The sequence below is a fragment of the Anaerostipes caccae L1-92 genome (assembly GCF_014467075.1).
Taxonomy (GTDB): Bacteria; Bacillota; Clostridia; order Lachnospirales; family Lachnospiraceae; genus Anaerostipes; species Anaerostipes caccae.
This window is the reverse complement of the sequence record NZ_AP023027.1, coordinates 1,828,874-1,944,216: the sequence shown is the minus strand read 5'-3', so window position 1 is coordinate 1,944,216 and position 115,343 is coordinate 1,828,874. Positions and strand designations below refer to the sequence as shown.

Here is a 115,343-nt window from a genome sequence, read left to right as displayed (position 1 = left end):
GATCCTGAAGTTGCCGATGCAATGCAGGACGAGCTGTCCAGACAGAGAAACAATCTGGAACTGATTGCTTCTGAGAACTTAGTTTCAAAGGCAGTCATGGCAGCCATGGGCAGCCACCTGACTAACAAATATGCGGAAGGATATCCCGGAAAGAGATATTACGGCGGCTGTGAGTTTGTGGATGTAGTGGAGAATCTGGCAAGAGAACGTGCCAAAGAACTGTTTGGCTGTGAGTATGTCAATGTTCAGCCGCACTCAGGTGCACAGGCGAATATGGCAGTATTTTTTGCGGTCTTAAATCCAGGGGATACCTATATGGGAATGAGCCTGGACCACGGCGGACATTTATCCCACGGAAGTCCGGTCAACATGTCAGGGAAATATTACAACTGCGTGCCTTACGGTGTCAATGACGAGGGATTCCTCGACTATGATGAGGTGCTCCGCATAGCAAAGGAGTGCAGCCCGAAACTGATCATTGCAGGGGCAAGCGCTTATGCAAGATCCATTGACTTTAAGAAGTTCCGTGAGATTGCAGACGAAGTCGGAGCCGTTCTTATGGTGGACATGGCGCATATCGCAGGCCTTGTTGCGGCAGGGGTACATCAGAGCCCGATTCCATATGCCCATGTGACGACTACGACTACCCATAAGACTCTGAGAGGTCCCCGCGGCGGTATGATCATGTGCAGTAATGAGATTAATGAAAAATACAACTTTAACAAAGCCATCTTCCCGGGTATCCAGGGCGGTCCGCTGATGCATGTGATTGCCGGAAAAGCCGTGTGCTTCAAAGAAGCGCTTTCCGATGATTTTAAAGAGTACGGTAAACAGGTGGTTAGAAATGCGGAAGCCCTGGCAAAAGCTCTCATAGAAGAGGGATTTGATATTGTATCCGGCGGTACAGATAATCATTTAATGCTGGTGGATCTTAAAAAATATGACCTGACCGGAAAAGAAGCGGAAAAAGTTTTGGATTCCGTCCATATCACCTGTAATAAAAATACAGTGCCGAACGATCCAAAATCTCCATTCGTCACATCAGGACTCCGTCTCGGAACACCTGCAGTGACGACCAGAGGATTGAAAGAAGAGGATATGGCGGTGATTGCCAGGGCAATCCGCCTCACTCTTTTAGATCAGAAGCTTGAAGAAGCAAAACAGCTTGTAAAAGAATTGACGGCAAAATATCCTTTATATGAGTAATCAGCAGAATAGATGAAGATAAAGTACAGCCGGTACTGCGGCTGTACTTTTTTGTCCTATGATTAAGTAAAAGTGAGACATTACGGAGCAAAATAGTGTATAATAATACAAATAAAAACGAAAGGCAAAGAGATGATACAAACAGAGTTATTCCTTCTGCTGATTGGTGTATCCGCGGCACAGGAAATTTTAAGAGTAAAAGCCATGGAATCTGTCGGATATCTGTGGAAAGAACACAAATCGGCTCTGATTTTCTGCGGGGCTGCCAGCCTTGTATGGTCCGGCGTGACTGTATTGTCTGAAGTACCCGTATACTTGAGCCTGCTTTTATATTTTCTGCTCTGGTACCTGCCTTATCTGCGTGTACACATCAATGGCAAGATGATTCAAACTTTTTCTATGATAGGATATCTTCATCTCTCGTCCTTTTATCTCATGTTTCTGGGAGCGGCTTCTATTGGCCGCGGAAGTGTCAGGAATATAAATCTTCAGAGTTCCGTGAAAGCATCGGGATACTTGACTGCAAAGATCGTGCTCTGTATATTTTATATTATATGGATCAGATACTTTAGCGGTAAAAATGTGAAGGAAGAACACACTGACTATAAGAAATCAAAAATATTTTTGTTGTTTCTCTGGAGCTGTCTCGTCTATGAAATGATCGACAGTATCCTGGCATCGTTCTTTTCAGATAATGTTTTTGTACCGGCTCTCATGATCAGCGGCAATGCTCTGATTCTGCTGCTTACATTTTTATTTATGCGCCATAATTATCTCATTGTGCGGGAGCAGTATTTGGAAGAGAGATACCGGAAGATGGAGGAGGCAAAAGCCAGAAAACTGCTCCGGGAGGAACAAATGACCAGGATGGCAAAGACCGACAGTCTGACAGGGGCCTATGTCCGCGGATACGGAATAGAGCTCCTTAAATCCTTTCTGAAGCAAAATAAGCTGCTGACTGCGGTGTATATGGATCTGGACGGACTGAAAGAGATCAATGACAGCAAAGGACATTCCGTTGGAGATGTCTATTTAAAAACGTTTGCAGAAGAAATGAAAAAGAATCTCAAAAAAGATGAACTGCTGATCAGAATCGGAGGGGATGAGTTTTTAGCTGTCTTTCCGGGAATCGGTTCTGAAGAAACGAAGGACAAGATGGAAAAAATAAGAAAAGAGATGGAACATCCGGAGAAGGACCGGCTCCCGATACACTTTAGTTTCGGTGCCGTGTCCGGTCAGAAAACACCGGAAGAATTGATTAAAGAGGCGGACCAGGCCATGTACTCAGACAAACATAACAGGAAAGAGGAGCGTGATACTGTATGCCCAAACAATTAGTCCTGATGGCTGCAGTCGCAGTATCTTACTTTTTTTATCATTATGAGTTTTTCTCCTTTGCTGACTGTGTACTGGAATGCAGGGAAAAAAGAAGGTCTGTTGTTATCCTTACCTTTGTGCTAAATTATGCATGGTTTGTTGCGGCCAGTTTTCTGGATCTGCACCTGATCGTCAACTGGACCATTTTTTTCTTTTTCTTTCTGCTGCAGATACGGATCTTTTACCATGTAGGATTCGATAAAAGTGCGATGCTTGCTTACTTCGGAATCATACCGGGTCTGGCGTGGAACATCTGTCTGCGATGTATCTTTGCACTGCTGTTAAACAGGCCCCTGACATCCTTTGACAACCAGACCAAGCTGCCGGGAAATATAAAGGAATATCCTATTTTTCTCGGCTTTGTAATCACAGGATTTCTGTTTTACTTCTTCAGACAGAGTCAGCTTTACGAAAGGCTCTGCATCATCCTTAGGGACCGCTCCAGTCTGAGGTTTCACGTTGGGATTCAGTTTGTCCTGTATGTATATCTCGTCCTGAATCTGCTTGGCTACTATGTCCCTTCAAATTCCGTATTTCTGAAGTTTTGGGGTATAAAGTCCGCTGTTTTTGCATTTATAGGCCTGAATATTTGTATTGTCTATACGATGAGAATGAGCAGGCTTAATCTTTACAGGAGAAAGATGAGGGAAGAATGGACAACCATGCTGACAGATAAGGAAGAAGAAGAGAGACTTTGGACACTGGCCTATGTGGATGCACTGACCGGATGTTATAACCGGCATTTGGCCGGACAGGTTTTGGAAAAATATTCTGCGGCCTCTAAGGATTATTGTCTTTGCTTTGTGGATCTGGACCATCTGAAAACAGCCAATGACAAATTCGGACATCAGGAAGGCGACCGTTATCTGAAGACCACTGCTTCAGTTCTGACTGCCGCGGCTCGGGATGAAGACTATGTGTTCCGGTACGGCGGCGATGAATTTCTCTTGTTATTTTCTGAGAAAAATCGCAGCCAGGTGACGGATTTATTGAAAGATACCGGGGAGAAACTGAAGCAGTACAGCAGTGATAAGAATTTTCCATTCATTATGTCCATAAGTTTTGGAGTGGCACAGTGCAGTGAAGCGGAGACGGCAGAAGAGCTGCTTTCGCTGGCAGACCGGAGAATGTACGAACAGAAAAGAGGAAAAGACAGGAGGAAAAGATGAACTTAAAAGGGATTGTATTCGATTTTAACGGAACGATGTATATTGATGGGGACAAACAGGAAGCCGCGTGGTTTGAATTTTTCCAGAGACATGCAGATGGGAAGTATACGGTCAGACAGCTTCACAAAATGATCCATGGGATCAACGGAGGAGAGTTTTTAAAAATGGCTTTAAATCCTGATCTCACAGAACAGGAGATTTATGACCTGACAGAGGAAAAAGAAGATATTTACAGGGAAATGTGTCTCAATGATCCGAAGGGGATCAATTTTACAGAAGGGCTTCCGGAATTTCTTACCAAGCTCAAAGAACATGCGGTGCCTTTTGCCATAGCCACGGCGTCAGCCATTGGAAATGTAAGATTTTATATGAAGCATATGCATCTTACCCACTGGATTCCGGCAGAACACATTGTCTATGACGACGGAACCTTTAAGGGCAAGCCCGAGCCGGATATTTACCTGATGGCCATGGAAAGGATCGGCCTTTGCCCCGGGGAATGTGTCGTCTTTGAGGATGCAGATGCGGGAATTGAAGCGGCCAGGAGGGCTGGAGCAGGAAAGATCATAGCCATAGGGCCGAAAAAGGACCATGAGAGGCTGCTTGGGCTCCCGGGAGTCACGGCTGTTATCGAGGATTTCAGAGAAGTCGGACTGGATCTGCTGGAAACTGTCTGACAGACTAAGAAACAAAAAACAGGTATTCCAGAAGTTTCTTCTTCCAGAATACCTGTTTTGTTTTAATAACCCAAATCTTCTCCGACCAGAATGATCTTGATCCGGTCTTTCTGTCCGCATCTTCTTGTGATCAGCAGATGGGAGCAGATAGAAGAATCACCGTAACACTCCCCGCAGTGTCCTGTAATGGAACACGGAGTTTTCAGTCCCAGGCGGATTGTGTTCGGACAGGAGGCCTTGCTTCTCGTCCGGTGCACGCCTTCTTCCACGGTGCTTACCACTTTGTTCATTCCAACGACCAGAATCACCTGTCTCGGTCCGTAGCTTAAACAGCCTACTCGGTTGCCGGAGCCGTCGATATTGATCAGTTCCCCTTCCAGTGTGATGGCATTGGTACTCATAATATAGGTGTCGGCGAGGACTGCCTTTGCATATATCTGTCGCTGTTCCTCATAATTTTTTGCCGCCGACCGGTCCACAGCTTCATACTGACCTGAATTTTTCACGGCATCTATAAGCCCGATCTCTGCTGCACTCATGGAACCGCCCCATGAAACAACAGAGCCTTTTTCTATGTAGGACAGAGCTTTTTGTAAGGCTTCCTCCTTCGTAGCACAGTATACTCCTGAAAAATTTCTCTTTTCCATGTTCTTAATGATCGCAGCTGCGGTCACCTGATTTGCTTTTTCCATACTCATATCAAACACACTCCTTTACTCACTTTATCTCTGGATATTATTGTATCACAGGAGACCTAAATATGATATAATAGCAAAAGAAAAAAATGAAAGCAGGATTACGTTTGAAGTCATTATTTATTACAGAAAAACCAAGCGTGGCAAGAGAATTTGCCAATGCACTGGACCTGAAACCGTCCAGCAGGGACGGATATCTGGAGAGTGAGAAAGCCGTGATTACATGGTGTGTGGGCCATCTCGTTACCATGTCATATCCGGATAAGTATGATCCCAGTCTGAAGCGGTGGGATTTAGAAACACTTCCGTTTCTGCCGGAAGATTATAAGTATGAGATTATTCCGGGGGTAAAGAAACAGTATGATATTGTATGTTCACTCCTGAACCGGGAAGACATCGATACGATCTATGTGTGCACCGACTCCGGACGGGAAGGAGAATATATTTACCGGCTGGTGGATCAGGAAGCCCATGTGACTGGAAAACAGAAGAAGAGAGTCTGGATCGATTCCCAGACGAAGGAAGAGGTGCTCAGAGGAGTCCGGGAGGCCAAAGACCTGAGTGAGTATGATAATCTGGCTTCTGCCGCTTACTTGCGGGCAAAGGAAGATTATCTGATGGGGATCAACTTTTCCAGGGTACTGACCTTAAAGTATGGCTGGACCCTTGGAAACTTCATGAAACAAAAGCGAAGTGTCGTTGTGGCTGTGGGCAGGGTCATGACCTGTGTCCTCGGCATGATCGTAAAAAGAGAACGGGAGATCAGGAGCTTTGTCCCTATACCTTTTTATAAAGTGCTCTCCCACATTACACCGCAGGGTGTAAAGATCGAGTCTGAATGGAAGGAGGTAAAGGGTTCCAGATATTTTGAGTCAAAGAAATTATACAAAGACAACGGGTTTTTAAAAAAAGAGGATGCAGAGGCCTTTATAAAAGAAATAGAAGAAGCCTCCGGTATGGAGACGATAGTGGAAGCTTCTTCAAAACGCCAGGAGAAAAAGAATCCGCCCCTTTTATACAATCTGGCAGAACTTCAGAATCAGTGCTCCAAGATGTTCAAGTTAAGTCCTGATGAGACACTGAAGATTGTTCAGGAATTGTATGAAAAAAAACTGGTCACTTATCCGAGAACCGATGCGAGAGTTTTGTCTAGCGCAGTTTCTAAAGAAATTTATAAAAATCTGTCAGGATTAAAAAATTACGGAATCCTCTCGGAAACAGCTGCGGAAATTTTAGATAAGAAGTCCTACACCGGACTTGCAAAAACCAGATATGTAGATGATAAAAAGATCACGGACCACTATGCCATCATCCCGACCGGACAGGCTTTGAATAACTTAAAAAGCGTTTCACAGACCGGGCAGAAGGTGTATGAAGTGATTGTCCGGCGGTTTTTATGTATCTTTCTGCCTCCGGCGGTATATTCTAAGATAAAGCTGGTGACAAAAACGGCGGGAGAAACCTTTACCGCAAATTTCAAATTGCTTGTAGATCCCGGATATCTTTTAGTAGCCGGAGGAAAAGAGGCCAAAAAGCAGGATTCTGTTTCCAAAGAGCAGACAGATGCTATACTCTCCCTGAAAAAGGGAATGAAGCTTCCGATTAAAAAACATTTGATCAAGGATGGTACTACAACCCCTCCGAAGCGTTATAATTCCGGTTCTTTGATTCTCGCCATGGAAAATGCGGGGCAGCTCATCGAAGACGAAGATTTGAGAGCGCAGATCAGAGGAAGCGGAATCGGAACAAGCGCAACACGGGCCGAGATCGTCAAAAAACTGATCAATAATCAATACATAGCGCTGAATAAAAAGACCCAGACGGTAACGCCGACACTGATGGGTGAGATGATCTTTGACGTGGTCAGAGGCTCTATCCATTCTCTTCTGAATCCGGAGCTTACCGCAAGCTGGGAAAAAGGGCTCACCTATGTGGCAGAAGGCACAGTAAGTGAAGAAGAGTATATGAAGAAACTGAATCATTTTGTGGCAAAGCATACCGATGCGGTCAAAAGGACGAATCATCAGTATATACTGCGCAGAATGTTTGACGAGACTGCAAAATATTATGTAAACAAGAAAGGGAAAGGTGAAAAAGAATGAAACAGCTGACAAACAAGGAATTATTCAAAGATATGGATCAGACGATAGCAAAAGAACTGTTTGAAGAGACTACATATCCATGGGAAGTGCTGGCGCTGATCGGCGATTTTATCTTAAAGACGGGCCCGGAACTTCCCGAGGAAGAATTTGACCGGATCGGCGATGATGTCTGGATCGCAAAATCTGCTGTTATCGCAAGAACTGCGGAGATTAATGGTCCGGCTATCATCGGGGCAGGCACTGAGGTAAGGCCGGGAGCCTTTATCCGCGGCAATGCGCTGATCGGTGATAACTGTGTGGTCGGGAACTCAACAGAAATAAAAAATGATATACTGTTTAATAATGTGCAGGTTCCCCATTATAACTACGTTGGAGATTCTATTTTAGGATATAAATCCCATATGGGTGCGGGGTCGATTACATCCAATGTAAAATCCGACAAGACCAATGTAGTGATTAAATGCGGGGAACAGAAAATTGAAACCGGAAGAAAGAAAATAGGGGCAATCCTGGGAGATCATGTGGAAGTAGGCTGCGGCACTGTTTTAAATCCCGGGTCTGTTGTCGGAGCGAATACGAATATATATCCTCTTTCCATGGTAAGAGGATATATCGAGGAAAACAGTATTTATAAAAAAGCAGGGGAGATCGCCCAAAAACAATAAACAAAGAAAGGATTTCACAGCATGAGAAAAAGAATGATGACTCTGACGCTTTTCATCTGCGTTTCTTTTGCGCTTTCCGGCTGCGGGAAAGCTTCCAAACAGGAAATCATCGAATCGGAATACTACCAGAAATTACAGGACCAGAACGAAAAGCTCAGCCAGGATCTGAAGAGGTCTAGAGCAAGGGAAGATTCGCTGGACAAAAAAATTAAAGAAATACACGAATATACCGGTGATCAGAAGCTGGCTGCCTACAAAAAGGAAGTGGCGGGGAGCACCATTTCAAAGACAGATTTTGTCCGTATCCAAAAGGGAAAGGCGTACCAAAGTTTTGCTGTCACGAATGAGCCCGTTTGTAATTTTGTGAAAGATATTGTGCAGAATTCATATCGCATCATAGGGCTGACGGTCACCGATCTGCGGGAAAAATATCACGGTAATATTTACTCTTATGCACTGATCGATGAGGATAATTCTACGTATGAATTTAAGGTTTATGGGAACAGCTATATTGTATTTGACCAGATTCCTGAAAATGTATACTGCTTCAACAATGCAAGCGTCATTGGGGATGGGCTGATCGACGCGGTTAACGTCAAACATTATCCTTCCTATCTGGAAAGGCTTGCAGATGCGTCCCTGATCATCACAGATCAAAAGCTGAAATTTAACGAAACAGCTGTTCAGGTATCTGAACTCCTGCGGAATGCCAAGGCAGATAAGAAAAAACATGACACTGCGAAGTGGACTGAGTACCGTTTTTATACGCAGGGAACACTGACCAGTCTTTCGGTATCGGAAGAGGGGACGTCTTTTTGCATCACGGATAAAAAGGGCAGCCAAAAGTTTTATACAGCCAGCGAAAAATCACTTTCCAAAATTAAAAAATTGTTAAAGTAAATAGTTCTTAAGAGGGTAACATGATGAACAAAGAAGGGGATATAAAGGTATTATAATATGCACGCCATAAGGAGCAAAAATATATGGGGGATTGTTAAGCGGACGCTGAACAAAGTAGATCCCCGTCTGGTTGAACACGGAGAGAGGGTAGCTTACATTGCTCTCAAAATTTTAGAAGAGGCAGAGGGAGAGATCTCACACGAGATGCTGAAAAATGTCCTTCTGGTATGTCTCATTCATGATATCGGGGCATATAAAACAGAAGAAATTGACTGTATCGTGGAATTTGAATCGAGAAATGTATGGGAACATTCCATTTACGGCAGCTTATTCCTCAAAATGTTTTCGCCTCTTTCCGAATATACGGAGGCAGTGCTTTACCATCATGCGGATTACTGCCTGATGAAGGAGCAGGGAGTGAAAGGACGTACTCTTTTCCTTGCAGATGTCATTCATCTGGCGGACAGAACTGATCTGCTGTGGCAGACAAAGGCACAAATAAGGGAAAAACTTGAGGAGAGAAAAGGAAGGGAGTTTTCTGAGTTTGCCGTTGAGACACTTCTGCGTGCGGAGGAGAAATATCAAATCGGCCGGGCACTGAAGGACGGCTCCTTCGAGGAGGAATTGGAAGACATCATAGAAAAGATGAGATTTACGGAAGATGAGCAGCGGACTTACCTGGAAATGCTGGCATATTCCATCGACTTCCGCAGTGAGTTCATGGTGCTTCACACGATAACAACGGTTAATGCCAGCATTGCCATAGCAAATATTATGGGAATTCCCGGTGACAGGTCAGACCGCCTGTATTACGGCGCTCTGCTCCATGATATCGGAAAGGTTGCCACACCGGTTGAAATATTAGAAAAGCCGGGGGCACTGACACCGGACGAATACAAGATCATGCAGGAGCATGTAGTTGACAGCGGAAGAATTCTGAAAGAATACGTCCATCCTGATATATATAAGATCGCAGTCAGACATCATGAAAAGCTGGACGGCTCCGGGTATCCTCTGGGTCTTACGGGAGATCAGCTTTCCAGGGAGGAAAGAATCTGTGCGGTGGCGGACATCATCAGTGCACTGATCCGAAAGCGCAGCTATAAGCAGGTCTTCTCAAAGGAACAGACCTTGAAGATACTCGGTGACATGGCCCGCAGAAATCAAATATGTCCGGAAGTTACAAAGGCCGTTTCCATGAATTATGATTTTCTTATGGAGGAGATCGATAAAAACGGAGAGCGGCTGATGCTGATATATCAGCAAATGAAGGATGAGTACAGAGAGATGCTCGGGATGCTGAAAGAACAGGGATTTCCAAAGATGCTGTCCTAATCTTTTTTCTGATATAGTCACTATTTTATGAAAAACGAAGAATAAAAATAATTTCCCACTCCAGATTCGGAGTGGGATTTTTTTGTGATGATATCATAACAAATACACAAATGAGCATATTCACATTAAAAAGTGAATATGCTTGACATGCTGCCGAAATATGCTATAATTTGAAACATAAGAACAGATGCACAATAAATAAAGCAAATGCACAGATGGAGGTAATGGTATGATCACAGATATGGGTACAATATTACGAAAGGCAAAAGCAGAAGGATATGGAGTTGCAGCACCAAATGTATGGAACGGTGTTACGGTAAAGAGTGTTTTTGAAGCCGCTGAAGAGCTGAAAGCACCGGTCATCTTTGACTGCGCAGGAATCCACAGCCTGGAGGAAACGATAGACACAGTGAACTACTATAAGCACAAGTTTCCGACTGTATCAGGGGCGATCAACTTAGACCACGGCGGGGATTTTGAAGAAATCATGACGGCTATCCGGTGCGGATGCACATCCGTCATGGTAGACCGCTCCACACTGCCATTTGAAGAGAATGTAAAAGAGGTTGCAGAGATCGTTAAAATTGCTCATGCTGTCGGTGTTTCTGTGGAAGCGGAATTAGGGCATGTCGGACAGGGATTTGAATATGAACAGACCAGGGATTCAGGGCTTACGAGAAAGGATGAGGCCGCAGAGTTTGTAAAACAGACCGGGGTCGACTGTCTGGCAGTTTCTGTAGGAACATCCCATGGCACATACAAGGGAACTCCAAAACTTGAGTTCGAATTACTGGCTGAGCTCCATCAGATGCTCGAAATTCCGCTGGTTCTTCACGGGGGATCGGGGACAGGAGATGACAATCTACGAAAAGCAGTGCAGACAGGAATCCAGAAAGTAAATTTATGTACAGACTTGAGCAATGCAGGGCTTGCACAATTAAAAGAATATCTCGGAATTGACTATGACAGCATGGTAAAGGACGGAAGTCTCGGAGAGTTTGGAAACCAGAGTGCCAACATGTATGACTTGTCAAATGCTATGGGAGAAGGCTATAAAAACCTGCTGAAACATTATATGAGATTATTCGGCGGAGAGAACAGAGCATAGAGACTTTTAGGACAGCAGAAAAGGAGCAGATTATGAGCGAAGGGAAAATGAGATTCGGATGTTTAGTAAAAAAAGGTGTGGCAGAAGTCAGGGAAAGAGATTTGCCGGAAATCGGTGAGTATGATGTCCTTTTGAAAATGAAAGCCTGCAACATCTGCACTACAGACTACGGACAATGGCTTGGCTTGAGAGAGCACCAGGGATATCCGATGGCAGGAGGACATGAGGCTGCCGGTATCGTACAGAAAGTCGGATCCAAGGTGGCTGATTTTAAAATCGGTGATCTGGTTGCAACGGGATATGAAGGCTGCGGAAACTGTTCTGCCTGCCGGAACGGACAGGTGGATCAGTGTGAAGACATCAGAAAAGACACGGAAGACGGATACCGCTGGGGCTTCTTCGGATTTTCAGACTATTGTGTGAAAAGTGTGCGGGGCATTTACAAAATAGCAGCTTCTGTGAACCCGGCTGAGGCAGGATTTTTAGAACCGCTGGCTACAGTACTCCACGGGGCAAAAAAATTAAGGCTGAAGCCATTTGATACTGTGGCCGTCATTGGGGCAGGAACGATGGGGCTGATCAATGCACAGGTGGCAAAGGCTTATGGATGCCGTGTGATTGTATCAGAAATGATTCCGAAGAAACTTGAGACTGCCAGGGCTATGGGATTTGAGGTCATTGACTGTAATCAGGCGGATCCTGTGGAGGAAGTAAAAAGGCTGACAGAAGGAAAGGGAACGGATGCTGTTATCGCTGCTGTAGGAGTCACAGCGGCTAATGATCAGGGTCTGAAAATGATCAAAGAAAAAGACGGTAAACTGCTGCTGTTTGCGGCCGGCTATCCGGCACCGGAATTACATATTGATTCCAATGAAATGCATTACCGCAGGATGGAACTGATCGGAACCTTTGGCGCAGACAATGAAGATTTCCAGGAAGCTGCGAGAGCACTTAGCACAGGAGTTGTAGATGTATCTAAGCTAATTGAAGAAAAAACGTTCAAATTAGATCAGATCCAGGAAGCATTTGAAGAGGCAAGCAAGCCGGGAATGTATAGGGTAAGTGTCTTATTGGATCAGCAGTAAAAAAGTGAAAGTTTATCAGCAAGAGCAAATGATTTTCCGCATTGATACAGAGGGATTCTTAAATGACGATGAAGATGATGACTAAATCATCTTCAGAATGTCACAGAAAAGGAGAATGAGGTATGGCGAAAAAATTAGCAGTCAGAGTTGATGACCGCCTGATCCACGGACAAGTGGTTACCCAGTGGGTGAAAGTCTTTCATGCACAGAAAATCGTTGTCATTGATGATCAGGTGGCGATAGATAAAATGCAGAAAAGTATACTGAAATTTGCAGCGCCGCCGGACTTGAAAGTCAGTATTTTATCCGTAGAGAAGGCAGCGGAAGCCTGGAAGAAAAATAAGTTTGGCTCCGGAAATGTGTTCGTATTATTCCGGGATGTAAAGCAAATAGCTAAACTCCAGGAAGCAGGCGTATCTTTTGATGAGATTACCATCGGCCAGATGGCAGTCATTCATGACAGAAAACAGATTTACAAGCAGGTAGGACTCTCAGAAAGTGAAGCACAGACCCTGATGGACATTGAAAAGAGCGGGGTGAAGCTGTGTTTCCAGATGCAGCCAACTGACAGGAAAGAGTCTTTGGAAATTATGAGGAAGACATTTCCGAATCTTCATTAAGAGGAAAAGGAGGATGAAAATATGACGATTTCATTAATGCAGGCTATATTGCTGGGTTTGTTCTGCGGCATAGCCAAATGCTGCATTCCCTATACGACAGGGGCCTTTATGTTCAACACTGTAATTTTTAATGCTGTCATTATCGGTGCTGTCATGGGAGACATGACACAGGCAATGATCATCGGTGCGTCTCTGCAGCTGATTTACCTGGGTGTCATTTCCGCCGGCGGAAATCAGCCCACAGATCCATGTCTGGCTTCCTATGTTGCAATTCCGGTTGCTATGGTTTCCGGACTTAATACAACAGCTGCGGTTGCCCTGGCAGTGCCGGTAGGACTTCTGGGAGCACAGCTGATGAATCTTGACTATCTGCTGAATGGATTTTTTGCCCAGAGAGGAGATACCTTTGCGGAAAAAGGTGATGCAGCAGGAATGACAAGGTGGTCTGTTATTTACTGCGGCATTATCAGAGCTTTAATGTTTGCAGTGCCCGTGGCGACTGCCCTTTATTTTGGAAGCGGTGCATTACAGGGAATCCTGGATGATATTCCGAAGTTCGTAACAAATGGACTTTCTGCCATGGGAGCATGTCTGCCTGCTGTAGGATTTGCAATCATAGCAAATCTAATCTCCAAACCGAGGTACATGCCGTTTTTCTTTGCAGGTTTCTTCCTGATCCAATATACAAAAATCGGAACAATTCCATTGCTTCTGGCCGGACTCTTTCTTACATTCCTCTATATTACATTTACTATAAAGGATTATAAAGGAGAGGCAGAAGATGAGGATGACGAGGATGAAGAGGAAGAAGAATACGATGAGACAATAAAACTGCTCGGAAAAAAAGACATATTCCATGCATGGATGCGCTGGTGGATCGGTGCAGAAGTCGGACACAGCTTTGAAAGAATGCAGGCGCCTAGTTTTTGTACAGCGCTGGTGCCGGCACTGAAAAAATTCTATCCGGGAGAAGAGAATAAAGAGCATTACTGTGAAGCACTGAAACGCCATATGACATTTTTTAACACAGAGGCTCACTGGGGCGGCGGCCCAATTCTTGGACTGACTCTGGCAATGGAAGAGAAGAAGTCACAAAATTATGATGTAATACCGGGTGAAGTGGTAATGAATCTTAAGACAGGCCTGATGGGGCCGCTGGCCGGAATCGGCGATACCATTTCCTGGTCCACCCTCATGTATCTGTTTATCGGATTGTTCCTGCCCCTTGCAAAACAGGGAAATCCCCTGGGAGGAATTGGACCGGTCGTATGCTTAACTGTTGTCTGTTTTTGTATCGGCTACTTTCTGACCTCCAAATGTTATACGTTTGGATACTCTTTTGCGGAAAATATGCTGAAATCCGGACTGGTCAATATGATCATTGCAGGAGCAAGCATCTTAGGTCTGTTTATGATGGGAGGCCTTGCCTCAACTTATGTTACGGTGTCCACACCGTTAAAATTCGCAACCAGTGCGTACACAACGACTCTGCAGTCTATCTTCGACTCTATTATACCCGGCCTTCTTCCTCTGGCTGTAGTGTTATGCGTATGGGGATACCTTGCAAAGGTCAAGAGAAATTATTTTGCGGCCACTCTGGGGCTGACCATTGTTTCACTCATTTTAGGATGTCTAGGGATAATTATATAAAAGGATGAATGGTTTCGATTGACGGATTACATATCATTTCTATATACTAGTAGTAAGACAAACAAATTTGCAGAAGACAGGGAGACGCAGGAAGTTGAAAGACGAACGGTTCATGATGAAAGTTGTAAAGATGTATTACAAAAACGGCATGTCGCAGGTGGATATCGGTAAGAAATTAAACGTGTCCAGGATGACGGTCGCAAGAGCATTGGAGCAGGCCAGAAAACAGGGATATGTACAGATTAAAATCAATTTTCCTGAAAACAGTGCTGCCAATGAAGAAGAATTCCTTGAAGAAAAATTTGACCTTAAAGAAGCAATCATAGCTTATCCCAGAGAAGGGGAGGTCATCGAAGAAATCGGGTTTCTCACGGCAGACTACATGATCAGGATCATGAAAAACCATATGACCCTGGCACTTACAAAGGGAATTACTCTTCAAAAGGCTATTCAGTATCTGGAAAAAGATATGAGACTGAGGCTGCAAAAGTATAAGGATGTAAAAGTAGTTCCATTGTCCGGTTCCAATAATCCGCCGGCTTCTGCGGATGAAGAATACCGTCTGGCATATTCCAATTATCTGATCGATGTGGTCGCTAAGATTTTAAAAGTAAGTGCATATCAGATCATGGCACCACTGGTCGTTGCAGACGAGCAGGCCAAACAGAAGTTTATGGAAGAAGAAAGTGTCCGCAACGTCATTGAGATAGCGGAAGGCGCAGATGTAGCAGTGTTTGGGATCGGTGCATTGGATTACAATTCAACCATCATGAATACAGATATTATTCCACCGGGAGAATATGACCGTCTAAAAGATAAAGGAGGGGTCGGCGAGATTCTCTGCCATGTTTTTGACATAGAAGGAAACCTGATTGAAGATTCTTTCAACAAGCGCCTGGTCAGTATTTCATTTGAGAATTTAAAGAAGATACCGATCAGAGTAGGGGTCGCCTACGGCAAAGAAAAGCGGCAGGCAATTCTGGGCGCGCTGAGGGCAGGCATTGTAAATGTCCTGATCACCGATATGCAGGCGGCGGAATATTTGATAGCTGTAGAACAATAAAACACATATTAACATAATTTAAGGAGGTCCAAATGAACAACTTCACATACTCAATTCCAACAAAGATTCACTTTGGAAAGGGACAGATCGCTCATTTATCTGAACTTAGGGAGAGCGGAGAAAAGGTTCTGCTTGTCTATGGAGGCGGCAGCATTAAAAAAGCAGGAATCTATGATACCGCGATGAAGATTTTGAAAGATGCGGGACTTTGTGTGTCCGAACTTTCCGGTGTGGAGCCTAATCCGCGGATAGAGTCTGTGGTAAAGGGAGTAGGAATCTGTAAGGAAGAAAACATTGACATGGTCCTTGCCATCGGAGGAGGAAGTGTTATCGACTGTGGGAAAGTTATAGCAGCCGGAGCCTGCAGTGAAGAAGATCCATGGGAACTTGTTTTACACCCGGAAAAGATCACTGCCGCACTGCCGATTTACTCTGTGCTTACATTGGCAGCCACCGGATCTGAAATGGATAAGTTTGCGGTAATCTCCGATCTCAAGAAAAATGAAAAATGGGGAACAGCCAGTGAGCATATGAAACCAAAGATGTCTATTATGGATCCGGAGTATACATATTCTGTTTCCAAAAAGCAGACGGCAGCAGGTACAGCAGATATGATCAGTCATATTTTTGAAAATTATTTTACCAATGTGTCCAATGCTGATGTACAGGCACGGTTTGCGGAGGGTCTCTTAAAGAACTGCTTTTACTATGGGCCTGTTGCGCTGGAACACCCGGATGATTATGATGCCAGGGCCAATCTCATGTGGACATCCAGCATGGCGATCAACGGCATTCTTTCAGACGGAGCCGAAGTTGCATGGTGTGTACATCCCATGGAGCACGAATTAAGTGCATTTTATGATATCACCCACGGGGAGGGACTTGCAATCCTCACACCTCACTGGATGGAGTTTGCACTGAATGAAGCTACGGCGAAGAAATTTGCAGACTACGGAAGAAATGTCTGGAATCTGCCGATGGCAGAAGATGACATGGAGACAGCGAGAAAGGCCATCAACTGTACGAAGGAGTTCTTTAAAGACATGGGGCTTCCTTCTACATTGAGAGAAGTAGGAATTGATGAAACCTATTTTGATGTCATGGCAGAAAAAGCGGCGGCGGGCTGTAAAGGCTCTTATGTGGAACTCACGAAGGAAGATATCGTTCACATTTATGAAAATGCATTATAGGGTCAGAGCAAAATAACAGAAAAAGGCCGGAGTCCTGCGAATGGAACCCGGCCTTTTCCAGTCCGCGAAAAAATACAAAACATTACAAAGTTATTGAGATAATTTCTTGTTTTAATTTTAACAATATGATAAAATAAACTAGAGCAAATGAGCTTAAAAACATTACTTACATATGAGTGTGGAATGTTTATTATTTATTCACTGAAAGGAGTTTCAACATGATTTATTCACATGAAGTAGAACAAATGTGTACTGTAGCTCAGGGTGTAAACCACGGAGCTGCTCCGATCCCTGAAGAAGCAAAATGGATCAGTGCAAAAAACGTAACTGATATTTCCGGGCTGACTCACGGTATTGGATGGTGTGCACCTCAGCAGGGGGGATGTAAGTTAACTCTGAACGTAAAAGAAGGAATTATCCAGGAAGCATTGGTAGAGACTATCGGATGTTCTGGTATGACTCACTCAGCTGCCATGGCATCTGAAATTTTACCAGGAAGAACAATTTTAGAAGCATTAAATACAGACTTAGTATGTGATGCTATCAATACAGCGATGAGAGAACTGTTCTTACAGATCGTATACGGAAGAACCCAGAGTGCTTTCTCTGAGGACGGGCTTCCAATCGGAGCAGGGCTTGAAGATTTAGGAAAAGGGTTAAGATCTCAGGTTGGTACTATGTACGGTACACTGAAAAAAGGACCTCGTTACCTTGAAATGGCTGAAGGATATGTTACAGGAATCGCTTTGGACGAAGAAGATCAGATTATCGGATACCAGTTTGTAAGCTTTGGTAAGATGATGGACTTCATCAAGGCAGGCGATGACGCTCAGACAGCTTTAGACAAAGCAAAAGGTCAGTACGGCAGAGTAGATGATGCTGCTAAAATCATTGACCCGAGAAATCAATAGGAGGTAACGAACATGGCTTTATTTGAATCATATGAGAGAAGAGAGAAACAAATTCTTGCTGTATTAAAAGAATATGGTATTAATTCTATTGAAGAAGCTGCTGAAGTTACAAAAGCTGCAGGATTAGATGTTTATTCTCAGGTAGAAGGCATCCAGCCGATCTGTTTTGAAAATGCAAAATGGGCTTACACCGTAGGTGCTGCCATTGCAATCAAAAAAGGCTGCACAAGAGCTGCTGACGCTGCTGCTGCAATCGGTGAAGGACTTCAGGCATTCTGTATTCCCGGATCTGTTGCAGAACAGAGAAAAGTAGGTCTTGGACATGGTAACTTAGGTAAGATGCTTCTGGAAGAAGAGACAGAATGTTTTGCATTCTTAGCAGGACATGAGTCTTTTGCAGCAGCAGAAGGTGCGATTGGTATCGCTGAAAAAGCGAACAAAGTACGCCAGAAACCACTTCGTGTTATCTTAAATGGTCTTGGAAAAGATGCTGCACAGATCATTTCCAGAATCAATGGATTTACATTTGTTGAAACTAAGATGGACTACTCCACAGGAAAAGTAGAAGAAGTATTCAGAAAATCTTACTCAGAAGGACTGAGAGCAAAGGTTAACTGCTACGGTGCAAATGATGTAACAGAAGGTGTTGCTATCATGCACAAAGAAGGTGTTGACGTTTCTATCACAGGAAACTCTACGAACCCAACACGTTTCCAGCACCCGGTTGCAGGTACATACAAAAAAGAATGTATCGAGCAGGGTAAAAAATACTTCTCTGTTGCATCCGGCGGTGGTACAGGCCGTACACTCCATCCGGACAACATGGCTGCAGGACCGGCTTCTTATGGTATGACAGATACTATGGGACGTATGCATTCTGATGCACAGTTCGCAGGATCTTCTTCCGTACCGGCTCACGTTGAAATGATGGGTCTGATCGGAATGGGCAACAACCCGATGGTAGGTGCAACTGTTGCAGTTGCAGTTGCGATCGAGGAAGCTGCAAAAGAAGGTAAGTTCTAAGAAATGGCTTAAAATAAGGATCTCTGATGGTGTGAATGGCTGTCAGAGGTCCTTTTTTGGTGTGCGTAGGTTACAAATTACTCGGAAAAGATAGGTATTTCTATTTTTTTGTTTACAAATATTGTATAATAAGACAAATTAGTATTTATGGTGATAGAAAATGACAATAAACGAAAAGTGCCCTTGTAAAAAACAAAAAGTGAGGTTTATGGCAAATGTGATGAATGCAGAAAACATCATGCTAATTCTAAAAGGCCAAGACCCTGTGAAAGAAAGACAACAGGGTTAAAGAACATAATCAGCAGATAAATTTAAAGTTTGCTGAATTAATAAATTTCAGTTTATCTGGTACAATTCTTTGTTTCTTGATTTTTATTTAGGAGTGTTCTTAAATGCCAAAATAATAGAAATAATTGATTAATTTATAGTGGTGATATATACAAGAACGATGGAGGTGTTTTCTTGCAAACGCAGGTTAAAACATGGGGAAATAGTCAAGGCACACGTATTTCGAAAGAGATTTTACAGGAAGCCAATATTGCAGTTGATGATGCATTAGATGTAAACGTAGTGAACGGCATGATTACATTAGTTAAACCATTTGGACATAAAACTCTTGAAGAAAGAGCTGCCGATTTTAATGGAAAACTAAATTTAGACGGTGAGTATGACTGGGGAGAACCTGTAGTAAAAGAGGTTTGGAATGAAAGAAACATTACATCAAGGTGATATTGTCAAAATAGAAAGAGTCAAGAGTCCTGTACTTGTTACGAGTAAGGACTTTTTTAATCAAACCGGTGAAATTATCGGTTGTCCCATTATTCAGAATAGTGTGGCCAGCCCTCTGCATATTCCAATGGCAGACATTATCAATATAACAGATGCAATTCAAAGTATTTTTGATTATGTATAAAGCTGTGTTTCATTTTTCATATAAGTTAGCTATATTATGTATTCTGCGTTTCATTTCTGCACGGATATGTTTTGGCTCTAAACACTCGCATTTATCCCCAAAACTTAAAAGAATATCATAGTGGTATTCATTCTCTATGAAGGGAAAGCTGACAATGTAATACTCATCACCGGCTGGTGAAAAATCTTCATAGGTGCAATAATCGAGCACTCTATCCATCACAGATTTATGAATTCGGATTTTGATTTTTGTTTGTAAGGCTTCTAAAATGTCTGTAACGTCTAAAGTCGGCTTTTGATAATCCCGCAGTGCAAAAGTTTCCTCCTGCATTTGCAGATTTGACATGCGAGACAGTCTGAATAAGCGAAAATCATTCCTTCTATGGCAATATCCCTGTAAATACCAATGACTGCTTTTCATTACAAGCTGATATGGATCGACTGTTCGTACGGTGCTGATTCCGCGGTGGGCGATATATTCAAACGCAAGTACTTTGTTTTCCTGTAAGGCTGCTTTGATAATTTCTACATATGTTTGTAAGTTACTGTTACCTTTCCACGGACTTACGTCTATACATATTTGATTTAATTTTAATTCAATCTCTTTCGCCCTGTCGTCAGGAATAAAACTCTTGACTTTTGTAAGAGTGTGTATCAGCTCATCACCTTTTATTATATTTGAAAGACTGGAAAGTCCCATCAAGAGAGTGGAAAGGTCAGCGCTGGAAAAGACCTTTTTATCAATTTTGTATTCCGGCATGATTTCAAAGCCGCCGCCTACTCCCGCAGCTCCGCGGACAGGAATGCCTGCCATGTTAATAGCGTCTATGTCGCGGTAGATTGTGCGGGGTGAGACTTCAAACATATCTGCTAACTCCTGCGCACCTATACGTTTTTTATCAAGGAGTATCATAATAATACTAACAAGCCTGTCTACTTTCATTTAATAATTGCCTTTCGATTTGGATTATGGCCATAATGTTGTCAACAATCACATGGTACAATGATAAAGCAAACAAATCAATAAGACAATGAAATTGGAGGAAATTATGTTTACAATTTATGTTTATGTTCTTGATACTTTAGCCGACTGGGAACTGGGGCATGTTATTTCGGAGCTCAATTCCGGTAGATTTTTCAAAAAGGGCGCGCAGCGTGTATCACTTAAGACGGTCAGCTATTCTAAGGACCCAATCCATACAATGGGCGGGATGACCATTGTGCCGGATTGTTTCATCGACGATATTGTTGTGAGTAAAACAAGCATGCTGCTTTTGCCGGGATCAGATACATGGAACGACCCAAAGCATGCCGCTGTCATCGAGAAAGCAAGTGAATTTCTCACCTTAGGTGCTGCGGTAGGTGCAATCTGCGGGGCTACTGCAGCGCTTGCCAACTTTGGGCTGTTAGATCAGCGTCCGCATACCAGTAACGGGCCGGGATTTCTTGAAATGGTTTCTCCTGGTTATAAAGGACAAAGTTTTTATATAGACAAGCCATCCGCAGCAGAAAATAATCTTATTACTGCAAGCTGCACCGGAGCTTTGTTGTGGACAAAACAAATCATTGAATATTTAGATGTTTTTGAAACAAACACACTGGAATCGTGGTATAAATACTTTAGTACCGGCGACCCGAAACATTTCTTTGCCCTGATGCAATCATTGCCGTCCAGAGATGAAAGTTAATGGAGATTCAGTATTGCAGCTGATGATGTATTAGATGTAAAAGTAGTTAACAAAATAATTATGAGTTTTTCTCCATTATCTCCAGTCGGCTCTGGAAAGGCCTCCTTCCGACAATGGAGAAAAACTATCACAGGTGGCACCTTTTTTACAGAGGCCCTTCTCCAACAGACATTACGTCCATTTTCCATATGATTGGAGTGAGGCATTCTAAGAGCCGAACGGAAATCATGTGGAAAATGTCATGATTTTTACGCAGCATCCTGACTGTGTAATGCATCCTTTGTTATTGTGTGAGGACTGTCAGGAAATGATGAGATACCATCTTCCTGATAAAATATGGATCTAAAGATAAATATACTTGTCCACTAACTTTGAGGTGCATAAAGCTGCCCTCTTACATGATAACTCCATAAAGTTTGGGCAGGCAGTGCCTGCACCGCAGTATCAAATGCATCAGAGGCACAGTCCAATTTATAATAGGTTTCATGAGCGCCTATCGCATGAATTTCTATAAGATTATTTTGGGCCTGGTCGAAAGTATAAAATAGGGAACAGTTATTGGCGCCATGGTTAGTGTCAGTTTCGTGATAAACGGGCAGACCATTGATCAGCAGTGACGTTGTTTTGCTCGGCAGAGGCTGCCTTGTAGAAATGAGGGAATCGAGATTTCTTTCAACTGCGCGAAGCGTTCTCATTAAGCATGGGTGATTTTGTCTGGGATTATCATCGTAATTTTCTGGCGGTTGATGTGCAAAGAGCGTGAGTATGCTTTGTGCAAAATCATTTGTAGAATACAGACGATCATAAGAGATCGTTGGAATAAAATCTTGGGTATAAGTTCTAAATGGCATATTGTGATCCTCCTTTGCTTGATGTAAATAAGTGATGAAACGATCTGTATGATTGTAATTATATGTATATTAGAAGAGATAATCAATCATTTGTGGCCAATGACGGATGTGAATGAGCCAATAACTGAAACAGACCAGTACATACTATCTGTAATAGATATGATTATGAAGATACGATATGAAATATCCAGCAGGGGACTCCTGCTGGATAAAAATTTTTATTCTTGAAACATGACGGGCCACGGTCATCTTACAGTTCATTAATCGTCTCCGTCACAGATACATCTCGAATCCTTTTTGCCGGGCCATATACTGCGGCAGCAGCTGAAAAGGAATATTCTGTCTTGCACAGGCAGCACAGGCTAAAAATATTCCTTCGGAGGAGGAAAGTCCGGGTTTTTCTGTTACATGGGATTTCTGTTTTGATATTTCTAATATAGCACCATTTGAAGTAGTGATGAACTCTGCCGGGTTAGTAAACATTGAGGCATATCAGGCACATACAGAAGCAATAGAGAGGACGAATAGCAGAATTAATAGCTTAAATTCGGCTTTAGAATATGAAATGGAAGAGTATACACAAGCTGGCTTTAACAGCGGTAGTATATATGCAGAAAAATTCGGGGAAATAATGAATTTGACTTTTAATTTTACTTATGCGCAAGATGTTCAACCTGATACAACTATAACAGTATATATTTTACCAAAAAAGTTTTGGCCAAAAAAAACTATGAAAGTAACTTTCGTTCATAATGGATATATTTCACCTTTGCTATTCGTAAATAACGAAAATGGAGCGGTTAGTTTTAAAGCTATTTCTGGAAAATACACAGCAGATACATGGATTTATGGAACACTAACATATATGCTATAAAGTAAGAATTTAACAAATTATTATCAGCGTAAAGCCATAACTAATGCAAAATTTTTTAATGAAAGAGCCATAAGGGTTCTACCTATCATATTGCAAAAATGCTCTCGGAAAAGCTGGAGGGGGAAGTTACAGAATTCTTTTTGCCAAGAGATTTTGACTCCTTTTGCATAGGGTGTACAAACTGTTTTGAAAGATCTGAAACATCATGCCCTCATTATGAAAAATTAAGACCTATTACTAAAGCCATGGATGATGCAGATGTCATCATCCTGGCAAGCCCGGTATATGTATATCATGCAACAGGCGCAATGAAGTCATTTTTAGACCATTATGGGTACCGATGGATGGTACACCGTCCTGAAGAAAAGATGTTCCATAAACAGGCTGTCTGTATCTCGACTGCTGCAGGGGGAGGAATGAAAAGCACAAATAAAGATATGGCAGACAGCCTGTTCTTTTGGGGGACTGCAAAGATTTATAAATATGGGGCTGCAGTTAGGGCGGTAGCGTGGAATGGTATTAATAACAAGATAAAAAATAATATAGAGAAGAAAACCGATTCTTTGGCATTAAAAATCAAGAACAATTATGGCAAAGTAGAACCGTCTGTAAAGACCAGATTATTTTTCAATATCATGCGCATCGTTCAAAAAAACGGATGGAATAAGGCGGATTCAGATTATTGGCAGGAAAAAGGATGGACGGATAAAAAGCGTCCATGGAAAAGCAAAGAATAAACTTTATCATTCCGTACACTATTTGAACAGCCCGGCAAATTCTGAATATAATACAGTAAAACAATTGTTGGAAGCTTTTATGGATAACATTACTCGTGGGAGATTGATTCAACAAGGGAATCTGATGCGGATCAACAATGCTTTCGTGGAAGAGGCTTCTTGTGTTAATAATTCAGTTGGAAATATCTTGATATCTTATTCTGTCCCGGAAAGAAACCGGCCTGATTCGATTCAATATATACGTTTAAATTTAAATAGGAATACGGTGATCTTAAATTCCTTTGGGCAGAGCATGTGTATATGCTGTATTCAGAGGGGAATGTGGGTCAATGTCATATTTTCATCACGCATGACAAGAAGCATACCGCCTCAGTCCAATGCCGTTTCTGTGATTGTACAAAGGATTTCTCTGCCGCCGCGGCCGCCATTGCCGCCTCAGCGACCATCCTCGGTGACAACAGGAAGGATTGTTTTAATTGATTTTGACAACCATTTTATCGTTACGGAAAATCCAAGGAATATGAATGATCAAAACAGATTTTTAATTACAAATTCCACTACTATTACAAACCAATTCGGTTTGCCGATCAGACTGCGTGATCTGCAGCCCGGCAATATGGTGAGAGTGACTCATGCAAATTTTCAGACGCCTTCTGTGATACCCCAGACAACGGCATTTCATATACAGCGGTTATAATTTGAGAAATTAATGATTTTGGGGAGAACGTTTTATGAGCAAAAGAAATTGTATGATAATACAAAAATTTGATTTAAAAGACAGATATATTCCAGATGTTTACCATATCATTCTGCATTTATATCAATGATAAGCTTTATTTTACAGCAAAAACATAAACATTAAACGCTGACTTCAGCTTGGTTGGGTATATCCCAATCAAGCTTTTTTTATTCCATAGGAGAGTTCGTCCTATGGAATAAAAAGCCCTGCGGGCAGGATGCGCTGCTTCGTGCGCGGAACAAAAGCTGTGCATAGAAAAAACTGGTTCGCGAGGTGTGTGAAGCACACTTTTGTTCAAGAACTGCTTGCTTGTGACGCGGCGTCATGAATTATAATAATTTTAGGAGGTACGACAAATGAGAGAACAAAGAGAGTCATCCAAAGAATATATGACAGTCGGAGAGCTTGCAAAGAAAATGGGGATTACGGTTCGTGCTTTACAGTATTATGATAAACAAGGCATTTTTTCTCCGTCCGCCGAAAGCAGAGGCGGCCGCAGACTGTATACATATAAAGACATGGTGAGGCTTCACCAGATCCTGTCCTTAAAGTCTCTGGGATTTTCACTGGATGATATAAAGAACAGACTGATCTCCCTTGACTCGCCCGATGATGTTGCGGATGCCCTTTCAAGGCAGGCTGCTGCTGTCAGAGAAAAAATAGATCGTCTGACGGAATCGTTAAATGCCATTGAAATGTTAAAGTCAGAGGTGTTGCAGATTCAGACCGTGGATTTTAAGAAATATGCCGATATTATTGTAAATTTCCATATGAACAACGAGTACTACTGGCTGATCAAGCATTTTGACGACAGTCTGCTGGATAATATCCGAAGCCGTTTTGACGAGGAAAGCGGTACGATTTTTATGGAGAAGTATAATTGCCTGAACGAAGAAGCCATAGAACTCAGTGAAAAGGGCGTCCCGCCTGAAGATGAAAAGGCTCAGGTGCTGGCAGAAAAATTTTGGACATTGATCACAGAATTTACCGGCGGAGATATCAGTATACTGCAGGAGCTCATAGAATTTGGGAAATTCGAGGGCATAGACAATGATTGGGTGCAGAAACAGGCAGAAGTGAATGCTTATCTGGACCCTGCCCTGGAAATTTATTTTTCGCGGATGGGCATCAATCCGTTTGTGGAGGGTGAATTATGAGTTATGCGGTCCGGGTAGAAAGTCTGACGAAAAGCTATGGGAGCCATACTGTACTGAAAGGGCTGAGTTTTCAAGTAAAGAAAGGAGAGATTTTTGGGGTACTCGGCGTCAACGGGGCGGGTAAGACTACGACTCTTGAGTGCATGGAAGGTCTCAGAAAATATGACAGCGGGAAAATTACGGCAGACGGAAGGGTAGGAATTCAGCTTCAGTCAGCTTCTCTCCCCGCCTTTATAAAACCGATGGAAGCGATACAGCTTTTCGCAAAATGGAATCATACAAAGGTAAACAATTCTGTATTATCTGCACTCGGAATAAATGAGCTGAAGAAGATGAAATATGCCGATTTATCCACTGGTCAGAAAAGGCGTCTGCATCTGGCTCTTGCCGTGATCGGCAATCCGGATATCATTTTTTTGGATGAGCCTACAGCCGGGCTTGATGTGGGAGGAAGAATATCTCTGCATGATCAAATTGGAAAATTGAACAATCAGGGAAAAACAATAATCTTAGCCAGCCATGATATGGCGGAGGTGGAGAAGTTATGTGACCGTATAGCGATTTTACATGAAGGAAGGATAGCCTTTATGGGCACGGTTTCAGAATTGACCGTAAAAGCAGGCGGACAATATGATATTAAAATTACAACGGAACTCGGAGAAGAACATTATACGTCAGATCAGATTGGAGAGACTATGTTTAAACTTCTTAAAAACTATCAAACGAGAAATCTTCAGATTTTAGATATAGAGATAAACAGAGGGAAATTAGAACAGTTCTTTATGAAACTGACAGAGGGGGAATGATATATGAATGCTTTTTTATATGGAACGATGCTGCAGTTTAAGATAGATATAAGGAGCAGAACTATGCTTGTTACGTGCTATCTCGTTCCTCTTTTATTTTTTGCCGTCATGGGAGGGATTTTTACCTCGCTGATGCCCGAGGCAAAGGATACATTAATTCAGTCCATGACGGTCATGGGGGTATCAATGGGAGCACTGATCGGTGTGCCTTCTTCGGTTTTGGAAATTTGCGGAAGTAACATCAAGAAAATGTATGAGGCCAATGGGGTGCCGCTGCACTGCGGTCTGCTTTCCTCCATACTGTCTGCATTCGTCCATCTGTTTATCATGAGCGTAATTATTTTTGCTGCCGCTCCGGCTGCTTTTGATGCAGTCATTCCATCTGATCTTTTATTATATTTTGCCGCCCTGGTCTTTTTTCTGATCGTTTCATTGAGTATTTCAGGTGTTCTGGGTCTTCTGGTGAAAAGTCAGGCAAAACTGACGATGATCAGCCAGATCTTATTTTTTCCCTCTATTATGCTGTCGGGAATCATGTTTCCTGTAAATCTGCTTCCTGAATTTTTAGAACAGCTGGGAAAATTATTTCCTGCGACATGGGGTTATGCTCTGCTTTTAGAACCGAAATCAGAGCTGAAGAGCTGTATTCCGCTGGCCGTTATTTTTTTCATAGCAGCTGTAACAAACCGTTTTTTGCTTAAGAGGATACGAACAGAGTAAAAAGGAGTATAAACGAGTGTATGCAACCGGATATAGAAAACTTTTTTGTTGAATATTGCCACACGTCATTGTATAATAATTACATGAGAGAGAACTTTGGTAACAGGAACTATATTCTGCATATATAAAAGAGATGCCTTTACCGTGCATCTCTATTTTGCGTTATAGAACCAGGTTTTTAATTTTAGTTCTCTCAAAGGTAAGAACCCAGAAACTTTTACGAAAGAGGAGGTACATATGGAAAGTATCATGGATTACATTTCAATTTTATTGCCGGCTGCAGCGATCATATTCGTTCTAATTATTTTTTCTCCGGCTATGTCAAGGCATCTCCGGATACCGCACTGATCATTTCCGGTCTGAGGAAGAAACCGAGATTTCTTATCGGAAAGGCGGGCGTTAAGATCCCGTTTTTTGAAAAGAAAGACGAATTGAGCCTGAGGCTGGTTTCCGTAGATGTAAAGACTTCCAGTCCGGTTCCGACAGCCGATTACATCAATACCAATGTAGATTCAGCCGTCAATGTTAAAATCGGAAGTTCTCAGGAGATGCTGGAAAAGGCATCCCAAAACTTTTTGGACTGCGGAACCGATATCATCGGTATGATATCCCGGGAAGTACTGGAAGGTAATATGAGGGAAATCATCGGCCAGAATTGAAAGAAATGGTTTCTGACCGCCAGAAATTTGCAGAGAAAGTAAAAGACAATGCCGTTCCGGATCTGGGAGCTATGGGCCTTGAAATCATCAGTTTTAATGTTCAAAATTTTGTCGATAACAATGAAGTCATTGAAAATCTTGGTATCGACAACATATCAAAGATTAAAAAATCAGCCGCTATTGCCAGGGCAGAATCTAAAAAAGAAGTTGAAGTTGCCAAGGCACAGGCCGATAAAGAGGCCAATGATGCAAGGGTTGCCTCAGAGACAGAAATTGCAATCAAAAATAACCAGTTGGAAATCCGCAAAGCAGAACTTAAAAAGGAAGCGGATCTGAAGAAGGCAGAAGCAGATGCCATTTATAAGATCGAGGAGCAGGAGCAGCGAAAACAGTTGGAAATTGCCAATGCCAATGCTAATATCGCAAAGCAGGAGCGGGAAGTCGAGTTAAAAACGAGAGAAGTAGATGTCAGGGAGAAGGCATTGGATGCCGAAGTCCGCAAAAAGGCTGAGGTCGACCGATTCACGAGAGAACAGGAAGCCGAAGCAGATCTTTATGAACGCAAGAAGGATGCGGAAGCTTATGAGGCCGAACAGGAGGCTGCCGGAGTTCGGGCAAAGGGTGAAGCGGAGGCATCTGCAATCCAGGCAAAAGCGCTCGCGGAAGCAGCGGGTATTGAAAAGAAAGCAGAGGCCATGGCGAAAATGGGTGAGGCTGCAATTCTTGAAATGTACTTTAAAGCTTATCCGGAAGTTGCAAGGATCGTTGCCGAACCGTTATCCAAGGTTGATTCCATCGTTATGTACGGAGACGGGAATTCGGCTAAATTGACGGAAGATATCGTGAAATCTGTTGCCCAGGTTGATCAGGGACTGCAGAAGTCCATGGGACTTGACATTAAGTCCCTGCTGGCAGGCGTTATCGGCGGAAAAGTAGCCGCTGTTGGAGTTCAAAAAGATAGTGAAAATGACTCTGACAGTATGGAAGAAGTAAGAAGCGAACCAGAAGATAACTGAGAAACTGACAGGAGAGAGTTTGTTCGAATATTTCCTTTTATGGAAAATCAGGCAGGCTCTCGTTTTCTTTGCTCTGGCAAGTATCAGATTAATAAAAACAGCAGAAATTTTTAACCAAAAATTTCTGCTGTTTCCGAACTTAAAGGAATAAAGAAAATGAGTTGGTGGATGGTATTACTTTAGCATCCTGATTTGTTTGCGAAAGATTCACAGTCAGTGCATTCTTTTGTTGTCGGATTAGGCTCATGAGTTCCGATTTTGATTGTCTCTAAAGTACAATAGTCAACATCACCTGCATGGTAGGCACAGTTATTAATTGTACACTCGATACAATCGTTTTTTCCATTTGATTTCATAACAAGGCTCCTTTCAATTTATGATACAACTTTAGTATCTCCGTAATCTGAAAAAGGATACATCACATGTTGACACTAAATAAAATGTTCGTTATCCTTATACATGGCAGGAAAAAACAGGCCATAAAAGGGAAAAGCAGCTTAGAAACAGGAGAAAAATATGGCAAAAATAAAACAAAAATATTTATATATCATGGGTGCAGCGGCGGTGGCCGTCATCGCAGCACTCACAGCAGTACATATTTATTATAAAGACCGGTGGTATCCGGGAAGCAGTATCGACGGCCTCAAAGTATCGGGAATGACCTATGAAGAGTCTCTGGATGAGCTCAAAGAGACTGCAGACCGATACAGCATTACCGTAAAAGGGAGAGAAAAGGGAACTTTAACGATCAAAGGCAGGGATATCGGCTTAAAAGTAAAGTCTTTGGATTCGGTGAAAGAACTGTATCAAAAGCAGCATAAACAGAGTGTCATTTTTTCTTTTATGAAGAAGGAACAGAAAAATTTAAAAGATACGATTGATTTTTCAGAGAAGAAGCTCTCAGGTCTTGTAAAAAAATCGGTTTTGGTGACCGGGGATGACGGCTATAAGCTGACGAAGCCCGAAGATGCGGCAATAGAATACTCTAAAGAGAAAAAGTATGGCGTGCTGAAAAAAGAAATAGAAGGAAATATTTTGGATCAGAAGGCCTTTGTGAGACGGTTATCGGAAGCCATAAAGGAACTGAAAACTTCTATGGATCTGACGGACCAGAAAACATATCCCGGTGTATATAAAGAACCGGGGTTAAGAATCGATGACTCTGAACTTACCAGGATGCAGGAGACATATAATCAGTATTTGCTGCACTGGATTCAATGGGATATGGGAAACGATACAAAGGAGACGATGACACCTGAGGTTTTGAAAGACTGTATCAGGGTCAATACAAAAAAACGTACGGTGAAGCTTGACAAATCTGCCGTGGAAGACTGGGTGGAAAAATTCTGTCTTAAATATAAAACCGTAGGGATTGCCAGAAAATTCACCACGCATTCAGGCAAGAAAATAAAAGTAGAAGGCGGAGACTACGGATGGAGGATTGATTACGACAAGGAGATCGCCAGAGTCCTGAAACTGCTGAAAAAAGCACCGTCAAAGAAACTGATGGAGACTTACCAAAAAGATCCGTCGGATAAAAATCAGAAAGCTATGACCGTAAATTTAAAACCTGTTTATTTTAATAAGGCCTATCGGAAAGATTATCAAAATCCTCAAAATGACTGGGATCATAAAAATTACAGTGAGGTGGATCTCTCCGCTCAGGAAGTATTTGTATATAAAAACGGCAAGAGAGTATTTTCTGCAAACTGTATTACGGGAAAACCGACTCCTGACCGCATCACAAGGACCGGAACATACTATGTGAAAGAAAAACGGCTGACCAAAACCCTGGTTGGTGCAGATTACAGTGTAGACACCAAGTATTGGGTCAGAATCATGTGGACCGGAACCGGATATCACTGGAGCAAGAGGAGCGACTGGGGTCTGTGGTCTCCAGGCAGATATAAAGTGACCGGTTCCCACGGGTGTGTAAACCTTCAGCTCTCGGATGCAGCGGCCATATATAAGCTTGTGGAGAGCGGAGATCCGGTGTTTATCCACTACTAAGAGGTCTTAATACTCCACATTCATTAGGAACAGGCCATGGGGCGGGGCGGTGATGCCCGCATCTTTCCGGTCTTTTGACTGAAATACATGAAAAATAGACTCAGGGTCTCTGGTTCCTGCACCGATCTCAGCCAGTGTTCCGGTCAGAATCCGGACCATATTATAAAGGAAGCCGTCGCCGGTGAAACTGAGGCGGATTTCGCTGTGTTCTTCTTCAATCACAATAGAATAGATTGTTCTCACCGTTGATTTCTTTGTCTTTTTGACGGAAGAGAATCCTAAAAAGTCGTGGGTGCCGAGACAGAAGGCGGCTGCCTTGTTCATTTTTTCTATGTTCAGTGTTTCCGGATATTTCCACAAATATTTTCTTTCAAAAACATTCACAGTGCCGGGAATGGCAATACGGTACTGATATGTCTTTTGTTTTGCATTCAGCCGGCTGTGGAAGCGCTCTGAGACTTCATCTGCCGTCACAATACCGATATCGGAAGGCAGATATTTCGTGAGGTATTCTTTGATCTCCCGGCAGGAGAAGCTGCAGTCTGTATGGAAGTTGGCGATTTGTCCGCAGGCGTGTACGCCGGCATCTGTGCGGCCGGAACCGATAATCTGGATGGATTCCCCGGTCATTTTTGAGAGAACTGACTCCAATTTTCCCTGGATCGTGCTGGCGTTTGCATTTTTGCCAAGTTTCTGCCAGCCTTGATAGCGGGTGCCGTCATATTCTATCTTCAGACGGATATTTCGTTTCATCATTTCCTGTACTCCTTTTTGTGCGGGATTTTTTTAAATCTGCTGGATTCCATTATAGGGGAAGATGCCAAAAAATACAAATCATAGTTTCTGCTGCAGGCTGTGTACAGATGCGCAGGGAATTTATGATATAATAGAGGACAGAAAATATCAGGAGGAGAGATGAAGTTTCGGATACCGGATTATTATGACAAATTTAAATGTATAGGTTCTGACTGCACAGACAGCTGCTGCGCGGGATGGGATATCACTGTGAACGATGAGACCTATGAAAAGTACACCCTCGTGAAAGGATCATTCGGAGACCGTCTCATGAGATCTGTCAGCTCTTCCCGTCCTCATCATTTTCTCATGGAGGAGGGAAGATGTCCTTTTTTAAATCAAAAGAATTTATGCGATATTTATATACATCTGGGAGAAGATTTCCTCTGCCAGATCTGTACAGACCATCCACGGTTCTATGAAGTTTATGGCAGCCGGCAGGAAGCGGGACTGGGACTCGTGTGCGAAGAGGCGGCAAGACTGATTTTGACCAACAAGAAAAAGGTCCGGTTTCTTGATGAAAATTTGGATGAAAAAGCGGAAGAAGAGGAGCCCTGGCTGGAGCCGCTTACGCTGGCAAGAGACTGGATCATCCGTCTGCTTCAGGACAGGGAGCAGACTCTGGAGAGACGTTTGCGGCAGACGCTGTCGGCGGCAGCGGTCTTTCAGGAAGATTACATTCGCGATGATATGGAGGCCATGTATCTGCATATACATAAATGGGAGACGAAAGAAAGAGTACAAAAGCCGCGGACCGGTCTGAGAGAATGGTTCACGGAATGTCTGGAATTTCTCCTGGATCTGGAGATTCTCACCCCCGAGTGGAAGCAGGCTTTAAGCCAGGCATCTTTCATGTTTCGGGAGAGAGACATTTGTTTTTCAGATTTTGATGGAATCTTTTATGAACATTTGATAGTGTATTTTATATACCGGTATTTTCTGAAATCCGTCTATGACTTTCAGCTTTTGGATAAGGTTAAATTTGCGGTTTTCAGCTGTTTGGCTGTCCGGGGGACAGAGGCAGCGGTTTCACGAGAGGAAAGCCTGACGTCATTGGAAATTGCCCGTCTGTACTCAAAAGAAATCGAATACTCGGAAGAAAATATGGAAGCGGTCAATGAAGAACTTTTGTTTTCAGATATGTTTGACACACAGAGACTGTCAGATATGGTATCCGCAGTGTTCGGAAGTTCATATTTAATCTGAAGAGACAGGGAGAATTTATGAATAAGATAAAAAAATATCTGGGGTTTCCGGCAGATCCTGCTTACCGGATTCAAATTGAACAGAACATGACCGCCAATATTTTTAAAACTCATACGATTTTTCAGCTGCTTATTCTGGGATGTCAGATCTTAATGCTCTATTCAATATCGACTCTTCCGGGAGGCGTTTTTATGAAACCAAGAAGGACCGCATATTTCTGTATGTATATCCTGCTGATCATTTTAACAGTGCTCAGTCTGGCAGTGAAGGCAGTTTTCAGGCGAAAGATCATGGAACATTACTGAATGATCTTCTCCCGTACTTTCCTGATCCTTATGGGGCGGATCAGAGCTTTAATAATATGACGAACAGCTTTTTATTACGGTTCTTTGTATTGGAATTTCAATCATTCTCTATCGGAATCGTGTCTTGTCAGAATATGACCGTATTATTATCGGAGAACAGTATCAGAAAATCGCCGAGATCAATCAGAAGTTGAATCAACAGGTAATCCGTGACCGTCTGACTGGACTTTTTAACCGCAGTTATCTTGAAACTTCCCTGAGAGAACAGTTTCAAAGCGTACAAGAGAAGCACGGAAACATTGCATGTATGATGATTGATATAGATTCAATAAACTACTTCTTAAGTAAATGTAGACCTGTCTATTTTTTTTATGATACTATGTAAACAATGATATTTAGTTTTATGGAGGATTGTAATTATGAAAAAGAAAATCTTTGCAATGGGACTAAGCCTATTGTTTGCGGCATGTTGTTTCCCGAAGATGTCTTTTGCCGCTGAGCCAGCGGAAAATGTCGTGGCCAAAGTGAATGGGAAAACATATGCAACATTGAAAGAAGCTGTTGATGCCGCACCGGAGAACAGTACTGTTACACTACTTTCTGATGTGACAGAAGATGTAATCTTTAACAAAAATATCACTGTTGATGGTGCCAGCAAGTACACGATTTCAGGTGCGTCAACCGTAAAGGCAGGAACACTTACGAATCTTACTTTAAAACCGAATGAAACAAATACAAATGGCAAGCTTTTAACAATTGGAAATGGAGACAGTACTTCGATTAATCTCGAAAATGTTACGATCCATTATTCCGTAACAAAAAGATCCAGCGGAAGCGCTGTGACAGTAAGTGGCAACAGTGCAACTATTAAAATCAATCATTGCCGCTTCATCAATACCCCAAATAATAATGGAACGACAACAGACGCACCTGAATGGTCTTACGGTCTATACGTTAACGAACAAAACGACGCCGGAAGTATTACTTTTACAAATAACGAATTCAACGGGGCATTCCGCACAATGCTTGCAAATGTAAGTGGTAATTTTCTAATTGAAAACTGCGAATTCATAAATAGCGTTTACAGCGTGGCAAATGGACCTACCGGAGGCTCTGCCGGGGAAGCCACAACAATTACTACTTCAGCCGCTTCCAACAATCAGATTGTCGTAAAAAACAATATGCTTGATAATGCCGGATCTATTTATTTACAGACACAGGCAAATTTCACAGGGAATACGATCAAAAACGATAAATTTGAACACTATATCCAGGCAAAGGGAAGTATTGGACAACCTATAGACTTTAAAAATAATACTTTTCAGTTAGGTACAAACAATCTAGTGGTCATTGATGTTGCTGCCACACCAATTTTACTTCCAGCTGGACAGCCTGCGGTAAACTATTGGATCTGGAGTGATACTCCTGCAAATGTTCGTCCCGCCGATTACAGCGACTATAAATATATGTACAACGAAGACGGAAGCATTACATTCATGCCTCAGTCTGACGTAGCATTTGAACAGTTTTTCGCTCAAAAAACAAATGGAAATATACAAGTAAACGATCAGGATACAGTACTTATTGAGAAGAATTTAAAGATAAACGACATAGAAATTGATTCTGATAAAAATATTACTTTTGAAATAGCAAAAGACGCAACTTTAGAAATTGCAGGTGCCTTAGACATCCAAGGAAAAATTACGGTAAAAGGGGAAGGTGCCCTCATCATTACCGAACAGGGAAAAGTAAATATCTACTCTGATGCTGCATTAACTGTTTCCCCCGATACAAGCCTTAAAAACAATGGCTTCATTTCAAACAACGGTGAACTGACAATTCCAGATACCACCACAGGAAATGGAACAATCGAAGGCACTGGTATTACAGAAAAAGTACACAACGCAGTACACGTTGAAGCTAAGGAGCCTACCTGTGACACCGACGGAAACATTGAATACTGGTACTGCAGTTTTTGTGATAAATACTTTTCTGACAAAGCTTTAACCCAGGAAATTTCCAAAGAAAAAACAAGCCGAAAAGCTCTGGGGCACAAATATGAAAACGGAAAATGTACCGTGTGCGGAAAAGCTGATCCTAATTATAAGCCTGAGACATCTCCGACAGATAACGAAAACGACGGAAATTCTAATCAAGAATTCTCCAATTCTCACGCCCCTAAAACAGGGGATAACAATCATATCGGACTAATGATCGCACTGATGCTTGGTGCATCGATTGCTTTCTTTGGCGTTAAAAGAGATAAAAAACAACACGGTTAAAATGACTTAAAAATGGAGCAGAATTGCATGAAATGCGATTCTGCTTCATTTTTTCAGGATATCATCTTATTTGAAGAAATGAACAGTCGACTTGATTACTGCCATTAAAAAGTACTTAGGTCAATAATAATTCAAGATTATGATAGCTTTCATAAAAATATCGAAATTTTCCACTTCATTAACATTGCTTTCTATCTCCTTTCGCTTTTATTCTTTAAAATAATAGAAAAAGTAACATGAAAACGTTACAATAAAAAAAGTTTTTTAGTCCGCGTATGGCATCCACAGAACTAAAAAACTATGTAATCTTTACTAAAAAAAGGGGGCATCGCCATAAAGAATTTTCTACTAAATGATGTATTCCCATGTTTTAATTCCCTTTCAGTTATAATGTATATACCATAACAGGCATAAAATTATACTTCAAGATAAATTTATGAAAAAAGAGTAAAATAATTATCGTAAGAATTTTAAGAAAGAGAGTGAGAATATGTATTCTTCAATTTATGCTGAAAGCAAAGAAATGTATAATGAACTTATAGAATGGCGTAGAGAACTTCACAAAACACCTGAATTGGGACTTGAACTTTCTAAAACAGTTTCTTTTGTGAAGAAAAAATTAGCAGAATGGGATATTCCATTTGAAACAAAAGTCAATGGAAATTGTATTATTGGCTATATGGGCTCTGGGGATAAATGCTTACTTCTTAGAGCAGATATGGACGGGCTTCTTATGAATGAAGAAAGTAAATTGTCTTTTGTTTCGCAAAATGGTAATATGCACGCTTGCGGACATGATATGCATACGACCGCTTTGTTAGGAGCCGCCAAAATATTAAAAAAACACGAAAAGGAATTAGGGTGCTAACGCAGTGATTGCTGAGGGTGTAATGGAAAATCCTAAAGTAGACTCAGCTTTTGCAACTCATGTAGCGTCCGTTATTCCTGCAGGAACAATTGCTTATGGAACTATGACAGGGACATCTGTCTTTGGATTTAAAATAACGATAATAGGAAAGGGTACGCATGGTGCTATGCCCCAGAACGGAATAGACCCTATCAACGTTGGGGTTCATATTTACCAAGCATTGCAGGAGCTAATCGCACGTGAGTGTTCTCCAAGCCAAGAAGTAACATTGACAATTGGTCAATTTAACTCTGGAACGGTAAATAATGTTATTCCAGAAACAGCTATTTTACAGGGAACACTTCGCACATTCGATAATAAAATAAAACAGTATTTAATTACGAGAATTAAAGAAATTGTTGATAATATTTCCCATGCTTTTCATGCAGAAAGTAAAGTAGATGTCCTAGCAGATATACCCGTACTCTGCTGTGATGAAAAAAGAAATACTGAAATTGCTAAGGCAATAAGGTCCATGAATGGTGAATTTAACATGGTATCCGGGTTACACACAACTGGTTCTGATGATTTTGCAGTGTTTGCAAATAAAGTACCATCTTCTTATTTTATGATAGGAGCTAAGGTTGATTCAGATAATATCTATGCACATCATAATCCGAAAGTATGTTTTAACGAACAAGTTTTACCAATCGAAACGGCGGTATATGCATGTGTGGCTATGGACTGGAAATAAGTTAGAAAACAATAAAATTAAAAGGGAGACACACGTTTTTTGTGCAGTATCCCTCTCTTTTTTCTGTCATATCAAGGCTCGTTCAATCGTGGTAAAATGAGTGCTTTTTTATACTTCAAAGTACTGTAAAGTATAATGTTTATGCGGATAATCAAAAATTAGATAAAAATTTTTTTAGAAAACAATATAATGATCGGTTTGGGCATATATCCGGGGACCAGTGCCTGAGAACTTTCGCAGGCTTCCTGAAGAAGGAAGTGCAGAACAGGTCAGGAAGCCTGATCCGTTATGGCGGTGAAGAATTTCTTATATTCTTATTTGGGCAGGACGCTGAGGCGGCAGAAGAAATAGCAGAACATATGCGCCGGTCCGCAGAGTCCGGCGGATACATCAGCGACGGGCCGGACAGCAGTCCTGTCACAGTCAGTATAGGGGTCTATAAATAATGCCCGTCCGCTGAGACTCCATTCAAAGAATTTATTACTCTGGCAGACAGTGCCCTCTATGAAGCAAAATGCTGCGGAAGAAACTGTGTAAAATTAAAGACAGGGGAGATGTCTCAGCAGACATAGACCAGTCTTGCTTCCGGAAGGCGCAGCCTCACATAGTCTGTCAGCACCGGCTCTGCCTCCAGCCGCAGTTCCTTCCGGTAGCGGTATTTTCCTCTTCCGCCTCCGGACATAGACTGATTGTCGTAGAGGTCAGGAGCCTCCGGAAATGCCTCTTTGTTAATAGCATTCTGCACAAAGCTGTAAGTCATAAAAATCATCTCTATTGTTATTGACTTCTTGGCCTTTTCGGTAAGACCGTCGGCCAGCTGATCGATCAAATTCATGTATTTTTCTTTCCAGCCATCATTCAGGATGATGGGAGCGATCAGTATTCCTACGGGATAACCGGCCTCACACATGTCGTTGACTGCCTGGATTCTCTGATGAAGCGGGGAGGTCCCAAGTTCGATATGGTCTATGATTTCCTGAGGATTGACGCTCATTCGAAAAATGCTCTTTCCCTGATGGTCAAGGCCGAGCAAAGGTTTTACAGACGCAAATTTGGTGGGAAATGTAATCTGTCCTCTCCCCTCACGGGCGAAAGCAGGGATGACCCATTCCAGATTGTTTGTTATCATATTTTCTAAAACAAGATCACTGTTGGAGCCTATCTCAAAAGTCTGGGGTACAGCTCCTTTTTTTGAATTCTTTATCAGCCGTTCCATCATGTCTTCCCGATTTACGAAAAGCCTTAAATAGGCGCATTTATTGTAATTGCATACCAAATAACAATAAAGGCACATGGCAGTACATCCGGACGAAGTGAACGGAACCAGATAATCGGATATCTTATGGTTTTCTGTATATCGGTGAGTCTTTCTTGTGCCGATAATCAGAAAACGTTTCATTTTTGGAAAATCGCTGTTGGGCCTTTGGGTCATCTCTTCGATCCGGTTATGGCTTTTGATCTCATGCCAGGGCAGATCCGCAAAATCTTTTTTTAATTTCCGGCCGAGGGGATAATTAAAGATTCCCGGTTCATGATATACGGCGGTAAATAGTTTCATAAGCAGTTCTCCTTTTCATATTTGTATTAGTATTTCTGAAAAAAACGAGATATATTGATTGCTGTCTGATTTTTGGTAAGGATTTCATTGGAAATGCAAGAAAATTTTCTAGTTTAAACAGATTTATTATGTTATAATAAATGCAAACAAATTTGTTTGCATGTAAAATGATGGGAGTTATAAATTGGATGAATATTCAGCGTTGATGATACATATAAAAAAGAGAATGAGGTATGAGCCCGAAGAGGAGCAGAATCTTCAGATTTATCTGACCAAAGTGGCGGAGCAGCTGAACAGCCTTTTTGTGGACAGCATGATATTTCCGGTAATCTTCGGAAGGCATGATGAACTTCAGGGTCTGTTTACATCTTCACTGTCCGCAGCCTCCTATTTCCGGCTTTTCGAGATCATGTGTTATCCGGTCGCCGTCACCGGAGGGATCGGGATCGGCGAGTGGACAGTGCGGATGGAGGATGGGACCTCTGCCCAGCAGCAGGGAACGGCCTATGACCGGGCGGAAGAGGCTGTAAAGACTGTGTCAAAGAAGAAGACACAGAGGCTGCGGATCCATTCTTCAAGAGAAGACGGTATGGCAAACTATCTTCTGAATGTTTCCAAGGACATGCTGAGTGCACAGAATTCGATCCAGAACCGTCTCCAGCTGATCGCCGAGATCCTGTACCCGTTTGTTGAGAACAGGACATGGATACGATTTGAAAATCATGGCCTCAGGCTGCTGACACTGAAGGAAAATTTCGGACCTGCAAAACAGATGGTGGATAAGATCGCAAAAGTGCCGGAACAGACGATCTCCTGGAAGAAAAACGTTTATGTCCAGGAACCGATCTTCATTACAGGCGAAAAAAAGGAAGGAGAAGAAGCCGTCATTCTTAAAAATGTTTCCAGCAGCATTGCGGTGACTGCAAAGAAAAGCCGGCAGAATGTGGAAACGATCATGAAACGGGGGAAACTGCTCACGATCCGGATCATGGATTATATGGCACTGCAGTATATAAAACGGTACTACTAAAAAGGGAGAAACAAATATAAGTATGGAAAATAAGGAAAAAAGATTTGCACTTTTAATTGACGCTGACAACATATCAGCAAAATATATCAAGCCGATTTTGGACGAGCTGTCACAGTACGGCAATATTACATACAAGAGAATCTACGGTGACTGGACAAGTACGCTTCATGCCAGCTGGAAAGAGGAGCTGCTGGCCAATTCCATCACACCTATCCAGCAGTTTTCTTATACACAGGGGAAAAATGCCACAGATTCTGCAATGATCATCGATGCCATGGATATCCTTTACACCAACCGGGTGGACGGCTTTTGTATCGTCTCCAGTGACAGTGATTTTACGAGGCTTGCCAGCAGGATCAGAGAGACAGGGCTTACTGTGATCGGTATGGGTGAGGGGAAGACTCCCCCGGCTTTCCGTAAAGCATGTGATGTTTTTACAAACCTGGAACTCCTGATCGAGGACAAAGAGGAAAAGGAAAGCAAGCCGATTGGCCGCAGGGATATCGAGGCAGCGATCCATTCTATCATCACAGACAATCAGAACAGCGATAAAGAGACGACGCTGGGAGAGATCGGGACAAGGCTGTTAAAGAGATATCCGGACTTTGACGTGAGGAGCTACGGATACAGTCTGCTCTCTAAATTTCTGGAAGAATTCGATCATTTCAGACTGATTAAGGATGGCAATATTGTCACTGTTTCTCTGAGAGAAGATATTGACATGAAAGAACAGCTGGACCACTATGTAACGGCATTGGTGAAAAACACAGGAAAAAAGGGACTTGATCTGTCTGATCTTGCAAACAAAATATATGCAGAATATGAGAACTTTAAAGTACAGGATTTTGGATACAATCGGTTCAGCTCTTATGTGCGGAGCATCCCGGGCATGCAGCTGGAGAACAAAAATAATATTACAAAAGTAACGTTTTTAAAAAAATAATACCGCAAAGGCAGAAAAATTTTCTAATAGAAATACGAAAGCAGATCAATATACAAACCAAACGAGGTATTTGAAATATGAGAATTTTTTTATGGGAAATCAGGGAAGAACAGGGTTACAGTTTGAGGAACCTTGAAAAATATACGGGCATCAGCCATATGCATATCTATGATATTGAAAGAGGGCTGGTAAGTCCCACACTGGAGGAAATCGAAAAGCTGGCGGGAGTCATGAGAATCAGTCCTTACCGTCTGTTTGACTTTCGGCCGGCTATACAGGTGAATTCCAATTAAAGAGACTGCTGCAAAACGTACATCAATGATTCTGTCAAAAATAACAGAATCCCGGGTTTTGCAGCAGTCTTTTATCAAACGAATATGAGGATCATTGGTATTAGAGATCTCTTCCACAGCGGCCGTAAAAGGTTAAAAGATAAAGTCCGCAGATGCCGACCAGATCATAGACGATCCTTGAGAGCATCGTCATGCTGCCGAAGAGAAAAGCTACTAAATCAAACCGGAAGAAGCCAATCAGGCCCCAGTTGACCGCACCTATAATTGTAATTGTCAGTGCTATATAATCTAATGTTTTACTTCCCATAGCAACCTCCTTTTCTATTAATAATCTTCCCAGTCTTAGAAATATTATGCATGGGTTGTTTAATCTCCTCCGGGACCGTCTTTTCTCGGACGTTCAGACTCGGGCAGAGGTTCCACGATGTGCGGACGTTCTTTTTTTGCCTCTTTTGGTTCCTGCTGTTTATGCCTGTGGCAGTTGGATTCGTGCATTGCGATCACTCCTTTCTTTTTAGTTTTCTTAGTATGTTTGCAAAAAGTCCGGATTATACAGTATAATAAAGACAGAAACTACGAATACGGATTTAGATTAGGATAGGAGGGATTTTATGGCGGGAAAACAGAAAAGCAACTGTGAGTCTTGTATAAATTATGTGTATGACGAAATGTGCGGTTCCTATGTATGTGATGTAAACCTTGACGAAGATGAACTGATGCGGTTTATGACATATTCAAATTATAGCTGTCCGTATTTTCAATTAAATGATGAATATAGTATTGTCAGAAAACAAATTTAAACAGGGACAGATATATGAAGATAAAAAGAAATCGCGTGATATCCTGGACAATGGTCATTTTGATGATGGCGGTGATTTTTTTATTTTCTGCGAAGACGGCAGATGCGTCAGAGCAGATGAGTATGGGAGTTACCCAGTGGATTTCGAAACTGGTCGGGATATCCCCGGCAGAAGCGGGAGGATTCGGAAACAGCCTTTATGATATGCTGTCTGTCATGGACCACTATGTGAGGAAGACAGCCCACTTCCTGGAATATGCACTGCTCGGAGTGCTTGTGTGCCGGGCCTTGGGGATTGATGTAAAGAAAAAGGCTCATCTTCTGGGTGCGGCATTAGCGTTTTGTTCTTTCTATGCCGTGACAGATGAACTGCACCAGTATTTTGTGCCGGGAAGAAGTTGTCAGATAAAAGATGTCATGATCGACAGTTCGGGTGCTCTGACCGGCATCTGCTTTTGTATGCTGGCAGGTTTTGTATTAAAAAAAATAAAGAATAAGCGTAGAAATGTCCGACAAAAAAATACCCCGGATGTCAGAGTTTTCTGATATCCGGGGTGAAATTTTTGCGGCGGCGGCAGATAAACTTTTGAAAATCCCTTATCTCCCTGTGACGAGATTGATCAGATCAGATCCAAGCTGTTTGGAATCTTTCGGGAAGTACAGGGTAACTGTGTCTTCACCGCTTTTGATATTCTGTTTAGTCAGTGTAAACGTCTTTGTCTTCATGTCGGAAGAGGGTTTCATACTTTTAAAACCTTTTGCCACGTTTTTGATCAAAAGTTTCTGAGCATCTTCTTTCGTCTCGATGTGCTGAGGCTTTAACGCGTCTACTGTTTTTTTCTTGGCGTCCTTGAATACAGATAAGTAATCAATATACTGTGATTTTACAGTAACAACAGCCTCTTTCTTTTCCTGTTTTTTTACGGATACTTCATAATCAAGACTGGACAAAGCCTGGGAGAGTGCATCATAAATATTTTCAGCGTCTTTTGTTGTCAGTGTGATGCCCGCAGATTTGAAACTGTCTTTCAGTGATGAAATCGTAGACTCTTTGTATACGTTCAGGGTATCACTGACTTCTGCAGAGTCAATGCCCAGATCTGTCATGGCATCTGCTTTATGGCATACGATCAGCTGATAAAAAGCATCCATGGATTTATCTGCATCCGGAGCTTTTTTTGTGCCGCATCCGGTCAGCAGAGTTGCCGCCAATAAGGCTGCTATAACCAAGGTCATCAATTTCGTATTTTTCTTCATAATTCATTTCCCCAATCCTGTTTGTTTATAATGAATACTCGTCTCATTATAAAGGTTAGAAGGAAATGTGTCAATAAATGCCGAATAGAATCGAAGAACAGAATGTTTCCCATAACATTTTCATGACCGGAGTTCCTCGATCAGTCTGCGCAGTTCAGACATAATCTTTCGCCTGTGTATGCCGGTATAGCCTGTCTTATTTGAAATTTCTGCGGCAGACTGAAAATAACCGGCGGCGTCAGAAAGTCGTGGAGTTTGTGATAAGACTGGCAGATGCCCTTGAACTTCAAGTCATCGCAGAGGGGGTGGAGACAAGGGAACAGGCACAGATGCTTAAGAAGCTGGGGTGCCGTCATGCCCAGGGATATCTGTACGGACGTCCGATGCCGGAGCAGGAGTTCATAGACTATTTATCAGGAAAAGAATTGTAATCAGGGCTGTTATACAGATTTAGTATAACAGCCTTTTGCATGAAAAGCGATGGAATACTGCACACTATGACTGCTGAAGGATATCTACTTGAAGTTCTTGTTCAAAATGTATATAATATTTTAGATTGTATAAAAGAAGACGTTTCTATGACAGGGCGGCAGGATAGTCCTGATCATATTGGGAGGAGAATATAGAAAATGAGCAGTCAAAACTATGACGCAAACAGTATTTCTGTACTGGAAGGGCTGGAGGCAGTCAGGAAGCGGCCCGGAATGTATATAGGAAGTGTTTCGACAAAGGGGCTTAACCATTTGATCTATGAGATCGTAGATAACTCGGTGGATGAATTTCTTGCGGGACACTGCGATGAAATTACGGTAACATTAAAAGACGACGGGACAGCAGTGATCGAAGACAATGGCAGGGGCATTCCTGTCGGAATCAATGAACAGACTGGTCTTTCAGCAGTTGAGATGGTGTTTACCATGCTGCATGCCGGAGGGAAATTCGGAGACGGGGGATATAAAATTTCGGGAGGACTGCACGGTGTGGGGGCATCTGTGGTCAACGCCCTCTCTACATGGCTTAAAGTGACGGTTAAACAGGACGGAAACATTTATGAAGAATGTTTTGAAAGAGGGAAGGTTACAGAACCGCTGAGGGTGACCGGAAGCTGCAGAAAGTCGGAGACCGGAACAAAGGTCCGGTTTCTTCCGGATCCGGAGATTTTTGACAAAACCTATTTTAAAGCCGCTATGATCCGCAACCGTCTCCATGAGACGACTTATCTGAATCCGGAATTAAAGATCCATTATATAAATGAACGTTCAGGAGAAGAGACGGAAGTCTTATATCACGAGCCTGAGGGAATCTGTGCCTATGTAAAGAAACTGAATGACGGCAAACATGTACTGCATGATCCAGTCTATTATAAGAGGGATATCAACGGAATCGAAGCGGAGATCGCCTTCCAGTATACGGAAGATTTCGGAGAGAATATTTTAGGCTTCTGCAATAACATTTATACCACGGAGGGCGGTACCCATATCACAGGATTTAAGTCCAAATTTACAGCAGTGATGAACCAGTATGCCAGGGAACTGGGTATATTAAAGGAAAAAGACACAAACTTTACAGGGGCAGATGTGAGAAACGGCATGACCGCCATCATTTCCGTAAAACATCCGGAACCAAGGTTTGAAGGGCAGACGAAGACAAAATTGGACAACCCTGATGCCAATAAAGTGGTCAGTGAAATTACCGGGGATGAGACGGTATTATTTTTTGATAAAAACCTGGATACCTTAAAAAAAGTCCTTGCCTGTGCGGAGAAATCCGCAAAGATCCGAAAGGCTGAAGAAAAAGCGAAGACAAACCTTCTTGTGAGACAGAAACTCTCCATTGACAGTAACGGAAAGCTGTCCAACTGCGAAAGCCGGAAGCCGGAAGAGTGTGAAATTTTTATCGTCGAGGGAGATTCGGCAGGAGGATCTGCTAAAACTGCCAGAAACCGCCGGACTCAGGCGATACTGCCAATCAGGGGAAAGATCCTGAATGTCGAGAAGGCTACCATGGACAAGGTCCTGGCGAATGCAGAGATTAAAACGATGATTAATACTTTTGGATGCGGATTTTCAGAAGGCTACGGAAATGATTTTGACATTGAGAAACTGAGGTATCAAAAAATTGTGATTATGACCGATGCCGATGTGGACGGGGCACATATTGCCACCTTGCTGCTGACATTTTTCTACCGGTTTATGCCGGAGCTGATTACCCATGGACACGTCTATCTGGCAACGCCTCCTCTATATAAGGCAATTCCTAAGAAGGGGAAAGAAACTTATTTGTTCGATGATACTGCGCTGGAGAAATATAAGGCCGCTCATAAGGGGCCGTTTACCCTTCAGCGGTATAAGGGCCTTGGAGAGATGGACGCCAGCCAGCTGTGGGAGACGACGCTGGACCCGGAGACGAGGACATTAAAGCAGATTGAGATCGAAGATGCCAGAATGGCCTCCGATGTGACCTCAATGCTGATGGGCAGTGAGGTTCCGCCGAGAAGGCAGTTTATTTATGATAACGCAGAGGATGCGATGTTGGATATATAGAAAGGGAGAGAGATGGCAGAACATATCATTAGGGCAGAATTTTCTGAGGTCATGCAGAAGTCGTATATCGACTATGCCATGAGCGTTATTTGTGCGCGTGCCCTTCCCGACATTCGGGACGGTTTAAAGCCCGTACAGCGGCGCGTCCTGTATGCCATGGACGAGCTTAATCTGAGGCATGACAGGCCGCACAGAAAATCTGCGAGAATCGTTGGAGACACGATGGGTAAATATCACCCTCACGGTGACAGCTCTATCTATGAGTCTCTGGTGGTCATGGAACAGGAATTTAAAAAGGGTATGCCTTTGGTGGACGGACATGGAAATTTTGGTTCCATTGAAGGTGACGGAGCCGCGGCCATGCGTTACACGGAGGCAAGGCTTAAAAAATTTACCCAGGAGGTCTATCTTGCGGATCTGGATAAAAATGTAGTGGATTTTATATCCAATTTCGATGAGACGGAGAAAGAACCGGAAGTGCTTCCGGTCAGAGTACCGAACCTTCTGATCAACGGTGCCGAGGGAATTGCCGTCGGTATGACTACCAGCATTCCGCCTCATAATCTGGGGGAAGTGGTCGATGCCATGATCGCGTATTTGGAAGACGAATCAGTTGCCAATGAAGATCTGCTTACCTATATCCAGGGACCGGATTTTCCTACGGGAGGCCTGGTGGTCAACAAAAAGGATATAAAAACAATTTATACCGAAGGCAGCGGAAAACTGAAACTCCGGGGAAAGGTGGTCTTTGAGCCTGGAAAGAAGCGCGGGGAAAAGGATAAGCTGGTCATCACAGAGATTCCATATACGATGATCGGCGCCAATATCGGGAAATTTCTTTCTGATGTGGTAAACCTCGTGGAATCTAAGAAAACGACGGATATCGCTGATATTTCCAACGAATCCTCCAAGGAGGGAATCCGTATTGTCCTGGAACTGAAGAAAGGGACAGACATCGAACGCCTGAAGAATCTTTTGTATAAGAAAACAAAGCTTGAGGATACCTTCGGCGTAAATATGCTGGCCATCGTTGACGGCCGTCCGGAGACGCTGAGCCTTCGGGATATCATAGCGCACCACACAGAATTTCATTACGGACTTGTAAAGAGAAAGTATCAAACCCTGCTGTCTAAGCTCTATGACCAGCGGGAAGTCAAAGAAGGTCTGATCAAGGCCTGCGATATGATCGATCTGATCATTGAGATACTGAGGGGGAGCAAAAATTTAAAAGAGGCGAAAGCGTGTCTTACCAAAGGCGAAGTGGGGAATATCAGATTCAAATCATCTGAATCCATGATCGAAGCCTGCAAGCTGTCTTTCACAGAGAAACAGGCAGAAGCGATCCTGGACCTGCGCCTCGGAAAGCTGATCGGATTAGAAATCCTGGCTCTCAGAGAAGAATATGAAGAGATCGTTGCCAATATAGCTGAATATGAAGATATCCTTCACAATCCGGTATCCATGCAGCGTGTTATGAAACAGGATCTTATGAAGATTAAAAAAGAATATCAGCGAGAGAGAAGAACGGTGGTAGAGGACGGAGCCGAGGCAGTTTTTGAAGAAGAACCGCTGAAGGAGGAGCAGGTTTATTTTGTCATGGACCGGTTTGGCTATGCAAAGACCTTCGACAAGGCTACTTACCAGAGAAACCAGGAGAATGCATCCAGGGATTATAAATATATTGTCCCTTGTATGAACACAGATAAGATCTGCATTTTTACGGACACCGGCGTTATGCATCAGATCAAAGTGCTGGATATACCGGCGGGAAAATATAAAGATAAGGGAACACCGATCGACAATCTGGGCAACTATGACAGCTCTGACGAGGCAATCATCGCAGTCCTGGCAGCAGAGGCAATGACACATGACAGCCTTTTCTTTGCCACGGAACAGGGAATGTTAAAGATTGTTTCGGGAACGGAATTTCAGGTGACAAAGAGAACAGTATCAGCAACAAAACTGTCGGACGGAGACGCACTCCTCTCGGTAAAGCCGCTGAAAACAGAAGGTGGCCTGATAAAACCGGATATGGTAATATTAGAAACAAAGGAGGGTGTTTTCCTGCGGTTTTCACTGGAAGAAGTTCCGGAAAAGAAAAAAGGAGCAGTAGGTGTAAGAGGCATTAAACTGAATAAGGATGACATACTGCTTCATACTTATCTCATGGAGGCTGACGGCATTACATCCATGGACTACAAAGGAAAACGTCTGGATTTCAATAAACTGAAGCTTGCGAAACGGGATACAAAGGGTTCTAAAATCCGGCGCTGAGAAAAAGGAGAGAAGAGATGACGATTGATCTTGTGATTCCAACTTATAAACCAGGGGAGAAGCTTTTTGAATCTCTCCGGCGCCTGTCCAGACAGACGGTTCCATTCGGTACGATTTTTCTGATCAATACGGAGAAGAAATACTTTCCGGATCATCTTACGGAGCAGTACCCGAATGTAGTAGTGAAGCATATAAAAAAAGAAGAGTTTGATCACGGAGCCACGAGGGATTACGGAGCTTCCCTTTCAGATGCGGAGATCATTGCGTTTATGACCGATGACGCGGTGCCCGGAGACAAATATATGGTGGAAAATCTGCTGAAGGCTTTTGAGGACCCACGTGTGGGAGCCGCTTATGGACGTCAGATGGCGGACCCGAAGGACAATTATCTGGAGTATTATACGAGGATTTTTAACTATCCTCCGGAGAGTTCCATAAAGACAAAAGCCGATCTGCCAAAGCTTGGGATCAAGACATTTTTCTGCTCCAATGTGTGCAGTGCATACAGAAAAAAAGATTATGAAGCTATGGGCGGATTCATTCACAAAACAATCTTTAATGAGGACATGATTATGGCTTCCAGGCTGATCGGGGCAGATAAAGCCATTGCATACCAGGCAGATGCCGCTGTATGGCACTGGCATAACTACCGTTGTTTTGAGCAGCTTCACAGGAATTTTGATCTGGCAGTCTCACAGGTATCCTACGGAGGGCTGTTTCTTGAAGTCTCCTCTGAATCGGAGGGGATGAAGATGGTCCTTCACACGCTGAAACATCTGCTGTTTACCGGAAGATTCTTTAAGATTCCTAAATTTATGGCGGATACGGCGTGTAAATTCATAGGCTATAAACTGGGCAGAAACTATAAAAAATTTCCCAAAAGCCTTATTCTGAAACTCACGATGAACCGTTCTTACTGGGATTCGTATGAAAAGCTTTAGATTTTCTTAACATTTCTGGTTTAGTTTTCTGTTACAATAGATAAAATTACAGACATACGTTTGGAGGATAAGGAAATGGGAAAGAAATTTAAAATTGTTATGGCTGTCTTCCTTGTAATTGCTCTTTCCATAGGAGGAGTTCTTGGATACTATGATGCGAAATTAGAGGCTTCGGTGACACCAAAGGGGAACTTAAGCAAAGTAGATGTGGGAGACGACGTTAAATTTGATAATGATGTAGTCAATATCCTGCTGGTCGGCTCTGACCGCAGATCCGATGAGACTGAGGCGGGAAGATCAGATTCATCTATGATTGCCACCATCAATATGAAGACAAAAGAATTAAAGCTTACTTCCCTGATGAGGGATATGTATGTGGATATTCCGGGACACGGAAGAAACAAGCTGAATTCAGCATATTCTTTCGGCGGAGTGGATCTGCTCTACAAAACCATTGCCCAAAATTTTGATATAAAGATCGACAAATACTGTGTCGTAGACTTTTCAACCTTTGAGAAAGTGATCAATGAGGTGGGAGGCATCGAGATTGATCTGGAAGAGAAAGAGGCAGACTATCTGAATACGACCAATTACATTTCCAAGAAGAAATACCGCAATGTAAAAGCAGGAAAGCATATCCTGAACGGGAACCAGGCTCTCGGTTATTCCAGAATCCGTTATGTGTCAAACAGCAGGTACGGAGACGGCGAATTCGGCCGTACCGGCCGTCAGAGAGCGGTCCTGGAAGCCACTTATAAAAAGATCATCAGGCAGAATCCGATGAAGATCCTGGATATCGGGTTTAATGCACTGGACGACGTGTCCACCGATATGAATGCAAGTTATATCAAAGGCCTTGTGACTTCTGTGGTTCAGTTCGGAGTTCCGAAGGTCCAGCAGATGAGGATTCCGATCGAGGGCACTTACATGCAGGGCCGGGCACAGAGCGGCATGTTTGTCTTCTTCATTAATTTTGATGCAAATAAGGCGGCGATGGAGCATTTTATCTTCAGCAAAGGAAAAGAAGAGGATTTCGCATCCAAATTCGGCGGATATCAGAATATAGAGACTTACGGCTATCCTGCAAAACCGGATTCAGAGGATGCTTCAGAGAGTTCCCCCGGAAGCTATAAGAGATAGTTTTTCACGCTTACATAAAGTCGAAACGGCACAAACATTGTAAAATCTTCAGGTTTAATTAAGAAACTGTCTGTTGTTTTCTGATATAATGTGCTATAATTGTAGACTAATAAATAGCAATTCAGGAGGAGTAGCATGACGCTGAAGACATATAAAATCATTTTGGGCATATTTTTAGTAATATCCGTTGCGGCGGGAGGAGTTCTTGGATATTATGATGCCAGGCTTGAAGCTGCCATCAATAAGACCGGTGATTTAGGAAGTGTAGATGTAGGTGATGTGAAGTTTGATGAGGATGTTGTGAATATCCTGCTGGTCGGTTCTGACCGGAGATCCGACGAAGAAGCGGCCGGGCGGTCCGATTCTTCGATGATCGCAACGATTAATTTTAAGACAAAAGAACTGAAGCTTACTTCCATTATGAGAGATATCTATGTAGAGATCCCTGGACACGGAAGGGATAAGCTGAATTCTGCATATGCATATGGAGGCGTGGAGCTGCTTTATCAGACCATTGCGAAGAACTTTGGAATCAAGATCGATAAATACTGTGTCGTAGATTTCGACACTTTTGAAAAAGTCATCAATGAAGTGGGCGGTATCGAGATCGACCTCGAAGAAAAAGAGGCACAGTACCTGAATACGACCAATTATATTTCCAAGAAAAAATACCGCAATGTAAAAGCAGGAAAACATACCCTGAACGGAAACCAGGCTCTCGGCTATTCCAGGATACGCTATGTGGTATCTAAGAAATACGGAGATGGGGATTTCGGCCGTACCGGCCGCCAGAGGGCAGTTATGCAGGCTACCTTTGATAAAGTCAAAGGCCAGAGTCTCACAAAGATTCTGGATATTGCTTTGAAGGTATTAAGCGATGTTTCCACCGACATGGATGCTGACTACATCAAAGGTCTGGCGGCATCTGTGATCAAGATGGGCACGACAGATATCGACCAGATGAGAATACCGATCGAAGGTTCCTATAAGATGGGAAGGGCACAGCATAACATGTTTGTCTTCTTCATAAATTTCAATGCAAACAAAGCTGCCATGAACTACTTTATCTTCGGAGACGGAAAGGCGGGAGACGGATCTGATGAGGCCTTTGCCAAGGAGTACGGCGGATTGAGCGGTGTGGAGACCTTCGGATATTCGGGGGTATCGAATACTTCATCCGGAAGTACCTCGTCCGGAAATACGGGATATAATAACTCAGGAGGATCTGCGGGAAGCGGCTACTCCACTTCGTCTACGAGCGGCACAAGCAGGCCGGCTTCCACATCGACCAAAAGACCGGCTACGACAGCGGCTACACAAGCTACAACAGAACAGCAGACCCAGGCTACTACCCATGCCACAACGGCTGCGAAACCAGAAAATACAAGTCAGGGAAACGCAGAAGAATAGTTTTTCAGTGATTTCTTGACACTGAATATTAGAATTGATAGAATTGTTAGGAGGATGAAGTCGTCTATGAAACAGATCGTACTATCTATCGTGGCGGAAAACAACCCGGGGGTACTAAGCCGTATATCCGGACTGTTCAGCCGCAGAGGCTATAATATCGACAGTATTACAGCCTGTAAGACGCAGGATGAGAAGTATTCACGAATGACGATCGCGGTCAGCGGGGATGATACCATTCTGGCACAGATCAAGAATCAGCTGATCAAGCTTGAGGATGTCATAACGCTTGTGGAACTGGAAAACCCGACCTCTGTCTGCAGAGAACTTATCTTAGTCAAAATCCGCACAGGAAAGTCTGAAAAACAGGAGATCATCACGATCGCCGACATTTTCAGAGCCAAAGTTGTGGACGTGTCAAAAGATTCACTGATGATCGAGCTTACCGGAAATGTAAATAAAATTGAAGCTTTCATAAATCTTCTGGAAGGCTTTGATATTCTGGAACTTGTGAGAACCGGACTCACCGGGCTTTCTCGCGGGGAATCCGTGCCGAGACTTGTCAAATAGGCACACATTTAATTAAAAGGTATGGGAATACCCCTTACTTATAAAGCCTAGAAAATGGAGGAATGTAAAATGGCAAAGATTTATTATCAAGAAGACTGTAACTTATCACTTTTAGACGGAAAGACCATCGCGGTGATCGGTTACGGAAGTCAGGGACATGCACATGCCCTTAACGCAAAAGAGTCCGGATGCAATGTTATCATCGGATTATATGAAGGAAGCAAATCCTGGAAGAGAGCAGAAGAACAGGGATTTGAAGTATATACAGCTGCTGAGGCTGCAAAAAAAGCAGACATCATCATGATTCTGATCAACGATGAAAAGCAGGCTACAATGTACAAAAATGATATCGAGCCGAACTTAGAAGCAGGAAATATGCTCATGTTCGCTCATGGCTTCAACATTCATTTTGGATGTATCGTGCCTCCTAAAGACGTAGACGTAACAATGATCGCGCCTAAAGGACCTGGACATACTGTAAGAAGCGAATACGAAGAAGGAAAAGGTGTTCCTTGTTTAGTTGCTGTAGAGCAGGATGCTACAGGAAAAGCATTAGATATGGCTTTGGCATATGCACTGGCGATCGGCGGAGCAAGAGCAGGTGTTCTTGAGACTACTTTCAGAACAGAGACAGAAACAGACCTCTTCGGAGAACAGGCAGTGCTCTGCGGCGGTGTTTGTGCACTGATGCAGGCCGGCTTCGAGACATTAGTTGAAGCAGGATATGATCCGAGAAACGCATACTTTGAGTGTATCCATGAGATGAAACTGATCGTAGATTTGATCTACCAGTCAGGATTCTCAGGAATGAGATACTCTATCTCCAACACTGCAGAATACGGTGACTACATCACAGGACCGAAGATCATCACAGAAGATACAAAGAAAGCGATGAAGAAGATCCTTTCCGATATCCAGGACGGAACTTTCGCAAAAGACTTCTTAGTAGATATGTCCGATGCAGGAAGCCAGGTTCACTTCAAGGCTATGAGAAAGTTAGCTTCCGAACATCCGGCAGAAGTTGTCGGGGAAGAGATCAGAAGCTTATACAGCTGGTCTGATGAAGACAAACTGATCAACAACTAATATTTGATTATTGATCTTACATATAAAACCGGAGCGCATGTGCACTCCGGTTTTTTCTGATACTATGGGAAAGTTCGTTCTATTATGTTTATCTCTTCTGCTGCCTTGCGCGGTTGGTCGAATCTCTGACAATGAGATAAGGCTTGTACTCGATTCGGATAAAGTATTGGCTTTTTTGCTCCGGAGTTTCATTCCACTGGATTTTTTGATAAATCGTGTCAAAAGCCTTCCGTCCTTTCTCCTCCATATAATGTTCCACTGTGGTCAGTGAGACCGGAAGCAGACCGGAAGGAAAATCATTGTCAAAGCTGCACACGCTGAAATCTCTTGGAATCTTATATCCTTTCTTTAAAACCGCATCCATGATACCATAGGCAACCATATCGTTATTCCCGACAAAAGCAGTGATACCGGACAGTCCCCGGTCTTCCAGGCAGTCCATACACAGCTGATATCCCACATCGTATTCCAGTGACAAATGATTTCGTTCATATTGAGAATCAACCTTTTGTTCTCTTACGATGACGTCATAGGGCTCATTTGCGCATAATTTTGCATAAGTATTCTGAATGGCCTTCAGCCTCTGATACCGCATGGCCAGGGATACGTCAGGAGTGATCGTCGTTGTCAGAAAAGCGATATGCCGATGCCCTAAACTGTGCAGGTGTTCAGCTACCAGAACCCCTGCAGTATAATTGTTTGTTTCAATAATATCGATGTTGATGGAAGAAGTCTTGTCACCGATCACGACAATAGGAAACTGTTTGGCAACCTTTTCGACAAATCCCGGATCGTTGGGTATCATAGTGAATATGATTCCTTCCACGTTCATATGGATGGCATCCATGACCAGTTCGTGTTCTTTCTTTACTTCGCGAAACGTAGTAAAGATTAGGGTCTTATATCCTTTTTTATAAGCGGACTGCTCGATGGACTGGGCAATCGTTGCATAATAAGAGTTGAAGATATTGGGGCAAAAAACAGCGATTACTTTTTTGATCTGTGCAGAAGAGGGGGATCTGAGAGCAGTGTCTTTTTTCTCATGGCTTAACTCATATCCCAGACGTTTTGCGGACTCCAGTACTTTTGCCACCGTTTCTTTGGAGAAGGAGACATCAGATCTTCGGTTTAAGATCATGGAAACAGCAGAAACGGAAATGTCCGTATCCTTTGCAATATCTTTCATCGTCACACTCTTTTTATTGGCCATGGCGGTCCTCCTTATTAAAATTTTAATTGGGCTTTATATAATATATACAAAATATTTTAATTGAAACTGTATATTATTCCAAAGTTTATTGAAAATAATTTAAATAATTTGATAATTTAACGGGTCTGGATTAAAATTTAAGTAAAGAAAAGTTAAATTTAAATAAAATTCCGGAATGTTTTATTAAAATTTTAATTTATTATAACACACCAATTCATGTGAATCAACGATTCCTAAGGAGGTTTAAGAATTATGAGAATTATACAAATTTCTGATTTTCATTTGAGAGGGGACGGGAAACTGTCTTTCCAGAAAGCGGACACGATCGCTGCATTAAACCAAACAATCGAGTACTTTTCAAAATTAAAACCATATGAATTACCTGAATTTTTTGTTGTGACTGGAGATCTGGCCGACGGAGGAACACAGGAAGGATATGAGATCATCAGGGACGGATTAGATAAGCTTCCACGTCCTTACTTTGTAGTTCCCGGCAATCATGACAAACGGGATTTTTTCCTCCGTATGTTCCCTGAAAATGCACCGGTGGAAGACGATATTAAACCTTATATTTGCTACACCTTAGATGACGGGCTGATTCGTGCGATTATCATTGATACCATGATTCCGGACTGCCATTACGGCGGACTGACGGATGAGGTCGCAGAATGGCTGGAGAAGAAAATTATTGAATATCCAAACAAACCTACTTTGGTATTTACCCATCACCCGCCTTTTACTACCGGGCTGGCAGCGATGGATGAGGGGTTTGCACAGGCTGACCGGCTGGCCGCAATTTTAAAGAAACATAAAAATGTCCGTCTTTGCTGCGGCCATATGCACACAGGTATCTTTACTTCATGGCAGGGAGTGTCCTGTGTGACTTGTCCGCCGATCGCCATGCAGATGGAAGTAGACTTCAGGACAAAAGACGGACCGGATGTCACTCAGGAAGAACTGGCTGATCATTTCAAAGGGGGAGGAGACCGCTTCTTCCTTGGCAATCCCGGATATTTAATTCATGATCTGCAGAATGACATGGTAAATACCCATTATATGATCATCCCCACAGGCGCAGATTATTCCGGCCCCTGGCCATTTAAATATTATGAAGGAGAAGGCCATTAATCGTCTGAAAAAGGAGAATAAACTATGGGAGAGCAAAAATTAAGTCTTAGGAAAATTGCCGCAGTTACCCTGTTTGAAAGTGCCGTTCAATGGTATTGCTTTTTACTATACGGCACTGCTGCAGGAACTGTGTTTGCAAAAGTATTTTTCTCACAGTCCGGGGACGGCACTACCGCATTGATCCTTTCTTATATGTCTTTTGCCATCGGATACATAGCAGGGCCGTTTGGAGCAGTGTTTTTTGGACACATTGGTGACCGGAAGGGACGCAAAGTTACAATGTATGCCTCTTTATTAATGATGGGCATCTCAACATCTATTATCGGAATTTTGCCGTCGGCAGCAACGGCGGGCATTTGGGTCGTGGTCGTACTTCAGCTTATGCGACTGCTGCAGTGCTTTGGACGCGGAGGAACATGGGGAGGCGGTATCCTGATGGCTTTTGAAAATGTGCCGGAGAATAAGCGGGCTTTCTACGCAGCGATTCCGCAGATCGGCCTTCCGATAGGATTCGGATTATCCTCCATTTTAATTGCAGTACCGACGTTGGTACTGCCTGAAGAGATCTTTTTTAACTGGGGCTGGAGAATCCCGTTTTTGTCAGCAATCATATTGACACTGATTGTTGTCTATTTAAAAGGTATCACGATGGAGACGGAAGACTTCAAGAAAGCCCAGGCAAAATTAGAGGCTCAGGAAGCCGAGGGGAAGAAGCAGAAGGTAGGATTTATCCCTATGGTAAAAGGATATTGGAAAACGCTGCTTCTCGGATGCGGAACCCGCTGGGTAGACGGAACATTTTATAATATCTTTATTGTGTGGATTTTATCTTACTGCATCGGATGGCTCGGTATGCCATTGATCCAGACTTATATCATTACTATCGTTGCATGTGTTTTCAAGATTCCATTTACACTGTTCGGCGGATGGTGTGCACAAAAGTTCGGTATGACCAGAACTTTTGTCATCGGAGGGCTGGCATCGGCGTTTCTCAGTATTCCGACATTAAAAGTCATTGAGCTGAGCGGCGGAAATCTGTTTGTTACCATCATGGGAGTTGTTCTCGGATGGAGCATTGCCTACAATTTAATCTGGGCAGTCATCAGCGGACTCTGGTCTTCTTATTTTGAAACAGAAGTGAGATACTCCGGCATTTCCTTTGTTTATCACGTGCCGAGTTTCCTGGTAGCCGGTCTTGTGCCGACCATCTGTACACTGCTGATCGACTATGGAAAAGGAGATACCATTTATGTAGGGATCTATTCCACCATTGTCGCTTTGATCAGTGTGGCCTGTGCCATTGCTTTAAAATACCGGCATGACCGGGGCATGAAATAAACTATGACATTTTGACCAGTTTTCCGGCTTGCTGTCTCAGAGATGTAAGATTTTCTAACTTTCAGTAAAGTCTCTGCGGTGGCCCGTTCGGAACTCGCTGGCGCGGGGGCGGCCTCACTGTGCTTTGCACACCACCTCCGAGCCTTTTCTGAAAGAAGAAAAACTAACATCTCTTCGAATGCAAGGCCTCAAAATTGGTCAAAATGGACGTAATATCTGCTGGATAAGTATCCACCAAACAAATGGAACCGTCCAACGATAGTTTTTTAGCACTATTGGAGGAACGCATTTCAAAGCGCAACGGAAATAGTGGTGAATAACTCACAATTTTCTCATAAATATGATTCACCAAAAAAGACACCTTAACATGGTGTCTTTTTTTGCTTTTTGCTTCCTGACAGGATGATGTGGCAGGCGGCGGAATACTTTTTGCAGGTTTCATCCGGCAGTTTTGAGTCTGTTATAATATGATTTACTTCTTCCAGCCCGACAATCTGGAAGGCTGATTTCCGGCCGAATTTCTGATGTTCACACAGAAAAAAGGTCTCATCAGACGCATTTACAGTCGCAATTTTACTGCCCAGTTCAAATTCTGTTATAGTTGAGAAGCCCATCTCAAGGTCTACGCCATTGGCTCCTAAAAAAGCTTTTTGGAAGTGCATGGAATGGATCTGTTCTACGGTCATTGTTCCTTCAATGGCTTCCGCATATTTATAATAAAGTCCTCCGATTAAGAGCAGCTGACAGTCATCGGCTTCTGTCAGGCTTTTTGCAATATTCAGCGAGTTAGTGGCAACCGTTATATTTTTAGCGGTTAAAAACGGCGGCATCAGGTCTGTAATCGAACTGCTGTGCAGAAAAACAAATTCATTGTCTTTTATGTAAGAAGCGGCTTTTTTTGCAATCTCCATTTTTTCATGGTAATTATGAAATTTTCTCTTTGTGTGATCCAGGATCTCATCATTTTTATTGACCTGTACCAGTGCGCCGCCATGGGTCCGGATAATCAGTCCCAGTTTGTTCATGCTGTTTAATTCTCTTCGTATTGTGGATGCGGAGACATTGAACTTTTTGGCCAGGTCTTCTACTGACACTTCTTTTTCTTCATTCAGCAGATTTAAGATCTGCAGTTGTCTTTCTTTGTGATTCATATATATACCTCCTTTTAAAGATCATATCACTTAAAGTGCACAGTTTCAAATCAAAAATGCTCAAATGGGAATAAAATAGTTGAAAATAGTGAGCAAATCAATTGAACGCAGAGAACAGACCTTCTATAATTTAGATATAGAAGGAGGAAGAAGAATGGTTGGAATTTTAGTGGCAACTCATGGAAAGTTTGCGGAAGGGCTGTTAAACGCTGTGGAACTGATCGCAGGAAAACAGGAAAAAGCCGAGACGATAGGGCTGTGTCACGGGGACGGTATTGGGGAATTTGAGGATAGGATAAAAATGCTCATTCGGGAATTGGATGACGGAGACGGCGTGCTGGTATTTGTGGATATACTGGGAGGAAGTCCTGCAAACACAGTGATGAAATGTTTCTCTATGGAACATGACATACGTGCCATTGCCGGCGTCAACATGGGGATGCTCGTTCAGGCAGTCATGATGAGGGAAGGGACAGACCTGCAGGAACTGTGTGATATTTGTGAAGAAGAGGGTAAAAAAGATCCTGTTCTGCTGCATAAAAGATTCGAGGAGCTCATGGCAGAAGCAGCGGAAATGGATAATGAGATTTAGGAGGGAGGCACAATGAAAGAAATCGTATTGACAAGGATTGATGACCGGCTGATTCACGGACAGGTAATGACTTCATGGCTGAACTATACAGGAGCAAATAAAATTATGGTGATCGATAACGGAACTGCCAATGATACGTTCATGAAGACTGTATTAAAAAACGCAGTTCCTTCCAATGTGGGACTTGGACTGTTTACGGTTGAGAAAGCGGCGGCCAGGCTGAAAAGGGGATTTAAACAGGGAGATAAGGTCATTATTCTGGTAAAGTATCCGGATACGGTGCTTTCATTGATTGAAGAGGGGGTGGAATTTGAACATTTAAACATCGGAGGAATGGGGGCAGCTCCTGGACGGGAAAAGTTCTACAAAAACATTTCTGCGACAGAGGAGGAGAAAGAGATTCTGAAAAAGATCATTCAGTCTGGCTGTAAGACAGAAATCCAAATCATTGCAGAGGACGCAAAAGTTGATGTATCAAAATTACTTTAAAAAATGTGTGGGAAAGGTGGAAAAACTATGAATATTTCATTATGGCAGGCAATCTTAATCGGTGTTGTCTATTATCTGGGAATCACAGGTACCCCATGGCTCACGGCCCTGGGAAGCACCATTATTCAGAAACCATTGGTAGCGGGTGTGCTGGTAGGATGTATTATGGGAGATCCCGTACAGGGAGCTATTATCGGTGCAGCGATCCAGCTGCCGTTCATCGCTTACATTTCAGCAGGCGGGGCACCACCTACGGACCCGGGTCTTGCAGGAACGCTGGGAACTGCGCTGGCCATCGCAGGAGGAGTCAAACCTACAGCGGCCATTGCCATAGCAGTGCCGATCGGACTGCTGGGAACCATCATTTGGGTGATTCATATGACGGTAGATGTGTTTTTTGTCCATGCCATCGACCGGGCAGCGGCAGAAGGAAACATGAAAAAAGCGAAATTTCTACATATAGTGCCGCCTCAAATCTTTGCTTTCTTCCTTGGCTGTATTCCGGTAGCATTGGGCTGTTATTTTGGATCCGGTGCTGTCACAGATATTATCCATGCATTGGAGGGAAGGCCGCTGCAGGCACTGGAGGTGATCGGAGGACTCCTCCCGGCAATCGGTATTGCCATGAATCTGCGCGCTATCAGCAAACCGGGCATTTTATTGTGGTACATCCTCGGATTCATCGTTGCTGTATATCTGAATCTTGAGACCATGCCGATTGCCATTATTGCAGGAATCGTAGCTTATATCTATACATCCATCATTGCTAAAATAGACGATGCGGCAGTGCCGGCTATGGCGGGCGGAGCCGGTCCGGATGATGACTTTGACGATGATTTTGAATAAGGAGGGAAGGAACAATGGCAGAGAAAAGAGCAGCATTGAGCAAAAAAGATGTGGTAAAGGCATTTTGGAAATGGACGTTTTTTTCACATTCCAACTACAACTATGAGCGGCTTCAGGCCAGCGGTGTTTTACAGTCCATGTCTCATCTTCCGGAAAAGTTATATCCGGATAACAAAGAAGAGCAGAAGAAGTTTATGGAACGGCATATGGCATTTTACAACACAGAACCTCATTTTGGCGGTATTGTCAACGGAATGGTCATCGCCATGGAAGAAGAACGGGCGAACGGGGCGGAGATTACAGATGATGCCATCAACAGTGTAAAGACCGGTCTGATGGGGCCAATGGCCGGAATCGGAGATACCCTGTGGCAGGGAACGCTGACACCGATTTTGCTGGCTGTGGGAATCAGTATTGCATCCGGGGGAAATGTCATGGGTGCTGTGGCTTTCTCGGCCCTGATGGCTGCCGTAATGCTTCCCATCGCGTACTTTATGTATATGAGGGGTTATAAAACTGGTAAGACCGGAGTGGAGGCGATTTTAAGCGGCGGAAAGATGAAGCAGCTGATCTCGGCAGCGTCCATCATGGGTGCAACGGTGCTCGGTTCCCTCACAGCCAACTATGTAAGTGCGGCATCTACAATGAAAATCAAGGTCGGCGCAACCAGTCTGGCGCTGCAGGCAGATGTGCTGGATAAACTTCTGAAGGGAATGCTCCCTCTGGGAATTACACTGCTGACCCTTTATTTACTGAAAGACAGAAAGATGAAATCGACAACCGTTATGCTGATCCTTGCAGTTTTAGGAGCAGTTTTAGGATTGACAGGAATCCTGGGATAAGGAGGAAAATGAAAATGTCTGAGACAATGAAAACAGCGGTGTTCAGGGATGTAAAGAAGATTGAACTGGAAACCTGTGACAAGCCCGGGGCGGCAGGCAATAAAATACTTGTAAAAATAGACGCATCGGCCATCTGTACGTGGGAACAGAGGGTTTATACCGGAGTGAATAAGGTAGAGTTCCCATTCATCGGAGGACATGAAATCGCAGGACATATCGTAGAACTTGGAGAAGATGTGGACCCGGCGGAATGGAACATCGGAGACAAGGTTGTCATAGGAGCTACGCTTCCCTGCCGCAACTGTTATTACTGTAAGACCGGAAATGAGCAGAGCTGTGAACATTTTAACCACAGTGCGCATTTGGAAGGAATGCCGTACCATGGAATGGGCGGTTTGAGCAAATATATGCTTGCGGCTCCGGAATGTCTGTTCAAGTATGACAATGTGGAGCCCGAACAGGCAGCGGTGATCGAACCGGTTTCCTGTGTTGTCCACAGTGTGGAGACAGCGGATGTTCAGCTGGGTGATACTGTTCTGGTCATTGGGTGCGGCATTATGGGGCTTCTTCACACAGCAATCTGTGCCAAACAAGGGGCGGCAGTCATCGTATCTGATGTAAACGAAGAGCGAACTGCTTTGGCTTTAGAGCTGGGAGCAAAATTTGTGATCAATCCGGCAAAGGAAAATCTGGCAGAACGTGTCAGTGACATCACCAATGGAAGAAAAGCACAGGTGATTTTTGACACCACACCGATTCCTTCTGTTGTGGAGGATGCATTCCAGTGTGTCGGAAATACAGGAAAGATTGTGTTATACAGTTCCATCCACCCGGCAGAACCCGTACCGTTTGATCCCAACTGGGTTCACGGAAAATCCATTCAGATCCTGGGAACTGCCAATTCCAACAGCCGTGACTTTATGCGGGCAGCCCAGATGGTTTCCTCAGGAGTACTGGACCTACGTCCTTTTGTAAGTGAGATCTATGAAGCAGAGGACATCAAACAGGCCTTTGAATCGGCGGTAAAGGGAGATAAGTTCAGGGTTGTTGTAAAATTCTAGAGTAATACAGACTACAGGCTTTTTGTACGCAGCGAGGTGAAAACATGAAACAGAAAGAAAGACAGCTAAAGATACTGAATCTGCTGGATGAAGAGAAGGAAGTTTCCGTGGAGGATCTGGCCCAAAAATTTAATGTCTCTGCTTCTACCATTCGAAGGGAATTAAACAATATGAATCAGCTGGGTCTTATTATACGGACTCACGGCGGAGCGCTGGTGCAGGTCAATAAGAATGATGAGATCCTGGATCACACAAAGCGCAGGTTCCATAATTATCATGAAAAAATGGAGATCGCTAAGAAAGCGGCTTCCTATATCAGGGATGATGACTTCGTCTTTCTGCACAGCAGTTCCATCACGGATCTGATGCCGCCTTTCCTGACAAGCAAGAATATCACTGTCGCTACCAATTCTCTCAATATTGCCAGGAGCCTCAGCAGCAGCGATGACTGCCAGCTGATCCTTTTAGGCGGGATTTACTATAAATATGCAGAAGCCATTGAAGGGACAATGACCGTGGAGCAGATTCGTTCCATGCACTTTCAGAAATGCTTTCTGGGAGCCAATGGAGTGGACCTTCAAATGGGATTTTCCACTATCACAGAATTTGAACTGGGCAGCAAGGTTGCAACGATTGATGCGTCAGATGAAACATTCTTTTTATGTGAGCATCAGAAGTTTGGTCGGAAATCGGCTTTTCAGATTGTGGCTTTAGACTGTGCAGACCACATCATAACGGATTCAAAATTGACTGGTGATATCTATGACAAATACATACCCGCCTGCCATATCATTGTGTCCGGAAACAAAAAGAACTGAGATTAAAAGGAGGAAACAACATGTTAGTAAACAGTAAACGTATGTTAAATAAAGCGAGGGATCTTAACTACGCGGTCCCGGCAGCGGATGTATTTAACTTGGAATCACTGAAAGGTGTGCTGAATGCGGCAAAAGAGTGTGACAGCCCTCTGATCATTGCCCTGGCGGAAGTACATGCAGAGACACTCCCGCTGAAAGAGTGTGCACTGCTTGTCAAATATTTTGCAGAAAATATGGAACAGGATATTGTCTTACATTTAGATCATGGATTTACTCCTTCCCTGGTGAAAGAGGCCGTTGACTGTGGATTTACTTCTGTCATGTTTGACGGATCAAGTCTGCCTTATGATGAAAATGTAAGGGTCACAAAAGAAATTGTGGAATATGCAAAAAAACATGATGTCACAGTGGAAGCGGAGATTGGCCATGTAGGATCCGGCGCGGCAGGAGCCTCCAGTGAAGTGAAAGAAAGCGCAGGAGAAGACACGACAGAATTAACCACGGTGGAAGAAGCGGCAGCATTTGCAGAAGCTACAGGAGTAGATTCCTTAGCCGTATCCATAGGAACAGCCCATGGAAATTACGTGGGAACACCGAAGCTTGATTTTGAAAGATTAAAGGACATCAGAGCAAACATTAAAATTCCGCTGGTACTGCATGGAGGTTCAGGAACAGGATATGAGAATCTGAATAAAGCTGTATCCCTTGGAATCAGTAAAGTCAATATTTATACAGATTTAATGAATGCTGCCAAGAATGCGTATGAACAAGAAATAGAGAACATGGACTACTTTGAGTTGTGTGCGGTTTCCCAAAAGGCAGTCACAGAGAAGCTTAAAGAGTATTATGAAGTGTTTATGACAAAGAAAAGCCGTGAATAAACCATCAATGGAGAGATGCGAAATGATCTATATTTCAAAAGAAGATGTTTTAGCAGGATATTTAGAAGAACGGGGACTTCTGAAAACAGAGTCCTCCTATAAGATCCACTATTGCCGGGGCGGTGTTTCCTGCACGGTTGCCTATGTGGAGATCGATGGCCGGCCAATGATCATTAAACAGGCATTGGAGCAGCTGAAAACAAAGGATACCTGGCTCTGTGACCCAAACCGGATGTACATCGAATATGAGAGCAATAAGATCTATCATGACCTTTTGCCGGAGAATGCACCGGAAACATACTTTTATGATCAGGAAAATTATATCTACGGTAGAGAAGCCGTGCCGGACGGATGTCTGATGTGGAAGGATGACTTGATGAAAGGCATCATCGATTACAAAGTGGCCGAAAAGGCAGCTGATACACTGGCAGCCGTTCACAATCACTGCGCAGGCAATGAAGAGATTGCCCGTTTATTTGAGAACAAAGATGTTTTTTATGCGCTCAGGATTTCTCCTTATATCAATTTTACAGTGACAAAGCATCCGGAAATCGCTGAATTTGCACAAAAGGTTTCTGATGAAATGATGGAAAGCCGGATCACATTGATCCACGGAGATTATAGTCCGAAAAACATAATGGTAACAGAGGATGGCATGAAAGTATTAGACTATGAAGTGGCAAATTACGGACATCCGGCATTTGATCTGGCGTTCCTCTCCAATCACTTTATCCTGAAAGCAGTGAAGTTTCCTGAACGCTCCGGCAAATACCTGGATCTGCTTGACTATACGGTGAAAAGGTATTTCCATGCTTTAACCTGCATGGACCGGCAGGAGTTTGAACATTCCTTTATCCGGACACTGGCACTTCTGATGCTGGCAAGGGTTGATGGAAAAAGTCCTGTAGAATATCTGACAGAAGAAAAAGAAAAACAGGAGCTTGTCAGGAGACTCAGCCTGACCATGATCAAAAGCAATACGGATACATACAATGAAACAATAAACATGCTCAGACAGCAATTGAGATAAGGAGGATGTTCCAGTGACAGATTATTTAATCAGCAAGGTCATTGCACGGCAGGTAATAGATTCCAGGGCAAACCCTACGGTGGAAGTGGATATTATATTAAACTGCGGTGCAGTGGGAAGAGGTACGGTTCCGTCCGGGGCCTCTACCGGGGCTTATGAAGCCCTGGAACTGCGGGACGGCAAAACAGAGTACGGCGGAAAAAGTGTCCGTCAGGCCATTGAAAATATAGAACAGTTCCTTGCCCCGGCCCTGATCGGCAAAGACGCTACAAAGCAGGCGATGCTCGATCATTTCATGATCGGCCTTGACGGAACTGAAAATAAAAGTAAACTTGGTGCAAATGCCATTCTCGGCTGCAGTATGGCCATCGCTCATGCGGCTGCAAATGCAAAAAATGAGCCTTTGTTCCGGTATCTTGGCGGAGTGAATGCAAAAACAGTTCCGGTTCCGATGATTCAGATCATCGGCGGCGGAGCCCATGCCAAAGATTCGATTGATATTCAGGATTTTTTGGCAATTCCCCTGAGTGCGGATACATTTGAACAGGGCATTGAAATGATCGCAAATGTTTATAATGGCACAAAAAGAGTATTTGAACAATCAGGGCGGCCGTTATCCATCGCTGACGAAGGCGGTTTCTGGCCCACAGACTTTACCTGTAACGAGGATGGTCTCAGACTCCTTACGGAAGGGATCAAAGAAGCCGGTTATATTCCCGGAAAGGATATTGGGATCGCTATGGATATTGCAGCCAGCGAGTTTTATGACAGAGAACGCGGAGTATATAAATTCACCTTGGAAAGGCAGGAGTATACAACCCCTGAATTCGTTGATCTGCTGTGTGAATGGGCAGAGAAGTACGCCATTGTATCTATGGAAGACTGCTGTTCAGAATTTGACTGGGAAGGAAATAGGCTGATCACCGAAAAATTGGGCCATAAAATACAGATCATCGGTGACGATTTATTTACGACCAATATCAAAAGGATTCAATATGGAGTTTCTCAGGGGGCATGCAATTCCGTACTGATCAAAATGAATCAGATCGGCAGCATCACAGAGACACTGGATGCGATCGAATGCACAAAGAATGCAGGATATCTTCCGGTGGTCAGTGCCAGAAGCGGGGAGACTGAGGATGCAACCATCGTGCATCTTGCAATCGCAACAAACGCAGGACAGTTGAAGGTAGGATCTATTGCCCGCTCAGAGAGGACTGCAAAATGGAATGAAGGCATCCGTATGGAACAGGAGCTTGATTCTATGGCAGAGTATCCGTCCGGATCTATCTTTGAACGGATTAAGAAATCATATACGGAGGTATAAAGATGTATCAGTTATTTATCGGCGGCAACTATGTAGATGGAAAAGGAAAAAAGATCGACGTGATCAATCCGGCAGACAATACAGTGGTTGACTCTTTTTGTTCTGCCACAAAAGAACAGGCAGAAGAGGCATTGGAAACCGCACAGGAAACATTTAAAACCTGGGGTAAAACTTCCGTGATGGAGCGATGCAGACTGCTGTCAAAGTTTGCGGACTTGGTGGAGGAGCATCAGGATGAGATTTCCAGGTTAAATTCTTTGGAGACAGGAAAACCATACGGAGAAGCATATGGAGACACAGGTTTTTGCTTGAATGTGCTTCGCTTTCATGCAGAAGAGGCAAAGCGGGTCTATGGTACTACTTTAAATGATTATAACTCGCAGCGCGGAAGCGTATATCACATGGTGGAGAAGCGTCCGGTAGGAGTTGTTGTCGGGCATCTGGCATGGAATTATCCTATGTATAATGCGGCGTTAAAAATCGGTCCGGTCATCGGGTCCGGATGTACGGCAGTGTTAAAACCGTCTTCACAGACTCCTCTTGCAACTCTTTTCTTAGGAAAACTGATCACGGAAGCAGGAATTCCGGATGGAGTGATCAATATCCTTGCCGGGTCCTCCTCAGAATTAGGATATGCCCTGAATTCAAGTACGATCCCACGGCTGATCGGACTGATAGGTTCTACGGATACGGCATTAAAGGTCATGAGTGACAGCGCAACATCTGTAAAAAGATTTTCCTTTGAGCTGGGAGGAAATGCCCCTACGATCGTGTCTGAGAGCGCAGATCTTGCGGCAGCAGCTGACACCGTTGCATCTATGAAAATGGGAAATTCAGGCCAGATGTGTGTGGATCATAACAGGATCTATATTCACGAGTCTGTCTATGATCAGTTCTGTGATATGATGCTGGAACGTTTAGAGAAATATAAGGTCGGACAGGGAGCAGATGAGGGCATGATCATAGGACCTATGATCAACCAGTCCGCCCAGAAGACTATGGAAGACTTGGTTGAGGATGCTGTAGACAAGGGTGCGAGACTTGTACTCGGCGGAAAGATCCCGGAAGGAATGCCGGAGGGAAGTGCTTTCTTTGAACCTACTTTATTGTTAGACTGTAACCGATCTATGAAAGTCTACCAGCAGGAAATCTTCGGACCGATTGCTGCCCTGTCTAAGTACAGCGATTATGATGAAATCCTTGCGGAAGCTGCGGATACGGACGGAGGACTTTCTTCTTATCTGTTCAGCCATGATACAAAGGAAATCGCAAAGGCGGTGGAGATTTTTAATTCTGGAGAAGTTTTGATTAATGTGGACGGAATTGGAGATGTGGAATTCCTCCCCCACTGCGGAATTGGTAACTCAGGCCTGGGGTGTGATAATTCTTTGTGGTCACTGGATGAGTATTTCGAACTAAAGAGAGTAAAGATTATTCCTTGAACAAAAGAAGCTGTTCAAAGGTAACACCTGTCTCACCAGTTTATGCAAGTGTGTAACTGGTGAGACAGGTGTTTTTAATGTTTCATTTCTTCCAGCATAATAGACTGGTGCAGATAACCCAGATTTTCTTTTAGGAACTTTACAAAGCTGTATCCTCCGGCCTGATATACATTGTGAAACTGTGCCCATACGAAAAGCAGTGTGGTTTCCATCGTGATGATTCTAATGAATTTATGAAAAGGATGTTTTTTGAACCGGCTTAACGTATGAGACTGAAACATAATATGCGGCAGTTCATCACGGAGCATCTGGGTGCAGATACTTTTTAACGCAGGGGAGTCTGTGCTCTTTGACAGGGCGTCATAATAGGTCAGGGCGATCATTTCAGCTGTTACAAGTATGGTGATCTCACATCTCAGTCCCCCTGCCTGCCTTAATTTCCGGAAGACTTTATCGGGAAAAGATGACTTGGCAGGTTTGATGTGGTGATGATCCATGAATTTTCTTAAATATGCGGAGTGCCAGTTTTCTTCTTTGATGAACCATAGCATAGCTTCCCGGTATTCAGGAGCACCATGTTGATGTATGTATGCTTCCACTGTGTTCATGAGATGTCTGCCGTCGGAGCCCTCGCCTTTTTGGAAAGCCCGGACGGAGGGAGTGATGAGCCTTCGTTCTGAATCTGTCAGAGGCAATTCTTTTGAAAAATCGATGTGGAGTCTTTGCTGGTCATTGGATTTAAAGTAGGAAATCCAGTCTTTATAGTTGTATTTATTCATTTTTGATTTTAATAGATTGATCATGTGGGCTCCCTTTCATATGTTATCTTTTGGATGTTAATTGTATTTTACCATATACAGCAGCAGTGTGAAAATCGATGTCTGGATACAAATATGATATACTCAAAGAAAAGTTTGAAATTATCTATTGACCCTCACGGGGCGTCATAGATTAAGTTGGATATATCAGGAACGGGAGGGCAACAGCTATGAGGACGGTAAAGGAAATATCAGAAGTAACAGGTATCAGCGTGCGCACGCTTCACTACTATGATGAGATCGGACTTTTAAAGCCGACGAGCAAGAGTGATGCGGGATACCGGCTTTATGACGATAAAGCGTTGGAAACTTTACAGCAAATCCTGTTTTTCCGTGAGTTTGATATTCCACTGAAGGAAATCAAAGCTGTTATAGAAAATCCGGCTCTTGAGAAAAATGAAATTTTGCAGGTACAGAGGAGAATGCTGGTTTCTAAGAAAGAACGAATGGAGCGCCTGATTGCCAGTATTGATGATATTTTGAAAGGAGATAATAAAATGGATTTTGCAGTTTTCAGTAAACCGGAAATAGAAGAAATGTTTGAAGCCATGCTGGATCATATGCCGGATGAAATGCGTCAAATGGCCATTAAAGAATTTGGCGGTGTAGAAGAGTGGAGGAAACATTACATTGAAGTATTGTCCTCAGAAAAAATGCAGAAGAGCTATGCAAAATTAGTGGAGTGGTATGGCGGTAAAGATGAATACTTGTCTGTTGTGAAGAACCCTGTCAGCAAAGAAATTGCAGAAAGTTTTAATAAAAGAATAGAAGTGATATTGCAGAAGCTGATTGCTAAACGTGGTTGTCCTCTGGATTCCTTTGAGGTAAGAGAAATTGTCGGTGAGTACGGATTTGTAGTGAAACAGCTTAGTCAGATGAAGGAAGAGAGGGAGGGTATGCTTGCCACCGCACGCTTCTATCGGAATGAACCTTCAAAGTCTAAATTGGATGAAACGTATGGAGAGGGGGCGGCAGAATTTTTTGCTGAGGCGATTGAGGCTTTTTATGAAAGAAGTGATGAGCATTAAATTATCAAAAGCTTGGTGATGAAGAAAAAGTTGAGAAAATAGAAAAGAATAAAACACAAGAGATTTAGCCTTTCATAAGATGCATTTCTCTTGTGTTTCTATTTTATTGACATATCTGAAAAATAGCATACTAAAATCCAATTATAAGGTGAAATGCAGGGATAATATGGTATAATTAGGGTGTCTCCCAAAGGGCAGACACCTGGAAAGGATAGAAGGATTATGATATACATAACAGGGGATACCCATGGACGGTTTGAACGGGTGGAGCGGTTCTGTGAAAGATTTGGGACAAGCCGTGAGGATATATTGATTATACTTGGAGATGCAGGGATTAATTTCAATGGTGGCCGGCATGACCAGATGAAGAAGGAGTTTTTGGAATCGCTGCCGATTACGATTTTTGCTATCCACGGGAACCATGAGCAGAGGCCGTGTACGATTGGGACATATAAGGAAAAGATGTGGCGTGGCGGAACGGTGTATTATGAAGAAGAATACCCGGATTTGTTGTTTGCGAAAGATGGGGAAGTGTTTGAACTGGATGGAAAGAAAGTCATTGTGATGGGCGGGGCGTATAGCGTGGATAAAATGGTCCGGCTCATGTATGGGTATGGCTGGTGGCCGGATGAACAGCCTTCGGAGGAAATCAAAAAGGATGTGGAGCGGAAACTGGAAGAGCTGGGGTGGAAGGTAGATGTTGTGCTGAGTCATACCACACCGCTGAAATATGAGCCGGTGGAGGTGTTCCTGGAAGGAATTGACCAGAGTAAAGTGGATAAGTCTACGGAAGCGTGGCTGGATAGGATTGAAGACAGGCTGGATTATGGAAAATGGTATTGTGGGCATTATCATACGGAGAAGAAGATTGATAGAGTGGAGATAATGTTTGAGAACTTTGATATGTTTTGCGGTAGGATATAATTACTATATCCAATCATTCCATCTTTTTTCTGGAGATTCTCCTCTATACAGGTACATGCTATACCGCAAAGTATCTAAAAACAATCTTTAAAGGAGGACTATAGAATGGACGTAACAACAGGAACTTCTTCAGCCGAAAATCAGAGTGAAGAAAATCTTGATATGATGAAAAATATGTTTGAAGATTTTTATAAAGTAATGGAAATATATTTTGATAAACAAATCATATTTCCATATATGTTTTTGAACGACATACAAGAAGTTTATGATGGTGAATATGATGAAGCTAATATATATATGTTAATGCTGTGCGACAAATTAGAAATAGTAGAAGTAGTAGAAGAAAAGCTATATATATTAGTAATTTATAAAAATGTGGCAGATGGCAATAAAAAAGAGATAAAGTTATATTATAATACTTTTTTAGGCATTGACATTTCGAAAGAATACGTAAAAACTAGTGTTGAGAAGTTTGGAATAATATTAAAAGTAGAAATTGAAGAGAATGCATTTACTTGTTTAAAAAATATGATGGGAATGCCATCAGCTATATCTAATGTTTTTAGACTCAATATATATGATTTAATCTCTATATGTGAGAGAAAAAAGATAACATATGATGATTACAGGGTATTATATATAGGACAATCGAATCCTCGATCAGAGTATAGAACTATTTTTGATAGACTGAGAAAACATGAAAAAGTCACAAGTATATTTAGTGATTATAATTTAGAATATAGAGATAAAGAATTAATTGTTTTTATTTTGCATGCAAAATCGAAGTTATATAATTTTGCCAGTTTAGTATGTTTAGGAAGTTCGAAATGGCAAGAGTATGATTCTGTTGGGGATAAAATAGATGACACAGCAATAATTGATGTTGCAGAAGCAATGTTAATATATCATTTAAAACCCCAGTATAATATTAAACTAAAGGATTCAATTCCTAATATTAATATGAAGATATACAATCAATTAATTTCGGCTGGGTTAAAACGAATAGAAATTGGCATAAACTTGTATATGCAAACATATAAAAAGCGTATTAACTTATTGACAGAAGAGCAAAAGATAAAAACTGGATTTAGAATACTTAAATGTGATCTAACAGAGTTATTTCAAAAGAAACAGGAAGCTGAGATTGTTTATGAGGATTTACCAGATTATATGTATGATATTATCCAAGGATAAATTATTTTGAAGAGTGGATAGTGAAAAATATTTATAGATATAAGGAAATGTAACAATATGATAAAAGTACTATTTATCTGCCACGGCAACCATTTGGGTGTGGGGTTCGTAACGGCTGTGGATTGTCAACAGAAAACAAGAGCTTTCCGGGAATTGGGACTGTTTGGATTATGGTTCTGGCTCCCGGTTTTTTATTGCCCTTTTTCCCAGACAGTAGTCTGTTCAACCTTGTTACTACATTAACTGCTTTTTGGCACCAATTTCACCTCTCTCCAAGTATAAAGAAAGCCCTCGCAGGAGAAGCTTCCACGAAGGCTGCAGGTCTCTATGCAGTTTTGTTATAAGCAGAACTCTGATCGATGCGGAAATGGTATGCAATCTGATAAATTGCACATCTGCCGTTTTCTAAGGCGTTCTGCTGGGCGTTTTTTTGATTCATTACTCCACAAGCACTATGAGATATGGTAGAATAACCACAGTAGTAAAAAACCTTGATTTCTACTACGATTGACGTCGTCAACTTGTCTCACTTTGCCTCGTTTTGCTCATTATGTGAAGCTTTCAATATAGAGTAAATATATGAATGATGGAGGATACGTAAATGATAGAATTTATTTCTAATGTCATTGGAATACTGTCTGATAAGCAAGCAGATACTATTATAGCTATTATAGGATTCATGAGTGCTGCTGTTGTGGCTATAATTGGTTTATTTGGTTCTGCATTAACTATTATGTTAAACAAGAGAAGCGAACGGAAAGTAGAACTCAGGAAAATTAAGGAGAATCAATACATTGAATTTTTGGGAAGCATGGCAGAAGCTAAAATAGCTAACATCAAAGAAAAACATGAAATTAATAAACTTTTATCATCAAGAATACAGACGATATATCTCATTGGAAATAAAGAGGTTCAGAAAACGTTGCATGATTTTTTGAATATTTTTACAACTGGTAAAGTTACGAAGGATGAACAGAATAAATTATATGGGGCACTAATCGAAGCAATGAAAAAGGATTTATATGGGAAAAAAGAGATTTCTTTAGAGTCAATATCGTTTACAGTATTTAGTGATTAGATAAATACTAGGTAGAATTAGATTTCTTTGATTTTTCTATTTTAACCCGACTATATATTAAAGAAATGAGGTAAGCGCTTAATTTTGGGGTAACTACAAATCTACCATTTCTCATTCATAATGATAGAAAATAGTTTTTTGCTCCATCAACTTGATAAGAAGTATAGATGTGAAGTTTTGAGAAAGGATGAGAACGGGAAAGATTTACCGCAAGAAGATGAACAGTTTTTATGTTATGTGTGGGAATGTTATTTCAAATTTTTATGTGATCTCAAGAAAAAAGAATCAGCTTATTAAAATCGGATATAGGATATTTTATGGTAGGCTAATTGGGCAGAGTTAAGGAAACTTTTAATATCAAGAGCAGTGAAAAGTGCATTTGGAGATTTGGCAATAGAAATTATTACTTATATGAAACCCAATATGGTGATTATACAAGAAAATATTATTTAATTGCCGTAATTTTCCAATTTTGCTACAGATTTCAGAAAACTGTAGGACTTAAAGAAAAGCAAAAAAGTGCGTAAAGTAGGGCAAAACGAGGCATTTTAGGAGGAAAATTAAAATGATAAAAACACTTTTTATTTGCCACGGCAATAGTAGCACTTCGGAATTTAATATGTTATACTAAACATCGAAAATTTATCAAGAAACTGAGGAAGAAGATTATGAAGTTACAGCAAGTACTAAGCTATGTCCGCCGGGCCGTGGACGACTATCAGATGATACAGGAAGGGGACAAGATCGCAGTCGGCATTTCCGGCGGCAAGGACAGTCTGACCATGCTCTATGCCCTTGCACATTTACGCATTTTTTACCCAAATAAATTTGAAATCCATGGTATTACCGTAGATCTTGGATTCGGAAATTTTGACATAACTCAGGTAGAAAAACTGTGCGAAGAACTGAAGGTGCCGTATACTGTTGTGAAGACAGAGATCGCAGATGTGGTTTTTGAGCGCAGGAAAGAAACAAACCCATGTTCTCTTTGTGCTAAGATGAGAAAGGGTGCATTGAATGAAAAGATAAAAGAACTGGGATGCAATAAAGTTGCCTATGCCCACCACAAAGATGATCTGGTGGAGACGTTTTTGATGTCCATGCTGTTTGAAGGGCGGCTTCACTGTTTTTCACCGGTGACATACCTGGACCGGATGGATCTTAAAGTCATTCGGCCTTTGATGTACATGGATGAAGCAGATGTGATCGGATTTAAGAATAAAATGAACCTTCCGGTGGAAAAGAGTCCTTGTCCGATGGACGGCTATACAAAGAGACAGTATGCAAAAGAGACCTTAAAAAAATTGGATGAAGACCATCCGGGATCGAAAGATCATATGTTTCGGGCTATGATCCATGGAAATCTTGAAGGATGGCCTGAAAGACAGGAACGAAAAAGATAAAATACAAAAACAATCAACCAAAAAGACAAGATGCCTATTAGAGTAATTTCTTGATAGATATCTTGTCTTTTTGATTTTAACAATAATTTGAGTTTGTACCACAACAAGAACGAAGCAGCTGCAGTAAAAAATATATCAGGAGAGTAAAATGATGATCTCTATATCTATACGCAAAATACTAATTTAAATTATAGATAGAGGGGAAAAGCTCTTTATTCTACTGTTAGGATCATTTTCTGGCATGGATAATCAAATACTGTGAGCAATTCATCATCTTTGAATCCGCAGGCATGATAACAATTTCGTGCCGCAATTCCTTTCTTATCTTCAGATGTAAATGTCACCACCTGAATTTGATCTCCAGGTTTAAAAGCCAGGATCATTTTTTTAATAAGTTTTTTTGCTGCACCTTGCTTTCTGTAGTCAGGATGTGTGGCTAGGAATTGTAATTCCTTTTCCGTCCTTGAAAATAATAATAAGCAGGTGATTTCTCCTTTATCATTCATTGCCGCAAGGGCTTCTTTGTTTTCGATGCAGTATTTTAGAGCTTTCCTGAATTCTTCCTCCTTGTAGCCTGCAAAATCTGTTTTGACAATTTCGACAAATTTCATACAAGACTCTATATCATTTTTTTTGACCAAATTTATTTCCATATTTCTACTCGCCCTTTCGCTCTCACCATACTGTTATTCCATCATACAAAAAAATCTGAGTAAATTCAATTAATACTTGCACTCTTCGATAGAATCCGATAAAATACTTCTAGCGGGGTATGGCTCAGTTTGGTTAGAGCGCACGGCTGGGGGCCGTGAGGTCGCAGGTTCGAATCCTGTTACCCCGACTTTTTAATATTTTTTAACGAGAGCCGGCAGGCTTTGGCCAAGGGATTATCTGACGGATATAAAATCACTGATTGTGATTTCCGTTGGATATTTTTTCTTTTGATGAAGAGAGGGGAAATTAGAAATGGAGTATATAATAGATGCCTGCAGCGGAAAAAGTATGAATGTATCGGCAGGACAAAAAGTAACGATTATTGATCTTGAAGGCGGACAAGTCGTTGATTTTTTTGCAGAACATAAAGAAAATTCAGAGGAATTTCTATCCACCGGAGTCACAATAGATTGTAATGAATCTTTACGTCTATCGGTCGGAAATCATATTTATTCAAATCTTTATCACCCGATGTTTGAAGTGATTTATGATGAGGTTGGCGAGCATGATCTGCTTCACCCATGCTGCCGCCCTGAGATGTATGATTTCTTTTATCACAATGGAGAAGGACATTCAAATTGTTTAGATCATATTAATCACAGTCTGGATAAGAAAAGACCAATCATTCATCCGGTAAATATTTTTATGTATACGAAAATTAGTGCGGATGGTTCTATTTCGGTCAGAAAGCCCCTGTCAAAGGCGGGGAACAAGATAATTCTAAGAGCTGAAATGGATATGCGTCTGGGCATTGCCGCCTGCAGTGTATCTGAGAGTGAGTGCAATAACGGAAAATGTACTCCAGTTAAAATTCTTATTGAAGACTGATGAATCAAATTTGATAATACGGATAAAGAAAGAACCGGGAATAAGTGACTCCCGGTTCTTTCTTTATAAATCATCTTTACTTCTCTTCTTCTTCTTTTTCCACCTGGCGGATTTCTTTTGTCTCTATTTCTTTCCGTATCGCACAAATAAAGTCGTCTAAGGACATCTGTCCTTCATCTCCCTTGAATCTGCTTCTCACGGAAACTGCCTGGTTCTCTTCTTCTTTTCCGCCCACAACCAGCATATATGGAATCTTATGCAGCTGTGCCTCACGGATCTTGTAGCCCATTTTTTCGGCTCTTGTATCGATCTCTGCACGGATGCCGGCAGCTTTTAACGCATCGAGGACTTTTGTTCCGTAATCTAAATGCTTATCAGAAATCGGAATGACTTTTACCTGCACCGGTGCCAGCCAGGTTGGGAAGGCCCCGGCGAAATGTTCGATCAGGATTCCGATAAACCGCTCGATAGAACCAAATGCTACCCGATGGATCATGATCGGACGGTGCTTCTCTCCGTCTGCTCCTGTGTAGTGCAAGTCGAATCTCAGCGGAAGCTGGAAGTCTAACTGAATGGTTCCGCACTGCCATGTCCTTCCGATGGAATCCTCCAGATGGAAGTCGATTTTCGGCCCGTAGAATGCTCCGTCGCCTTCGTTGACTACATAGTCAAGGCCAAGGTCATCCAGTGCACTTCTCAAAGAATCTGTTGCCATCTCCCAGTCTTCGTCACTTCCCATGCTGTCTTCCGGACGGGTTGACAGTTCTACGTGATATTTAAATCCAAACAGGCTGTAAACCTGATCGATCAGTGCTGCAACACCTTTGATCTCGTCTTTGATCTGCTCCGGCATCATAAAGATATGGGCATCATCCTGTGTAAAGCAGCGGACACGCATCAGTCCGTGGAGCTGTCCGGATTTTTCATGACGGTGGACTAAACCGAGTTCACCCATACGAAGGGGCAGGTCACGGTAAGAGCGCGGCTCTGACTGGTATACTAAAACGCCGCCCGGACAGTTCATCGGTTTGATCGCAAAATCTTCTTCGTCGATCACAGTAGTATACATATTTTCCTGATAGTGATCCCAGTGGCCGGATGTCTCCCACAGATGCCTGCTCAGCATGATCGGGCTTGAAATCTCAACATAACCGGCTTTGTTATGGATCTCTCTCCAGTAATCAAGTAAAGTATTTTTAAGAACCATCCCATTCGGCAGGAAGAACGGGAACCCTGGTCCTTCATCTCTCATCATAAAGAGTCCCAGTTCTTTTCCAAGCTTTCTGTGGTCACGTTTTTTGGCCTCTTCCATCATGGTCAGGTAATCTTTCAGCTCTGCTTTCTTTGCAAAAGCAGTTCCATAGATCCTGGTGAGCATCTGGTTCTTTTCGTTACCGCGCCAGTAAGCACCGGCAAGGCTTGTCAGTTTAAAAGCTTTCACTGGTTTTGTTGTCATAAGATGAGGTCCGGCACACAGGTCAATGAACTCTCCCTGCTGATAAAAACTGATCACTGAATCTTCTGGGAGGTCTTCAATCAGTTCTACCTTATATGGCTCATTCCTCTCTTTCATAAAAGCAATGGCTTCTTCTCTCGGCTTTGTAAAGCAGGTGATTTGAAGTCCTTCTTTTACGATCTTCTTCATCTCCGCTTCAATTTTTTCCAGGTCATCCTGTGTAAAAGGAGTATCCTTTTCCATATCATAATAAAATCCGTTGTCAATGGAAGGGCCGATGGCAAGCTTCGTTTCCGGATACAGGCGTTTGACTGCCTGAGCTAAAATATGGGATGCCGTATGACGGAAAGCATGTCTTCCGCCTTCTGAATCGAAGGTGAGAATGTTCAGTTCACAGTCATCTTCGAGGATTGTCCTTAAATCTACCACTTCTCCGTTCACTTCGCCTGCACATGCTGCTCTTGCAAGTCCTTCGCTGATGTCTTTGGCAATGTCAATGACAGACATACTCTGGCTGTATTCTTTTACAGAACCATCTTTTAAAGTAATTTTCATCTTTTTTTCCTTTCTTACTAAAATAAAAAAGTCCCATGGAAAAATTCCATGGGACGAGTTATCGCGGTTCCACCCTGGTTGCCTTTCTGTGAATGATACAGAAGGCCGCTTATATGGCGGTAACGGTGCCGGCCGGGCTGGTTTGCAGCCGCTCAGAGGTGGTCTTCATCTGCTTTGGCTTAGAACACTTACACCATATGTGTCCCTCTCTGAAAGTTTTCACAGACTACTCTTCTCTTCAGCGCTTTTTCTTATTTCTAAAATATTATAACACCGATGAATTTTGAAATCAATCCTCAATTTGCCTGGATATGATCTTCTGTGCGGGAATAATCGGTAATTCCTTTTCCTGCGTTTGGATGCTTTGAGGAATAAATCTGATCTGTCAAAAAAGTCCCCAGCAGCAGTATACAAAGGATGACCAGCAGTTTAGGCTTCAGCTTTTGGATCTGATTATCAATGATTGGGGCAAGGAAATAGACGATTGCTATGCCTCCAAGTCCAAAAACAAGCAGTCCTTCCGCACAGACTCTTCCCTGGATATTCAGAAAATATCCGCTGTAGTCCCACCATTTTTGTCCATGATGTACGGTTTCGAGAAAAACAGAAGTAAAATATTCCACACATCCGCACAGCACAACTGCAGAAAAGAATTCAGCAACAGGCCGGCTTCGCATTTTATGTAAGAGCGTAAGGATCAGAATACTGCCTACACCATAGATTGGAAGCCAGGGACCGTGAAGTACGCCCCGGTTTACAAAGGTACCATCAGAGATTAAATGCAGGCTTACCTCCCATACCCATCCGATAAATGACAGGATAAAATAAATCATGATCAGAGACCAGATGGTATAATTGCGCATATAATGCAGCGTCTGAATCTTTCTGCGCTTTGTATGTTCAGGGAAATTGCTTAGTCTTCCGGGATATGAAATTTTTTGAACAGCGCCGGCAAGATCCTGGAGCCTGATCTGCTCTGACTGATATTGTTCATATTGTTGATACGCATTGGAATTGACCAGAATTACGCCGAAATAGTCAGATAAAAATCTGCCGATTCCTGTGCGGCTGTCTTTGAAGTTCCTGGTTTGTTTCAAAACAGGGATCACGTCTCCATATGCCTGCTCGATTTCTCTTTCCCCTGCAGTTTCAAAGAGATAACGGTCATTTAATAAGTCTGCATGTTTTATCTGTCGGTCTTTGGCTTCTTTTCTGAGCTGTGTGTAATACTCACAAAATACTGCAGTTTTATATGGGCTGGAGTATAAGACTGCACTGATGCCAAGGGTCATAAGTTCGAGGATGTTCCATCCGAAAAAAGACAGTTCAAATACAAAACACTGCCATTTGTGTCCTCTCATCATATTTCTTGAAAGGGAAATAGCCTCCCTGGAACCGATGCCCGGGTTTTCCGCAACAATATAAGGGTACCAGATAATAAGAATATTTCTTGATCGGACCGCCGATGACCGTTAATCCCCATAAAATCTGATAGACAGCCATGAGAAGCATCGTTTTTGCGGCCTGTGCCCACTTCCTGACCCTTAGCAGATAAAGAAAACGATGGGCTGGAATCTGACTGTAAATGCGCCCCTCCAGAAAGATTCTTCTGGATATGACGGAATATGTATTTACGATAAATACCCAGAAGAAACACACGATGAGGATACTGAGGATCAAAAGGACTGCCAGTGCAGCGTCTGTAGAGCCAAGGAAGGAATTTAACCCGGAAACTAAGGTTACAACAATGGATCCGGAAGTTACAGCGTTAAATGCCTCGGCAAAAACACCCCGGCTCCGGCCAAATGCCGGATTTCCGTGTTTGGCAGCCTTTACTTCTTCTTTTTTTATTTTTTCTGATTTCTTTCTTGCCTTTTTTGTACCGCCTGTAAACAAGTCTTCTGTAACATCGATGATCCCTTTTTGCACTGTTACGGTACCGGATGGGGAAACTTGTTCTGAAGTGGGAGAATAGGTTTTGACAAACTTAAGAGAGCCGGTGAACTCGGTCCCAAAAAATGCGGCAATCAGGCAGACGGCAAGAAACATGATATAATGCTTTTTTAATGACTGTCTGCCCAGCTGCTTCATTTCTTTTCTTGAAAGCATGGTTTTCTCCTTTGTATTCAAAGCTGTATTACACAGGCCTGTTGATTGAGAGGATTTCTTTTTTGATAATCAAAGAGAAGGAGTGTGTCTTTCCTGCATCCGCTGCCATAAACATCATACCGGAATTTCTCAATGTGGGCCATCTTGCGCATATTCTTTTTCGCATACGCGGATAAAGATGGATTTTTGGACAGTACTTCATCATAGAGATCATACAGCTCCTCTTTCCCCACAGAATAATCCCCGGCAAATCCGGGCCGGTTTTTCACATTTTCCCGCAAGTACAGATCAAAGGTTAAGTATTCCTTATAAAAAGATTTTTTTTCTTTGATGCCGGGCAGTCCTGAAATAAATTCATCCAAAATTTCATATCTGGAAATACGGGAATGCTTTCTCTTGTGATAGCCGTTTTGTAAATAGAATTCCCCGAGACTTTGGTACATATCAAAAGGTGTGGAAAATTCGTGTTCCAGCTGTCTCATCGTATAAGTGAACTGACCGCTGTTATAGTAAGTTTCCACCATACTCTCAACAGACTTCAGCGTAAGAACGTCTTCGTAAGAGAGCCATTTTGTATAGAGAACCTCATAGGGAGGAGTGCTCTTATATACAAGTCCATAGGAATCCTTCTGCTGCTCCATAAAAGATCCTTTCAGCACTTTTAAAAATCCAAGCTGCAGCTGTTCCGGCCTTACTCTGTATACGTCGTTAAAAGAATCCCTGAAACTTTTGAGATCTTCAAACGGAAGACCCGCGATCAGGTCCAGGTGCTGATGGATATTTTGTCCATGGTTGATCCTCTCTGCAATGGCGGATACTTTGGCAAAATCCATTTTCCTGCAGATCTCGGATATCGTTTTCGGATTGGTGGACTGAACTCCGATTTCCAGCTGGATCAGGCCGGGACGCATGCCGGATATCAGATCTAATTCTTCCTCTGATAAAAGATCGGCGGCCACCTCAAAGTGGAAATTGGTGATGCCGTTGTCGTGATCCTTTATATAATTCCATATGGCCGCGGCATGTCTGTGGTTACAGTTGAACGTCCTGTCTACGAATTTTACCTGGGGAACCCTGTGGTTAAGAAAAAACTGCAGTTCTTCTGTTACGAGAGACAGATCCCTAAAACGCAGGCACTTGTCAATGGATGAAAGGCAGTAGCTGCAGGAAAAAGGACAGCCCCGGCTGGATTCATAGTAAATGATCTTATTCTGAAAATCTTCCAGATGGTGGTAGACAAAGGGGACCATGCTTAAATCCATGACAGGCCGCCATGGATTTTCTGTAATCTGATCCCGATGTCGGTAAGTAATGCCTTGAATCTGAGAGAGATCTTCTGTCTTGCCGTGATAATGGTCAAGCAGCTCCAAAAATGTTTCTTCTCCTTCTCCCCTCATGATTCCTGTAACCTCGGGAAATGTCAGGAGAACTTGTTCTGCATCATAAGAGACTTCCGGCCCTCCCAGCCAGATGGGCAGGGAGGGGAACAGTTTTTTTATCTCGCGGAGGATTCGTTCCACATATTCGATATTCCAAATATAACAGGAGAAACAAAGAAGATCCGGTTTTTGTTTGTACAGATCCATTAAAATATCGTCTGTCTGCTGGTTGATCGTATATTCTGCGACAGTGATTTCGTCCTGATAGGGTTTTGCAAAAGCTCTCAGGCAGTACACTGCCAGATTGGAGTGGATGTATTTTGCATTAATTGCAGTAAGTATAACGTTCATGATTTCTCCTGTGTTTTAAAAAATCTCAGAGCCAAACGGCATCAGAGCCAGTTTTGCGATCTTAAAATGCTGAAGCCCGAAAGGAATGCCTACAATGGTTACACACAATAAGGCTCCCATAAGGGCAGAGCCTGCGGCCATGGGAAGTCCCGTGACGATCAGCCAGATAATATTCAGAAGCATGGAACCGGCGCCGCCGCCGTAACGTACTTCTTTTCCGAAGGGCCAGAAGCTTAGGGAAGCGAATTTAAAACACTGAAGTCCTACCGGTATTCCCACTATCGTAATGCACCAGAGGCAGCCGGCAGCGCACCAGCCCAGTCCGCTTACAAAGCCTCCGCAGATAAACCATAATATATTTCCAAAACAGCCCATAGTTTTTTCCTCCTATTCCTGTGTTCTTTTGCTCTTGAAGTAGATAAAATCATCGATTGCACCGAGGATATCCTGAAAGTCTTCTCTCGGAGCCAATTCTATATATTTTTTCAGAAGCTCCCGTTCATTTTTCTTATAGGGGCCGTAAAAAATATCAAAAAGATTATGGCCCCTCAGATAAATTTTGATCTGTTCCATATGCTGCCTGATATCCTCAGATGATGTCAAAGTTCTTCCGAGTATTTCTGTCAAATGCCTGCCGCTCTGCAGGCGATGAAGATATTCCTGCCATTTGTCAAACAAAATCTCATAGAACTCTTCCTCTGTCTTTAGAAGGTTTAATTTTACCATAACCTTTGGGTTCAGGAAATAGTTTTCAAAGGAATAATACTTTAGGATCAGGACGTTTTTTCTGGTGACCTTCGGCAGAGGGTCCGCATCGGAGAAACTCCGCTCATCATAGTACCTGCAGAGCTGTTTTCCGAGGATATCCGGGTCCTTTCCGTCGCTGTCCCGTATCATCAGGAACTGGTTCTTCAGATATATCTGATTCATATACTTTAAGTTGGCATAAGTCTTAATATTCGTACAGCTGTTGGTGGTAATGATGGCGATCCGCTTTAAACGGCCATCTTCATCACAGACTTCCGAATAATACCGTTCAAGCAAAAGAGGAAGACGGCTTTTGTCCTGTTTTCCCTCCACGATAAAAACAAAATTCACATCCATCAAGTCTGCCGCTGTATAGCCAAGGTCATTTAAGATTCCGCCGATATCTGTCTTATCCCGCACAATGGAATACGCATTTTTGTCCAGCTGGATCTGCCGAATCTGCCGGCTGTTAAAGTTAAAGATCAGGTGCGGTGCATGGGTGGTAAACATGACCTGATTCTTTTCCGAAAGTTTATACAGCAGATCTCCTGCCGTTTTCTGGAGTTCCGGATGCAGATAGATTTCAGGAACCTCCATCATGATGATACATGGAATACTCGCGGACTCTTCCACATAGGCCTCCAGAAGGGACAAAATATAGATGCTGCGGATGCCTTTTCCCTGCTGCTCTACGGTTCTGGAGGCCTGATGTTCGGGACTGTAAATCATAGAATGAACCTTCAGCAGAGAATTCATATCATAATTCATATAGTAAAATACGTCGCCCACTCCGCCGTTTTTGCGAAAGCTTGTGTTGACCTTTTCCACAAAACGATCCAGGTTCAGGTGGTACAGTTTATATTCGAATAATTTGGAAGCCTCAAAGGCATTCAATTCTTCCGGCATTTTTTGATTGATCAGGCCGATGCACTGAAAACAGTGGGTGCACTTTTTTTTCCTGTCAAAGAGGCAGCAGTCGGAGCGCATCTGAGTCAGCAGCCGGTCTTCCTGGCTGATAAACAGATCCTCCTGGATCTGGGAAATATCCCGTTCCGTGTCAATATAATAAATTTTGGGAAACACCTTTGGAATATAGGGATTATTTTTCTGAAATCCGTCCTGATATAAGATCCTGCCGTTTCTGTTGGCGATAAAAGAGAACGTAAGGCACCCGTCCTGAAACGAAGGAAGCCGTTCTTTAAATCTTTTTTCCCAGACATCGTAGCGCTTATATTGGCTCACAATGCCCTCGGAATGGAGGACTTTCAAATCTTCCCGGGTAATGGAGAGTGTGATCCCTATCTCGATATTTTGTCCGGATGGATGAAAATCGTCTTCGGTGATTTGATACTGTCCTCCCACTGCTCTGACTGCATCTAAAACAGAACTTTTGCCGGCATTATTTTTACCCACGAGAATCAGAGCATTTTCAACATCAGTCAAATGCATAGTCTTGATGGATTTAAAGTTATGAATATAAAGGCTGGTTATCTGCATTGAAAGCTTCTCCGATCATATAGATATATACTATTTTATCACATTTCCGGATTTGGCAGTACTTCTTCTTCAATGCTGTCTGAAAGTTCTTTCATATCGGTGATGAGTGCAATGCGAAACATTTTTATTTTACGGTAAATCCTTCCTAGTCTCCCTTGATAAAATGGTAAAATGTTGGCAGATAATAAAGCCCTGCGGCGATCATCATGCCTCCGCACAGCATCATCAGAATTAGCTGCAGGAGCCTGGGCATATGAGGGAACAAAAGGAAAAAGGCCAGGCACCAGTAAGTGATCATAGTAGATGCTTTTCCGATAAAGGCGGCACCGTCAAGCTTTTTGCCATGAAATCGCATGGAGATAAGATTTCCTGCCAGCATATACAGTTCTTTTACCGCAAATACAGCAAACAGGTATTGGATTCCCGGAATTGTTCGAATCAAGCAGAAGATCACGGCACCGAGCGTGAGTTTATCCGCAACAGGATCCAGGGCTTTTCCCAGCTGGGTCACCTGATGAAGCTTCCTCGCTGCGATCCCGTCAAAAAAGTCGGTGATGCCGGATAAAATAAGTATGAACAATGCACGGCAGGTATCTGTCACAGACTGCGCATTTAAATAAATATACATAAAAATCGGGATCAGCAGAATACGAAAGTATCCCATCAGGTTTGGTATTGTAAAGAGTTCTTTTTTACGGATTGTCATACAGTATCTCTCCTTCCGCTTTTATTTTAACATACTGCCATAAATTTGTAAGGCTTTAGGCAGAAGACAGTTTATGATATAATGGACTCCAGAAAGCTGATACGGAAAGGAGCCATTTTACAGAATGAAACCTCAATCTTACTATGATGAACTGAGCATGCAGCAGACATTGAAATTAAGAGAATTGATCCGGACTCTGCCGCCTTTTGCAAAAGAATTTTTCCGCGCCATAGATACGACGACTCAGGTGCGCACACGGATCGCATATGCATATGACTTAAGAGTCTTTTTTCATTTTTTAATGGATGAGAATCCGGTGTATAAGAATTATACTGTTATAGATTTTAAACCGGCGGATCTTGACCGGATTGAGTCTGTAGACCTGGAAGAATATATGGAATATTTAAAGACTTATGTCTCCGATGATAAACGGATGCAGAACACAGAAAGGGGAATCTTCCGCAAGATGTCTTCCCTGCGGACATTTTATGCATACTATTATAAGCGTCAGCTCATAAAAACTAATCCGACTCTGCTCGTCGATATGCCGAGGATTCATGAAAAAGAGATCATTCGGCTGGAAGCCGATGAAGTCGCCTCACTGCTGGATTTTATCGAGAAGGGCGGAGATAATTTAACCGGACAGAAACGAATGTATTATGAGAAAACTAAAGAGAGGGATCTGGCCATCATTACTCTTCTTTTAGGCACAGGGATCCGTGTGTCGGAACTGGTGGGCCTTGATATGAATGACGTGGATTTTAAAAATAATGGTCTTCACCTGATCCGGAAAGGCCGGAAAGAAATGACGGTCTATTTCGGTGATGAGGTATCCGATGCCCTGCTCCAGTACATAGAAGGTTCCAGGAGCAAAATCATCCCGCGGGAAGGACATGAGAATGCCCTCTTTTATTCCATGCAGAGAAAACGAATCGGAGTTCAGGCAGTTCAGAATCTGGTGAAGAAATATGCCAGACAAGTAACTCCGCTGAAAAAAATTACTCCGCATAAGCTGCGGAGTACTTATGGAACTGCTCTTTACGAGGAGACAGATGATATTTATCTGGTTGCGGAAGTTCTGGGCCATAACGATGTAAATACAACGAGAAAACACTATTCTGCCATGTCTGATACAAAGCGGAGACAGGCAGCAAAAAAAGTGACTCTCAGAGAGAAATAAATTTTCAGGAATGCCTCTTTTTTGCTGCTTCTTCTGCCAGAGTCTGATAGAGAAGTTCAGGATCGATGGGCTTAGCAAGGTGTCTGTTCATACCGGCCTCATCTGACTTCATGACGTCCTCGCGGAATGCATTGGCAGTCATAGCAATGATAGGGATGGTTTTTCCGTGCTTTTGGCCGGAATTCCGTATGATCTCTGTGGCCTGATAGCCATCCATGACCGGCATCTGTACATCCATCAGGATAAGGTCATAGGCTTCCCCGTTTTCTAAGAATTTTTTTACTGCTTCTTCCCCGTTTTTTGCACAGTCTGCCGTGATACCTGCCATACGAAGGAGTTCTACTGCAATCTCACGGTTGAGTTCATTATCCTCTGCAAGCAGGACCCGGCATCCGGCTAATTCAGGGTGCTGTGTCATTTCACCCGGCGTGCGCACCGTTTTCCCGATGCCCGTTACAGAGAGAAGAGAATTATATAAGGAAGACGCAAAAACAGGTTTTGCCAGAAAAGAGTCTGCTCCTGTATTAAGCGCACTTTCTTCAATGGACATCCAGTCATACGCAGTTATAATGATGATTGTTGTATCAGGGCCTGCGATATTTCTCACACGTTTTGTCACCTCTATACCGTTGATATCCGGCAATTTCCAATCGATCAGACAGACGTCGTAGTCCTGCTCTCTGTTGTGTGCATCCTGAACCTTTCTCACACAGTCGTTTCCGCTCAGCACCCAGTCTGATATAATCCCCATATTTTTCAGCAATAGAGATGTATGGATGCAGCTGTCCCGGTCATCATCTGCTATGAGTACCTTCAGCGATTCTATCATATGCTGTTTTTTTGGAATTACGGATCTCTGGTCTGCCGGCTTATCAAACTCAAGTTCCACTGTGAATGTTGTTCCTTTTCCGGGCTTGCTTTTGACAGAGATTGTTCCGCCCATCAGTGTTACGAGATTTTTGGTGATGGACATGCCAAGTCCGGTGCCTCCGTACTTCTGACTCGTTGAAGCGTCTTCCTGCTCAAAAGGATGAAATAAGTTTGATATAAATTCATCAGCCATTCCGATGCCGGTATCACTGACAGTAAAACGCAGGCAGACAGTATCGGAATTTTTTTTGATCTGCCGGATTTCCATCCGGATACTTCCGCCCTCAGGAGTAAACTTCAGTGCATTGGATAAAAGATTTAAAAGAATCTGGTTCAGCCGAAGGGAATCTCCTACCAAGGATGTATCCGTCAGATCTGCCAGCGGTACTGTAAAGACAAGACCTTTGTCAGAAGCCTGGGGATATACAATGGAAGATACAGACTCCACCACAGTTTCAAGCTGAAACGGTTCATGAGCAATCTTCATTTTTCCTTCTGAAATTTTAGACATATCCAATATATCATTGATCAGCGTCATCAGATGTTTGGAGGAGTAGCCGATCTTTTCAAGGCAGTCTGAGACACGCTGACGATCATCTATGTATGCTGCTGCGATGGTTGTCATACCAATAATCGCATTCATGGGAGTGCGGATTTCGTGGCTCATTCTAGATAGAAATTCCGTTTTTGCCTTGTTGGCCTGTTCGGCAACGGTCAGGGCATCTTTTAATGCCGCGGCCTGTTCCGTCAGTTTTCTCTGAATCTCCCGAAGTTCCGTTACGTCCGTAATATCAGTAAAAACTGCCAGATAAACGGGACATCCGTCCTGCCATTCTATGCATGAAGCATTCACTTGAAGCCATAAGGTTTGTTCTTTAAGGCTTTTTACATTCATCAGAAAATGCAGCGGTTTTCCCTCCAGTATCCTGTCTTTTTGCTCAAGCAGTGTATCCATATTGCTGTGTATATTCCTCTGACTCAGGCTGCTGCCGCTGCCCACCGCATCATTTCCGAAATACTCCATGAAGCGGTCGTTTCCCTCCAGCGCCTGGAAATTAAATTCCTGATCAATCCGGTACTTTGCCACAAATCCCGGAATATTTTCATAGGTAACGGATTGTTCCTTTTGTGCTCTGATTAAATCATCAATATTTGTGAGAACTGAATATGCTACCTGATGTCCATTAATATACTCATCAGAAAACTGAGCCGAAAATTGCACCCAGACATAATTTCCGTCTTTCCGCCTGATCCGGGAAACCATATGATATCCGTTTTGTCCGGAACTGACTGCATTTAACACGGTTTCAGAAAGTTCTTCCCATTCTTTTTGGCTGTCATGGTATTGGTAATACAGATCGGGACGGTTGTGGAATGCCGCTTCATACTCATCTTTAGGCCATCCGATCAGTTCATAATAAAAATCATTTGCCCAGATCAGAGTAAAGCGGTCATCCAGCAGATGCTTACTTACACTGACGCCCAGCAGACGCATTAACGTATCATATTCATAACCGGCAGACATTTCATAATTGTCCGGCACAGTGCATTCTTTTTCATGTTCTTCCATATCTGCATTCCTCCGAAACTATGTTCTCTCATGTAGTTTCTGCTAAACGTGAAAGAACTCTAACCTTGTTCATAACCACTTCTTTTATATTATACCGCAAAAATGAAAAAACTCAACTCATCTATGGAAAGTAATATGATAAAATGCTAAAATGACATCTGTGGAGGTGGCCGATCATTGCATAATAAACAACACTTTTCTAATTTAATCTATGAATATTTTTTTCTCCGGATTCGGTTTCAATATTACGAGTGCGGGGATACACTGCCGTCCATTGATACGCTGTGCGATGAGTTCAGTGTATCCTCACAGACTGTTAAATCTGCTCTCAGGCGTCTGCGTTCAGAAGGTTATATTTCAATGCATAACGGCAGACCTACAACCGTGATTTTCCGCCAGACCGGAGAAGATCTTTCAGACTTTATTACGGACTATTATTCAAAACGGTATAAAGCATTTGCTGATCTCAATGAAACGGGATTACTCATTTATATTCCATTAATAATGGAGGGTCTGTGCCGGATGAACGACGACGAGATTTCCGGTATCTTTCAGTTGTCTGAACAGCCAACAACCGACAATTTACTGCATTTCTATTGTTTTGTTCTCCAGAAGTTAGATAATCCGCTGATCATGAACCTTTTTTGGGAGACAGCAATGTTTGAAGGATTTCTGCTGGCTCAGAAAAATGCCGGCATCAGCCTATACAGTGATCAGACAATCAGAGATTATTTGAAAGCCGTGGCGGGATATGCGGCGGAGCGGAACTGGACTGAAACATATAAGGTACTTTTCACCTTCCAAAAACAGACTTTTGAGGAGGTAAAGAGATATGTACAAAAACATATTTCTCCTGCGCCTGATTCAGAACAGATTCCATTTAAGTGGAGGATCTACAGAGAGCATCCTCAGATCTGCTACAGTCTCTCAGTGCGTCTTCTTCATGAGATGTGTATGGGTGAATACAGCGAAGCTGAATATCTCCCATCCTACGAAAAGATGTCAGTCAAGTACAATGTATCGGTCAGCACCATGCGCAGGACCGTATATGTGCTTCATCATCTGGGTGCTGTTCAGCCGGTAAACGGGAAGGGTACCCGTATTTGCAGGATCAGGGAAGGCGATGGGATGCCGGATCTTTCCATTGCTCCGATCCGGCGCAACATGGCTTTCTTCTTTCAGGCATTTGAAATTATTATGTACTCCTGTGAGGAAGCTCTGCATATCACTTTCTCGGCAATAAGCCCGGAAGAAAAAAAACAGCTGAAGGAACAGCTGAGAAAATATTTGGCATTGGGCTGCTGTGAAATTTCTCTCTGGCGACTTCTGCTGACAGTTGCGGTGGGCAGTCCTCTTCAGGGAATCAGAGAGATCTATGGAAACATTTATGGACTGTTTCTGTGGGGCTATTCTTTGAAACCATCCCATGAGACGGAACCGGATAACAAGCGGATGTACAGGATGTTTACGGAAGAACTGATACAAGCACTGGAGACAGACGATATTGACCAGTGTGCTGCCCTTATAAAGCAATTTGTCTCTAAGCAGTTTATATTTGCTGAAAAGTATCTGATCAGACATGGCTTTCAGCAGAATGAACTGAGGCTGTCATCATCGATCAGCTTTCTTCTTTCTGCAAACGAAGGGTAATCTTCGCTTCAGTGCAAACCAAAAGGCCCAAGTACAGTCAATCACACTATACTTGGGTCAGAAAAGATGAGTCATTCACCACTATTTCCGTCGCGCTTTTGAAATGCCCTCCTTCAATAGGGGTAAATAACTTTCGAAAAGTGGCACCTTTTTTTGACAGAGACCTTTCTCCAACAGACATTACGTCCATTTTCCATATGATTGGAGTGAGGCATTCTAAGAGCCGAACGGAAATCATGTGGAAAATGTCATGATATATTGACCAGGCTGTCAACTGTTTTTAGAAGCGAATCATTTCCCTTGTGATCTTTTTCAAAGAATCTGCACCGCACATCACCATAGTGTCTTCCAATTCACTTCCTATTTTATCTATGTAGGTCCTGACACCTTCAGAACCCCCTCCATATACGGCAGTCACGAACGGCCGGCATATGAGAACACCGTCTGCTCCCAGGGCCAGGGCTTTAAACACGTCAGCGCCGGAACGGATTCCGCCGTCTACCAGAATTTTCATGGATCCGTCTACTGCATCCGAAATCTCTTTCAGTACTTCTGCGGTAGAAGGACACTGATCCAGCACACGTCCCCCGTGATTGGAGACTACGATGGCTTTGGCACCTGCCTCTTTCGCTTTTAAGGCACCTCTCACAGTCATCACACCTTTGACGATGAAAGGAAGATTGGTCTCTTTCATGATTTCAGCTAATTCTTGCTCTGACTTTCGTCCGGCAGGCGGCGTCATATTTTTAAGAAAAGGAAGGCCTGCCGCATCCACATCCATAGCCACAGCAAAAGCACCGCAGCTGTGTACCTGTGCGAACTTTTCCCGGATCGTCTGAAGATTCCACGGCTTGACGGTAGGGACACCCAGTCCGCCGGTTTTCCTGATTGCTTCTGTTGCGGCGCACATCACTTCCGGATTGGTTCCGTCACCGGTAAAAGCTGCAATTCCCGCATCGGCACAGGAAGAGACCAATACTTCATTGTATGTGACATCAGTGTATTTTTCGCTGTAATGGAGATTCACAGCCCCTGCCGGACCTGCAAAGAACGGATAGCGAAAAGTTTTTCCGAACAGTTCAAGGCTGGTATCAGCGGGCAGGTTTTCGCACAGGGTATCCATGTTGACACGAATTTCCTGCCATTTTTGATAATTGCGGATGGCTGTATCACCGCTTCCTTTTGCTCCGGGCCCCGGTATCTGATTTCTGCAGGCCCTGCCATTGCATACTGAACAGGCCTTGCAGTATGGTCCCATACAGTTTCTGGCCGTCTTCAAAATTTCTTCATATTTCATATGATCCTCCAATCTTTGATTGCCGATATTACCGTTTTGCTCTGCGATATCCCGCAGCCTGTGCTTCCTTCTCGCTTTTAAACTTCACAAGATATTTTGAGGTTTTCATTTTTTCATAATCCCTCTGTCCTGGGCAGTGATAAACCTTAGATCTTGAGTTGCCGCAGATATAGACGGATTCATTGTGATGGCTCTGGCCGCTTTCGGCATGTCGTCTTTTCTTTGAAGCGGCTGTCTGAGTCTCTGTATTCTGTGCTTTTTTGCTTTTCCCTGTTTTATAGTCAATGGAGACTCCAGGCTGTACGTTATATACGAAGACATTAAATTCAATATCCTTTCCTCTGTCTTCCACAGACATAGCTTCCATCTGAACGCCTTTTGCGACCAGGTCTTCTTCCTCATAAACAGGAGTGACCCGGTACAAAACGTGATTTCCGGTCTCTTTGACATAGTCGGCTACCATATCTTCAAATGGCAGCATTCCGTCTACATTCATCGCACGGGTTCCGGTAATCAGGTTCTTTTCGTTTGCATTTTCGCCGGTGAGCTGATAGCCGATCAAATGACAGCGGTTATAGAGGTATTTTCCGTCCACATTGCTGTATTTGACGGTATGCCATCCGGTAGGTTTGACCATTCCGATGGCGCCTCTTTTTTTCGTGGGCATGATATCTTTTCCTATGTTTGCCTGGGCAGTGCCGCATCTTCCGAGAGAATCCAGTTTGCTGTATGACTCGTAAGATTTAGTCTTTAATTCCCTGGATTGAAAGTCAGGCCGGCTGCCGTTGAGTTCCACATACATCTTTCCCGAATAATCAGGGATATTGTTTACGGATATGTTCTTTTGTGAGGAATTGGAGGCGGTCTGAACCTCGGTTTCCGCTGTGTGGCTGCCCGGCTGTTTTTCTTTCGAACTGTCCTGGCATGCTGTCAGGCCAAAGGCCATGAACAGTGCGAAAAGTAAGACAGAAATTCTGTTCCTTAATTTCATATTTCGTAATCTCCTTTTATATATCTTTCTTTTGTGATGCTGTGAGAGGATCCCTCCAGCTCTTCAAGCTCTGCGAGATTCCAGAGCGATAAGTCCAGATCAAAATACGTGTCTGCCGGATAAACTTTGTTCCAGCGGAATATGAAAAGTTCCCGGATCTTCTCTTCATCCTCTTTCACAGAGCAGGTTTCCAAGAGACAATAGTCATCTGCTTTTGCCCGGGATAAAAAATCTTCACTGACAACTGCATTTTTAAAGTCTTTATATAGTTCATAGGTGTAGAAATTCATATACAGCTTTGAATCTTTTGTCATAGCTTTGATAAAATCTCTTAATCTTCGGTCCTGGCTCTGTCTTCTTTTATTGAAACAAAGTCCGTTTTTATTGTCCAGACAAACAATCAATTTCATAATCTAAGATGTCTCTCCTTTCTCCGGCAGTGTCATTCGGCGCGCAAATACATCAAGCCCCTCAAAGAGTGAGGGGCTTGATAATTATATTCTCATGTACTGTTTTTACTTCTCTTTTTCTTCAATAACCTGCTTGATCAGTTCTACGGTCTGGTCAATGCCCAGAAGGCTGCTGTTGATACAGAAGTCATAGGCCTTTGCATCGCCCCACTTATTAGAGCTGTAATAGTTATAATAGCTAGCCCGCTGCTTATCCTTTTTCAGAAGCGCTTCCTTGCTTTTCGCCTTGGGGATCTCATATACTTCTTCAATCCGTTTGATACGGTCTTCAAAAGGAGCGTGGATAAAAATGCTCAGGCAGTTATCAAAGTCTTCCAGGGCATAATCAGCGCATCTGCCGACGAAAATGCAGGGACCTTTGCTGGCAATGTCTTTAATGGTGTCAAAGGCAGCCAGAAATACTTTGTGGTTCAGCGGAAGATCAAAGGAATTGGCGTTATATCCCAGAGAATAGGGGTCCATAACCAGGGAGTATAAAAAGCTTGTGGTCGGTTTCTCATCAAAGCTTTCAAAGATTTCCTCACAGATTCCGCTCTCCTTTGCTGCGACTTTTAATAATTCTCCGTCATAAAAAGGAATACCAAGATCTTCGGCAAGCTTTTTCCCGATCAGGTGCCCGCCGCTTCCATACTGTCTTTCAATCGTAATAATCGTTTTTGTAGCCATATGAACCGCTCCCTTCTTTTCAGTAACTTCGTTTAAGTTATCTTTATTATAACGCATCTCGGCAAAAAAGTATACCCGCAGGGCACACAGGTATTTAAATGAGCCCTTGTTCTATTACCCAATCTCTTGCAAATAGCGCGTCTTCCTTCATTTGCCTGGAAAGGCAGTCAAGGGATTCAAACTTCATTTCCGGGCGTTTAAAACAAAGAAGTTCAACAGATATTGGTTTATGATATATATTCTTATCAAAATCTAAAATATACGTTTCAACCCCCATATGTTTTTTTCCTTCGATCGTGGGTTTGACGCCTATATTGCTGATTCCGTAATATACCTGATTTTTGATCGTAATCCTGGATACATAAACTCCGTTAGGGGGAAGCAGCTTTTCAGGATTTGGAATTTGATTGGCAGTGGGAACTCCTAAGATATCTTTTCCCATATGATTGCCCTGCACGACGGGTCCATAAACCAAAAAAGGGGATGAGAGCAGGCTGTTGGCCTCCTCGATCCTTGCCTCTCTGAGCAGGCTGCGGATGCGGCTGCTTGAGACAATTCCTCCGTTCAATTCAAGTTTTGGAATTACGATCAGTTTAAAATCGTATTCTTTCTGCATCTCCTTCAAGAGTTCTACATTTCCCTGACGCTTGTATCCGAAGCCGCAGTCGTCTCCCACCACAAGAATTTTCATTCCGACCTTTTTGATCAGGACTTCTGTCACGAAATCCCTCGGAGAGAGCTTAGAGAATTCTTTGGTAAAAGGATGCTCAATTAAGACGTCCATCCCCTTTTTTGCCAATAAGCGCTCCTTTTCTTCTTTAGAATAGATCATGTGATAATTTTCGGATTTCAGGGTATTGACCGGAGGACGGTCAAAAGAAAATACAACAGTCTGGTATCGCTGTTTTTTGTATTCCAGCAGCTGGTCAAAAATAAGCTGATGGCCCCTGTGCAGTCCGTCAAATTTACCAAGCGCTACCGCAGAGTTATGAAATTGAAAGTTCTCCGTTTGATGTATGTATTCCATAGTGCTCCTTTCAGTAAAATAATTTATCCGGAAAGTACATTTTTTTCTGATCTTTCCAATCATACACCCCGATAAAACAGCCATCCTCATCATAAATCCTCAGCCGCTGTTCATCGCCGCAGGAGGATGTAAAACACTCTGATTTTAAGGGGTTGCCATTATAGAGGATTTTTTCATATTGTTTTTTTACCGTTTGACAGGGAAGGCTCATAAACACCTGATCCGGAGGAATGACAGCCTCCATAAGCCGATTTTCCTTGACCAGCTTCTCAACCTCATCCAGAGTATGGCTGTCTTTTTTGTGAAATCCGCTGGCCGCAGTGCGCTCCAAACTGGTCATACAGGCACCGCACCCCAGTTTTTCGCCGATGTCGCGTCCAAGGCTCCGTATATAGGTGCCTTTGCTGCAGACAACGGTCATGGAAAACTCAGGGAGACAAATCTCTAAATTTTTGATTTCATAGATCGTAACGGGTCTTGCTTTTCGCTCAATTACTTTACCCTCTCTTGCAAGTTCGTACAGTTTTTTGCCATTTACTTTCAAGGCAGAATACATGGGAGGAATCTGATCATAGCTTCCTTTAAAAGAACAGATGGTTTTTCGCACCTCGTCCTCGGAGACAGAAATGTCTGATTCTCTCAAAGTCTCTCCCCAGATATCTTCCGTATCAGTTGTGAGGCCGAGACGGAAGACTGCCCTGTATTCCTTTTTCGTATCCGTGAGCATATCGCACAGCTTGGTAGCCTTTCCAAGACAGACAGGAAGCACACCGGTGGCCTGGGGGTCCAGGGTGCCGGTGTGTCCGATTTTCTTTTGTTTTATGATTCCCCGGAGCTTTGCCACTACATCATGAGAGGTAAAGCCGGCTTCTTTGTAAATATTTAAGATACCGTGTATCATAAGCACCTCTATAATTGTTCTCGGATTTTTGAAAGGACAATGCCGGTCACTTCTTCAAGTCCGGCTTTCATACTGAAGCCGGCAGCACGGACATGCCCTCCGCCGCTGAATTCTTCTGAGATTGCAGCCACATTGACTCTGCCGTTGGAACGCATGCTGACCTTATAAGTATCTTTATCCAAAGCGTAAAGAAACACTGCGGCTTCGACACCTTTCGTCACTCTCATCTGATCGATGATGCCGTTGGTGTCTCCGGAATCTGCGCCGAGAGCCTGCATTTCATCTTTGTTCAGATAAGAAAGGATGATCTGACCGTCTTCATATAGCCTGCTGTTTACTAAAGCCTGTCCCATGACACGGTTTTGAACAAAAGTTTTCTGGTAAAAGGTTTCATCGATCACTTTGGAAGTGTTGATTCCTTTTGAGATCAGATCACCTGCATATTCCATTGTTTGTTTCGTCGTATTGGAATGTTTGAACACACCGGTGTCATGGACGATGCCGGTATACAGACAATAGGCACAGGATAAGGAAATACGGTCCGTTTCAAATAATTCATACAGCACTTCACAGGTGGCACTGGCCTGGGGTTTTAAAATATACTCCTGACCGATTCCTTTGCTGCTGATGTGGTGGTCGATACAGAACGTCTTTGCCGCGCGTTCATACATGGACAGATACGGTTCGATTCTGTCCAGAGAACTGCAGTCCAGGACAAAGAACAAATCATAGGATTTAGACTCGGTCTCCTGTTTCACTGAATCAGCCCCGGAAAGAAAGAGAAACTCCGGAGCAATGGACTCAAGGTAAACTGTGACAGATTTCCCGGGATAATTATCCAAAATGTACTGCCGAAGCCCCAGGCAGCTCCCGATGCAGTCACCGTCCGGATGGATATGGCCGGTGACTGCAATGGTGTCTGCGGCTTCGATGGATGATATGAATTCATTCATAGTGCTTCTCCTATTTGTTCAGCTCGTCAATTTTTTTTGACATTTCAACACCATATTCAATGGAATCATCCAAAATAAAAGTGATTTCCGGGGTATTCCTAAGATTAATGGAATGTGCCAGCTCCCTGCGGATATAGCCAACCGCACTTCTGAGGCCGTTAAGGGTATCCTCTTTGGCTTTCTGGTCTCCAAGGACACTGATATAAGCCTTACACTGTTTTAAGTCCGAGGTCACAACCGCATCCACAACAGATGTCATAGGAGCGATGCGGGGATCTTTAATTTCCCGACTGATGATACGGCTCAGTTCCCGCTGTACCTCCCCGTTGATTCTAGTATTCTTAATGCTGTTCTTTCTCATGGTTTTCCTCCTGTAAAGAAGGCTTATCTAGGGATCTCTTCCATTATATAGGCTTCAATCTGATCGCCTTCTTTAATATCATTATAATTTTCAAGCACAAGGCCGCACTCAAAGCCGGTCTTGACTTCTTTTACGTCGTCATTAAAACGCTTGATAGACGCGAATCCGCCTTCGTGTACGACGATACCGTCACGGATCAGTCTGGCAGTGCTGCCTCTCTGAATGATACCGTCGAGGATATAGGATCCTGCGATGGTTCCGACTCCGGATGCCTTGAATGTCTGGCGTACTTCGGCGTGGCCGATGACTTTCTCCACATACTCCGGCTCCAGCATACCCTTCATGGCCGCTTCGATATCTTCGATAGCGTTATAAATGACACGGTACAGTCTCAGATCGACTTTGTCTCTCTCGGCAGCATCTTTAGCGGTTGGGTCCGGACGGACGTTAAATCCGATGATGATGGCGTTGGATGCAGATGCAAGCATAACGTCAGATTCCGTGATCGCGCCGACTCCTCCGTGGATGACTTTGACGGCTACTTCATCGTTAGAGAGCTTGGAAAGACTCTGCTTTACAGCCTCCACCGATCCCTGAACGTCTGCTTTGACGATGATATTTAAATCTTTTACGCTTCCTGCCTGGATCTGGTCAAAGAGATCATCCAGAGAAAGCTGTGATTTTGTCTCTGAGAGCATTTTTTCTCTGCCGTATGCAATGAATTTCTCTGCCGTTGAACGGGCTTCTTTTTCATTGTCCATGGCCATGCAGACTTCTCCTGCAAACGGAACTTCGCTGAGCCCGAGAATCTCAACCGGAGTTGACGGTCCGGCAGTTTTAACACGTTTTCCTTTGTCATCAATCATAGCACGGACTTTTCCGTGAGCACTTCCGACTGCGATGGCATCTCCCACATGGAGAGTTCCTTTCTGAACAAGTACGGTAGCGACCGGACCGCGTCCTTTGTCGAGTTCTGCCTCGATGACAATACCTCTTGCCTTACGCTTCGGATTTGCTTTCAGCTCCAGAACTTCGGCTGTGAGCGAGATCATATCAAGAAGATCGTCGATTCCCTCTTTGCTGTGTGCGGATACAGGACAAAAGATTGTCGTACCGCCCCAGTCTTCCGGAATCAGTTCATACTCTGTAAGTTCCTGTTTTACACGCTCAATATTTGCACTTTCCTTATCGATCTTGTTGATGGCAACGATGATCTCAACACCGGCAGCTTTGGCATGGTTGATTGCCTCGATTGTCTGCGGCATGACACCGTCATCTGCGGCTACTACAAGGATTGCGATATCAGTAGACTGAGCACCGCGCATACGCATGGATGTGAAGGCTTCGTGTCCCGGTGTATCCAGGAATGTGATTGTTCCGCTCTCTGTCTGTACCGTATAGGCACCGATATGCTGGGTGATCCCTCCGGCCTCACCGGCAGTGACACGGGCGGATCGAATCGCATCCAGAAGAGAGGTTTTACCGTGATCAACGTGTCCCATAACGCACACAACCGGCGGTCTGGTCACAAGATCCTTTGTATCTTCTTCGTCTTCATCTTTTAACAGCTCTTCGATGACGTCTACGGTCTCTTCTAACTCAACGATGCGGTCATACTCTAAAGCGATCTCTTCTGCACGTTCAAAATCCAATTCTGTGTTGAGGTTCACAAGTCCGCCTCCGGAGATCAGAAGTTTTTTGATGATGTCATTTGCAGGGATGTGGATCGCTTCCGCAAACTCTTTTAAGGTGAGGATCTCAGGAATTTTTACCGGTTCACTTGGATCATATTCTGGCTTCTTTACCGGATCCGGCTTGATGAAAGCTCCCGGTCCCGTCTTTTTCTTCTTCTGGGTATTTTGATTTTTATTGTTGAACTTATTGTTTCTGTTCTTTTTGTTGTTCTTGTTAAACCTATTGTTTTTATTATTCTTCCCATTCTGTCCGTTATTATTGGAAAATTTCTGAGAATTCTGCGGATTTTCTTTCTTCAGCACTTTCTTCTGAGTTCCCTGATTCTGGCCCGAATCTTTTTCCTTCGGCTGCCTCTCAGGCTTTTTGCCCGTACGGTTCTGATTCTGAGTATTCTGAGGCCTCTGCTGTCCCTGCTGATGCTGACCCCTGCTGCCGCGCTGCTGGTCTCGGCCCTGCTGATTCCTTGGCTTTTCCTGGCGGTTCTCCGGTTTATTCTCTTTTTTCACCGGTTTTTCTTCCTTTTTTACTCCAAGGGCCTTGTCAATGACCGCGATCTGGGAGTCTTCCACCGTACTCATATGATTTTTTACTTCGATATTATTTTTTTTCAATATTTCAATGATTTCTTTGCTCTGTTTATTATATTTCTTTGCTATCTCATGGACTCTAGTTTTTGCCATAGATTGCACCTCCATTATTCAATTTTACTATTTTCGAGTTTCCCGCGAATGGCCTTTGCAAATCCCTGATCTTCCACAGCTACCGCCGCACGGAATTCTTTTCCGATGGCGTGGCCAAGTTCGCTTCTGTCGCTGAAAAAATACAGCGGCACATGATAGTATTCGCACATATTCCGGTACATCTTTTTCGTATTTTCGGAAGCATCATTGGCCGCAAGGACCATGTATGCATGGCCGGATTTTACGGATTTTTCTACCGCAAATTCTCCGCTTACCAAATTTCTCGATCGGGCTGCTAATCCGAGAAGAGACAGAATTTTATGATTCAAGATCCATCATCTCCTTTTCCAGCGCGTCATAGACTTCCTCGGAAATCGATGTCTTAAAAGAACGGTCAAGACCTTTTGACTTTCTCGCTTTTTTCAGGCAGGAGAGAGAACGGCAGATATAAGCGCCGCGTCCGTTGGACTTGCCGGTGGGATCGATGAAGATATCTCCATCCTTGGGTTTTACCACTCTAACAAGGTCTTTTTTCGCTTTTGATTCCTGACATCCAATGCATTTTCTCATCGGAGTTTTCTTGTTCATATACGATCACATCCTAAATTTTATTCGTCAATATATTCAGATTCTTCGGAAAGGAGCTCATCTTCCACGGCATTTTCATCATCGTAAGCCATGGATTCATCTGCCATTTCTTCGGATTCGTAATCTTCATAACCTTGGAGTTCCTCTTCTTCCTCAGCCTGAGATTCACTTTTGATATCGATTTTATAGCCGGTCAGCCTTGCAGCGAGTCTTGCGTTCTGCCCCTCTTTTCCGATAGCCAGTGATAACTGATAATCCGGAACGACAACCTGAGCACTTTTTTCCTCCACGTCTACGGATACAGATACAACCTTAGACGGACTCAGCGCATTTTCGATATAGACACAAGGATCTTCATTCCAGTTGATGATATCGATCTTTTCACCTTTTAAGTCATTGACGATCGCGTTGACTCTGGCACCGTTCATGCCGACACAGGCACCGACAGGATCTACGTTAGGATCATTGGACCAGACGGCAAGCTTTGTTCTGGAACCGGCTTCGCGGACGATGTTCTTAATCTCTACGATGCCGTCCTGGATCTCGGCTACCTCTTTTTCAAAAAGACGCTTTACAAGATCCGGATGTGTACGGGACACTAAGATCCGGGGTCCGCGGTTGGTGTCTTTTACTTCTACAATGTAAAGTTTGATCCGTTCCGTGGGCTGGAATACTTCGCCTCTGATCTGTTCGGACTTCATCAGAAGTGCATCTGTCTTGTCATCCAGGCTGACACTGACGTTTTCGCCGACATAGCGCTGTACCACGCCTGTGACAATGTCTTTTTCCTTGCAGTAAAAATGATCAAAGACAACTCTTCTTTCTTCTTCTTTGATCTTCTGTACAATGACACTTCTGGCGTGCATAGCAGCAATTCTTCCAAAATCTTTCGGTGTTATCTCCACGCGGACAATATCACCCAGCTCATATTTAGGGTCCATTGCTTTTGCTTTGGCAAGACTGATCTGGAGCGCCGGGTCAAAATCTTCCCCGTCTGCGGTTTCCACGACTTCTTTTTCTGCATATACGACAATATCTCCGGTCTCACGGTCCATATTGACCACCACATTGTCTGCATTTCCAAAGTCTCTTTTGCATGCAGCAACCAGGGAATTTTCAATCGCTTCCATAATGACGTCTTTATCAATATGTTTTTCTTTTTCTAACTGGTTTAATGCATCAATTAATTCACTCATTTTTTCTGTTGTCCTCCTTTAAAAATCTAATGATAAACGGGCGGATGCCACACTTTTTGTTTCAAATTCCTGATCGGTTCCGCCGATCGAGAGTATGATTCTTTCCTTTGAATATTCTTTTAATATACCGGTAAACTCTTTTTGTTTGTCAATGGCCTTATATAATTTAATGTCCACAGACTGTCCGATACTTCTCTGATAGTCTTTTTCCTTTTTTAAAGGTCTTCCGAGACCCGGGGAGCTGACTTCCAGAATATATGCGTCTTTGATAAAATCATCGGCGTCCAATTTGGCCTCCAGTGCCCGGCTGATCAGCACACAGTCATCGATACTGATGCCCCCATCTTTATCCGCGTAAATCCGCAGATACCAGTTGGCACCCTCTTTTACATACTCCACATCAACAAGTTCAAAGTGGTTTTCATCGATGATCGGTGTCACAAGTTCTTCTGTTTTCTGTTCAATCTCTGCTTTTCCTGCCAAGTTGCCCTGCCTCCTTTTCTGCGCAAACAATAAGAGTGGACTTGCGTCCACTCTTTAAGTTAATGCTTTATGTTATTGGTTATTATAACACTTAGAATTACATAATACAAGGGTTTGCCTGTAATTTCTTATGGAAACCGATATTATGGATTGGATGATTAAAGTACTCTGATCCAGCGGTATACAGTAATATACGGCTGTAAATTTTGTGAATCTCCACTTCCTGAACTTGAAGTATTACCGCTGTTACCTCCGGAAGTTCCACTGATATTATGTGTATGATTAGCAGACTGTGTGCCGGTTGATGTAATTCTGCTCCAGCTTCCATTGCTGCTGATTCTGGGATATTTATAGGTTGCGCCGCCAACATCACCGCTGTCACCACCCGGCTCAACTGAGGCGATTGGCCAATAGCGATAGGTGGAATTTCCTGTGCCATGTGTATGTCCGGCACTTTGTATACCAGAATTAAGATTAATAGAATGTGTATGGTTATTTAAACCATGAGTATGTGCCTGCAGATCTTTATTTCCACCCTTTTTATTTACAATATTAAAATTGTTACTGTTATCTGATTCGTCTACACCAACGGTTGTTCTCCCATTGCCGAATCTTTCCCAAGATCCACCGTAGTCATTTGGGTCTACGTTTTTTCCAAACTCAAGTACTATACCAACAGGGTGCGTTAATAAAAACAAGTTGCTGCTCAAATCATCCAGTTTGTTGGTTATAGTATTAATCTTATTGGAATGAATTTGATGTTGTTCTATATTAACAAGGCCATTGGAGTTTAGAACCACTTCAATGGGGGTAGAATTTGATATATTAAAATAGAAATCCCATGTAATTGTAAATCCGGGATTTTCATCTTCAGATGGAATGATTTTTCCAACAGATGACTGTGAAAGACAAAATAATATTTCTCCCTCATCCGGGTCCTCTGCATAAAATCCAACCTGCCATAATTCGTAGCTTTCTTTTAAATTTATATTATCCAGTAATACCGGAATAATAGTTGTTGTGTCTTCAGTTCTAGCTGGCTGCAGTGTGATTTTACGTTCAACTCCAGCCAGTGTTGTCTGCTGTCTCAGATTTACTATGGGTACCTTTTCTCCACCAGTTTTTACATTTGTAATTTTTAAGGGCTGCCCTTTAAGCAGCTTCGACTGCAGTGCTGTACCTTTGTCCGTCAATACTGTATTTTCCCACATATTCATAATTTTCTCCTTTTTTCTATGCTGAATATTAACAGTTACAAAAAGAATATACTATGGTGAAGATGGGAAATGTGGGCAAGTTAGATTACAAAATTTCAAGCATCCTGTTTAGAGATTACTAATTATGATATCACAGATCAAACAGTGACAGCTGAGTAATCTCCGGCTCTTTTTTTCCTGCAGTCTCTTTTGCCGTATATTTCTGCGGCAGGTCCGCGAGAAATTCGGAAGATTCTTTTCTTGTAAGAAGGATCAGTTCTTCTTTTGCCCTGGTCATGCCTACATAGAACAGACGTCTCTCCTCTTCCTTATCTGCATGGTGAGCAGGTGATTCCAGCGGTATACTGCCCTGTTTTGTTCCGGCGATGAACACAACCGGAAATTCCAGTCCTTTGGACCCGTGGAGAGTCATCAGGGTGACAGCATCTGACGTATATTCCTTTTCACCGCTTCTTTTTATATCCCCTTCTGTTCCCAGCAAAAGATTGGACAAAAAGGATGCCATATCTTTATGAAACAGAGTCATCTTGTACAGACTGAGAAGGGATTCATCATCCAAAAGACCGTTCTTTTCCATCCAGAGCTTTAAAACCTCTCCTGGAGACTCTTTTTTCAAAAGCTGTTTGAATTCTTTTTCTAAGGTTCCGCAGTCAGGAAAAGCGTTCAGTGCGATCTGAAGAGCCTTCGTATCCTTTTCATCGAGAAGAAACCGAAAAAATGAAGTTGTACCTTTTACCTTTTCTTCCTCAAGGAAACTATCCTGTCCTGTGATGACGCATGGAATACTCTCCTGTCTTAAACATTTTTCTATGGCTCTGGCCTGATGGTGGGTTCTGTATAATACGGCAATTTCTCCAAAACCTCTGGGATGTTCCGTTTTTAAGGCATAATTCTGGGCATCCATCATATCCATGCCGCCGGTGAGCCTGTTGATTTCCTTTGCAATAAAAATTGCCTCGGACCAGTCATTGGAGGCAGTAACCAGTCGGACTGGTTTCCCGGGTTCACGGACGGCAGAAAGACAGCGTTTGTTTCCCGGATTCCGGCTGATTACCTGAAGGGCAGATTCCACAATTTCAGGTGTTGAACGGTAATTTTTCTTCAGATAAATTTCATACAGATCCGGAATTTCTTCTTTCAGCCGTGCAAAACATCTGGAATCAGAACCACGGAAGCCATAAATCGACTGGTCCGGATCTCCGATGACAAATAATTCTTTTCCGTTTTGGTTCCAGGAGAGTACCAGACGGAATTGTATGTCGTTGATATCCTGAAATTCATCTACGAGAAGATAAGAAAACTGAGAGGTTTGTAAAACCGGGGATTCTGCTTGTGAAAGCACACGAAGAAGCAGGTCATCAAAATCTGTAAGACCCATCTCACTCATGATTTCCTGAAAACAGTCTGCTTCATCATTCGTCAGACGTTCTTCCATCGGCACATTGTTTTTAAAATTGGATATCTGTTTTAAAAAGTCCTTTGGCTTCTTATCTGAATCTAAACGGTTCAGGGCTTCTTTGGCAGTTTCAAGAAGTTCCGCTTCATCGGCGAGGATAATGTCCTCACCCTGCTGTTTCAGAAGCTGAAGGCAGATAGAATGAAAGGTGCCGATGGTCATATCTTTGACAGCCCGTTTTCCTCCAAGCCTTTTGGCAAGCCGCTCTCTCATCTCCGCTGCCGCCTGGTTTGTAAAGGTAACGGCTGTGACCTGAGACGGAGATACGTTCCTCTCCTTCACAAGATAAGCTATCTTGTCTACCAGGGTTTTCGTTTTTCCTGTTCCAGGTCCCGCGATGACCGCAACAGCCCTGTTCTCGGCGGTGACCGCCTCCTGCTGTTCTTTGTTGATCCCTGTATCTTTTCCTTTAGGGCCGTCTGTTTCCATGACGGTTTCTTTTTTCACAGGTCTGATTTTTTTCTTCTTTTTCCCGGGCTCGGCTGCGGCGGCAATACCAAGAGAATCAAAAAGTGTCATCTGGCCGTTAATGATATCCATCTCGTCCTTTTCGATGAGATGGATTTTTCCGTATTCTCCGTCATATCCGGGGTCGCGCCGGACTTCTCCCCGTCTTAAACGCCGGATTCCTTCCTCTACACAGGCTCCCGCACTGTGTCTTATATCCTCAAAAGGTACTTCTCTTAAAATAGAAAACTCCGGTCCAAGCTCTGAGAGCATTTTTTCAAACTGCGCATTCACCTTTTTCCCGCCGGCCGACATTCCCGTAGATGCGGCAATGACTTCCGGAAGTGGTACGAGGCTTTCAAAGGGCTTTGCGTCAGGGCGGAGATAATCTTCGGGCCTGTCCGCCAGCTGTTCTACCCGGTGCTGGACTCCGATGGTGATTTTTTTCCCGCAGACCGGACAGATCCCACCATATTCCTTTGTCTCTGACGGAGTCAGCACAAGACCGCATTTTCGGTGTCCGTCAAAGTGATATTTTCCTTCTTCCGGGAAAAACTCGATCGTTCCGTAAAGGCCCTGTCCGGTCTGGATGGCTTTCGTGAGTTCCGGATAAGAAAGTTCAATGTCCATGAGATTGGCTTCCCGCCCAAGCTTTGCCGGAGAGTGGGCATCTGAATTTGAGATCAGCTGGAAGGAGTCCAGCGCTGAAAGCCTCCAGTTCATAGGAGGATCGGAGGACAGGCCTGTCTCTAACGCATGGATATGGGGCGTTAAGTCTTCAAAACATTCCTCGATCGTATCAAACCCCGAAAAGGCTCCGAACAGTGAGAAATGAGGAGTCCATATATGGGCAGGCACCAGTACTGCATTTGGAGAAATGTCCAGAAGAATCTCTAAGAGATCCCGGCTGTCCAGACCAAGGATCGGCCTGCCGTCGGAATGGATATTGCCGATGGTCTCAAGTTTTGCAGAAATCTTATCTGCGGTTTCGAGTCCCGGAAGAAGGATCAGGTTGTGGACTTTCCTTGTCTTTCCGTTCTTTTTATAGATAGAACTGATCTCCCCGGTAACGACAAAGCGCGGACTCTGGCTGTCCGGAGCGATCCCGTCTTTTATTCGGAACTCTTCTTTAAGGATGTATAATCCTTCTTCCGCAGGTTCTAATTTTTCCCGTAACTCGTCCCTCCACGCCTGATGAGTAAAATCACCGGTTCCTACAATATGAATCCCTTTTTTTCTGGCCCAGAGATCCAGATGTTCCGGATCACACTCTTTGCTTGTTGCCCTGGAATATCTGGAGTGGATATGTAAATCTGCAATGTACATCGTATTCTCCTTCTTTCGTAGTGTTTTATCCTGACATAAAACATTCTTTTCTATGTAAGAACAAAACAGACAATCTGCTGATTATCTGTTTCTAGTGACTGATTATGAAATTATTTGCAGAATCTGATGGAATAAAGATAAAGCAAAGGGAAGACGAAGCCTCCCAGGCTTGTAGCTGTAAATCCATTGACAAAGAAATTAAAAATAAAAATGAATACAGCGGCGGCTACGAGCGCAATGGCAAGCTGAAAGCAGGTTTCTCCAAATTCAAAATGTTTGGCTGCTTTTAAACCGTAAACTCCGCAAACGATTTCAAGCATCCCGAAGATAATGCAGACTATGAGGTACACGGTTAAAATCCCGCCGCTTAGCTTGACCTGCTCCATAGCCATCTTCATCAGATTGCCGCTTGTCATCAGGGTGACATTGGTCACAAGGTTTAAGATTCCGGCTAACAGCAGAATGATGCTCATGATCGTCAGCATCACATTTCTCTTTTTATTCATATGTTTCTCCTAACTTGTAATAATGAAATTATTCTATCACAGAATGTTTTGGAAATCAAACATTCTGTCTGTAAACCATACGCAGCAGTCGGAATAAGAGAAATCCCAAGAGGTTTGCAATGACGATGCTCGCACCGGCCGGTGCAGAAAAGAAATATGATGCCGACAGACCGATACAAAAACATATGACAGAGAGGAAACCGGAACAGATCACAACTCCCCGGAAGCTTTTAAACATCTGCATGGCCGTCAGCGCAGGAAAGATGACCAGGCTGGAAATGAGCATAGCCCCCATCATTCTCATGCCGATAACAATCGTGACGGCGGTCAGGATTGCAAGCAGCGAATTATAAAAGGAGACATCCACTCCTGATGCCCGCGCAAAACTTTCATCAAAGGTGACAGCAAAGATCTTATGATAACAAAAAAGAAACAAAATGAGGACTGCTACACTCAGCAGAACACTCAGCCGTACATCTTCTCTGCTCATAGCCAGAATGCTTCCAAACATATAACTATATACATCCATATTCATGCCGGTAGTGAAGGAAGTCACCAGGACTCCGGCAGCCAAAGCCGATGCCGACATGACAGCGATGGCCGCATCGCTGCTGATCCGGCTGCTCTCAGTCAGCTTCAGGAGAAAAAATGCGGCAATGACAACGACCGGAATCGAGAGTTTCAAAGGAGCAATCCCGAAAGCGACTGCGATGGAAAGCGCTCCGAAGGACACATGAGACAGTCCGTCTCCGATCATAGAGAATTTTTTCAGCACAAGGCTTACACCGAGCAGGGCTGCACAGAGGGAAATCAAAATTCCCACGATGAAAGCACGGATAATAAAAGGATAAGAAATCATTTCTTTAAACAATTCCATGAACAGCACCTCCATTCATTTCACGAAAATGTTCAGAACGGCAGTATTCTGAAACACTGCCGAAGAAGTAATCCTCATGCCGGATGTGGAGGATTTCATCCGCATCTTTTAAGGCATTGGACAAGTCGTGGGAGACCATCAGAATTGCGATGCCCTCATTTTTGTTGAGTTCCTTCAGCAAGAGATAGAGTTCTTTTGCGGCACCCGGGTCCAGACCTGTCACCGGCTCGTCCAGGACCAGCAGCTGATCGGTTGCGCATAAGGCTCTTGCCAACAGGACTCTCTGCTGCTGGCCGCCGGAAAGCTCCCGATAGCATGTTTTGAAAAGCTCCGGAATACCAAGCTTCTCTAACTGCTCCATGGCGGTGGATTTTTCTTTTTTCGTATAAAAAGGCCTTCGCTGTTTTCGGCTTAAAAACCCTGACAGAACCACTTCCAGGGCAGTTGCCGGAAAATTTTTCTGCATTTCCGTCTGCTGTGGGAGATATCCGATGCCTTTTCCCGAAAGACTGCGCTGAATTTTCCCGGAGACAGGGCGCACAAGACCCAGCAGCGTCTTGATAAACGTGCTCTTACCGGAGCCATTTTGTCCGATGACAGAGACATAAGCCCCCTGTTCTATTTTCATATTTAAGTCTTTTACGATGACATGTCCGTCATATCCAAGATCTACATGACTGCACGTAATAATGGAAGTCATTCTCTCAGTCCTTTCTCCAGATTTTTCACATTTTTCTCCATCAGATCCAGGTATGTGACGCCCTGGTCAAACTGACGTTTTGTCACAGTATGGCAGGAATAAAACGGTATATTCTCAGCACCGGATGCTTCACAGATCACATCCGCGATCTTACTGCTTCCAAAGTCCATATGATAGATGACTGGTATTTTTTCTTTCTTTACCAGATCAATCAGATAAGAAAGCGTCCTGGAACTAGGCTCCGATTCCTCGCTGCATCCCGGGAATGCCGCCCTGTAAGAGAGGCCGTATTCTTCGGTGAAATAGCGCATCGGGAATTTATCTCCGAAAACCATAAGCTTACGTTTCCCATGTTTTACTGTCTCTCTGAAGTCCCGGTCCAGTTTTTTGAGCTTTTTTAAATAATCCTTTGTATTCTTCTCATAAAAATGGGCGTTTTCTGGATCTTCCTTAGATAAGACAGCACATATTTTTTTAACAATAATTTGTGCGTTCACAGGGGATGTCCAAATGTGTTCGTCATATTCTGTTTCCCCTTCTTCTTCCCTGGGAAGGCTCATCCCCTCTGTTACCTCTTCTTCTACTGGATGAACCGAGTCCATAAAGGCATAAGAAACTTGTCCGTTGTTTTCCTGGGATTTCTGTATTTTTTGGACCCAATATTCCATTGCTCCGCCGTTATAGAAAAAAATATCGGCCTTCTGTATGCTGATCAGATCGGCCGGAGTCGGTTCAAATGTATGACTGTCTTTGCCCGCAGTGACGATCATTTTGAGGTTTACTTTATCTTTCCCAATTTGCCGTACAAAATCATAGTAAGGAAAAATGGTGGTAACAACATTCGGTTTTTTTGAACTGCTGTCGGCATCTTTACCAGTGCTGCATCCGGTTAACACGGACATGCAGACAGTAAGACACAGCAGAAAGACAATCCATCGTTTCACAGGCATGTTCCTTTCTCTATATTATCTAATTGAATATAATAGCAGGAAAAAATTTGAATTGCAAATATGGAAATTTTCACGTGGTTGAATCTTTTGTCGAATTATCATATACTTATACTTCATAGGAGAAAGGGGAATGAGTTTATGAGTCAGGATACATCTACAATAAAACAGCTGAAAGCGCGCCAAAATGCGCTGCTGCACGGGATTCTCTTAATGTCTGTGCTTTTGCTTGCGGATACTTATTTGAGAACAAGGAGCTATATTCTGATTGACGGAATATGGGATAATACCTTTATTATTGTCGCTGCTTTTACTTTGATTTTTTTGGAAATGATTATAAAAGGAGCCTTTGACCTAAGCGATCCAGTCTGGACCGTTCTGGCCGGAGCCGTTGGCATCGGGAGCATTGCAGCTTTTGTCAGTCAGATATATCTCATATTTTTCAGCAAAGACAGTTTCTTTCTCATCACAGAATCAATATCCAGCAATGGATTTTTTTTGATCTGTTCCGTGCTGGGAATGCTCGTGGCTGCGGCTTATTTTATAAAGAGGAAATGTTTTTTGAGATAAAAGATCACTGTAAAAAGGACAGGGAGCATACCACTGCATGTATGTTTCCCGTCCTCTTTATTTTTACTCAAGGAGCAGTTTTATAAATTTATTGCTGGTAAGGTTATGAAAATAATCTCCAATGCAAACAGATTTCAGTTTTTCTGATAAATCAGGCATACAGAGTCTGCAGCCCGTTAAGAGACGTGCAAGGGAAGAACTGTCCGCGTCAGAGAAATAGTCACCTGTAAATGCAATCCCAGTGATGATCCCCTTTTCCACGTTCATATGTACTTCGATGCAGCCGCATCCCTCTACCCGCCGTTTTTTTTCAACCGCATACTTAGGGGAAAAACCATAGTTCCACTCCCATGTACTGTATCGGGTATTTTTTAATTGATGCACCGCCAGATAGTCCTGCTCGGTAAGATGATAAGGGATCAGTTTATTTTCTTTCATCATAAAATCTCTGAGGGTACCAAAGAATTGTTTTGTATTCATATCTGTACGGACATAAGGACGTACATTTGTCACCCTGCTTATGACAGATTTACACCCTTTTGACTCTATTTTATCATTTGAAACCTTCAGAACATTTTCTACGGTATTTAAATCACTGTCATACATGACCGTCCCATGATGCATGGTACGGCCTTCTTTGGAATATTGTGAATTTCCGGAAAATTTTTTTCTATCGATAGTTATATCATTGCGTCCATTGATCTCGGCAGCCACACCCACGCTTTCCAGTGCACGAACCAATGGCAGGCAGAACTTTGAAAAATCAAAAAGACCATCGTCTCTGTCTACAATGAAAGTAAAATTGATATTCCCCATATCATGATAAACAGCTCCTCCTCCAGAGAGGCGTCTTACCACTTTTATGCCGTGATCTCTGACAAAAGTTTCATTGATCTCCGCGATGGTATTTTGATGCTTTCCCACGATCACCGCATTATCATTCTGCCACAGCATAAAGTAGCTGTGGCTCCGGTCCAGACAGTCAAATACATACTGCTCCAGTGCCAGATTAAAATATGGATCACTGCTGGGACTTTCGATATAGTACATCATATGTCTGTTCTCCTTCCTTCAGCGTCAGTTTTTCATTCTGCCGCGGGGTACAGAGCAGAACGGCAGGTGTGGTCTTTCGGTATCTGTAAAGATCTTTGTTTATCATATGCCGGATATGATATTTATCATTTTCCTCGAAGGGAACATGATAAATATAAGTATGTTCTGCCTGCAGAGTGTTCCTAAGAATTTTTTGTCCTTCCTCATTATGGTAAAGAAACGGATTTACAAATGCAGCATTCAGGGGAACTTGACTGAATTGACTAAGAGATTCTGAAAAGAAATCTACATCTGCGGTAAAAAGCAGCCGGCATGAAGAAATTGTAATCAGGATACAATAGTGCAGAGTCTGTTTGAAGTTCTTTCCCAGATGTCTTGTTTTATAGAAAGAAATCTCAAGATCTTTTCCCGGCCGGTACTGCCGCTCTTTCCCGGTGATGATCTCGTATGTGTTTCCCCTCTGCTTCATATTATATAATGAACGTACATATGCAGATGATGTCCCTTCCGGCAGATAGACGGAGCCGGAAGGGTGAGTATCCAGATAAGAATCGAGCAGCTTTTCCGACAGATGGTCATAGTGAGGATGAGAAAAGACCAGATAATCCGGTTCAGGCAGCGGTCCCCGTCTGCTGTAAAGCTCGTTCAGGACATCTCCAGGGATAGGACTGACTGGAAATTCCCCGCCTCTGGAACTATATAGTCCGTCTATGAGAACTGAGGTATCGTCTGCGGAAATCAATACACCCGCATTTCCTATGAAATAGATCTCACAGGTTCTCAATGTCCTTTTGTTCCCCATACATCAATAGCCGCCTGAAGTTCCGCACATTCCGAAGCCGCCTCAAGGATTGTTTTACCCTTCATTTTGGCATTGATGGCGGAGAGGATTGCCTTTGCCCCTGCTTCTGCTCCCATCGGATGTCCGTAAATACCTCCTCCGGCCATCAGAATACAGTCATTTCCCAGCAGATCCATCAGATACTCTACAGCTCCAGGCTGTACACCGCCTGCTACGGTCATGAATGCTCTTTTTATATGTTTCATCGGGGCGATACACTGTGCATGGGTCTCCACAAATTCATTGGTACTAAGGCCGAAACGGCCGCTGTCCGGGTACACTAAAGGCATATCCATGCCGGAAAGTCTGGCCAGTTTTCCCATGGAAAGTGCCGTTGAGATTCCATTTGTCTTCGAACGGTAATAGGCACCCATACCCGCACAATGTCCGAAAATCGGATAAATAAGCTTTTCACGCTTCATTGCACGGATAAAATCTTCCACAGCTCCCCAGCCCATTGCCTGGTAATTTACCATCAGCGCATTGGCTCCGGCATCAATAGCCCGTCTTGCCCGGTCAAATAGATTTTCTCCTGTGATATTGACCGCATACAGACAAGTCTTCTCCTTCCCAATGTCCCGGATCTGTTCCATGACAGCGGCCACACGTTTCTCCATAGGAGAATATTCCGGATAAGATAAGAGCTCATCATCCTTGATGACATCTGCCCCGCCAAGGGCGGCCTGGCGTGCTCCGTTTGCGCTGATTTCTGGCGGCACTCCGATGCAGGGTTTTAAAATAGCACCTACAAGAGGCCTGTCTGGCACACCGATCCGTTCACGAATCCCTTCGACTCCCATCAGGGGACCTGGGATTTCCCTTAGGATTTTTTCCGGAAATTCAATATCCATAAGCTTGATCCCATCCTGTCCCAGTACATTTCCGGCCACAGTACTCAGGATCATCGGAAGGTAGGCAGGAAAGTTTGCCGTAGGAAATGCAATGCGTGCAATACATGCGTGTTCCTCTGCCATTGGATAAATGCCGATGACTTTTCCGCCATATTTCTCTATGACTTCCGGTGTCTCTCCTTCCACATGAGTCCACGTTCCCGCACTTTGATCGGCAGCCACAAGCTTCACCCAGTCATAGAGATCCGGCTCTCTTGCAGAATTCATATAATATACAGCAGTCAGGAAATCTTCATTCACACTTTCCGGCAGCTTCATCGTTTCAAACTTCATAATAAATTTCCTCCATTGTCTGACTAGTTTTTATGATGTATCCGTTTCCGTTTTTCACGCCGGTTCCGAAGTACCAGCGTCCATACAGCTCCGCCAACAACCAGGAACAATAAATAATACATAGAAACACCTTCTTTCTATTCTCCGAATCCGGACTCGACTAACTCTGCCAACGCATCTGCTGCCAAATCTTCATCTTCACCTTCGAATATCAGCTCAATCTCCGTATTTTGGCAGATAGCGCAGGACAAGATTCCCATAATAGATTTCCCATCTTTTTCTTTGCCTTTTGTTTTTATGGTCAGGCTGCTCTTATATTTTTTTGCTTCTTTCACAAACATAGATGCCGGCCTGGCATGAAGCCCCGATGCATTTGTGACTGTGACTTTTCTTTTCACCATGATAAGCTCCTTTAGATTACTGTCTGCCCGAAAATCTGCAGGAGTTTATAGATGATCCATGTGATCGGATTTCCTCCCTCAGACAGACAGCTGGTAAGCGTGTTTCCGTTTGCCAGGGAACCGCATATGTGGGCAATGTTGGTGTGTGCCCCTGCGAGAGCCGTGGCGCACAGGAAGTAAACGCAAAATACTGCAAATGCTGCAATACAGGTATGCAGAATATTATCCTTTGCGTAGTAGGCCAGCGGAATGATAAACCAGGGAACTGCCACAAGACTGGCAACAGCAAGCATACGGTTTCCCGGAATAATCGACATGGCAGTTACAATCGGTGTCATGATCATAATGCTCGTCATATTACATGGATTCCCCATAAGGGTGGATGCGTCAATGCCGATCCAGATTTTTTTGCCGTGCAGATGTTTTTCGCAAAATTCCTGGGCAGCGTTGGCAATCGGCAGAATTCCTTCCATCATGATAGATATCATTCGTGGGAGCAAGATCATGACTGCTCCCATATTGACACCGAGCAGGAAGCATTTAATCACATCAAAGGCTGCCAGAATTCCGATGATGATGCCGATGAAAAAACCGACGACCATGGTTTCACCGAAAACACCCAACTTGTTCTGAAGATGTTCCGGGTCTGCTTTGATATCTTTAATGACAGGGATCTTCTGGCATAATTTAATCACAGGAAAGCCGATCATAGCCGGAGCTATAATTGCGCCTGTCGGCCAGGTGCAGGCCTCCATACCGCTTGCTTCCTGAAAAATCGGGGCAACGTGGTCAGACCATTTCCATGCAACGATCATGTAAATACCTGTGGCTGCAACGGACCATAAGACACTTTCTGTGGCTCCGTAAATCAAAGCCCCGCAGGCTAAGAAGCTCCAGTAGTTCCAAAAGTCGATCATTAGAGTTTTGGTAAAGTTCGTTACCAGCAAAAACAAGTTCAGCGCGATTCCAAGGATAATGAGAATTCCTGAAACAGGAGACCCCCACGCATATGACATCAGCGACCAGCCGGTGTCTACAATATCTAAGTGCCAGCCAAGACGTTCCACCATAGACTGGGTTGCCGGTGTCATTTGGGCAACCAGCATATCTGTGGTAAGATTCATTCCAACCATTCCTACGGCACCGGTCAGCGCTGCCCGGAGGGCTTCCCCAATTTTCAGCCGGAAGACCAGAGCCAGAATAAACAGGCCGATGGGCAGGATACCGTTGGCCCCAAGACTTGATAAAGCGGAGGACAATCCATTAAAAAAAGCTTCCATATAAATCTCCTTTCATCTCTGTGATTTACCCATTCATAAAGGCATTTGTTACAATTTCTTTTATCATTTCGCACGTCTTCGCATGTACAATTTCTTCCACTACTTTCTCGTCCTGAATCACGTCCATTAGTTTTGATATCACCTCCAACTGTCCTTGATTTGTATCTACCGCCAGCATAAAAATCACTTTTGCATCTACATTCAGATCTGTGTCATCGATACGCTGGAATGTGATTCCATTGTTCCTTGTCTGACCCACCAGGATGGCGGTTTTTAAGACACCGTCTCTCTCGCAGTGGGGAATCGCCACAGGGTAAGGCTCTGTACAGATTCCTGTAGGATAAATGTTTTCCCGGTCAATAACGGCCTTTGCGTAAGTCGGTTTGACCATCCCCATGGATGCAAGGAAATCTGCCATCTCTGTAAGGACATCATCCCGCTCTGTTCCTGTTATCTGATACCCCATGATCTGAGGCATAACTGTTTGAATGTCGATCTTGCTCACCTCCCGATACCTTATTATGCCGTTTCCCGGTCTGCTATTTCATCAGTACTTCTTTGAGATTCTGCCTTACTTCATCTTTGCCTCTCCCTGTAATCAGCGGAATTCCGTTTACGACAGGAATGTCTCCAAAATCCAGTGTGATCTTTGCCATCAATAAGATAGCATCCGGTTCCAGCTGTTTGATGGCTGTCTTACCCTGGGTTGCGGGCCTTTTCTGTACGTTTCCTTTCATCCCCAATTCTTTACACACATCTTCACACAGTTTTGCTCCTACCGTGGAAGTTGCAAAGCCTGCACCGCATAATACCAAAATTGTTTTATTCTCCATAATGATCACCTCTGATTTAATTTCCTATGCCTTGTCTGCGGCATATATTTCGTTAAAAGACTACGACTCCCTTGATCATTTTTCCATGACTCATATCCTCATATCCCTGTGCCAGATCTTTTAATTCATAGCGGTGTGTGATGAATTTTGATGCGTCAAGCTGACCGCTTAAGACAAGATCCAGTGCCTTACGGTTAACCTCAGGCGAATAGGCTGACGCTCCGTGAACCGTAATTTCTTTGTAGTGGATAGCATTAGTGTCAATGACTGCAGCACTGTCTGCAGAAATCCCTCCAAAGAAAATGATCTTTCCTCTTTTTCTCACCAATCCGACAGCATCCGCCTGTGCCTGTCCTGCCGGACACGCGCATATGACGGTATCGGCGCCGCGGCCGTTGGTTTTTTCCATGATGAATTCTTTTAGTTCCGGGTCGCCGCTACCCATGTTATAAACATTTTGAAACCCTTGTTTTCTGGCCAGTTCAGCCTTCTCTGTGTTCATCTCGGCGATGACCGTTTCTTTGGTTCCCCGGATCGATGCAATCTCGCTGTGAAGACATCCGATGGTACCGGCCCCGATGATGACTACGAGATCTTCCATGACAATGTTTGTATTGATCTGTGCATTCAGCACGGAAGAAGCCGTCTCTGCAATTACGGTATCGACCGGGTCTATCCCTTCAGGAATGATATTAAAACAACCATTTTCCAGCATGTCTTCTGTGAATGAAACATACTCGGCAAAACCTCCCGGAATCCCTTCCGCAGTACCGATCATCTTCATATTGTCACATTGGTTCTGAATACCGTTTTTACAGTACCAGCAATGGCCGCATGCGATGACCGGGGCCACAGACAGTTTCGCTCCCACAGGGAAGTTCAGATTCTGACTCTCCACAATCTCTCCGGCAATCTCATGACCGGAAACAGACGGGTACTGTGCCCTGGAAGAGCCTCCCCCGTAGGTGCGCAGGTCGGAGCCGCAGATACCGCAGGCAATGACTTTCAGGAGAATTCCTTTTTCCGGACACATCGGAGTATCAACAGTTTCATAGCGCAGATCATTTGCTCCGTATAGTACAGCAGCTTTCATAAGTACATCTTCCTTTCCTTATTCATTTAAAGTTTCCAGCCGCTCTGCGAGGGCTGTCAGAAATTTGGCTCCTGTGGCTCCGTCAATAACACGGTGGTCCATGTTAAGAGCTATGGT

117 protein-coding genes, 1 tRNA gene, 1 pseudogene and 1 other annotated feature (2 of these 120 running past the window's edge) are annotated in these 115,343 nt (G+C 43.2%); of the genes and pseudogenes, 70 read left to right on the top strand and 49 right to left on the bottom strand.

The features are described 5' to 3' along the window. The 4 genes from glyA to ANCC_RS09530 form a co-directional block, all read left to right on the top strand. Nucleotides 1-1,206: the 3' portion of a serine hydroxymethyltransferase gene (glyA, locus tag ANCC_RS09545; RefSeq protein WP_006566841.1), read on the top strand. The gene continues 30 nt to the left of window position 1, outside the view; only the last 1,206 of its 1,236 coding nucleotides appear in the window; its start codon lies off the left edge, out of view; it ends in the stop codon at nt 1,204-1,206. Between the two features lie 132 nt (nt 1,207-1,338). Then, nucleotides 1,339-2,544 (top strand): GGDEF domain-containing protein, encoded by a 1,206-nt coding sequence (locus ANCC_RS09540; protein WP_006566842.1) that lies wholly within the window; start codon nt 1,339-1,341, stop codon nt 2,542-2,544. Next, nucleotides 2,529-3,752 carry a GGDEF domain-containing protein gene (locus ANCC_RS09535; protein WP_006566843.1) on the top strand — a complete coding sequence of 408 codons (1,224 nt, stop codon included), beginning with the start codon at nt 2,529-2,531 and terminating at the stop codon, nt 3,750-3,752. The genes ANCC_RS09540 and ANCC_RS09535 overlap by 16 nt, the downstream gene beginning before the upstream one ends. After that, entirely contained in the window at nt 3,749-4,429 is a 681-nt protein-coding gene (locus ANCC_RS09530; RefSeq protein WP_006566844.1) for an HAD family hydrolase, read from the top strand. The genes ANCC_RS09535 and ANCC_RS09530 overlap by 4 nt, the downstream gene beginning before the upstream one ends. Nucleotides 4,430-4,491: 62 nt before the next feature. Here the strand turns inward: ANCC_RS09530 and ANCC_RS09525 are convergent, their stop codons facing one another. Then, entirely contained in the window at nt 4,492-5,127 is a 636-nt protein-coding gene (locus ANCC_RS09525; protein ID WP_006566845.1) for a lactate utilization protein, read from the bottom strand. Nucleotides 5,128-5,213: 86 nt separating this feature from the next. Between ANCC_RS09525 and ANCC_RS09520 the strand changes: the two genes are divergently transcribed. From ANCC_RS09520 to ANCC_RS09455, 14 genes are all read left to right on the top strand, one after another. Further along, nucleotides 5,214-7,226: a DNA topoisomerase gene (locus tag ANCC_RS09520; protein WP_006566846.1), complete on the top strand. Its 2,013-nt coding sequence runs from the start codon at nt 5,214-5,216 to the stop codon at nt 7,224-7,226. After that, nucleotides 7,223-7,891, top strand: a complete 669-nt coding sequence (locus tag ANCC_RS09515; protein WP_006566847.1) for an acyltransferase — start codon at nt 7,223-7,225, stop codon at nt 7,889-7,891. Before ANCC_RS09520 ends, ANCC_RS09515 begins: the two co-directional genes overlap by 4 nt. Nucleotides 7,892-7,912: 21 nt before the next feature. Beyond that, complete coding sequence (locus ANCC_RS09510) at nt 7,913-8,791, top strand: hypothetical protein (protein ID WP_006566848.1); 879 nt, start codon at nt 7,913-7,915, stop codon at nt 8,789-8,791. A 57-nt stretch (nt 8,792-8,848) separates the two neighbouring features. Continuing rightward, entirely contained in the window at nt 8,849-10,126 is a 1,278-nt protein-coding gene (locus tag ANCC_RS09505; RefSeq protein ID WP_006566849.1) for an HD domain-containing phosphohydrolase, read from the top strand. A 229-nt stretch (nt 10,127-10,355) separates the two neighbouring features. Continuing rightward, nucleotides 10,356-11,234: a class II fructose-bisphosphate aldolase gene (locus tag ANCC_RS09500; RefSeq protein WP_006566850.1), complete on the top strand. Its 879-nt coding sequence runs from the start codon at nt 10,356-10,358 to the stop codon at nt 11,232-11,234. Between the two features lie 32 nt (nt 11,235-11,266). Further along, nucleotides 11,267-12,319, top strand: coding sequence for a zinc-dependent alcohol dehydrogenase (locus ANCC_RS09495; protein ID WP_006566851.1), 1,053 nt, complete (start codon nt 11,267-11,269; stop codon nt 12,317-12,319). 122 nt (nt 12,320-12,441) lie between these two features. After that, nucleotides 12,442-12,939, top strand: coding sequence for a PTS sugar transporter subunit IIB (locus ANCC_RS09490; RefSeq protein WP_006566852.1), 498 nt, complete (start codon nt 12,442-12,444; stop codon nt 12,937-12,939). A gap of 21 nt (nt 12,940-12,960) precedes the next feature. Continuing rightward, nucleotides 12,961-14,589, top strand: coding sequence for a PTS system mannose/fructose/sorbose family transporter subunit IID (locus ANCC_RS09485; RefSeq protein WP_009289570.1), 1,629 nt, complete (start codon nt 12,961-12,963; stop codon nt 14,587-14,589). A 94-nt stretch (nt 14,590-14,683) separates the two neighbouring features. Further along, nucleotides 14,684-15,652: a sugar-binding transcriptional regulator gene (locus ANCC_RS09480; RefSeq protein ID WP_022261172.1), complete on the top strand. Its 969-nt coding sequence runs from the start codon at nt 14,684-14,686 to the stop codon at nt 15,650-15,652. Nucleotides 15,653-15,684: 32 nt separating this feature from the next. Continuing rightward, complete coding sequence (locus ANCC_RS09475) at nt 15,685-16,842, top strand: iron-containing alcohol dehydrogenase (RefSeq protein WP_006566855.1); 1,158 nt, start codon at nt 15,685-15,687, stop codon at nt 16,840-16,842. A 218-nt stretch (nt 16,843-17,060) separates the two neighbouring features. Beyond that, nucleotides 17,061-17,753, top strand: coding sequence for an iron-sulfur cluster assembly scaffold protein (locus ANCC_RS09470; protein WP_006566856.1), 693 nt, complete (start codon nt 17,061-17,063; stop codon nt 17,751-17,753). Between the two features lie 12 nt (nt 17,754-17,765). Then, entirely contained in the window at nt 17,766-18,776 is a 1,011-nt protein-coding gene (locus ANCC_RS09465; RefSeq protein ID WP_006566857.1) for a GGGtGRT protein, read from the top strand. A gap of 462 nt (nt 18,777-19,238) precedes the next feature. After that, nucleotides 19,239-19,505: an AbrB/MazE/SpoVT family DNA-binding domain-containing protein gene (locus ANCC_RS09460; RefSeq protein WP_006566859.1), complete on the top strand. Its 267-nt coding sequence runs from the start codon at nt 19,239-19,241 to the stop codon at nt 19,503-19,505. After that, a complete protein-coding gene (locus tag ANCC_RS09455) occupies nt 19,480-19,689 on the top strand; it encodes a hypothetical protein (protein ID WP_006566860.1) in 210 nt (69 codons plus the stop codon). Before ANCC_RS09460 ends, ANCC_RS09455 begins: the two co-directional genes overlap by 26 nt. Before the next feature lie 9 nt (nt 19,690-19,698). Here the strand turns inward: ANCC_RS09455 and ANCC_RS09450 are convergent, their stop codons facing one another. Next, nucleotides 19,699-20,631 carry a helix-turn-helix transcriptional regulator gene (locus ANCC_RS09450; protein WP_006566861.1) on the bottom strand — a complete coding sequence of 311 codons (933 nt, stop codon included), beginning with the start codon at nt 20,629-20,631 and terminating at the stop codon, nt 19,699-19,701. Between the two features lie 106 nt (nt 20,632-20,737). Between ANCC_RS09450 and ANCC_RS09445 the strand changes: the two genes are divergently transcribed. Next, a complete protein-coding gene (locus ANCC_RS09445) occupies nt 20,738-21,376 on the top strand; it encodes a type 1 glutamine amidotransferase family protein (RefSeq protein ID WP_022261173.1) in 639 nt (212 codons plus the stop codon). Between the two features lie 365 nt (nt 21,377-21,741). On the opposite strand, the gene ANCC_RS09440 is transcribed toward ANCC_RS09445, so the two are convergent. Next, complete coding sequence (locus tag ANCC_RS09440; RefSeq protein WP_006566864.1) at nt 21,742-22,227, bottom strand: hypothetical protein; 486 nt, start codon at nt 22,225-22,227, stop codon at nt 21,742-21,744. Nucleotides 22,228-22,792: 565 nt separating this feature from the next. Between ANCC_RS09440 and ANCC_RS09435 the strand changes: the two genes are divergently transcribed. The 8 genes and pseudogenes from ANCC_RS09435 to ANCC_RS17625 all read left to right on the top strand — a co-directional run bounded on the left by ANCC_RS09435 (nt 22,793) and on the right by ANCC_RS17625 (nt 28,935). Beyond that, nucleotides 22,793-23,101 carry a hypothetical protein gene (locus ANCC_RS09435; RefSeq protein ID WP_156340509.1) on the top strand — a complete coding sequence of 103 codons (309 nt, stop codon included), beginning with the start codon at nt 22,793-22,795 and terminating at the stop codon, nt 23,099-23,101. A 77-nt stretch (nt 23,102-23,178) separates the two neighbouring features. Then, nucleotides 23,179-23,838 (top strand): annotated as a pseudogene (locus ANCC_RS09430) (flavodoxin family protein); the annotation flags it as partial. Between the two features lie 79 nt (nt 23,839-23,917). Then, nucleotides 23,918-24,535 (top strand): hypothetical protein, encoded by a 618-nt coding sequence (locus tag ANCC_RS18010; RefSeq protein WP_006566869.1) that lies wholly within the window; start codon nt 23,918-23,920, stop codon nt 24,533-24,535. 398 nt (nt 24,536-24,933) lie between these two features. After that, complete coding sequence (locus tag ANCC_RS09425; protein ID WP_006566870.1) at nt 24,934-25,734, top strand: MerR family transcriptional regulator; 801 nt, start codon at nt 24,934-24,936, stop codon at nt 25,732-25,734. Continuing rightward, the gene (locus tag ANCC_RS09420; protein WP_006566871.1) at nt 25,731-26,540 is read left to right on the top strand and encodes an ABC transporter ATP-binding protein; all 810 of its coding nucleotides are present in this window, start codon (nt 25,731-25,733) and stop codon (nt 26,538-26,540) included. The genes ANCC_RS09425 and ANCC_RS09420 overlap by 4 nt, the downstream gene beginning before the upstream one ends. Nucleotides 26,541-26,543: 3 nt before the next feature. Further along, nucleotides 26,544-27,260, top strand: coding sequence for an ABC transporter permease (locus ANCC_RS09415; protein ID WP_006566872.1), 717 nt, complete (start codon nt 26,544-26,546; stop codon nt 27,258-27,260). Nucleotides 27,261-27,691: 431 nt separating this feature from the next. Beyond that, on the top strand, nt 27,692-27,919 hold the full coding sequence (locus tag ANCC_RS18065) for a hypothetical protein (protein WP_006566873.1): 228 nt from the start codon (nt 27,692-27,694) through the stop codon (nt 27,917-27,919). A gap of 5 nt (nt 27,920-27,924) precedes the next feature. Further along, a complete protein-coding gene (locus tag ANCC_RS17625; protein ID WP_022261174.1) occupies nt 27,925-28,935 on the top strand; it encodes a flotillin family protein in 1,011 nt (336 codons plus the stop codon). Between the two features lie 179 nt (nt 28,936-29,114). Here ANCC_RS17625 and ANCC_RS09405 read toward each other — a convergent pair whose 3' ends face one another. Beyond that, nucleotides 29,115-29,291, bottom strand: a complete 177-nt coding sequence (locus ANCC_RS09405) for a DUF1540 domain-containing protein (RefSeq protein WP_006566876.1) — start codon at nt 29,289-29,291, stop codon at nt 29,115-29,117. Between the two features lie 160 nt (nt 29,292-29,451). Here ANCC_RS09405 and ANCC_RS09400 point away from each other — a divergent pair, with 160 nt between their 5' ends. Further along, nucleotides 29,452-30,945, top strand: coding sequence for a L,D-transpeptidase (locus ANCC_RS09400; RefSeq protein ID WP_006566877.1), 1,494 nt, complete (start codon nt 29,452-29,454; stop codon nt 30,943-30,945). Between the two features lie 6 nt (nt 30,946-30,951). Here ANCC_RS09400 and truA read toward each other — a convergent pair whose 3' ends face one another. Beyond that, nucleotides 30,952-31,701 (bottom strand): tRNA pseudouridine(38-40) synthase TruA, encoded by a 750-nt coding sequence (gene truA / locus ANCC_RS09395; RefSeq protein WP_006566878.1) that lies wholly within the window; start codon nt 31,699-31,701, stop codon nt 30,952-30,954. 159 nt (nt 31,702-31,860) lie between these two features. On the opposite strand from truA, the gene fliB reads away from it, so the two are divergent. The 7 genes from fliB to ANCC_RS09360 all read left to right on the top strand — a co-directional run bounded on the left by fliB (nt 31,861) and on the right by ANCC_RS09360 (nt 37,580). Next, nucleotides 31,861-32,946 carry a flagellin lysine-N-methylase gene (fliB, locus tag ANCC_RS09390; RefSeq protein ID WP_006566879.1) on the top strand — a complete coding sequence of 362 codons (1,086 nt, stop codon included), beginning with the start codon at nt 31,861-31,863 and terminating at the stop codon, nt 32,944-32,946. Between the two features lie 17 nt (nt 32,947-32,963). Next, nucleotides 32,964-33,251, top strand: a complete 288-nt coding sequence (locus ANCC_RS09385) for a hypothetical protein (RefSeq protein WP_006566880.1) — start codon at nt 32,964-32,966, stop codon at nt 33,249-33,251. 124 nt (nt 33,252-33,375) lie between these two features. Continuing rightward, nucleotides 33,376-33,636, top strand: a complete 261-nt coding sequence (locus ANCC_RS18005; protein ID WP_006566881.1) for a GGDEF domain-containing protein — start codon at nt 33,376-33,378, stop codon at nt 33,634-33,636. Nucleotides 33,637-33,670: 34 nt separating this feature from the next. Beyond that, nucleotides 33,671-35,533, top strand: a complete 1,863-nt coding sequence (locus ANCC_RS09375; RefSeq protein WP_006566882.1) for a right-handed parallel beta-helix repeat-containing protein — start codon at nt 33,671-33,673, stop codon at nt 35,531-35,533. 490 nt (nt 35,534-36,023) lie between these two features. Next, the gene (locus ANCC_RS17820) at nt 36,024-36,401 is read left to right on the top strand and encodes a M20/M25/M40 family metallo-hydrolase (protein ID WP_006566883.1); all 378 of its coding nucleotides are present in this window, start codon (nt 36,024-36,026) and stop codon (nt 36,399-36,401) included. 22 nt (nt 36,402-36,423) lie between these two features. Then, nucleotides 36,424-37,134, top strand: coding sequence for a M20/M25/M40 family metallo-hydrolase (locus ANCC_RS09365; protein WP_259818688.1), 711 nt, complete (start codon nt 36,424-36,426; stop codon nt 37,132-37,134). Between the two features lie 110 nt (nt 37,135-37,244). Next, nucleotides 37,245-37,580 (top strand): diguanylate cyclase, encoded by a 336-nt coding sequence (locus ANCC_RS09360; RefSeq protein WP_083774643.1) that lies wholly within the window; start codon nt 37,245-37,247, stop codon nt 37,578-37,580. Between the two features lie 113 nt (nt 37,581-37,693). On the opposite strand, the gene ANCC_RS09355 is transcribed toward ANCC_RS09360, so the two are convergent. After that, nucleotides 37,694-38,692, bottom strand: coding sequence for an SPL family radical SAM protein (locus ANCC_RS09355; protein ID WP_006566886.1), 999 nt, complete (start codon nt 38,690-38,692; stop codon nt 37,694-37,696). Nucleotides 38,693-38,876: 184 nt separating this feature from the next. Here ANCC_RS09355 and ANCC_RS09350 point away from each other — a divergent pair, with 184 nt between their 5' ends. From ANCC_RS09350 to ANCC_RS09340, 3 genes are all read left to right on the top strand, one after another. Further along, nucleotides 38,877-39,722 (top strand): hypothetical protein, encoded by an 846-nt coding sequence (locus tag ANCC_RS09350; RefSeq protein WP_129701608.1) that lies wholly within the window; start codon nt 38,877-38,879, stop codon nt 39,720-39,722. 22 nt (nt 39,723-39,744) lie between these two features. Continuing rightward, nucleotides 39,745-40,665: an NYN domain-containing protein gene (locus ANCC_RS09345; protein WP_118475859.1), complete on the top strand. Its 921-nt coding sequence runs from the start codon at nt 39,745-39,747 to the stop codon at nt 40,663-40,665. Between the two features lie 77 nt (nt 40,666-40,742). Then, nucleotides 40,743-40,958: a helix-turn-helix domain-containing protein gene (locus tag ANCC_RS09340; RefSeq protein ID WP_009289583.1), complete on the top strand. Its 216-nt coding sequence runs from the start codon at nt 40,743-40,745 to the stop codon at nt 40,956-40,958. Between the two features lie 100 nt (nt 40,959-41,058). On the opposite strand, the gene ANCC_RS09335 is transcribed toward ANCC_RS09340, so the two are convergent. Both ANCC_RS09335 and ANCC_RS17815 read right to left on the bottom strand, forming a co-directional pair. Further along, a complete protein-coding gene (locus ANCC_RS09335; protein ID WP_006566890.1) occupies nt 41,059-41,265 on the bottom strand; it encodes a DUF378 domain-containing protein in 207 nt (68 codons plus the stop codon). A 59-nt stretch (nt 41,266-41,324) separates the two neighbouring features. Further along, entirely contained in the window at nt 41,325-41,453 is a 129-nt protein-coding gene (locus ANCC_RS17815) for a hypothetical protein (protein ID WP_006566891.1), read from the bottom strand. Nucleotides 41,454-41,569: 116 nt separating this feature from the next. Between ANCC_RS17815 and ANCC_RS09330 the strand changes: the two genes are divergently transcribed. After that, nucleotides 41,570-41,758, top strand: coding sequence for a DUF6472 family protein (locus tag ANCC_RS09330; protein ID WP_006566892.1), 189 nt, complete (start codon nt 41,570-41,572; stop codon nt 41,756-41,758). A 14-nt stretch (nt 41,759-41,772) separates the two neighbouring features. Continuing rightward, nucleotides 41,773-42,303, top strand: coding sequence for a VanZ family protein (locus tag ANCC_RS09325; protein WP_006566893.1), 531 nt, complete (start codon nt 41,773-41,775; stop codon nt 42,301-42,303). 51 nt (nt 42,304-42,354) lie between these two features. Here ANCC_RS09325 and ANCC_RS09320 read toward each other — a convergent pair whose 3' ends face one another. Continuing rightward, complete coding sequence (locus ANCC_RS09320) at nt 42,355-43,014, bottom strand: hypothetical protein (protein ID WP_006566894.1); 660 nt, start codon at nt 43,012-43,014, stop codon at nt 42,355-42,357. Nucleotides 43,015-43,214: 200 nt separating this feature from the next. Between ANCC_RS09320 and ANCC_RS09315 the strand changes: the two genes are divergently transcribed. The 8 genes from ANCC_RS09315 to ilvC all read left to right on the top strand — a co-directional run bounded on the left by ANCC_RS09315 (nt 43,215) and on the right by ilvC (nt 52,975). Beyond that, the gene (locus ANCC_RS09315; RefSeq protein WP_006566895.1) at nt 43,215-43,445 is read left to right on the top strand and encodes an EAL domain-containing protein; all 231 of its coding nucleotides are present in this window, start codon (nt 43,215-43,217) and stop codon (nt 43,443-43,445) included. 198 nt (nt 43,446-43,643) lie between these two features. After that, the gene (locus ANCC_RS09310) at nt 43,644-45,557 is read left to right on the top strand and encodes a DNA gyrase/topoisomerase IV subunit B (protein ID WP_006566897.1); all 1,914 of its coding nucleotides are present in this window, start codon (nt 43,644-43,646) and stop codon (nt 45,555-45,557) included. 12 nt (nt 45,558-45,569) lie between these two features. Then, nucleotides 45,570-47,831, top strand: a complete 2,262-nt coding sequence (locus tag ANCC_RS09305; RefSeq protein WP_006566898.1) for a DNA gyrase/topoisomerase IV subunit A — start codon at nt 45,570-45,572, stop codon at nt 47,829-47,831. Nucleotides 47,832-47,848: 17 nt separating this feature from the next. After that, nucleotides 47,849-48,772, top strand: a complete 924-nt coding sequence (locus ANCC_RS09300; RefSeq protein ID WP_006566899.1) for a glycosyltransferase family 2 protein — start codon at nt 47,849-47,851, stop codon at nt 48,770-48,772. 75 nt (nt 48,773-48,847) lie between these two features. Continuing rightward, nucleotides 48,848-49,912, top strand: a complete 1,065-nt coding sequence (locus tag ANCC_RS09295; RefSeq protein ID WP_006566900.1) for an LCP family protein — start codon at nt 48,848-48,850, stop codon at nt 49,910-49,912. A 135-nt stretch (nt 49,913-50,047) separates the two neighbouring features. After that, nucleotides 50,048-51,322, top strand: a complete 1,275-nt coding sequence (locus ANCC_RS09290; protein ID WP_006566901.1) for an LCP family protein — start codon at nt 50,048-50,050, stop codon at nt 51,320-51,322. 66 nt (nt 51,323-51,388) lie between these two features. Beyond that, on the top strand, nt 51,389-51,889 hold the full coding sequence (gene ilvN / locus ANCC_RS09285) for an acetolactate synthase small subunit (RefSeq protein WP_009289590.1): 501 nt from the start codon (nt 51,389-51,391) through the stop codon (nt 51,887-51,889). Between the two features lie 69 nt (nt 51,890-51,958). Further along, a complete protein-coding gene (gene ilvC, locus ANCC_RS09280; RefSeq protein WP_039946551.1) occupies nt 51,959-52,975 on the top strand; it encodes a ketol-acid reductoisomerase in 1,017 nt (338 codons plus the stop codon). Between the two features lie 88 nt (nt 52,976-53,063). On the opposite strand, the gene ANCC_RS09275 is transcribed toward ilvC, so the two are convergent. After that, on the bottom strand, nt 53,064-54,185 hold the full coding sequence (locus ANCC_RS09275) for a LacI family DNA-binding transcriptional regulator (protein ID WP_006566904.1): 1,122 nt from the start codon (nt 54,183-54,185) through the stop codon (nt 53,064-53,066). A 252-nt stretch (nt 54,186-54,437) separates the two neighbouring features. Here ANCC_RS09275 and ANCC_RS09270 point away from each other — a divergent pair, with 252 nt between their 5' ends. Together ANCC_RS09270 and ANCC_RS09265 are read left to right on the top strand one after the other, a co-directional pair. Then, on the top strand, nt 54,438-55,313 hold the full coding sequence (locus tag ANCC_RS09270; protein ID WP_006566905.1) for a phosphodiesterase: 876 nt from the start codon (nt 54,438-54,440) through the stop codon (nt 55,311-55,313). Between the two features lie 24 nt (nt 55,314-55,337). After that, a complete protein-coding gene (locus ANCC_RS09265) occupies nt 55,338-56,651 on the top strand; it encodes an MFS transporter (protein ID WP_006566906.1) in 1,314 nt (437 codons plus the stop codon). A gap of 362 nt (nt 56,652-57,013) precedes the next feature. Here the strand turns inward: ANCC_RS09265 and ANCC_RS09260 are convergent, their stop codons facing one another. Beyond that, nucleotides 57,014-57,802, bottom strand: a complete 789-nt coding sequence (locus ANCC_RS09260) for a DeoR/GlpR family DNA-binding transcription regulator (RefSeq protein WP_006566907.1) — start codon at nt 57,800-57,802, stop codon at nt 57,014-57,016. 154 nt (nt 57,803-57,956) lie between these two features. Here ANCC_RS09260 and ANCC_RS09255 point away from each other — a divergent pair, with 154 nt between their 5' ends. The 10 genes from ANCC_RS09255 to ANCC_RS09210 are packed head-to-tail and all read left to right on the top strand — an operon-like array spanning nt 57,957 to nt 67,130. Next, nucleotides 57,957-58,394 carry a PTS sugar transporter subunit IIA gene (locus ANCC_RS09255; protein ID WP_039946552.1) on the top strand — a complete coding sequence of 146 codons (438 nt, stop codon included), beginning with the start codon at nt 57,957-57,959 and terminating at the stop codon, nt 58,392-58,394. Nucleotides 58,395-58,406: 12 nt separating this feature from the next. Next, nucleotides 58,407-58,883 carry a PTS sugar transporter subunit IIB gene (locus ANCC_RS09250; RefSeq protein ID WP_006566909.1) on the top strand — a complete coding sequence of 159 codons (477 nt, stop codon included), beginning with the start codon at nt 58,407-58,409 and terminating at the stop codon, nt 58,881-58,883. Nucleotides 58,884-58,910: 27 nt separating this feature from the next. After that, a complete protein-coding gene (locus ANCC_RS09245; protein WP_039946554.1) occupies nt 58,911-59,729 on the top strand; it encodes a PTS mannose/fructose/sorbose/N-acetylgalactosamine transporter subunit IIC in 819 nt (272 codons plus the stop codon). A gap of 14 nt (nt 59,730-59,743) precedes the next feature. Then, a complete protein-coding gene (locus ANCC_RS09240) occupies nt 59,744-60,571 on the top strand; it encodes a PTS system mannose/fructose/sorbose family transporter subunit IID (protein ID WP_006566911.1) in 828 nt (275 codons plus the stop codon). A 14-nt stretch (nt 60,572-60,585) separates the two neighbouring features. Further along, complete coding sequence (locus ANCC_RS09235; protein WP_039946556.1) at nt 60,586-61,632, top strand: zinc-dependent alcohol dehydrogenase; 1,047 nt, start codon at nt 60,586-60,588, stop codon at nt 61,630-61,632. A 44-nt stretch (nt 61,633-61,676) separates the two neighbouring features. Further along, nucleotides 61,677-62,450, top strand: a complete 774-nt coding sequence (locus ANCC_RS09230; protein ID WP_006566913.1) for a DeoR/GlpR family DNA-binding transcription regulator — start codon at nt 61,677-61,679, stop codon at nt 62,448-62,450. Nucleotides 62,451-62,470: 20 nt separating this feature from the next. Then, entirely contained in the window at nt 62,471-63,331 is an 861-nt protein-coding gene (locus ANCC_RS09225) for a class II fructose-bisphosphate aldolase (protein WP_006566914.1), read from the top strand. A 22-nt stretch (nt 63,332-63,353) separates the two neighbouring features. After that, nucleotides 63,354-64,361 carry a phosphotransferase gene (locus tag ANCC_RS09220; RefSeq protein WP_039946559.1) on the top strand — a complete coding sequence of 336 codons (1,008 nt, stop codon included), beginning with the start codon at nt 63,354-63,356 and terminating at the stop codon, nt 64,359-64,361. Between the two features lie 13 nt (nt 64,362-64,374). Beyond that, nucleotides 64,375-65,688 carry a phosphopyruvate hydratase gene (gene eno / locus ANCC_RS09215; protein ID WP_006566916.1) on the top strand — a complete coding sequence of 438 codons (1,314 nt, stop codon included), beginning with the start codon at nt 64,375-64,377 and terminating at the stop codon, nt 65,686-65,688. A gap of 2 nt (nt 65,689-65,690) precedes the next feature. Then, entirely contained in the window at nt 65,691-67,130 is a 1,440-nt protein-coding gene (locus tag ANCC_RS09210) for an NAD-dependent succinate-semialdehyde dehydrogenase (protein ID WP_006566917.1), read from the top strand. A gap of 74 nt (nt 67,131-67,204) precedes the next feature. Here the strand turns inward: ANCC_RS09210 and ANCC_RS09205 are convergent, their stop codons facing one another. Next, entirely contained in the window at nt 67,205-67,933 is a 729-nt protein-coding gene (locus tag ANCC_RS09205; RefSeq protein ID WP_006566918.1) for a hypothetical protein, read from the bottom strand. A gap of 185 nt (nt 67,934-68,118) precedes the next feature. On the opposite strand from ANCC_RS09205, the gene ANCC_RS09200 reads away from it, so the two are divergent. From ANCC_RS09200 to ANCC_RS09180, 5 genes are all read left to right on the top strand, one after another. Next, nucleotides 68,119-68,976 (top strand): MerR family transcriptional regulator, encoded by an 858-nt coding sequence (locus tag ANCC_RS09200; protein ID WP_006566919.1) that lies wholly within the window; start codon nt 68,119-68,121, stop codon nt 68,974-68,976. 222 nt (nt 68,977-69,198) lie between these two features. Further along, complete coding sequence (locus ANCC_RS09195; protein WP_006566920.1) at nt 69,199-69,900, top strand: metallophosphoesterase family protein; 702 nt, start codon at nt 69,199-69,201, stop codon at nt 69,898-69,900. Between the two features lie 105 nt (nt 69,901-70,005). After that, nucleotides 70,006-71,094: a hypothetical protein gene (locus ANCC_RS09190; protein WP_006566921.1), complete on the top strand. Its 1,089-nt coding sequence runs from the start codon at nt 70,006-70,008 to the stop codon at nt 71,092-71,094. 601 nt (nt 71,095-71,695) lie between these two features. Then, on the top strand, nt 71,696-72,172 hold the full coding sequence (locus ANCC_RS09185) for a hypothetical protein (RefSeq protein ID WP_006566924.1): 477 nt from the start codon (nt 71,696-71,698) through the stop codon (nt 72,170-72,172). 668 nt (nt 72,173-72,840) lie between these two features. Beyond that, nucleotides 72,841-73,575 carry a tRNA lysidine(34) synthetase gene (locus tag ANCC_RS09180; protein WP_006566927.1) on the top strand — a complete coding sequence of 245 codons (735 nt, stop codon included), beginning with the start codon at nt 72,841-72,843 and terminating at the stop codon, nt 73,573-73,575. A 212-nt stretch (nt 73,576-73,787) separates the two neighbouring features. Here ANCC_RS09180 and ANCC_RS09175 read toward each other — a convergent pair whose 3' ends face one another. Beyond that, nucleotides 73,788-74,186: a GNAT family N-acetyltransferase gene (locus ANCC_RS09175; protein WP_233441570.1), complete on the bottom strand. Its 399-nt coding sequence runs from the start codon at nt 74,184-74,186 to the stop codon at nt 73,788-73,790. Between the two features lie 155 nt (nt 74,187-74,341). Between ANCC_RS09175 and ANCC_RS09170 the strand changes: the two genes are divergently transcribed. Together ANCC_RS09170 and ANCC_RS09165 are read left to right on the top strand one after the other, a co-directional pair. Further along, a tRNA-Pro gene (locus ANCC_RS09170) sits at nt 74,342-74,416 on the top strand. 161 nt (nt 74,417-74,577) lie between these two features. Continuing rightward, nucleotides 74,578-75,117, top strand: coding sequence for a DUF1989 domain-containing protein (locus ANCC_RS09165; protein ID WP_233458305.1), 540 nt, complete (start codon nt 74,578-74,580; stop codon nt 75,115-75,117). A gap of 76 nt (nt 75,118-75,193) precedes the next feature. Here the strand turns inward: ANCC_RS09165 and thrS are convergent, their stop codons facing one another. From thrS to ANCC_RS09135, 7 genes are all read right to left on the bottom strand, one after another. Next, on the bottom strand, nt 75,194-77,128 hold the full coding sequence (gene thrS / locus ANCC_RS09160; protein ID WP_006566930.1) for a threonine--tRNA ligase: 1,935 nt from the start codon (nt 77,126-77,128) through the stop codon (nt 75,194-75,196). Nucleotides 77,129-77,174: 46 nt separating this feature from the next. After that, nucleotides 77,175-77,379, bottom strand: a binding site (T-box leader). 45 nt (nt 77,380-77,424) lie between these two features. Next, nucleotides 77,425-78,510, bottom strand: coding sequence for a DUF975 family protein (locus tag ANCC_RS09155; RefSeq protein WP_233458314.1), 1,086 nt, complete (start codon nt 78,508-78,510; stop codon nt 77,425-77,427). After that, nucleotides 78,455-79,237, bottom strand: coding sequence for a hypothetical protein (locus ANCC_RS17615; RefSeq protein WP_233458306.1), 783 nt, complete (start codon nt 79,235-79,237; stop codon nt 78,455-78,457). Before ANCC_RS17615 ends, ANCC_RS09155 begins: the two co-directional genes overlap by 56 nt. Before the next feature lie 17 nt (nt 79,238-79,254). Next, the gene (locus ANCC_RS09150) at nt 79,255-80,967 is read right to left on the bottom strand and encodes a B12-binding domain-containing radical SAM protein (RefSeq protein ID WP_006566934.1); all 1,713 of its coding nucleotides are present in this window, start codon (nt 80,965-80,967) and stop codon (nt 79,255-79,257) included. Between the two features lie 15 nt (nt 80,968-80,982). Beyond that, a complete protein-coding gene (locus ANCC_RS09145; RefSeq protein WP_006566935.1) occupies nt 80,983-81,342 on the bottom strand; it encodes a YccF domain-containing protein in 360 nt (119 codons plus the stop codon). 12 nt (nt 81,343-81,354) lie between these two features. After that, nucleotides 81,355-83,211, bottom strand: a complete 1,857-nt coding sequence (locus tag ANCC_RS09140; RefSeq protein ID WP_006566936.1) for an ATP-dependent nuclease — start codon at nt 83,209-83,211, stop codon at nt 81,355-81,357. Nucleotides 83,212-83,356: 145 nt separating this feature from the next. Then, entirely contained in the window at nt 83,357-83,917 is a 561-nt protein-coding gene (locus tag ANCC_RS09135; protein WP_006566937.1) for a CDP-alcohol phosphatidyltransferase family protein, read from the bottom strand. A 124-nt stretch (nt 83,918-84,041) separates the two neighbouring features. Between ANCC_RS09135 and ANCC_RS09130 the strand changes: the two genes are divergently transcribed. Beyond that, a complete protein-coding gene (locus tag ANCC_RS09130; protein WP_006566938.1) occupies nt 84,042-85,097 on the top strand; it encodes a tyrosine-type recombinase/integrase in 1,056 nt (351 codons plus the stop codon). 4 nt (nt 85,098-85,101) lie between these two features. Here ANCC_RS09130 and ANCC_RS09125 read toward each other — a convergent pair whose 3' ends face one another. Then, the gene (locus ANCC_RS09125) at nt 85,102-87,537 is read right to left on the bottom strand and encodes a PAS domain-containing hybrid sensor histidine kinase/response regulator (RefSeq protein ID WP_006566939.1); all 2,436 of its coding nucleotides are present in this window, start codon (nt 87,535-87,537) and stop codon (nt 85,102-85,104) included. A gap of 177 nt (nt 87,538-87,714) precedes the next feature. On the opposite strand from ANCC_RS09125, the gene ANCC_RS09120 reads away from it, so the two are divergent. Further along, nucleotides 87,715-89,187 carry a GntR family transcriptional regulator gene (locus ANCC_RS09120; protein WP_039946564.1) on the top strand — a complete coding sequence of 491 codons (1,473 nt, stop codon included), beginning with the start codon at nt 87,715-87,717 and terminating at the stop codon, nt 89,185-89,187. 280 nt (nt 89,188-89,467) lie between these two features. On the opposite strand, the gene ANCC_RS09115 is transcribed toward ANCC_RS09120, so the two are convergent. The 19 genes from ANCC_RS09115 to ANCC_RS09025 all read right to left on the bottom strand — a co-directional run bounded on the left by ANCC_RS09115 (nt 89,468) and on the right by ANCC_RS09025 (nt 107,974). Continuing rightward, a complete protein-coding gene (locus ANCC_RS09115; RefSeq protein WP_006566942.1) occupies nt 89,468-90,484 on the bottom strand; it encodes an alpha-hydroxy-acid oxidizing protein in 1,017 nt (338 codons plus the stop codon). Nucleotides 90,485-90,512: 28 nt separating this feature from the next. Next, on the bottom strand, nt 90,513-91,475 hold the full coding sequence (locus ANCC_RS09110; protein WP_006566943.1) for a DNA/RNA non-specific endonuclease: 963 nt from the start codon (nt 91,473-91,475) through the stop codon (nt 90,513-90,515). Further along, a complete protein-coding gene (locus ANCC_RS09105) occupies nt 91,472-91,885 on the bottom strand; it encodes a hypothetical protein (protein WP_006566944.1) in 414 nt (137 codons plus the stop codon). The genes ANCC_RS09110 and ANCC_RS09105 overlap by 4 nt, the downstream gene beginning before the upstream one ends. A gap of 105 nt (nt 91,886-91,990) precedes the next feature. Next, nucleotides 91,991-92,611: a cytidylate kinase-like family protein gene (locus tag ANCC_RS09100; protein ID WP_039946566.1), complete on the bottom strand. Its 621-nt coding sequence runs from the start codon at nt 92,609-92,611 to the stop codon at nt 91,991-91,993. A 94-nt stretch (nt 92,612-92,705) separates the two neighbouring features. After that, nucleotides 92,706-93,638, bottom strand: coding sequence for a bifunctional riboflavin kinase/FAD synthetase (locus ANCC_RS09095; RefSeq protein ID WP_006566946.1), 933 nt, complete (start codon nt 93,636-93,638; stop codon nt 92,706-92,708). A 10-nt stretch (nt 93,639-93,648) separates the two neighbouring features. After that, a complete protein-coding gene (gene truB, locus ANCC_RS09090) occupies nt 93,649-94,539 on the bottom strand; it encodes a tRNA pseudouridine(55) synthase TruB (protein WP_006566947.1) in 891 nt (296 codons plus the stop codon). Nucleotides 94,540-94,547: 8 nt separating this feature from the next. Further along, the gene (locus tag ANCC_RS09085; RefSeq protein ID WP_006566948.1) at nt 94,548-95,492 is read right to left on the bottom strand and encodes a DHH family phosphoesterase; all 945 of its coding nucleotides are present in this window, start codon (nt 95,490-95,492) and stop codon (nt 94,548-94,550) included. Nucleotides 95,493-95,502: 10 nt separating this feature from the next. Beyond that, nucleotides 95,503-95,853, bottom strand: coding sequence for a 30S ribosome-binding factor RbfA (rbfA, locus tag ANCC_RS09080; RefSeq protein WP_006566949.1), 351 nt, complete (start codon nt 95,851-95,853; stop codon nt 95,503-95,505). 23 nt (nt 95,854-95,876) lie between these two features. Then, nucleotides 95,877-98,228: a translation initiation factor IF-2 gene (infB, locus tag ANCC_RS09075; protein ID WP_039946568.1), complete on the bottom strand. Its 2,352-nt coding sequence runs from the start codon at nt 98,226-98,228 to the stop codon at nt 95,877-95,879. Nucleotides 98,229-98,242: 14 nt separating this feature from the next. After that, nucleotides 98,243-98,557: a L7Ae/L30e/S12e/Gadd45 family ribosomal protein gene (locus ANCC_RS09070; protein WP_006566951.1), complete on the bottom strand. Its 315-nt coding sequence runs from the start codon at nt 98,555-98,557 to the stop codon at nt 98,243-98,245. Further along, on the bottom strand, nt 98,547-98,816 hold the full coding sequence (gene rnpM / locus ANCC_RS09065) for an RNase P modulator RnpM (RefSeq protein ID WP_006566952.1): 270 nt from the start codon (nt 98,814-98,816) through the stop codon (nt 98,547-98,549). Before rnpM ends, ANCC_RS09070 begins: the two co-directional genes overlap by 11 nt. 20 nt (nt 98,817-98,836) lie before the next feature. After that, the gene (gene nusA, locus ANCC_RS09060; RefSeq protein ID WP_006566953.1) at nt 98,837-100,012 is read right to left on the bottom strand and encodes a transcription termination factor NusA; all 1,176 of its coding nucleotides are present in this window, start codon (nt 100,010-100,012) and stop codon (nt 98,837-98,839) included. Between the two features lie 18 nt (nt 100,013-100,030). Continuing rightward, nucleotides 100,031-100,495, bottom strand: coding sequence for a ribosome maturation factor RimP (locus ANCC_RS09055; RefSeq protein WP_039946571.1), 465 nt, complete (start codon nt 100,493-100,495; stop codon nt 100,031-100,033). A gap of 158 nt (nt 100,496-100,653) precedes the next feature. Further along, a complete protein-coding gene (locus tag ANCC_RS09050; protein ID WP_006566955.1) occupies nt 100,654-101,712 on the bottom strand; it encodes a phage baseplate protein in 1,059 nt (352 codons plus the stop codon). A gap of 130 nt (nt 101,713-101,842) precedes the next feature. Continuing rightward, nucleotides 101,843-104,941 (bottom strand): UvrD-helicase domain-containing protein, encoded by a 3,099-nt coding sequence (locus ANCC_RS09045; RefSeq protein ID WP_006566956.1) that lies wholly within the window; start codon nt 104,939-104,941, stop codon nt 101,843-101,845. Between the two features lie 110 nt (nt 104,942-105,051). Continuing rightward, a complete protein-coding gene (locus tag ANCC_RS09040; RefSeq protein WP_006566957.1) occupies nt 105,052-105,447 on the bottom strand; it encodes a hypothetical protein in 396 nt (131 codons plus the stop codon). A 55-nt stretch (nt 105,448-105,502) separates the two neighbouring features. Continuing rightward, nucleotides 105,503-106,324 (bottom strand): metal ABC transporter permease, encoded by an 822-nt coding sequence (locus ANCC_RS09035; protein ID WP_006566958.1) that lies wholly within the window; start codon nt 106,322-106,324, stop codon nt 105,503-105,505. After that, on the bottom strand, nt 106,311-107,024 hold the full coding sequence (locus tag ANCC_RS09030; protein ID WP_006566959.1) for a metal ABC transporter ATP-binding protein: 714 nt from the start codon (nt 107,022-107,024) through the stop codon (nt 106,311-106,313). The genes ANCC_RS09035 and ANCC_RS09030 overlap by 14 nt, the downstream gene beginning before the upstream one ends. Next, nucleotides 107,021-107,974, bottom strand: coding sequence for a metal ABC transporter substrate-binding protein (locus ANCC_RS09025; RefSeq protein WP_039946574.1), 954 nt, complete (start codon nt 107,972-107,974; stop codon nt 107,021-107,023). Before ANCC_RS09025 ends, ANCC_RS09030 begins: the two co-directional genes overlap by 4 nt. Nucleotides 107,975-108,112: 138 nt before the next feature. Here ANCC_RS09025 and ANCC_RS09020 point away from each other — a divergent pair, with 138 nt between their 5' ends. After that, complete coding sequence (locus tag ANCC_RS09020) at nt 108,113-108,541, top strand: hypothetical protein (protein ID WP_039946575.1); 429 nt, start codon at nt 108,113-108,115, stop codon at nt 108,539-108,541. Between the two features lie 63 nt (nt 108,542-108,604). On the opposite strand, the gene ANCC_RS09015 is transcribed toward ANCC_RS09020, so the two are convergent. From ANCC_RS09015 to ANCC_RS08975, 9 genes are all read right to left on the bottom strand, one after another. Beyond that, nucleotides 108,605-109,594: a lipoate--protein ligase gene (locus ANCC_RS09015; protein WP_006566962.1), complete on the bottom strand. Its 990-nt coding sequence runs from the start codon at nt 109,592-109,594 to the stop codon at nt 108,605-108,607. Next, the gene (locus ANCC_RS09010) at nt 109,563-110,396 is read right to left on the bottom strand and encodes an MBL fold metallo-hydrolase (RefSeq protein WP_006566963.1); all 834 of its coding nucleotides are present in this window, start codon (nt 110,394-110,396) and stop codon (nt 109,563-109,565) included. Before ANCC_RS09010 ends, ANCC_RS09015 begins: the two co-directional genes overlap by 32 nt. Next, nucleotides 110,375-111,619: a RuBisCO large subunit C-terminal-like domain-containing protein gene (locus tag ANCC_RS09005; RefSeq protein WP_006566964.1), complete on the bottom strand. Its 1,245-nt coding sequence runs from the start codon at nt 111,617-111,619 to the stop codon at nt 110,375-110,377. Before ANCC_RS09005 ends, ANCC_RS09010 begins: the two co-directional genes overlap by 22 nt. 137 nt (nt 111,620-111,756) lie before the next feature. Then, the gene (locus ANCC_RS09000) at nt 111,757-112,020 is read right to left on the bottom strand and encodes an HPr family phosphocarrier protein (RefSeq protein WP_006566966.1); all 264 of its coding nucleotides are present in this window, start codon (nt 112,018-112,020) and stop codon (nt 111,757-111,759) included. 11 nt (nt 112,021-112,031) lie between these two features. Further along, nucleotides 112,032-113,300, bottom strand: a complete 1,269-nt coding sequence (locus ANCC_RS08995; RefSeq protein WP_006566967.1) for a PTS transporter subunit IIC — start codon at nt 113,298-113,300, stop codon at nt 112,032-112,034. Nucleotides 113,301-113,325: 25 nt separating this feature from the next. Continuing rightward, nucleotides 113,326-113,805 (bottom strand): PTS sugar transporter subunit IIA, encoded by a 480-nt coding sequence (locus ANCC_RS08990; protein WP_006566968.1) that lies wholly within the window; start codon nt 113,803-113,805, stop codon nt 113,326-113,328. 34 nt (nt 113,806-113,839) lie between these two features. Next, nucleotides 113,840-114,133 carry a PTS sugar transporter subunit IIB gene (locus ANCC_RS08985; protein ID WP_006566969.1) on the bottom strand — a complete coding sequence of 98 codons (294 nt, stop codon included), beginning with the start codon at nt 114,131-114,133 and terminating at the stop codon, nt 113,840-113,842. Between the two features lie 52 nt (nt 114,134-114,185). Beyond that, on the bottom strand, nt 114,186-115,226 hold the full coding sequence (locus ANCC_RS08980) for an alcohol dehydrogenase catalytic domain-containing protein (protein ID WP_006566970.1): 1,041 nt from the start codon (nt 115,224-115,226) through the stop codon (nt 114,186-114,188). An 18-nt stretch (nt 115,227-115,244) separates the two neighbouring features. Further along, a protein-coding gene (locus tag ANCC_RS08975) for a 2-oxo acid dehydrogenase subunit E2 (RefSeq protein ID WP_006566971.1) crosses the window boundary here: on the bottom strand, nt 115,245-115,343 show its final stretch. The gene runs 555 nt beyond the window's last position; the window shows 99 of its 654 coding nt (coding positions 556-654); its start codon lies beyond the right edge, outside the window; it ends in the stop codon at nt 115,245-115,247.

Bases quoted from the DNA above. Each gene is read 5' to 3' on its own strand.
- ANCC_RS09125 (WP_006566939.1), bottom strand. From the start codon at position 87,537: ATGGAAGAACATGAAAAAGAATGCACTGTGCCGGACAATTATGAAATG.
- ilvC (WP_039946551.1), top strand. From the start codon at position 51,959: ATGGCAAAGATTTATTATCAAGAAGACTGTAACTTATCACTTTTAGAC.
- ANCC_RS09345 (WP_118475859.1), top strand. From the start codon at position 39,745: ATGGAAAATAAGGAAAAAAGATTTGCACTTTTAATTGACGCTGACAAC.
- nusA (WP_006566953.1), bottom strand. From the start codon at position 100,012: ATGAGTGAATTAATTGATGCATTAAACCAGTTAGAAAAAGAAAAACAT.
- ANCC_RS09195 (WP_006566920.1), top strand. From the start codon at position 69,199: ATGATATACATAACAGGGGATACCCATGGACGGTTTGAACGGGTGGAG.
- thrS (WP_006566930.1), bottom strand. From the start codon at position 77,128: ATGAAAATTACTTTAAAAGATGGTTCTGTAAAAGAATACAGCCAGAGT.
- ANCC_RS09490 (WP_006566852.1), top strand. From the start codon at position 12,442: ATGGCGAAAAAATTAGCAGTCAGAGTTGATGACCGCCTGATCCACGGA.
- ANCC_RS09295 (WP_006566900.1), top strand. From the start codon at position 48,848: ATGGGAAAGAAATTTAAAATTGTTATGGCTGTCTTCCTTGTAATTGCT.
- ANCC_RS09110 (WP_006566943.1), bottom strand. From the start codon at position 91,475: ATGAAATTAAGGAACAGAATTTCTGTCTTACTTTTCGCACTGTTCATG.
- rnpM (WP_006566952.1), bottom strand. From the start codon at position 98,816: ATGAACAAGAAAACTCCGATGAGAAAATGCATTGGATGTCAGGAATCA.
- ANCC_RS09305 (WP_006566898.1), top strand. From the start codon at position 45,570: ATGGCAGAACATATCATTAGGGCAGAATTTTCTGAGGTCATGCAGAAG.
- ANCC_RS09415 (WP_006566872.1), top strand. From the start codon at position 26,544: ATGAATGCTTTTTTATATGGAACGATGCTGCAGTTTAAGATAGATATA.
- ANCC_RS09130 (WP_006566938.1), top strand. From the start codon at position 84,042: ATGAAACCTCAATCTTACTATGATGAACTGAGCATGCAGCAGACATTG.
- ANCC_RS09000 (WP_006566966.1), bottom strand. From the start codon at position 112,020: ATGGTGAAAAGAAAAGTCACAGTCACAAATGCATCGGGGCTTCATGCC.
- ANCC_RS09535 (WP_006566843.1), top strand. From the start codon at position 2,529: ATGCCCAAACAATTAGTCCTGATGGCTGCAGTCGCAGTATCTTACTTT.
- ANCC_RS09220 (WP_039946559.1), top strand. From the start codon at position 63,354: ATGATCTATATTTCAAAAGAAGATGTTTTAGCAGGATATTTAGAAGAA.
- ANCC_RS18010 (WP_006566869.1), top strand. From the start codon at position 23,918: ATGGATAACATTACTCGTGGGAGATTGATTCAACAAGGGAATCTGATG.
- ANCC_RS09520 (WP_006566846.1), top strand. From the start codon at position 5,214: ATGAAAGCAGGATTACGTTTGAAGTCATTATTTATTACAGAAAAACCA.
- ANCC_RS09245 (WP_039946554.1), top strand. From the start codon at position 58,911: ATGAATATTTCATTATGGCAGGCAATCTTAATCGGTGTTGTCTATTAT.
- ANCC_RS09530 (WP_006566844.1), top strand. From the start codon at position 3,749: ATGAACTTAAAAGGGATTGTATTCGATTTTAACGGAACGATGTATATT.
- ANCC_RS09050 (WP_006566955.1), bottom strand. From the start codon at position 101,712: ATGAATATGTGGGAAAATACAGTATTGACGGACAAAGGTACAGCACTG.
- ANCC_RS09275 (WP_006566904.1), bottom strand. From the start codon at position 54,185: ATGGCCAATAAAAAGAGTGTGACGATGAAAGATATTGCAAAGGATACG.
- ANCC_RS09250 (WP_006566909.1), top strand. From the start codon at position 58,407: ATGAAAGAAATCGTATTGACAAGGATTGATGACCGGCTGATTCACGGA.
- ANCC_RS09265 (WP_006566906.1), top strand. From the start codon at position 55,338: ATGGGAGAGCAAAAATTAAGTCTTAGGAAAATTGCCGCAGTTACCCTG.
- ANCC_RS09365 (WP_259818688.1), top strand. From the start codon at position 36,424: ATGGAAAATCCTAAAGTAGACTCAGCTTTTGCAACTCATGTAGCGTCC.
- ANCC_RS09270 (WP_006566905.1), top strand. From the start codon at position 54,438: ATGAGAATTATACAAATTTCTGATTTTCATTTGAGAGGGGACGGGAAA.
- ANCC_RS09335 (WP_006566890.1), bottom strand. From the start codon at position 41,265: ATGGGAAGTAAAACATTAGATTATATAGCACTGACAATTACAATTATA.
- ANCC_RS08985 (WP_006566969.1), bottom strand. From the start codon at position 114,133: ATGGAGAATAAAACAATTTTGGTATTATGCGGTGCAGGCTTTGCAACT.
- ANCC_RS09475 (WP_006566855.1), top strand. From the start codon at position 15,685: ATGAACAACTTCACATACTCAATTCCAACAAAGATTCACTTTGGAAAG.
- ANCC_RS09485 (WP_009289570.1), top strand. From the start codon at position 12,961: ATGACGATTTCATTAATGCAGGCTATATTGCTGGGTTTGTTCTGCGGC.
- rbfA (WP_006566949.1), bottom strand. From the start codon at position 95,853: ATGAGAAAGAACAGCATTAAGAATACTAGAATCAACGGGGAGGTACAG.
- ANCC_RS09230 (WP_006566913.1), top strand. From the start codon at position 61,677: ATGAAACAGAAAGAAAGACAGCTAAAGATACTGAATCTGCTGGATGAA.
- ANCC_RS09030 (WP_006566959.1), bottom strand. From the start codon at position 107,024: ATGACTTCCATTATTACGTGCAGTCATGTAGATCTTGGATATGACGGA.
- ANCC_RS09035 (WP_006566958.1), bottom strand. From the start codon at position 106,324: ATGGAATTGTTTAAAGAAATGATTTCTTATCCTTTTATTATCCGTGCT.
- ANCC_RS09135 (WP_006566937.1), bottom strand. From the start codon at position 83,917: ATGACAATCCGTAAAAAAGAACTCTTTACAATACCAAACCTGATGGGA.
- ANCC_RS09325 (WP_006566893.1), top strand. From the start codon at position 41,773: ATGAAGATAAAAAGAAATCGCGTGATATCCTGGACAATGGTCATTTTG.
- ANCC_RS09420 (WP_006566871.1), top strand. From the start codon at position 25,731: ATGAGTTATGCGGTCCGGGTAGAAAGTCTGACGAAAAGCTATGGGAGC.
- ANCC_RS09100 (WP_039946566.1), bottom strand. From the start codon at position 92,611: ATGGCTACAAAAACGATTATTACGATTGAAAGACAGTATGGAAGCGGC.
- ANCC_RS09105 (WP_006566944.1), bottom strand. From the start codon at position 91,885: ATGAAATTGATTGTTTGTCTGGACAATAAAAACGGACTTTGTTTCAAT.
- truB (WP_006566947.1), bottom strand. From the start codon at position 94,539: ATGATACACGGTATCTTAAATATTTACAAAGAAGCCGGCTTTACCTCT.
- ANCC_RS09425 (WP_006566870.1), top strand. From the start codon at position 24,934: ATGAGAGAACAAAGAGAGTCATCCAAAGAATATATGACAGTCGGAGAG.
- ANCC_RS09375 (WP_006566882.1), top strand. From the start codon at position 33,671: ATGAAAAAGAAAATCTTTGCAATGGGACTAAGCCTATTGTTTGCGGCA.
- ANCC_RS09145 (WP_006566935.1), bottom strand. From the start codon at position 81,342: ATGGGCTGTTTTGGAAATATATTATGGTTTATCTGCGGAGGCTTTGTA.
- ANCC_RS09185 (WP_006566924.1), top strand. From the start codon at position 71,696: ATGATAGAATTTATTTCTAATGTCATTGGAATACTGTCTGATAAGCAA.
- ANCC_RS09385 (WP_006566880.1), top strand. From the start codon at position 32,964: ATGAATAAGATAAAAAAATATCTGGGGTTTCCGGCAGATCCTGCTTAC.
- ANCC_RS09240 (WP_006566911.1), top strand. From the start codon at position 59,744: ATGGCAGAGAAAAGAGCAGCATTGAGCAAAAAAGATGTGGTAAAGGCA.
- ANCC_RS09330 (WP_006566892.1), top strand. From the start codon at position 41,570: ATGGCGGGAAAACAGAAAAGCAACTGTGAGTCTTGTATAAATTATGTG.
- infB (WP_039946568.1), bottom strand. From the start codon at position 98,228: ATGGCAAAAACTAGAGTCCATGAGATAGCAAAGAAATATAATAAACAG.
- ilvN (WP_009289590.1), top strand. From the start codon at position 51,389: ATGAAACAGATCGTACTATCTATCGTGGCGGAAAACAACCCGGGGGTA.
- ANCC_RS09495 (WP_006566851.1), top strand. From the start codon at position 11,267: ATGAGCGAAGGGAAAATGAGATTCGGATGTTTAGTAAAAAAAGGTGTG.
- ANCC_RS09045 (WP_006566956.1), bottom strand. From the start codon at position 104,941: ATGTACATTGCAGATTTACATATCCACTCCAGATATTCCAGGGCAACA.
- ANCC_RS09405 (WP_006566876.1), bottom strand. From the start codon at position 29,291: ATGAAATCAAATGGAAAAAACGATTGTATCGAGTGTACAATTAATAAC.
- ANCC_RS09340 (WP_009289583.1), top strand. From the start codon at position 40,743: ATGAGAATTTTTTTATGGGAAATCAGGGAAGAACAGGGTTACAGTTTG.
- ANCC_RS09400 (WP_006566877.1), top strand. From the start codon at position 29,452: ATGGCAAAAATAAAACAAAAATATTTATATATCATGGGTGCAGCGGCG.
- ANCC_RS09205 (WP_006566918.1), bottom strand. From the start codon at position 67,933: ATGATCAATCTATTAAAATCAAAAATGAATAAATACAACTATAAAGAC.
- ANCC_RS08980 (WP_006566970.1), bottom strand. From the start codon at position 115,226: ATGAAAGCTGCTGTACTATACGGAGCAAATGATCTGCGCTATGAAACT.
- ANCC_RS09435 (WP_156340509.1), top strand. From the start codon at position 22,793: ATGGAAGAGTATACACAAGCTGGCTTTAACAGCGGTAGTATATATGCA.
- ANCC_RS17815 (WP_006566891.1), bottom strand. From the start codon at position 41,453: ATGCACGAATCCAACTGCCACAGGCATAAACAGCAGGAACCAAAAGAG.
- ANCC_RS17625 (WP_022261174.1), top strand. From the start codon at position 27,925: ATGGTTTCTGACCGCCAGAAATTTGCAGAGAAAGTAAAAGACAATGCC.
- ANCC_RS09015 (WP_006566962.1), bottom strand. From the start codon at position 109,594: ATGATGTACTATATCGAAAGTCCCAGCAGTGATCCATATTTTAATCTG.
- ANCC_RS09115 (WP_006566942.1), bottom strand. From the start codon at position 90,484: ATGAAATATGAAGAAATTTTGAAGACGGCCAGAAACTGTATGGGACCA.
- ANCC_RS09225 (WP_006566914.1), top strand. From the start codon at position 62,471: ATGTTAGTAAACAGTAAACGTATGTTAAATAAAGCGAGGGATCTTAAC.
- ANCC_RS09190 (WP_006566921.1), top strand. From the start codon at position 70,006: ATGGACGTAACAACAGGAACTTCTTCAGCCGAAAATCAGAGTGAAGAA.
- ANCC_RS09025 (WP_039946574.1), bottom strand. From the start codon at position 107,974: ATGCCTGTGAAACGATGGATTGTCTTTCTGCTGTGTCTTACTGTCTGC.
- ANCC_RS09310 (WP_006566897.1), top strand. From the start codon at position 43,644: ATGAGCAGTCAAAACTATGACGCAAACAGTATTTCTGTACTGGAAGGG.
- ANCC_RS09355 (WP_006566886.1), bottom strand. From the start codon at position 38,692: ATGAAACTATTTACCGCCGTATATCATGAACCGGGAATCTTTAATTAT.
- ANCC_RS09525 (WP_006566845.1), bottom strand. From the start codon at position 5,127: ATGAGTATGGAAAAAGCAAATCAGGTGACCGCAGCTGCGATCATTAAG.
- ANCC_RS09470 (WP_006566856.1), top strand. From the start codon at position 17,061: ATGATTTATTCACATGAAGTAGAACAAATGTGTACTGTAGCTCAGGGT.
- ANCC_RS09180 (WP_006566927.1), top strand. From the start codon at position 72,841: ATGAAGTTACAGCAAGTACTAAGCTATGTCCGCCGGGCCGTGGACGAC.
- ANCC_RS09165 (WP_233458305.1), top strand. From the start codon at position 74,578: ATGAATGTATCGGCAGGACAAAAAGTAACGATTATTGATCTTGAAGGC.
- ANCC_RS09300 (WP_006566899.1), top strand. From the start codon at position 47,849: ATGACGATTGATCTTGTGATTCCAACTTATAAACCAGGGGAGAAGCTT.
- ANCC_RS09500 (WP_006566850.1), top strand. From the start codon at position 10,356: ATGATCACAGATATGGGTACAATATTACGAAAGGCAAAAGCAGAAGGA.
- ANCC_RS09095 (WP_006566946.1), bottom strand. From the start codon at position 93,638: ATGGAATACATACATCAAACGGAGAACTTTCAATTTCATAACTCTGCG.
- ANCC_RS09505 (WP_006566849.1), top strand. From the start codon at position 8,849: ATGCACGCCATAAGGAGCAAAAATATATGGGGGATTGTTAAGCGGACG.
- ANCC_RS09150 (WP_006566934.1), bottom strand. From the start codon at position 80,967: ATGAACGTTATACTTACTGCAATTAATGCAAAATACATCCACTCCAAT.
- ANCC_RS17615 (WP_233458306.1), bottom strand. From the start codon at position 79,237: ATGCTTTCAAGAAAAGAAATGAAGCAGCTGGGCAGACAGTCATTAAAA.
- ANCC_RS09210 (WP_006566917.1), top strand. From the start codon at position 65,691: ATGTATCAGTTATTTATCGGCGGCAACTATGTAGATGGAAAAGGAAAA.
- ANCC_RS09005 (WP_006566964.1), bottom strand. From the start codon at position 111,619: ATGAAGTTTGAAACGATGAAGCTGCCGGAAAGTGTGAATGAAGATTTC.
- ANCC_RS09040 (WP_006566957.1), bottom strand. From the start codon at position 105,447: ATGAATAAAAAGAGAAATGTGATGCTGACGATCATGAGCATCATTCTG.
- ANCC_RS09020 (WP_039946575.1), top strand. From the start codon at position 108,113: ATGAGTCAGGATACATCTACAATAAAACAGCTGAAAGCGCGCCAAAAT.
- ANCC_RS09320 (WP_006566894.1), bottom strand. From the start codon at position 43,014: ATGAAGAAAAATACGAAATTGATGACCTTGGTTATAGCAGCCTTATTG.
- ANCC_RS09255 (WP_039946552.1), top strand. From the start codon at position 57,957: ATGGTTGGAATTTTAGTGGCAACTCATGGAAAGTTTGCGGAAGGGCTG.
- fliB (WP_006566879.1), top strand. From the start codon at position 31,861: ATGAAGTTTCGGATACCGGATTATTATGACAAATTTAAATGTATAGGT.
- ANCC_RS09540 (WP_006566842.1), top strand. From the start codon at position 1,339: ATGATACAAACAGAGTTATTCCTTCTGCTGATTGGTGTATCCGCGGCA.
- ANCC_RS09085 (WP_006566948.1), bottom strand. From the start codon at position 95,492: ATGAATGAATTCATATCATCCATCGAAGCCGCAGACACCATTGCAGTC.
- ANCC_RS09445 (WP_022261173.1), top strand. From the start codon at position 20,738: ATGTTTACAATTTATGTTTATGTTCTTGATACTTTAGCCGACTGGGAA.
- ANCC_RS09010 (WP_006566963.1), bottom strand. From the start codon at position 110,396: ATGGGGAACAAAAGGACATTGAGAACCTGTGAGATCTATTTCATAGGA.
- ANCC_RS09515 (WP_006566847.1), top strand. From the start codon at position 7,223: ATGAAACAGCTGACAAACAAGGAATTATTCAAAGATATGGATCAGACG.
- ANCC_RS09450 (WP_006566861.1), bottom strand. From the start codon at position 20,631: ATGAAAGTAGACAGGCTTGTTAGTATTATTATGATACTCCTTGATAAA.
- ANCC_RS09235 (WP_039946556.1), top strand. From the start codon at position 60,586: ATGTCTGAGACAATGAAAACAGCGGTGTTCAGGGATGTAAAGAAGATT.
- ANCC_RS09465 (WP_006566857.1), top strand. From the start codon at position 17,766: ATGGCTTTATTTGAATCATATGAGAGAAGAGAGAAACAAATTCTTGCT.
- ANCC_RS08995 (WP_006566967.1), bottom strand. From the start codon at position 113,300: ATGGAAGCTTTTTTTAATGGATTGTCCTCCGCTTTATCAAGTCTTGGG.
- ANCC_RS09455 (WP_006566860.1), top strand. From the start codon at position 19,480: ATGAAAGAAACATTACATCAAGGTGATATTGTCAAAATAGAAAGAGTC.
- ANCC_RS09140 (WP_006566936.1), bottom strand. From the start codon at position 83,211: ATGCAGATAACCAGCCTTTATATTCATAACTTTAAATCCATCAAGACT.
- ANCC_RS09175 (WP_233441570.1), bottom strand. From the start codon at position 74,186: ATGAAATTTGTCGAAATTGTCAAAACAGATTTTGCAGGCTACAAGGAG.
- ANCC_RS09290 (WP_006566901.1), top strand. From the start codon at position 50,048: ATGACGCTGAAGACATATAAAATCATTTTGGGCATATTTTTAGTAATA.
- truA (WP_006566878.1), bottom strand. From the start codon at position 31,701: ATGATGAAACGAAATATCCGTCTGAAGATAGAATATGACGGCACCCGC.
- ANCC_RS17820 (WP_006566883.1), top strand. From the start codon at position 36,024: ATGTATTCTTCAATTTATGCTGAAAGCAAAGAAATGTATAATGAACTT.
- ANCC_RS09260 (WP_006566907.1), bottom strand. From the start codon at position 57,802: ATGAATCACAAAGAAAGACAACTGCAGATCTTAAATCTGCTGAATGAA.
- ANCC_RS09510 (WP_006566848.1), top strand. From the start codon at position 7,913: ATGAGAAAAAGAATGATGACTCTGACGCTTTTCATCTGCGTTTCTTTT.
- ANCC_RS09200 (WP_006566919.1), top strand. From the start codon at position 68,119: ATGAGGACGGTAAAGGAAATATCAGAAGTAACAGGTATCAGCGTGCGC.
- ANCC_RS09440 (WP_006566864.1), bottom strand. From the start codon at position 22,227: ATGCCATTTAGAACTTATACCCAAGATTTTATTCCAACGATCTCTTAT.